Below are 113492 nucleotides of genomic sequence, written 5' to 3' on the forward strand. Positions count from 1 at the left end.
CCCTTGAGCCGCTCGACGACGTGGTCGGCAGCCGTGTCGGCGTCGAGGCCGAGGTCCTTGGCGTAGGCGGAGAGGCGGGCCTCGGCGACGACGTAGCGCTCCGTGCTGCCGGTGAAGTCCGACTCGACGACGACGTAGTCGATGTCAGGGCCCACGACGACGAGCAGGTTGGACGGCAGGGTCCACGGGGTGGTCGTCCAGATGAGGGCCAGCTCGCCGGTGGAGAGGCGGTAGCCCACCGTGACGGCCGGGTCCTGGCGGTTCTGGTAGACGTCGTCGTCCATCCGCAGCTCGTGGTTGGACAGCGGCGTCTGGTCGTTCCAGCAGTAGGGCAGCACGCGGAAGCCCTCGTAGATCAGGCCCTTGTCGTACAACGACTTGAACGCCCAGATGACCGACTCCATGTAGTCGGGGTTGAACGTCTTGTAGTCGTTGTCGAAGTCGACCCAGCGGGCCTGGCGCGTGACGTACTCGCGCCACTCCCCCGTGTACTTCAGCACCGACTGGCGGCACTTGGCGTTGAACTCCTCGATGCCGATCTCGAGGATCTCGTCCTTGGTCTTGATGCCGAGCTGCGCCATCGCCTCGAGCTCGGCGGGCAGGCCGTGCGTGTCCCACCCGAACCGTCGCTCGACCCGGCGACCGCGCATGGTCTGGTAGCGCGGGATGAGGTCCTTCACGTAGCCGGTCAGCAGGTGGCCGTAGTGCGGCAGGCCGTTGGCGAACGGCGGGCCGTCGTAGAAGACGAACTCGTTGTCGCCGTCGGTGCCGGCCGACCGGTTCTCCACCGACGCGATGAAGGTCCCGTCCTCGTCCCAGTACTTGAGGATGCGCTCCTCGATCTCGGGGAAGCGCGGGGAGGCGGGCACGCCGGGGACGGTGTCCTGGGCGTCGCTGGGGACGGTGGCGCTGGAGACCTTGGGATAGGTCATGGTGTCGGCGGTCCTCACATCACTCGTGTCTTCACACGAGGACGACGTCGCCGGGTTTCCCGACGGCACCGCGGTGCCACCTCGCTTGCCGTGCCCCGCGTGCTGACGCACGCGGCACACGACCGCTCTTGCCGAAGGTTGTGACGGACCCACCCGTCCGGTTCTAGTGAGCCTGGTGGCCCGCGTATGCCGCGGGCGCGCCCTGCCGTTCTTCCGGAGGCTCCCCGGTGATGGCCGGTTCGACGCCTGTGCCGCCCAGTCTAGCCATGCGTGACGAAGGGCACGCTCGCACGGCGGGCGGACCACCGGGTGCGGTGTAGGGTGAGCGGCGTTGCCCTGAGGTCACCGACCGCAAGGCGACACCACGACGCGACACCAGGGGAAGCCGGTCAGATGCCGGCGCTGACCCGCAACCGTAGGCCGCTTGAACCGCGGCAAGCCGGAACACCTGGATCGCGAAGCGGCTCCATTTCCGTCGAGGTACGCGGGGCGGAGCCCGGACACCAAGTCCGAGGCCGCCCCCCGATGTCGCTCCAGCGACGCCGGGGGTCTTTCACGTTCTGGTGCCGGTGCACCCGTCGCGACACCGTTCGCATTGAAGAGGCACCATGCACCGCACTCTCCGCAGCGCCCGTCCGGCAGCTGCGCTAGCCCTGGCCCTGGCCGGTTCGCTGGTCGTCCCCGGCGCGGCGTTCGCCGGCACGACCGAGCCCACGCCGGTCACGACCACCGGTTCGACCACGAGCTCCACCACGCCGTCGACCACCACGCCAGCAACCACCACGCCGTCGACCACCACGACGTCGACCTCCACAGCCACGACCTCCACCGGGCCGGCCACGACGTCGACGGCCACGACGTCCCCCACGACCTCCGCCAGCGCGTCCAGCACGACGACCCCCTCGACGACGACGGCGACGACGAAGCCGCCGACCACCACGTCGAAGGCGAAGGCGAAGCTGTCGACCGCCACGAAGGACGTGCGGCCGTTCGGCACCGGCTCCTCCCTGCGCGCCGCCCTCGTGCCGGATGACAGCTCCGACCAGGCAGCCCACGCCGCGGGTTTCATCGTGCGCACCCTCGCCACGCGACAGGACCACTACAACTACCCCGCCTCGGACTACTTCGACGGCGGCAACACCGTCGACGCCGTCCTCGCGCTGGACGGTGCCGGCGCCGGCCTCGACCAGGCCGACGCCACGACCGACTACCTCGCGGCGCACGTCGACGACTACGTGGGCTACCCCGACCCGGCCGGCTCCCCCACCGCCGAGACCTACGCCGGCCCCCTGGGCAAGCTCGTGCTCGGCGTCGTCGCCCAGGGCGGTGACCCCACCGACTTCGGCGGCCAGGACCTCGTCGCCCGCCTCGAGGGCCTGATGACCGTCGACGGACGCTTCTCCGACAAGTCGAACTTCGGCGACTACTCCAACACCATCGGGCAGGTCCTCGACCTCATCGCCCTCGGGCGCGCCACGGGCTCGGTCCCGGATGCGGCTGGCGACTACCTCCTCGACCAGCAGTGCGGCGACGGCGGTTTCCGCGGCAACCTCGATGTCGCCGGCGCCCCCTGCTCCAGTGACGCGGACGCCACCGCGTTCGCGGCCCAGGCCCTCGTCGGCCTCCTGGGCGCCGACGACCCCGCGACCGCCGACGCCCTGGCGTGGCTCTCGTCGCACCAGGCGCCCAACGGCGGGTTCCGCAACGACGACGGCCAGTACAACGCCAACACGGCGGGCGTCGCAGCCCAGGCCTTCGCCGCCGGTGGCCTCGACGTCGAGCTCGCGAGCGCCCAGGACTTCCTGGCGGGTCTCCAGCTCGACTGCTCGTTCGCGACCGGCCTCCGTGGCGGCATCGCCTTCACCGCGGCGGACTACGCGACGCTCAAGACCGCGCCGAAGACCACGGCCGCGATCGACCGCGCGCTGCGCGCCACGCCCCAGGCCACCCTCGGCCTGGCCGGGGGCTCGCTGCTGACCGTCACCGCCGACGGGGCGTCGGCCATCGCGCCGGCCCTCGACTGCCCCGCCAGCACGACGACCACCATGTCGCCCGCGTCCTCCACGAGCACCTCCGCCACCCCCGGCACGGGTGCCGACGACCCGGCCGACCCCGCGTCGGCCACGCCCGGAGCGCTGGCCTTCACCGGCAGCAACGTGGCTGCGCTGACCCTGCTCGGCGCGCTGCTGCTGCTGGCCGGTGCGACCGCGATCGTGCTGGCACGGCGCAAGGGCGTGCACGTCTGATGCGGCTGGTCGCGCGGTTCGTCGCCGTTGCCGGTCTCGTCGTCGCCGGCGGCCTCGCCCTCCCGGGCGGGGCCGCCCAGGCGGCGGCCTGCAGCGGCTCGACCGGTGTGACTGTAGTGGTCGACTACGGCTCGAGCAGCAGCACGCTCTGCGCCGCGGACGACACCTCCGCCATGCGGGTGCTCACGAAGGTCGCCTCGGTCGTGAGCCCGGCCCAGTACCCCGGCACGGTGGTCTGCAAGATCAACAGCGTGCCCGCCGACCAGTCCTGCCAGCGGATGCCGCCCGCCAACGCCTACTGGGCCTTCTTCCACGCCACCCGCGGCGGTTCGTGGACCTACAGCAGCTCGGGGGTTGCCGACTACAACCCCGCGCCCGGCACCGTCATCGGGTTCGCGTTCGGCTCCGGCGGGGCTCCCAGCAGCCCTCCTCCCGCCGCGGTCGCGCCCAAGCCGTCCCCGAAGCCCAGCCCGTCCTCCTCGTCGAGCCGCCCGCCGGCACCCACGCCGAAGCCGAAGCCCGCGGCCACGACCCCTGCACGACCCGGCAGCCCGGGCTCCTCGACCGGGTCGACGCCCGCAGCCGGCACCGGTGTGGGGACCGGTTCGGCCCCCACACCCGGCACGAAGCCCTCGCCACCCCGCAGCACGACCACCACGGCGAGCGGTGCCACCACCACGGGCGCGACGGCACCGACCGACCCGACCGGCGACGGTGCGAGCGCTGCAGGCGCCCGGGCGGACTCGACCGACTCGGGCTCGCCCACCACCCTGCTCGCCGGGCTCGGCCTGGTCGGGCTGGTCGGCGCCGGCGCGGCATACCTCGCGATCCGTCGCCGGGCCACGGGCTGAGGGTCGTGCGCACGGCCGGCCCCCCGCTGTCCCGTCACCTCCACCCGGTCGCCTGGTGGGTGTGGGCGATCGGGCTGGCCGTGGCCTGCTCGCGCACCAGCAACCCCCTGCTCCTCCTGCTCGCGGTGACCGTCGCGAGCCTGGTGGTCGCGGCCAAGCGCGGCAGCTCCCCCTGGGCACGGGCCTTCCGCCTCTACCTCGCGCTCGGGCTCGTCATCATCGTCCTGCGGGTCCTGCTCCACGTCGCGGTGGGCTACAAGGTCGGCAGCACGAGGCTCTACACGCTGCCCAGCGTCGAGCTGCCCGGCATCACCCTCCTCGGCCCGCTCTACCTCGAGGGCCTGCTGGCCGCGGCGGTCGAAGGGCTGCGGCTGGCCAGCCTGATCGCCTGCGTCGGCGCGGCCAACGCCCTCGCCAACCCCAAGCGCCTCCTGCGCGCCCTCCCCAGCGCCCTGCACGAGGTCGGCACCGCCGTCGTCATCTCGGTGACCGTCGCGCCCCAGCTGGCCGAGAGCGTCCAGCGGGTCCGGCGTGCGCGGGTGCTGCGTGGCGAGGGCGGCTCCGGGATCCGGTCGGTCGCACGGGTGGCGCTGCCCGTCCTCCAGGACACCCTCGACCGCTCGTTGTCGCTCGCCTCGGCGATGGACTCACGGGGGTACGGCCGCCGCACCGAGCAGTCGCCGACGACGAGGCGGGTCACCGCCGCGCTGACCCTCACCGGCCTGCTGGGCGCCGCCATCGGGATGTACGGCCTGCTCGACAGCACCGCGCCCGCGGTCATCGGACTCCCCATGCTCGTCCTCGGGTTGGTCCTGGCGGCGATCGGCATGCGGGTGGGCGGCCACAGCGTGCAGCGCACGGTCTACCGGCCCGACCGGTGGGCGCTGCCGGAGTGGCTCGTCGCCGCCTCGGGGCTGCTGGCCGCCGGGCTGGTCGTCGTGCAGTCCACCCGCGCCCCGGGCGCGCTGGTCCTGCCCCTCGAGCCGCTGGCCGCCCCTGCGCTGCCCCTGCTCCCCGTGCTCGGGATCCTCGTGGCGGCCCTGCCGGCGTTCGTCGCCCCCGACCCGCCGGTCGCCCGTCGGGGGGACCCGTCGTGAGCGCCTCCGTCGACCCGCACGTCCCGGTCGTCTTCGACCGCGTCACCATCCGGTATGCCGGGAGCTCGCGTCCCGCGATCCGCGCGGCGTCGTTCACGCTCCAGGAAGGTGAGCTCGTCGTCGTCACCGGCCGCACCGGCTCGGGCAAGTCGACCCTGCTCGGCGCCGTGAACGGCACCGTGCCCCACTTCACCGGTGGCCACCTCTCGGGTCGCGTGTCGGTCTTCGGCCGCGACACCCGCACCCACCGGCCCCGCGACCTTGCGGGCGTGGTCGGAGTCGTCCGCCAGGACCCGCTGGCGGGGTTCGTCACGGACACCGTGGAGGAGGAGCTCGCCTACACGCTCGAGCAGCTGGCCCTCGACCCGGCTGCCATGCGCCGCAGGGTGGAGGAGGTGCTCGACCTGCTCGGTATCGCCGACCTGCGCGACGCGCCCCTGCGCGACCTGTCGGGCGGGCAGCAGCAGCGGGTGGCGATCGGGTCGGTGCTCACCGCCAACCCACGGCTCCTGGTCCTCGACGAACCCACCTCCGCCCTCGACCCGACCGGCGCCGAGGAGGTGCTCGCGACGCTCTCGCGGCTCGTCCACGACCTCGGCCTGACCGTCCTGCTGTCGGAGCACCGGCTGGAGCGGATCGTCGGTGCCGCCGACCGGGTCGTCGAGCTGCACGACGACGGCACGGTCACCGACGGCCGCCCGAGCGACGTCATGGCCACCGCTGCCCTGGCCCCGCCGGTGGTCCACCTCGGCCGCTGGGCCGGCTGGGACCCCCTGCCCCTGACCGTCCGGGACGCCCGCCGCGCGGCCACCGCGCTGCGAGCCGCGCTCACCGAGCCGGGTCCCGCCGACACCTCGGACCCCGGCACGCAGGAGCCGGGCCCCGGACCGTCGCGGCTCCTCGCGTCGGCCCTCTCGGTCACCCACGACACGGTGGCCGCGGTGCGCTCGGTCGACCTGGCCCTGCGCGACGGCGAGGTCGCAGTCGTCATGGGCCGCAACGGTTCCGGCAAGTCGTCGCTGCTCTGGGCACTGCACGGCAGCGGCAGCCGCAGCGGCGGGTCGGTCGCGCTCGTCACCGCCACCGGAGCCCGGGTCGACCCCGCCGCCGAGGCACCCCGTGCCCGGCGCGGCCACGTCGGCCTGGTCCCCCAGAGCGCCCCGGACCTGCTCTACCTCGACTCGGTGCAGGCCGAGTGCCGCCAGGCGGACCACGAGTCGGGAGCGGCTCCGGGGGCCACGCGCGCGACGCTCGACCGGCTCGCGCCGGGCATACCCGACGAGCGCCACCCCCGCGACCTGTCGGAGGGGCAACAGCTGGCCCTCGTGCTGGCGATCCAGCTCTCCGCATCTCCGGGGGCGCTGCTGCTCGACGAGCCGACCCGAGGGCTGGACTACCCCGGGAAGGCCGCGCTGGCCGACCTGTTGCGCGACCTCGCCGCGGGCGGGACCGCGCTGGCCGTGGCGACCCATGACGTCGAGTTCGCCGCCACCGTGGCCGACCGGGTCGTGGTGCTGGCCGAGGGGAAGGTCGTCGCCGACGGACCAGCCACCGACATCCTCTGCGACTCCCCCGCCTTCGCACCGCAGGTGGCCAAGGTGCTCGCCCCGGCGAGGCTCCTGCGCCTCGACCAGGTGCTGGGCGCCGCCACGAGCCTCGGGGCGCGGTGATGGACACCCCGACCCGCGCCATCGCGTTGCGACCTCGCTCCACGGCCGCGCTCGCCCTCGTCTCCGTGGCCGGGCTGCTCGCCTTCCTCTGGCCCCTCTTCGCCTCGGCCGGGTCCCGGCTCGGCCAGAACGCCGACGCGCCGCTGGTCTTCGCCCTCCTGCTGCCACTGCTGTTGGCGGTGGTGCTGTTCGAGATCAGCGAGGGCGGCCTCGACGTCAAGGCCGTGGCGATGCTCGGCGTGCTGTCAGCCGTCGGTGCGGCCCTGCGTCCCCTCGGCGCCGGCACGGCGGGGCTGGAGACGGTCTTCTTCCTGCTCGTCCTGGGCGGCCGGGTGTTCGGTCCGGCCTTCGGTTTCGTGCTCGGCTCGACCACGCTGTTCGCCTCCGCGCTGGTCACCGGTGGCGTCGGGCCGTGGCTGCCCTACCAGATGCTGGGCGCCGCCTGGGTGGGCCTGGGCGCCGGTCTGCTCCCGCAGGTCCCGCGTCGCTGGGAGCTGGTGCTCCTGGCCTGCTACGGCGCGCTGGCCGGACTGCTCTACGGCGTGGCGCTCAACTTCTCGTTCTGGCCCTTCGCCAGCGGCCTGGAGAGCGACCTGTCGTTCGTCGCGGGTGCGCCGCCGTGGGAGAACCTGCGCCGGTTCGGGCTCTTCTCGCTGGCCACGTCGGCCCCGTGGGACCTCGGGCGCGCGGTCACCAACGTGGTCCTCATCGCCCTCACCGGACGAGCCGTCCTCGGCACACTGCGCCGGGCGTCGCGTCGGGCCGCGTTCGACGCGGAGGCCACCTTCGACGCGGGGGACACGGTCGACGCGGAGGCCACGGTCGACGCCGAGGCCACCTCCGACACGGACGGCACGGTCGACGCGGAGGCCACCTCCGACGCGGACGGCACGGTCGACGCGGTGGCCACGCCCAGCGCGGTCCGCCGCGACGACGAGCCCGCGACGCGGCATACGCTGCACGGGTGAGCACGCCCACCTCGCTGCCCATCCGCACGGTCACCGACCCCGACGTCAAGGCGACCTACGCCGTGGACCAGTCGGTCGGCGCCACCGCCCCGGGTGACTTCGAGGTCGTGCGGGCGCGCGACCTCGGTGACGTCGTGGAGGTGATGCGGTGGGCCCACGAGACCCGCACCCCGGTGGTGCCGCAGGGTGCGCGCAGCAGCCTCACCGGGGCCTCGGTGGCGATCGAGGGTGGCGTCGTCCTCAACACCGAAGGGCTCGACACGCTCTCGACCGTCGACCCGCTCGAGGGCCTGGCCGTGCTCGGGCCCGGCGTCGTGACCAAGACCCTCAAGGACGCGGCGGCCGCTGAAGGGCTGTTCTACCCACCCGACCCGGCCAGCGCAGCGTTCTGCACCATCGGCGGCAACGTCGCCACCAACGCGGGTGGCCTGTGCTGCGTGAAGTACGGGGTGACGGCCGACTACGTCCGCGCCCTCCAGCTCGTGCTGCCCGGCGGGGAGGTGGTCCGCACCGGGCACCGCACCGCCAAGGGAGTGGCCGGCCTCGACCTCACCGGGCTGTTCGTCGGCTCCGAGGGCACGCTCGGGGTGGTCACCGAGGTCACCACCCGCCTGCTGCCCGCGCCAGACCCCGCCCTCACCGTGCTGGCGACGTTCGGCTCCCTCGAGGCCGCCTCGGTGGCGATCGTCGCGCTGCGCCGCGAGCGCCACCGGCCCTCGCTCGTCGAGCTGCTCGACCGCGCTGCCGTGGCGGCGGTGCAGGCGCTCGCCGACTACGGCTTCCCCCTGGACTGCGAGGCGGTGCTGCTCGTCCAGTCCGACCGCCCGGACCACACCAGCGAGGACGTGCAGCGGTATGCCGGGTTGCTCACCGACGCGGGCGCCGTCGACGTCGCCGTCGCGGACGACCCGGCCGAGGCCGACCTGCTGCTCGCCGGCCGTCGGGCGCTGAGCCCGGCCCTGGAGGCCAAGGGGCCGCGCTACCTCGAAGACGTCTGCGTCCCCGTCGGTCGGCTGACCGAGCTGATCCGCACCGGCCGGGAGATCGCGGCCAGGCACGACGTCGAGATCGTCATGGCCGGTCACGCCGGAGACGGCAACCTGCACCCCAGCATCTTCTTCGACCCGACCGACCCCCCGAGCCGGCAGCGCGCTCACCTGGCGTTCTCCGAGATGGTCACCGCGGCCCTGCGGATGGGCGGCACCATCACCGGCGAGCACGGCGTGGGCACCCTGAAGGCGCCGTGGCTGGCCCAGGAGCTCGGCGAGCGAGAGCTCGAGCGCCAGCGCGCGGTGAAGGCGCTGTTCGACCCGCGCGGAATCCTCAACCCCGGCCGGGTCTACTGGTCCTGACGGGTGGTCCCAGCGCGGGCTCCCGGTGTCCGACTGGTAGAAACGACGACATGAGCAACCTCGAACTCGACCGCAGTGAGTCCTGGTTGACCCGCGAGGAGCTCGACGCCGCCCGCGAGCGGCTGCCCATCCTCTACGTGGACGCCGTCCCGGTGCGGGTCGACGAGCGCGGGGCCGTGAGCGCGGTCGGTCTGCTCCTGCGGGCCTCGGACGGCGCGATCAACCGTGAGCTCGTCTCCGGCCGCGTGCTCTACCACGAGCGGGTCCGCGACGCCCTGATCCGGCACATCGAGAAGGACCTCGGGCCGATGGCCCTGCCGCAGATCCCCGCCAGCCCCCAGCCGTTCACCGTGGCCGAGTACTTCCCCACCCCCGGTGTCACCCCGTTCCACGACCCTCGCCAGCACGCCGTCTCGCTCGCCTTCGTGGTGCCGGTGGCCGGTGACTGCCAGCCGCAGCAGGACGCCCTCGACCTCGCCTGGCTGACCCCTGCCGAGGCCGTGTCGCCCGCGCTCCTGGAGGAGATGGACGGCGGACACGGCGTGCTCCTCCGGCAGGCGATGGCCCACCTGGGACACCCCCTCTGAGCACGTCAGCGCCGGACCGGACCGGGACGCTTGTGAGCACGACCACGACCGGTTTCGCAGCCATATTCAGCCAACATCGGCCGAACGGATGACGCGCATTCGCACGCAAGGGGACGAAACTGGGTACGTGCCGGGGGAAATCGCCATATTCCTCCTCGGCGCCCAAGGGGGCGTCGCGGACGATTTCGCCCGCCTCCACGCAGTCACGAACCCGATGCTCCTGCGCTACCTGCGGGCAACCGCCGACGGTGACCACGCGGAGCTCGCCCGCACCGCATGGACCTCGGTCGTGCCCCAGCTGCAGGTCTGCCCGGCCGACGACGACGCCTGGCTCGAGCTGGTCGTGGGGGCTGCCCGCACCGCCGTCCTGGCTGCCGACGGCGCCACGGCACTCGCGCCGACGGGCACCACGACAGCCCCCTCGGGCAGCGAGCCGGACTCCCTGACGCAGGCAGTTGCCGCGCTGCGCGCCTGCCCGCCGGCCGAGGCCGAGGTGCTGGCCATGGGCGCGATCGCCAACCTCGGGCGCGACGCCGTGTCCCGCCTGACCGGCCTGGAGCCCAACGCCGTCCTCGCCCTGGTGCTGCAGGGGCAACAGCACCTCCGCGTGTCGCTGGAGTCGCTGATCGACGCGCTGCGCGTGCCCGCGACTCCCGGCGAGGTCGTCGACCTCCCGTTTGCCGCCGGGCTGTTCGCCGCCGGCGCCCCGGCGTCACCCGCCCGCCTGCCCGTGGCAGCTCCGGCTCCCGCGACCGGCGCGCTGGCCACCGCGGGGACCGGCGCCGGGGCCGCGATGGTGCCCGTCGGGGCGCTCCAGCAGCCGTCGGTCGTCGACATCCACAGCCTCCAGTCGTCCGCCCCCGCGAGCGCCCAGCGGACCCTCGGGACACCCAGCCGGGCAGCCCGGGCCGGCGCGGCCGCAGCCGCGTGGCTGCTCGCCGTCGGCGGCATCAGCACGGCCGCAGCCATGAGCGGCCTGCTCAGCGTGGCCATCGACGGCATCCTGGGCCGGGACCGTGGCCCGCTCGTGACGGCCGACGGGCCGGTCGTCCCCGGCCCCCTCCCCACGACCGGGCGCCCGAACGGCACCCCGTCGCCGGGCCGCGTGCCGACACCCACCCCCGCGAACCCGTCCACCGGCACGCCTGGCTCCGACGGCCGGGTCGGCAGCGGCCGGGCCGACCAGGTCGTGGAACTCCCCAGCGGACCCACCCGGATCCAGGTCGTGGTGGCGTCCTTCGACCCGAACGCCGAGACCCCGTCGACGCCCAGCGAGACGCCGACCCCCACGCCGACCCCCACCGAACCGCCGGCCCCCTCGCCCCCGCCCGAGGTGCCCACCCCGACCACCCCGCGGCCCCCGGTCGTGCCCGCCGGCAACGGCGAAGGCAACGGCAAGGGCCAGGCCGTCGGGAAGAACGGCGGCAAGGGCCGGGGCAACGGGACCGCCAAGCCTGCCCTCACCGGTAACGGCCACACCACGCACCAGGGCAAGCAGGGCAAGCACCTCGCCAAGGGGCACGGCAAGGCGGGCAAGCAGGCCGCCCAGAAGGCGAAGGCGGCCAAGCAGGCCGCGAAGCAGGCCGCCAAGAAGGCGAAGGCCGCCAAGCAGGCCAAGGGCCACACCAACTCCGGCAAGCGCTAGCCCAACCGACCGCCGAACCCAGCCCGGGCCGGCGCGGTCAGGAGGTCAGCGGCTGCTGCGTCGGCGCCGGTCGGCCCGGTCCATCTCCTCGGCTTCGGCCACGGTCGGCGCCGTGCCGCCGAGGCGGACGGGCAGCAGGTGCCGCTCCGCGTCGGGCCACGGCGGGTAGCGGTCCTGGTCGGCGTGCAGCTGCGCCTCCATGGCCGCCCGCACCCGGGCCGTGGCCTCGACCGCGTTCTCCTGCGGACTGACCTCGATGGGTGCCCCGACGGTGATCAGCAGCGGTATGCCGTGACGACCCATCCGGCGCGGCTGCCCCTTGGTCCAGACCCGCTGCGACCCCCAGATCGTGGTCGGCAGGACCGGCACGCCCGCCTCCTGGGCGAGCCGCACGGCGCCCGACTTGAAGGCCTTGAGCTCGAAGGACCGCGAGATGGTCGCCTCGGGGAACACACCCACGATCTCCCCGGACCGCAGCGCCGCCCGGGCCGCGTCGAACGAGCCCTGTCCGGCTTCGCGGTCGACCGGGATGTGGTGCATGCCCTTCATCAGCGGGCCGGCGACCGGGTTGGACCAGATCGACTTCTTGGCCATGAACCGCACGTAGCGCCCGACCTCGACCCCCACCAACCCGGCGTAGGTGAAGTCGAAGTACCCGGTGTGGTTGATGGCCATCACGGCACCGCCGTGGCGGGGCACGTGCTCGGTGCCGGTCAGCGTGATCTTGAGGCCCTGGGCGGCGAACAGCGCACGGGCCAACCCGATGACGGGGGTGTACACGGGTTCCATGCGCCAACCCTAGGGGGTGGGGGACGCCCGACCCCACGGTGCGCCCGCGGCATACCCGCAACCCGTTGGTCACCACCGGTGACGGGATGGGAAGATTCACGCCATGACCGATGCACCCACCACGTCCGGCGCCGCCACGATCCCCGACAAGCCCTCGATCGAGGGGCTCGAGGACAAGTGGGCGCAGGTGTGGCGGGAGCAGGGCACCTACACCTTCGACCGCGCCAAGGCCCTCAGCCGGGGCCGGGAGTCGGTCTTCTCGATCGACACCCCCCCGCCGACCGCGTCGGGGTCCCTGCACATGGGGCACGTGTTCTCCTACACGCACACCGACTGCATGGCCCGGTACAAGCGGATGCAGGGCCTCGAGGTCTTCTACCCGATCGGCTGGGACGACAACGGCCTGCCGACCGAGAAGCGGGTCCAGAACTACTACGGGGTGCGCGGCGACGCGTCGCTGCCCTACGACGAGGGCTTCGCGCCGCCCCACCGCGGTGACGCCAAGAGCCTGAAGGCGGCCGACGCGCTGCCGATCTCGCGGCAGAACTTCATCGAGCTGTGCGACGAGCTGACCGTCGAGGACGAGAAGGCCTTCGAGTCGCTGTTCCGCCGGATGGGGTTCAGCCTCGACTGGGACATCAGCTACCGCACCATCGACGACCACTCCCGCGCCACGGCCCAGCAGGCCTTCCTGCGCAACCTCGCCCGCGGTGAGGCCTACCAGTCCGAGGCGCCCGGCCTCTGGGACGTCACCTTCCAGACCGCCGTCGCGCAGGCCGAGCTCGAGGCGCGCGACTACCCCGGCGCCTACCACCGGGTCGCCTTCCACGGCGCCGACGGCCCGATCCACATCGAGACCACCCGACCCGAGCTCATCCCGTCCGCGGTCGCGCTGATCGCCCACCCCGACGACGAGCGGTATGCGGCGCTGTTCGGCACCACGGTCCGCTCCCCGCTGTTCGGGGTCGAGATCCCGGTGGTGGCGCACCACGCCGCCGAGCCCGAGAAGGGCGCGGGCATCGCCATGTGCTGCACGTTCGGCGACCTGACCGACGTGCTGTGGTGGCGCGAGCTGCAGCTGCCGACCCGCTCGGTCATCACCCGGTCCGGACGCATCCAGGCCGAGACGCCCGAGTGGCTGGCCGGCAGCCCGGGCGAGCAGCTCTTCGCCGAGCAGGTGGCGGGCAAGACCACCTTCGGCGCGCGCGAGGCGATCGTCGCCGCGCTGCGCGAGTCAGGTGACCTCGACGGTGAGCCCAAGGCGACCCAGCGCAAGGCCAACTTCTACGAGCGCGGTGAGAAGCCGCTGGAGATCGTCACCTCCCGGCAGTGGTACATCCGCAACGGTGGGCGGGACGCCGACCTCAACGCCGAGATGATCGAGCGCGGCCGGCAGGTCGACTTCCACCCCGCCTTCATGCGGGCGCGCTACGAGAACTGGGTGAGCGGCCTGAACGGCGACTGGCTGGTGTCGCGCCAGCGCTTCTTCGGCGTGCCGATCCCGGTCTGGTACCCCCTCGACGAGCACGGCGACCCGGTCTACGACAAGCAGCTCGTGCCCACCGAGGACCAGCTGCCCGTCGACCCGGCGGCCCAGGCCCCCGAGGGCTACGACGAGTCGCAGCGTGGGCAGGCCGGCGGCTTCGTCGGCGACCCCGACATCATGGACACCTGGGCCACCTCGTCCCTGACGCCCCAGATCGCCGGGCGCTGGCGCGACGACCCCGAGCTGTTCGCCGGGGTCTTCCCCATGGACGTCCGCCCCCAGGGGCACGACATCATCCGCACCTGGTTGTTCTCGACGGTCGTGCGCTCGCACTTCGAGTTCGGCTCGGTGCCGTGGCGCAACGCCGCCCTCTCGGGCTGGATCCTCGACCCCGACCGCAAGAAGATGAGCAAGTCCAAGGGCAACGTCGTCACGCCCGAGGACGTCGTCAAGGAGCACAGCACCGACGCCGTCCGCTACTGGGCGGCCAGCGGTCGCCTCGGCGCCGACGCCGCCTACGACACCGGCCAGATGAAGGTCGGTCGCCGCCTGGCCATCAAGATCCTCAACGCGACGAAGTTCGCCCTGACTCTCGGCGAAGCCGAGGTCGGGATCCCCCACGGCGGCGACGTCGACGGCGAGCTGGCCGCCGCCGTCACCAACCCCCTCGACCGGTCCGTGCTCGCGCAGCTCGGCGACGTCGTCGCCAAGGCGACGGCGGGCTTCGAGGGCTGGGACCACACCCGCGCGCTCGAGGTCAGCGAGACCTACTTCTGGACCTTCTGCGACGACTACCTCGAGCTGGTCAAGGACCGCGCCTACGGCGGGCAGGGCGTCGCGGAGGCCGCGTCCGCCCGGGCCGCCCTGCGCATCGCGCTCGACGTGATGCTGCGCCTGTTCGCGCCGATGCTCCCCTACGTCACCGAGGAGGCCTGGTCGTGGTGGCACGAGGGCTCGGTGCACCGGGCTCCGTGGCCGACTGCGACGGACACGGCGGCCGGCGACGGCGGTGACCCTGCCCTGCTGACGGCGGTGGGCGAGGCCCTGGCCGGGGTCCGCAAGGCCAAGTCCGAGGCGAAGGTCGGCATGCGAGCCGAGGTGGCGTCGATCGTGCTGGCCGGCCCGGATGAGTGGACCCAGCGGGTCCGGCGCGCGGAGACCGACCTGCGGGCGGCCGGGCGGATCACCGGGACGGTCGACTACGCCGAGGCCGAGACGCCCGACGTGCGCGACGCGGAGCTGATCCCCGTGGAGAAGCCGAAGGCCTGAATCCGACGGGATCCGTTGGGCTGCACCGTGATCCACGGCACGTTCCAGCCGGCGATCCCCAGCTCGCGACTGGCGAACCTGTCCTCGTCGAGCAGCGTGACCTGGCCCGTCGCCGGGTCGTAGACGTCGAGGACCCGGTCACCGTCGCCGGGCAGCACCAGCGTGACGTGGCGGGGCAGCAGGCCGTTGCCGATGTAGAGCAGGGCGGGCTCACCGTCGGCGACGACCTCGACCAGGCGTGAGTGCGCGTCGCGCAGCCCACCCCGGGTGAGCTGTCGGACCAGCCGGAGCTCGTACTCGGTGCCCTTGCGCGACGCCCCGAACTCGAGCTCCTTGCGGGCGCCCCAGGGTGGGGTGCCCAGCGACCGGGGCCAGGGGGCGTTGAGCCGTCCGCCGCCGGCGAACAACCGGTTGGTGCGACCCATGACGACCCGCTCGTATGCCGCGAAGCGCTCCTTCTCGGTGGCACCGGGCGGGGCGTCGGCCCGCGGGCCCTCACCGGAGGTGATCCAGCGGGCGAAGACGGGGTTGACCAGCATCCTGGCCACCGTGAGGCAGGCCGACCCACACGTCACCGGGGACTGCTGGACCGGCCCCACGTCACCGCTGCGCAACCGGAACCCCGAGGACATGGCCTCATCCTCGCTGGAAGCGCCGCAAACTTCCACCAACGGCGCGAGGTCACCAGCGCCGCGAGGTCACCAGCGGGTCGAGCGCCCCGCGTGGGCGAGCAGCCGGGCGGCCGGGGTGGCCCAGTCAGCCACCTCGACGGGCGGGGCGAAGCGAGCCGGCCGGTCGGCGTCGGTGACGTGGTCACGGGCGACCGGCCACAGGTCCATCGCCAGACCGGGCGGGATCGCGCGGGGCCGGCCGAGCGACTCGGCGACGTCCCAGCCGTGCAGCGTGATCTCGAGAGCTCCCACCGCGCCGAGCAGCTCCCGCGACAGGCTCTGGTCACCGAGCGCCACCGGGCCGTCCGGCACCGCGTCCACCGGGTGCCAGTGGGCGAGCAGGCCCCGGGCCCGGTGGCAGATGCTGTCGAGCAGGTCGGCACCGTCGGTGGGCGGGGCGGGCGGCACGAGGCTGAGGGAGGTGGCCTGCGCCGCCACCGCCATCGCCTCCAGCGAGTCGTCCATGTGCACCAGCAGGTCCTGGAGCAGCCACCCCCGGCACGGGGTGCGCCGCCCCAGGTCGGCGTCGGTCACCAGCACGAGGCTGGCCCGGGTGTAGCCGATCGCCCGCTCGAGCAGCTCGAGGGCCCGCGGTGGCCGGCTGTGGCCGGCCGCGCTGGACACCGGCTGCCTCACGTCGGGCCGGAGTAGTCGGCCGGGAGCGAGGCGGGCAGGCCGAAGGTCTCGAACAGAGTCAGGTCGAAGAAGGCGGCGACGTGGCTGACCCCACCGGACGCGTCGAGGGTGAGCACCTGGAGGTGGAAGGGGGCGAACCTGCCGTCGGGCTGGCGCATGTAGAGGCCGAAGGCCGGCTGGCCGTTCGCACTGGTCGCCACCATGGGCATGTCGTGGCGCTGCCCCGGGCACTGCGTGTCGATGAGGCGGCCGATGTTCTCGGCCCCGGTGTACCAGCCGGTGAACGGCGGCATCTCCCAGACCGCCTCACGGGTCAGCATCGCGACGATGGCGTTGACGTCCTTGTCCCAGAACGCCTTGACGTAGCGGTCCAGCAGCTCCTGCTGCGCGGCGTCCAGCTCGGCCGGCACCTCGTCCTGGCTGACGTTCGCCTTCGCCAGCTGCGCGTGCGCACGCTGCAGGGCGCTGTTGACCGCGGCCTCGCTCGTCTCGAGCGCCTCGGCGACCTCGGCGGCCTTCCAGCGCAGCACGTCTCGCAGGATCAGCACCGCTCGCTGGCGGGCCGGCAGGTGCTGGAGCGCCGCGACGAACGCCAACCGGATGCTCTCGCGCTGCGCGACGATGGTGGCCGGGTCGCTCGCGTCGCCCGCGACCAGGGGGTCCGGCGCCGGCTCCAGCCAGGGCACCTCGGACGACTCCACGAGCCGGTCGGCCGCGTCGCTCGACGGCGCACCCAGCCCCGCCGGGAGGGGACGACGGTCCTTGCCCTCGAGCGCGGTGAGGCAGACGTTCGTCGCGATGCGGTAGAGCCAGGTCCGCACGGACGACCGCCCCTCGAAGGCCGAGTAGGCGCGCCAGGCGCGCAGGTAGGTCTCCTGCACCAGGTCCTCGGCGTCGTGGATCGACCCCGTCATCCGGTAGCAGTGGGCGGTCAGCTCCCGCCGGTAGCCGTCGGCCGCCTCCGGGAAGTCGTCCAGACCCACCCGCTCGCGCACCTCGGTCGTCGCGCGCCCCTCCGTCATGACTGTCTCCTCCGTCGTCCGACCGTCTGGCCCACCTTAGGCACATCGGTGCCACTGGAGGAGAGACCTGACCCGCACCCGAAACTCATCGGTCGGTAACGAACCGTGTCCGATTTGCGGGGTGTGCTCGACACCGCAGTGACCGTTGCTATGGTCGACCATCGTGAACCGGCGTGTGGTGATCCTGAACCGCGGTGTGACGTTGGGGGTGGGGGCAGCGGCGACGCTGCTGCTGGCCGCCTGGGTGTCCGCTGCCGGTCCCGTCGGGGTGTTCGCGCGCCAGGAGTTCTCCGGCAAGGAGTCGAGTGAGCCCGGCAAGGACTTCGGGCCGGGGGCGATCTTCTCTGCCAAGGGGCGGGGCCTCAAGGGAGCCGACGTCCGCCACAGCGACCCGTGGATCGTCAACCTGGTCGAGCTGGCCATGAAGCTGGTGCTGGCGGTCGTGGTCGTCGTCGTGCTCGTCGCGATCGGCAGGGCCCTGCTCGACAGGTGGCGCACCCGCGAGGTCTCCGAGGACCAGGTGGCCGCGGTCGACGTCGTGCCCGAGGTGCTCCTGGAGGCGGCGCTCGAAGGAGAGCGCCAGCTGTCGCGGGGCACTCCGGCGAATGCCGTCATCGCCGCCTGGGTCGCCCTGGAGGAGGCCTGCCGGGCCGCGGGCGTCAGGGACGACGACTCCCGCACCGCCGCCGAGCTCGTGACCGCGGTGCTGCGCTCGCACCGCGTCGACCGGGCGCCGCTCGACACCCTGGCGGCGCTCTACCGCGAGGCCAGGTTCTCCACCCACCCGATCGGCGAGGACCAGCGCACCACCGCCCGCGAGGCGCTCGTGCAGGTGCAGGCCGACCTCCGGCGCACCATGGCGCGACTCGCCCAGGAGAGGAACGTCAGCCGGTGATCCGCCGACTCGGCGCCCTCGCGCCCAGCCAGCTCTTCCTCGTCGTCCTCGCCGTGACCGTGGTCGTCGGCGCCCTCGCCGTGTCGGTGTCGGCACTGGGCAACGTGGGCATGCTGCTCGCCTCGGCTGCCCTGGTCGCCGCGCTGGCGATCGTGGCCCAGTGGCTCTGGCAGTCGCGCCAGTCGACCGACTGGGACAACACCTTCACCGAGGCGACCGCCACCCGCGGCGTCGACGCCCGCATCAGCAGGCTCGCGGGCGACGTGCGCGAGGCCGGCTCCGGCGCCCCCGTCCCGAGTGCGCGCCTGCATGCCACCCTCAGCAGCCTGGCCGCCGAACGGCTCCGCAGCCGTGGCGACGGGACCATGACCGACGCCGCCGCCGTCCTGGGCCGCGACCTCGCGGCATACCTCGCCGCACCCCCGACCACCCGTCTCACCGCCGCCCAGCTCGCGGCGTTCACCACCACCCTGGAGGAGCTCTCGTGACCCTGACCCTCGACGAGGTCGCCGCGCGCGCGACCGCCATCCTCACCGAGGTCGAACGCGCCGTCGTCGGAAAGCGGCAGAGCCTGGAGATCGTGCTGTCCGGCATCCTCGCCGGCGGCCACGTGCTGATGGAGGACTTCCCCGGCCTGGGCAAGACCCTGGCGGCGCGCTCGTTCGCGCAGGCCCTGGGGCTGGAGTTCGCGCGGGCCCAGTTCACCCCCGACCTGTTGCCCAGCGACCTGACCGGCTCGTTCCTCTACGACCAGCGCAGCCACGAGTTCAGCTTCCGCAAGGGGCCGCTGTTCACCGGGTTGCTGCTCGCCGACGAGATCAACCGGACGCCCCCCAAGACGCAGTCGGCCCTGCTCGAGGCGATGCAGGAGGGGCAGGTGACCGTCGAGGGCGAGACCTTCGTGCTGCCCAAGCCGTTCCACGTACTGGCCACCGCGAATCCCGTTGAGTACGAAGGGACTTACCCCCTCCCGGAGGCTCAGCTCGACCGGTTCCTGCTGCGGGTGAGCTTCGGCTACCCGAGCGCCGCCGACGAGTGGGAGGTCCTCCAGCGCCGGATGGCCCGCCAGCAGGAGGCCCAGGTCGTCGCCAGCGTCACCGACGGCGCGGGACTCATCGAGATGCAGCAGGCCGTGGAGACCGTGACCGTCGACGAGGGCGTGGGCCAGTACTGCGTGCGGCTGGTGGCCGCGACGCGCACCCACCAGAACCTCCTGATGGGCGCCTCGCCGCGCGCCTCGCTCGCCCTGCTGCTGACGTCCCGAGCGTATGCCGTGCTGCGCGGCCGCGACTACGTCACGCCCGAGGACGTCAAGGCGGTCGCCCACGCCGCCCTCGACCACCGGGTCACCGTGCGTCCCGAGCTGTGGATGAACGACGTCTCCGCGGCCAGCGTCGTCGACAGCGTGCTCTCCTCGGTGCCCACGCCCGCGGCCACGGCGATCGGCGCCCGGACTGGTTTCGAGCGTCCGTGACGACCCCCGGGCGCCGGCTCGAGGCGCGCTGGCGCGTGACCTCGGCCCACATCCGGGCGCTCTTCCTGGGGCTGCTCCTGGCCGCCATCGGCGTGCTGCTGCGTCGTCCCGACGCCCTCGTGATCGGCGCTCCCCTGCTCGTCATCGGGTTGTGGGCGACCGCGACCCGTCCGAAGGCCACTCCCACGGTCGTCGCCCGGGTGGTCCACCCTCTCCTGCGTGAGGGTCAGGCGACCAGGTGGCAGGCGACCATCACGCCCGGCCAAGGGGTCGAGGAGGCCGGCCTCGCACTGCTGCCGACCCCGCACACGGAGTTCACGCCGGGGCACCGCACGGCGGCGACCGCCTTCGAGGGTGGCGACGAGCCCCGGTCCCTCGAGGTCGTCTGCCGGAGCACCCGGTGGGGCCGGCGCCCGCTGGGACCGGCGATCCTCGCCGTGAGCGGGCCGTTCGGCGCGTTCCGGTGGGAGCCGCAGTCGGTGTCGCTGCCGGCCATCCCCACCGTCCCGCTCCCCGACACCTTCTCGGCCCGGGTGCCGGTGCCGCACCCCGACGGCCTCGTGGGCCAGAACCGCTCGCACCACCAGGGTTCCGGTGGTGAGCTCGACCAGATCCGGCCGTTCCGCTTCGGCGACCGACTGCGCCGCGTGCACTGGCCGGTCTCGGTGCGGACCGGCGAGCTGCACGTCACCGCGACCCACGCCGACCAGGACACCGAGATCCTGCTGCTCGTCGACGCCATGCACGACATCGGGCAGAGCGCCGGCATCGAGGGGTCGAGCAGCAGCCTCGACAACGCGGTGCGCGCCGCGGGCGCGATCGCCGAGCACTACCTGCGCTCCGGCGACCGGGTCGGGCTGCTGGTGCTCGGCTCCCGTGACACCCCTCACGTCACGGCGGGGGCGGGCAGCAACCACCTGCGCCGCCTGCTCGACGTCCTCGCCCGCGTGACGGTCGCCGACGGCACGGTGAGCGACGAGAAGCGCCTCCGGTCGCAGCTGCGTCACCACGTCTCGGCCGGCACCCTCGCGATCATCCTCACCCCCGCCATCTCTCCCGAGGTGCTCGCCCACGCGGTCGCCCTCGCCCGGCGCGGCATCTCCGTCGTCACGGTGGACACGCTGCCGTCCGCCCTGGCGTCCCCGGACATCCCCCAGGAGTCGTTGGCGCAGCTAGCCTCCACGGCGCAGGAGCACCCCACGGAGACCCGCCTGGCCTGGCGGTTGCGGCTGCTCGAGCGCCACCGGGAGATGACGCGGGCGCGTGAGGCGGGCGTGCCGATCGTCCCTTGGGCCGGGCCCGGGACGCTCGACCTGGTGCTGCGCGACCTGCACCGTCGCTCGCGCGCTCCAAGGGTGGTGAGCCGCTGATGTCACGCTCCCAGCTCGTGCTGCGCAGCCTGCTGTGCGTGGCGTCGCTGACCTTCCTGGTGCTCACCCTCGCGTCGTCCCCCCACCCCATCGTGGTGATGGCCGTCGTCATCGTCGCCCTCACCGCCTATGCCGCCATCGAGCCCGACTCCGCGCTCGTCACGGTGCTGCTCGGGGCACAGGCGCTGCACTGGGCCGCCGCCGTCCCCGTGCCCACGACGACCGGCCAGTGGGTGGCGCTGCTCGGTGCCGCGTGGTGTGGCCTCGTCCTGCACCTCACCGCCAGCCTCGCGGCAAGCCTGCCGGGTCCGGCTCCGGTCCCGGTCGTGAGCCTGCGGCGCTGGGCCCGTCGGGGCACCCTCGTGGCCGCCGCCACGGTGCCGGTCTGGGCGGTGGCGCTGCTGGCCGGCCGGGAGAGCGCCCCGGGGCAGGTCTCACTGACCTACGGCGCGATCGCCGCCGTCGCGCTGCTAGCCTTCGCCACCTGGCTGCTGGGCCGCGAGGACCGCGCCCGCCCTTGACCTCGTCCCTCCCCCGGCACGAGTGGCCAGGGGTCAGGACGGAGCGGGGAGCGAGCAGGGCCGGGCGAGGAGTGGCGGGCTCGCTCAGGCGGAGCGCTTGCGGGTGCGCTTGGGCTCTTCGTCGCGCCGCACGATGGTCGGCAGCACGTTGTCGAGCACGACCTCGCGGGTGACCACCACGCGGGAGATGCCCTCGTCGCTCGGGACGTCGAACATCACCGGCATGAGCACCTCCTCCATGATCGCGCGCAGGCCACGGGCACCGGTGCCACGGGTCAGGGCCTGGTCGGCGATGGCCTCGAGGGCGTCGTCGGTGAACTCGAGCTCGACGTTGTCGATCTCGAACATCTTCTTGTACTGCTTGACCAGGGCGTTGCGCGGCTGGGACAGGATCGTCACGAGGGAGGCCTGGTCGAGCGGGCTGACCGTGGTGATGACGGGCAGGCGGCCGATGAACTCGGGGATGAGCCCGAACTTCATCAGGTCCTCGGGCATGACCTCGTGGATCGAGTCGGCCAGGTCCTTGGGCGTGTGGAGCTCGGAGCCGAAGCCCAGACCCTTCTTGCCGTTGCGCGACTCGATGAGCTTCTCGAGACCGGCGAAGGCGCCGCCCACGATGAACAGCACGTTCGTTGTGTCGATCTGGATGAACTCCTGGTGGGGGTGCTTGCGACCACCCTGGGGCGGGACCGAGGCGGTGGTGCCCTCGAGGATCTTCAGGAGCGCCTGCTGCACGCCCTCACCGGACACGTCGCGGGTGATGCTGGGGTTCTCGGACTTGCGGGCGATCTTGTCGACCTCGTCGATGTAGATGATGCCCGTCTCGGCCTTCTTGACGTCGTAGTCGGCGGCCTGGATCAGCTTGAGGAGGATGTTCTCGACGTCCTCGCCGACGTAGCCCGCCTCGGTCAGCGCCGTGGCGTCGGCGATCGCGAACGGGACGTTGAGCATGCGGGCCAGCGTCTGCGCGAGGTAGGTCTTGCCACAGCCGGTCGGGCCGATCAGCAGGATGTTGGACTTGGCGATGTCGACCGACTCGGCGTCCTTCTTGCCGGCCGTCTCGCCCGCCTGGATCCGCTTGTAGTGGTTGTAGACCGCGACCGCCAGCGCGCGCTTGGCGACGTCCTGGCCGATCACGTAGTTCTGGAGGAAGTCGAAGATCTCGCGCGGCTTGGGCAGCTCGTCGAGGCCCAGCTCGGAGGACTCGGCCAGCTCCTCCTCGATGATCTCGTTGCACAGGTCGATGCACTCGTCGCAGATGTACACCCCGGGGCCGGCGATGAGCTTCTTGACCTGCTTCTGGCTCTTTCCGCAGAACGAGCACTTCAGCAGGTCGCCGCTCTCTCCCATGCGTGCCACGCGAAGTCCTCCGGTCTGTCTGACGAACCTGTCTGACGAATCTGCCCGACGGTGTGCGGTCCACCTCGGACCGGCAACGCCCCGACGCTACAGCGCAGGAGACCGCCTACGCTCCATTGAAACGGTCGAGTCGCCCGTTCGTCGCGCTTGTCCGCTGAGGGCGGACAACACACCGCAGGAGCGACGGCCACCCCCGAAGACAGCGGTATGCCGCCCGCTCTGGTGAGCGGGCGGCATACCTCGTAGTGCGGGGTCGGGGACGACGCCCCCGGGGCGGGTCAGTCCGCGAGGGTGCCCTTGCGCGAGAGCAGGACCTCGTCGATCAGGCCGTACTCGACGGCTTCGGCCGCGGAGAGGATCTTGTCGCGCTCGATGTCGTTGCGGACCTGCTCGGGGGTGCGACCCGAGTGCTCGGCCCACGTCTCCTCGAGCCAGGTGCGCATGCGCAGCACCTCGTTGGCCTGGATCTCGATGTCGGACGCCTGGCCGTAGTCGCCACCGACCAGCGCGGGCTGGTGGATGAGGATCCGGGCGTTCGGGAGCGCGAACCGCTTGCCCTTGGCGCCGGCCGACAGGAGCACCGCGGCAGCCGAGGCGGCCTGGCCGATGACGAAGGTCTGCACGTCGGGCTTGATGTACTGCATCGTGTCGTAGATCGCGGCCATCGCGGTGAACGAGCCACCGGGGCTGTTGATGTACATCAGGATGTCGCGGTCGGGGTCCTGGGACTCCAGCACGATCAGCTGGGCGATGACGTCGTCGGCGGACGCGTCGTCGACCTGCACGCCGAGGAAGATGATCCGGTCCTCGAAGAGCTTGGTGTAGGGGTCGAGCCGCTTCATGCCGTAGGAGGTGCGCTCCTCGAACTGGGGCAGGATGTAGCGGCTGGACGGCCCCGGCACCTGGAGGCCACCACGGCCGGCCGAGTGCATCGAGGGGTTGATGTTCGCGTTCATGTGTCGATCCCTCACTTGTCCCCGGTGACCGGGTTGTCGTCGCTGCCGCTGCGGCCACCGGCCTGGGCGGCGCTGCTGAACACGTGGTCGACGAAGCCGTACTCCTTGGCCTCCTCGGCGCTGAACCAGCGGTCGCGGTCGGAGTCCTTCTCGATCTGTTCCTTGCTCTGGCCGGTGTGCTCGGCGATCAGCTCGGCCATCTGCTTCTTCACGTAGAGCATCTGCTCGGCCTGGATCTTGATGTCCGAGGCCGTGCCGCCGATGCCACCCGAGGGCTGGTGCATCATCACGCGGGCGTGGGGCGTGGCGTAGCGCTTGCCCTTCGTGCCCGCGGAGAGCAGGAACTGGCCCATCGAGGCCGCCATGCCCATCGCCACGGTCGCGACGTCGTTGGGGATCCACTTCATCGTGTCGTAGATGGCCATGCCCGCGGAGATGGAGCCACCGGGGCTGTTGATGTAGAGCCAGATGTCCTTGCTGGGGTCCTCCGCAGCGAGCAGCAGCAGCTGGGCGCAGATCGCGTTCGCGTTGTCGTCGCGCACGTCGGAGCCGAGGAAGATGATCCGCTCCTTGAGCAGACGGTTGTAGATGTGGTCGTCCAGACCACCCTGCGGGCCCTCGCCCGCGCCGACAATCTCGTTCACCATGTCTCCATCACTTGAGGTCCTTGCCTGTCAGTGACCCTAACGCGGTCATGGTGGGGAGAAGTCCCCGATCCGCTCGATGTTCGCCCTGAGCGCACAGGACTCAAGGTGCACCGGGGACGCGGCTCAGTCAGCAGGCCGCTCGGCCGACTCGCGGGTGGCGGGGATGACGAGCATGGCGAGCGCCACGATGACCGTGACCACCATGAGCGAGCGCAGCACGGTGAAGTGGTCGCCGAGGAAGCCCAGCAGCGGTGGGCCCGCGATGAAGGCGGTGTAGCCGATCGTGGCCACCACCGACATCCGGGCACCGGCCCGCGCGGGGTCGTCGGCGGAGGCGGAGATCCCGACCGGGAAGCCCAGCGACGCACCGACCCCCCAGATCGCCGCACCCAGGTAGGCCACCGGCGCGTTGCCGAAGATCACCAGCACCGACCCGAGAGCGGCCATCGCGAAGGTGGCCCGCAGCACCGGCACCCGTCCGTGCCGGTCGAGCATCCGGGTGCCGAGGACCCGGCCCAGGGTCATGAAGGACAGGAAGACGGCGAAGGCCAGCACCCCGGCCCAGTTGGGCAGGTCGTGACCCTCGACGAAGCCGACCGCGATCCAGTCGTTCGCGATGCCCTCGGTGAAGGCGGCGGCGAGGACGACGAGGCCGATCATCAGGGTGCGCGGCTCGAGCCAGGCCGACCGGGGCGCGACCGCCGTGGCGTCGTCGACGGCTCCCGCCGCGTCGGTGTCGACCTCGACCTCGCGCGGCAGGAACGACCGCAGCCCCCACGCGGCGACTAGCACGGTCACGACCGCGGCGCCGACCAGGTGGGGCACCAGGGTCACCCCGGACCACGACATCAGCGCTCCCACGAGCGCTGCCGCCACGGTGCCTCCGGAGAACGCTGCGTGGAAGTGCGGCATGACGGTCCGGCCGAGCAGCCGCTCCACGGCGGCGCCCTCGAGGTTCATCGCGACGTCCCAGAGGCCGACCCCGATGCCCAGGAAGAAGAGGAAGACGGCCATCAGGGGCCGCGACCCGGCGACGTCCACGGCGACCCCGATGCCGGTCAGCCCGACGGCGGCCACCAGGACCCCCACGACGACCGCCCGGGCAGCGCCGATCCGGTCGGCGACCCGCCCGGCGAACGGGAGGGTGAGCACCGAGCCCACGGAGGCGGCGAAGAGGGTCAGCCCCAGCTCGCCGGCCGAGAGCCCCAGGGCCGCCTTGCTGTCCGCGATGCGCGACGCGAAGGACGAGAAGGCGATGCCGGCGAGTGCGAAGACGACGAAGACGGCGTTGCGGGCCTGCACCACCCGGGCGGTGTCGAGGGTGCTGGCGGGCGACGTTGCGGGGGCTGCGGGCTGGCTCACTACGGCTCTCTGGGGCGGGGTGCAGCGCGACGTGTTCTCGCGGTCGAATCGATTCGATAGTGTGTCGCCCATGAGCCGTCCCCGTCAACCTCGGCCCACCCTGCGCGCGGTGGCCCAGGCTGCGGGTGTCTCCACCTCGACGGCCTCGCTCGCCTTCAGCGGCAAGGGACCGGTGGCCCCCGAGACCGTCGCGCGCGTGCTCGCCGCCGCCGAGGAGCTCGGGTATGCCGGACCGGACCCCCTTGCGTCGTCGCTGCGGCAGGGGCGCTCGGGCGTGGTCGGGGTGGTGGTCGAGGGCCGGCTGCTGCACGCCTTCCGCGACCCCTTCGCCGTGAGCGTCCTCGACGGGCTGTCTCAGGTGCTCGACGAGATCCCCGCGGGGATGCTGCTGATCGCCCAGCCTGCAGGCACCCCGGAGCGGGCCATCACCCAGCTGTCCGCCACCGCGCTCGACGCGGTGGTGTTCTCCCTCTGCGGGCCCGACACGAACCCGGCGGTCGACCACCTGGCCGCTCGCGGCATACCGATGCTCGGCGACGGCTCCCCCGCCGACCCCCGCATCACCCACCTCGCCCTGGACAACCGCGGAGCCACGATCGAGCTCGCACGGCACCTCGAGGGCCTCGGCCACCGCCGGGTGGCGCACGTGATGATGCCCCTGCGACACGACTCCGTGACCGGTCCGGCCGACCCGGGCGACGTCGCCGCGGCGGAGTTCGCCGACACCCGCGACCGCGCGCTCGGCTTCCTCGACGTGTTCGGCGACGCGGGCGGCGTGCCCGGCGCGCCGTCGGGACTGGTGCAGACCTCGATCCCCGACGTCGAGCAGGGCGCCATCGCCGCCCGCCTGCTGTTGGACGTGCCCCTCGCGCAGCGACCGACCGCGGTCGTGGCGCAGTCGGACCTGCTCGCGATGGGGGTGGTGCGCGCGGCCGAGGAGCTGGGGCTGCGGGTGCCCGGCGACCTGAGCGTCACCGGGTTCGACGGTGTTGAGCTGCCGTGGTTCGCCGGGACGCTGACGACGATCGACCAGCACGGCGAGGCGAAGGGACGGCTGATGGGCGAGATGCTGCGCGGCCTGCTGGACGGCGACCGACCCGCGGACGCCGTGCAGCGCACCGACCTGCGCGTCGGCACGACCACCGCACCGGTCGGCTGAGCGGGCCCCGACCTGAGGCGGTCAGCCGTCCGTCGTCCGGCCGTCAGGACGCCGTCATCCGGCCGTCAGGACGCCGTCAGGAGCGAAGGGTGCTGACGCTCTGGGCACCGGCGGACTCGTCGGCTCCGGCCTGCGCTGCGAGCTCGGCCTCCCGCTCGGCCTCGGCGGCCTGAGCCGCCTGGACGGCCTTGGTCGCCTCGGACGGCTCGGCCACGACGTGGACGGTGATGTAGCGACCCTTGTCGTCGACGGTCACCGCGCCCTCGAAGTCCATCAGGCTGTCCGTGCACGACACGGTGTGGGCCTCCCAGGCCGCGTCACCCACCACGGTCTGCCAGAGCCGCTCCACGCCCATGCCCGCTTCCCACGGGAGCACGCCGTCGGCGCAGCGACACACCCCGATCACCAGCTGGTCGGGGTCGTCGGTGTGACCGAGCTCGACCTCGCCGAACAGCCGGCTCTCGGTCAGGGCGGCCTGCAGCGCGTGCCGCAGGTGGGTGGCCAGGGCGGAGTCAGCCGGGGTGGCGTTCTCCTGCACCGCGAGCCGCAGCTTGTGGAAACTGGTGACGTCCATGCCTCATGGTCGGGCGCGGTGGCCCCCCGAGAAATCACCCAAATGCAGTAGGTCGCGTTCCCGGGTGGGAACGCGACCTACTGTTTGGTGCTGGATGACCTCGTTGGGTCGGTCAGGCGTGGTCGTGACCCTCGTGGTCGCCGTGGTCGTGACCCTCGTGGTCGTGCTCCGAGCCACCCTCGAAGAGCTGCGAGGCGACGTCGGTGGCGGTGACCTCGTTGAGGTCGACGGGCTGACCGGCGGTGTCGACGACCTTGGCCTGCTCGAGGACGGCGGCGAGGGCCTTGCGACGGGCCACCTCGGCGACCATCGCGGGGACCTGGCCCTGCTGGTCGATCGCCTGGGCGAACTGGTTGGGGTCCATGCCGTACTGCTGCGCGGACATCACGAGGTACTCGATCAGCTCGGGCTGCTCGACCTTGACCTCGGTCTTCTCGGCGATGGCGTCGAGCAGGAACTGCGCCTTGAGCGCCTTGCGCGTGTTGGCGTCGACCTCAGCGCGGTGCTCGTCGTCCTCGAGGCGGTTCTCGCCCTCGAGGTGCTGGTTGACCTCGGCCTCGACGACACCGTCCGGGACGGGGATCTCGATGGTCTCGAGCAGGTGCTCGAGGACCTTGTCGCGGGCCTGGACGCCCTGCTCGAACTTCGCGGCCTGGTCGGCCTGCTTGGTGACGTCCTCGCGCAGCTCCTTGAGGGTGTCGAACTCCGACGCCAGCTGGGCGAAGTCGTCGTCCAGCGCGGGGAGCTCACGCACCTTGACTGACTGCACGGTCACGACCACGTCGGCGTCCTCGCCCTCACGGTCTCCGCCGGCCAGCGGCGCGGTGAAGGACTTGGTCTCCTCGGCGGCCATGCCGGCGAGCGCCTCGTCGAGCCCGTCGAGCATGTTGCCCGAGCCGACCTCGTAGGAGACGCCGGTGACCGAGTCGATCTCCTCGTCGCCGATGCTGGCCTTGAGGTCGATCGAGACGAAGTCGCCGTTCTCGACGGTGCGGTCGACGCCCTTGAGGGTGCCGAAGCGCTCCTGCAGCGCGATGAGCCGCGCCTCGACGTCCTCGGGCGACGCCTTGGCCTCGTCGACCTCGACCGTGATGCCGCTGAAGTCGTCGGGGAGCTCGAGCTCGGGGCGCACGTCGACCTCGACGGTGAACTTGAGGTCCTGGCCGTCCTCGGCCGGCACCTCGGTCACGTCGACCTCGGGCTGCCCGATGGGACGGACCTTGTTCTCCTCGACGGCCTGGCCGTAGAACTGCGGCAGGGCCTCGTTGACGGCCTCCTGCAGGACCGCACCGCGGCCGACCCGCTGGTCGATGATGCGCGAGGGGACCTTGCCCTTGCGGAAACCGGGCACCTGGATCTGCGAGCCGATGGTGGCGTAGGCGGCGTCGAGGCTCGGCTTGAGCTCCTCGAACGGCACCTCGACGGTCAGCTTGACCCGGGTCGGGTTCAGGGTCTCGACGGCACTCTTCACTGCGGGATACTCCAAGGTCGTGGGGGTGTGGTGCGGGGCGTGGTGCGGTGGCGTGGTGCATGCGGCGCAGGGCACCGCCGGTCACCTCGCGGTGGGGCAATGTGAAGGCCCGCTGCGCCGGCTGTGACAGGCGGCGACCGGGCCAAAACCTCATGGTAGCCGCTGCGCGCCCACGCTCCGAACCGGCGGCACACCAGCCTCAGGAATATGCCGCGTGGGGTCACCCCCGTGGCCCGCCCCGAGCGCCCGGGAGGTCGTCGCCGGCCGGGCACCCTACGGGGCGCGGGCGGGGGCTCGCCCGGGAGCCGCCCTGAGCACCGGTGCGAACAGCCTCGCCGAACCTGCGTGTTGAGGCTCTTTGCCATCCGTTGGTAGGCAGTGGGCCCGGCTGGTACGACGGTCCGTTGGCGCATTCGCACCCCGCACCTAGCATGTGCCGGACGGCCAACGGCGGCCGCTGTTCGGCGCGACCACCAGGCGCGCGTCGAGTGGACGAAGAGGGGTTCTCGCTGTGCCGTCGGTCCAGGACTCGCCACCGCGTCGTGTGGCGGCGCCCCTGCGGGCTGTGCTGGCGCTGTTCCTCGCCGCGACCACGGCCGTCGCGGTCGTCGGCCCCGCGCACGCTGCCGCCCGCGCCGACGCGGCTGCCCCCGCGGACGCGGCTGCCCCCGCCGCCCCTGCCGACCCGCCCGCGGCCGAGCCCGCCGCGGACCTCTCCATTGCCAAGACCGTCTCGCCGCAGGTGCTGGTGCCGGGCTCGGTCGTCACCTACACGCTGACCGTCGACAACGAGGGCCCGGCGACGGCCACCGACGTCAGGGTGCAGGACGTGCTCGACGTGGCCCTCAGCGGGGCAACGGTCACGACGACCGCCGGCACGTGCGCGCCCGTGGGCGCCGACAACACCGTGGCCTGCTCCCTGGGGGCCGTCGACCCCGCCGACCCTCCTGTCCGGGTCGTGGTGACCGCGCTCCTCGACGAGGACTTCACCGGCGCCATCTCCAACACCGCGACGGTCCAGAGCCCGACGCCTGACCCCGAGTCCGCCGACAACACCGCCATCGTGACGTCGTCGACCGGCCCGACCGCCGACCTGACCCTGGTGAAGTCGGTCCGCCCGCGGGCTCCCGTCGCCGGCGAGAAGGTGACCTACACGGTGACGGTGCACAACCGTGGTCCGGACGCCGCGACCGGCGTGACCGTCACGGACCTCCTCGACGAGCAACTGCTCGGCGCGCGGGTGGCCACCACCAGGGGCACCTGCGCTCCGATTGGCGCCGACAGCACGGTCGACTGCACCCTCGGCTCCCTCGGTGACGGACGAACGGCCTCCATCACCATCACCGCGACCGTCGCGGGAGGGGCGAGAGGCACCCTGACCAGCACGGCGTCGGTCTCCTCCCCCACCCGCGACCCGAACGAGGCCGACAACGCCGACACCGTGACGAGCCGGGTCGTCGTCGACACGGACGTCAGCCTGGTGAAGCGGGCTTCGAGCTCGAGGGCCGAGGTGGGCGACGACGTCGCCTACACGCTCGTGGTCTCCAACGCCGGGCCGTCGACCGCCCGCGCGGTCGTCGTCACCGATCGCCTTCCTGCCGGTCTGCGGGTGTCGGGCACCCCGCGGGTCGATCGCGGGCGCTGCTCGGTCTCCGGTCGCAAGGTCACCTGCCGACTCGACGACCTCCCGGCCGGGAGGTCGGCCGAGATCCTCGTGACCGCGACGGTGCTCCGGGCGGCAGGCGGCACGTCCCTGACCAACACCGCCAGCGTGGTCACGTCGTCGAACGACCGGGTGGCCGCGAACGACCGGGACTCGACGGAGCTGTCCGTCGCCCGGCTCCAGGAGCCGGCGCCGCCCGCGAGCCCGAACCCGGCGCCCGCGACGCCCAACCCGCCGCATCATCCGCAACCGCCCACCCTCGACCCGTGCCCCACCTGTCCCGACGGCCTCGCTGTCACGGGGGTGGACGTCGGGCCCGCGACCGCGCTGGGGTTCGCCCTGCTGCTGGCCGGGTTGCTGCTGACCCGGGCGGCTCGCCGTCCCCGGCCGCTCCTCGCGCAGGCCGTAGGCGCTCCGTCTACGTTGAGGTCATGGCCCCAGACAACCAGCCCAGCACGCCCGACCTTCCTCCGGAGTGGGACGTCATCGTCATCGGCGCCGGCCCGGTGGGTGAGAACGCCGCGGACCGGGCCCACAAGGCCGGCCTCACGGTGGCGATCGTGGAGAAGCACCTCGTGGGTGGCGAGTGCAGCTTCTACGCGTGCTCCCCGAGCAAGGCCTTGCTCCGCCCGATCCACGCCACGCGCGCCTCCCAGCGGGTGCAGGGCTCCGAGGGGGCGCACGTCGACCCCCAGGGGGTGCTGGCGCGCCGGGACTCGTGGGTCAACCGGATCGGCACGAGCGACGCCTTCGACGACAGCGGGCAGGTCAGCTGGCTCGACCACGTCGGCATCACCCTCCTTCGGGGGGAGGCCCGGCTGACCGGTGAGCTCGCTATCGAGGTCGACGGCAAGCCGTACCGGGCCCGCCGGGCCGTGGTCCTCGCGACCGGCACCGCTCCGGCGATGCCTCCGATCCCGGGGCTGCGGGAGGCCAACCCGTGGACGAACCGGGAGGCCACCACGAGCCGGCGGATCCCCGACCGCCTGGCGGTCCTCGGCGGTGGGGTGGTCGCCTGCGAGCTGGCCCAGGTCTACGCGGCGATCGGGTCGAAGGTCACCATCGTCGAGCTGGCCGACGGGCTCCTGGGCCGCAACGAGGAGTTCGCGGGGGAGGCGGTCGCGGCGGCCCTCGAGCGCGACGGCGTCGACGTCCGCCTGGGCACCCGGGCCGAGTCGGTCTCCCGGCTGGGCCCCACGGGCGAGGTGACGGTCGAGCTGTCCGACGGCACCAGCGTCACCGCGGACGAGCTGCTCGTGGCCGTGGGGCGCGCACCGGCCACGGACGGGCTCGGGGTCGAGGACGCCGGCGGCAAGCTCGACGACGCCGGGTACGTCCGGGTCACCGAGCGGATGGAGGTCGAGGGGGTCTCGCCCGACAAGCCCTGGCTGTATGCCGTCGGCGACGTCAACGGGCTGGCCCTCCTGACGCACATGGGCAAGTACCAGGCCCGAGCGGTCGGCGACCTGCTGGGGGCACGGGCCGCCGGCCGTGAGCCGGACCCGCTGACCACCGTCCCGTGGGCGGTCGGGGCCGGGTCGCCGCAGGTGGTCTTCACCGACCCCGAGGTCGCCGCGGCCGGGCTCACCGAGGCGGAGGCCCGCGAGCGCGGCATCGCGGTCAGGGTGGTCGACCTGCCGATGGACTCCGCGGCCGGCGCAGGCCTGCAGGCGGAGGGCTACCAGGGCCAGGCGAGGATCGTCGTCGACGAGGACGCCGGCGTCATCGTCGGGGCGACCTTCGTCGGCCAGGACGTCGCGGAGCTGGTCCACGCCGCCACCGTCGCGATCGTCGGCAAGGTGCCGCTCACCACGCTCTGGCACGCCGTCCCGTCCTACCCGACGATGAGCGAGATCTGGCTGCGCCTGCTGGAGGAGTACGGCGTCTGACGCACCCCTGCAGAGTGACGAGGGCCCGCACCGGATGTCGGTGCGGGCCCTCGCGGTGGAGCGGGTGACGAGAATCGAACTCGCGTAGCTAGTTTGGAAGACTAGGGCTCTACCATTGAGCTACACCCGCGTGGACCGGCAGACCCCCGAAGGGGCGGCTGATCCGAGGCGTTAGCCTAATGCCCGCGATCATGTGACCTGAAATCGGCACACGGTGCACGGGGTATGGCGCAGGTTGGTAGCGCGTCCGCTTTGGGAGCGGAAGGTCGCCGGTTCAAATCCGGCTACCCCGACGAACAGCCAAGCTTGCGCAGGCTGTTGGCGGGGTTGACGGATGCCGGGAGCCGGAGCGCACGGGCGACGAAGGAGCCCGGACGCGACGGCGGGTCCGGCTACCCCGACGAACAGCCAAGCTTGCGCAGGCTGTTGGCGGGGTTGACGGATGCGGGGAGCCGGAGCGCACGGGCGACGAAGGAGCCCGGACGCGACGGCGGGTCCGGCTACCCCGACGAGCTGGCCGGAACGGCCCGGAACTCGCTGACCCGACGACCGGCGGCGAGCCCCTTGGCCTCGAAACCGTCCGTGGGCCGCCAGGGCGGGCGCTCCCCCTCGGTGACGTCGAACCCACCGTGCGCGGCGAGCTCGGACCGCACGTGGGCGGCATACCCGTCGTGGTCGGTCGCGAGCAGGAGGTGGCCCCCGGGGGCGAGCCGGTCGGCCACGAGGTCGAGGTTCTGTCGCGAGACGAAGCGACGCTTGGCGTGCTTGGCCTTGGGCCACGGGTCGGGGAAGAAGACGTGCACCGCGGCGAGCGAGCACGGGTGCACCCGGTCGGCCAGCAGGAGCACCGCGTCGCCCTGGTGCATCCAGATGTTGCCCAGGCCCTGGCGCTCCGCCTCGGCGAGCATCCGGGCGAGGGCGGGCGTGAAGACGTCGACCGCGACCAGGTCGTGCCCCGGGTGGGCGGCGGCGTAGGCGAGCGCCGCCGCACCGTGACCGCAGCCGATCTCGAGGACGACGGGCGCCGTCCGGCCGAACGCCTGCTCGGGCACGAGGGGCCCGTCCGCCGGGATGGCGTGCCGGGGAGCGAGGGTCTCCATCCGCTCGACGGTCAGCGCCGAGAGCCGTCCACGGCGGGCGTTGTAGGACCGCACCCGCCCCTGCGTCTCCATCGCCCCAGCCTACGAGGCGGGGCAGTCGGAGGACACGCGCCCCGGGCAGGTCGTCTTGCCCTGCGACCCAGTTGGATAACCAGTGCTTATGTAACCCATAATGTTGCCATGCGCATCTCCCGGTTCCCCAACATCGTCGACGACGTCACCGTCCGCCTCATCGCCGGGGTCGTCCTCGTGCTGGCCGTCGTCGCCCTGGCCGCCCACCAGTGGTGGCTGTATGCCGTGCTCGCGGCTGACTTCGTGCTTCGGGCGGGCTGGGGACCGTCGGCCAGCCCGGTGGCGATCCTCGTCAACCGCTGGCTCCGACCCCGGGTGTCGGCTGCGCCCCGCTACACGGCCGGGCCGCCGAAGCGCTTCGCCGCGGCCGTCGGCGGCGTGTTCACCCTCGCCGGCACGGTCCTGTGGCTGACCGGGACCACCGTGCCGGTCGTCGTCATCGGCGCCGTCATGGTGGTCTTCCCGGCGCTGGAGTCACTCGCCGGGATCTGCGTGGGCTGCATCGTCTTCGGCTGGCTGATGCGCCTCGGCCTGATCCCCGAGTCGGTCTGCCTCGAGTGCGCCGACCTCACCCGTCGGGCCGCCCAGCGCCGTGCGGCCAGCACGGGAGCACCCGCGCGGTCCGGAGCCTGACCGGCCGCAGGCGCTGGGCTCAGCGACGCCAGACGAGGACGGCCGCGCGGTCGTCGGTCTCGCCCGCCCGCGCTGCGGTGCACACCTTCGCGGCCATGCCCTCGAAGCCCTTGCCGATCATCCGCTCCGCCGTGCCGAGCATGCGGTCGATGCCGTCGCGCAGGTCACGGTTGCGGACCTCGATGACGCCGTCGGTGTAGAGCAGGAGCGCGTCACCACGGCTGAGCTGCCCCCGGATGCGGGGGAAGGCCAGGCCCTCGGTCACGCCGAGCACCGGTCCCTCGTCGCCCTCGAGCACCTCCCACCGACCCGAGCCGGCCGAGAAGCGGACGCCCGGGGGGTGCCCGGCCGACCCCAGGCTGTACTCCCCCGTGCTCAGGTCGATCATGGCGTGCGCCGCGGTCGCGAAGCCCTCGTCCCACGCCTGGCGGAGCAGGTAGGAGTTGGCGGCCGGCAGGAAGGTCTCGTAGGGCAGCGAACCGAGCAGCCCCCCGAACGCGCCGGACAGCAGCAGCGACCGGGTGCCGGCGGCGATGCCCTTGCCGGAGACGTCGACCAGGGCCAGCTCGAGGATGTCGTCGTGGCGGCTGGTGACCAGGAAGTCGCCCGAGAAGGAGTCGCCGTAGGCGGACAGGACGGACAGCTCCGCACCCCACCCGCTGGGGAGCTCGGGCAGCTCGCCCTGGGTGCGCAGCCGGTCGCGCAGGTCGACGAGCATCGACTCCCCCAGGTTGCCCTGCACCCCCAGGCGGGCCCGCGACGCCGCCACCCAGAACATGATGACCATGACGACCACCAGGACGGCATACGCGCCGAGCAGGGCCGGCGGGGAGTTCTTGTCGACGACGGTGTACGCCCCGGCGATGAGGATCGCGACGTCGACGCCGGCCAGGACCCTGGGGGTGAGGAACAGCCCGGCGAGGACGGCGACCGGGATGTACGCCGAGAACGGGACGTTGTCGGGCCAGACGGCCATCGTCCAGCAGAGCACCGTGTTCACGACGATGATGGCCGCCGCCGTGGCCGGCTGGCCCCACCGGACGAACTTGGACCGGCCACGCTGCACCCGGGACATGACGGAGCGTCGAGCGAGATGAGTCCTCTCGACAGCCACTGTGAAGTTCCTTCGGCAAGGCAGGGTGCGAGGCACCTCAACGTCTGGGGGCGGGCCGACCCCTATCGACCCGCCGCCAGCGTAGTGGGAGGTCGGTCCTGACGCGCACGATGCGAGCAGATCAGGCGGCGCGCCAGCCGGCCGGGTCAGGGTCTGGGCGGAAGCGTGCCCGATGCCTCGTAGGCGCTGACCATGTCGATGCGGCGCTGGTGCCTCGGCGCCTCGGAGAACGGCGTGGCGAGGAATGTCGCCACCATCGCCTTGGCCTCGTCGACGGTGTTCATCCGCCCACCGATCGAGATGACCTGGGCGTTGTTGTGCTCGCGGGCGAGGCTGGCGAGCTCGGTGTTGTAGCACAGCGCGGCACGGATACCCGCGACCTTGTTGGCCGCCATCTGCTCGCCGTTGCCCGAGCCGCCGAGCACGACCCCCAGCGAACCGGGGTCGGCGGCGACAGCCTCCGCCGCCCGCAGCACGAAGACGGGGTAGTCGTCCTCGGGGTCGAGGGTGTGCGGGCCGTGGTTGGTCACCTCGTGGCCCTCGGCCTCGAGGAACGAGACCAGCTCCCCGAGCAGCTCGTATGCCGCGTGGTCGCCGCCGATGTGGACGCGCATCTGGTGCTCCTCCGTCGAGATTCCGTCGCTGGCAGCGATCCTAGGACGCTGCGAACCCGCACCTGTGGTCAGTCGAAGATGGGGCCGACGGTGCGGGACCGCTTGAACTCGTAGAACCCGGGGGTCCCGGCCACGAGGACGCACCCGTCCCAGAGCCGACCGGCAGCCTCGCCCTTGGGGGCAGGCGACACGACCGGGCCGAAGAAGGCCTCGCCGTCCACCGCGACGACCGGCGTGCCCACGTCGTCGCCGACCAGGTCGAGGGCCCGCTGGTGGCTCGCGCGCAGCTCCGCGTCGTGGGCGTCGGAGCCGGCTGCGTCGGCGAGCTCCCACGGGAGGCCGACCTCCTCCAGCGCCGGGCCGATGACCTTGGCGTAGTCCTTCTCCCCACCGAGGTGGATGCGCGTGCCCATGGCGTCGTAGAGCGGCTTGACGACCTTGTCGCCGTGGTCGCGCGCCGCAGCGATGATGACCCGCACCGGGCCCCAGGCCCGGTCCATCATCTGGCGGTAGTTGTCGGGGAGGTCGCGACCCTCGTTGAGGACGGCCAGGCTCATCACCGACCAGGTCACGTCGACGGGACGGACCTCCTCGACCTCCATCATCCAGCGGGAGGTCATCCACGCCCACGGACACACGGGGTCAAACCAGAACTCGGCGGACGTACGGGTCTCGGACACAGGAATGGCAGTCACACGCCCAATCCTGCCACCGGCCCCCGGCGGCCACCGCAGCGGTGGGTCCTCCCACCTCCCAGCCGTGCGAGGATGGCCGCCGAAAACATCGACCGCTGTCGCTCCCCGACGCCGTCACCCACCAACGCTGTCACCCAACTACGTGCAGGAGCTCCCGTTGCCTGGCATGAACCTGACCCGCGACGAGGCCACCGCCCGCGCCGCCGTCGTCTCCGTCGACCACTACGACGTCACCCTCGACCTCACCACGTCGGACACCACGTTCCGGAGCACGACCACGGTGACCTTCACCAGCGCCGAGCCGGGCACCGAGACCTTCGTCGACCTGATCGCCCCCTCCGTGGAGGCAATCACGCTGAACGGCGAGCCGCTCGACCCCGCCAGCCACTTCGACGGGGTGCGCGTCAGGGTCCCGGCCACGGCGGAGCGCAACACGCTGACCGTCGACGCCACCGCGGCGTACATGAACACCGGCGAGGGGCTGCACCGGTTCACCGACCCGGTCGACGGCGAGGTCTACCTCTACTCGCAGTTCGAGGTGGCTGACTGCCGCAGGATGTTCGCGGTCTTCGAGCAGCCCGACCTCAAGGCGACCTTCGCGTTCACCGTGACTGCCCCCGACCACTGGCAGGTCGTGTCCAACTCCCCCACGCCCGAGCCGACGCCGGTGCGCGACGGTGTGGCCACCTGGGCCTTCGGCACCACCCCGCGGATGTCCTGCTACATCACCGCGCTCATCGCCGGCCCGTACGCCGTGGTGCGTGACGAGGTGCAGACCCGTCGCGGCACGGTGCCCCTGGGCATCTTCTGCCGCCAGTCGCTGCTGGAGCACCTGGACGCCGACAACATCTTCGCCTGCACCAAGCTCGGCTTCGCCTTCTTCGAGGAGGAGTTCGACTGCGAGTACCCGTTCGAGAAGTACGACCAGCTCTTCACGCCGGAGTACAACATGGGCGCGATGGAGAACGCCGGCGCGGTCACGGTCAGCGAGATCTACGTCTTCCGCTCGAAGGTCACCGAGGCCCTGGTCGAGCGGCGCGCGCTCACCCTGCTCCACGAGCTGGCCCACATGTGGTTCGGCAACCTCGTGACGATGAAGTGGTGGAACGACCTGTGGCTCAACGAGTCGTTCGCCGAGTGGGCCTCCACCACCTGCCAGGCCGAGGCGACCGAGTGGACCAGCGCCTGGACCACCTTCGGCACCTCCGAGAAGGCCTGGGCCTACCGCCAGGACCAGCTGTCCTCGACCCACCCGATCGTCGCGCCGATCCGCGACCTGCAGGACGTCGAGGTCAACTTCGACGGGATCACCTACGCCAAGGGCGCGTCCGTCCTCAAGCAGCTCGTCGCCTACGTCGGCCGTGAGCCGTTCACCGCCGGCCTGCGTGCCTACTTCGCCAAGCACGCCTGGGGCAACACCAGGCTCGAGGACCTGCTGCGCGAGCTGGAGGCCACCTCCGGCCGCGACCTGGGGTCGTGGTCGAAGCTGTGGCTGGAGACGGCCGGCGTCAACACGCTGCACCCCGAGGTCGAGACCGACGACCAGGGGCTCGTCTCCTCGGCGCGCATCGTGCAGACCTTCGCGGAGGGTTTCGAGACGCTGCGACCGCACCGGCTCGCAGTGGGCCTCTACGACGTCGACGGCAGTGACGGCGGGGGCGAGCGGCTGGTCCGCACCGACCGGTTCGAGCTCGACGTGGACGGGGAGTCCACCGACCTGCCCCAGCTCATCGGCCGGCCTGCCCCGGACCTGCTCCTCGTCAACGACGACGACCTCGCCTACGCCAAGATCCGGCTCGACGAGCGGTCGCTCGCGACGGCCCTGGCCCACCCCCGTGGCTTCCAGGACAGCCTGCCCCGGGCCCTCGTCCTCGGGGCGGCCTGGGACATGACCCGGGACGCCGAGATGTCGGCCCGCGACTTCGCCGCGCTCGTCCTCGCCTCCCTGCCCGGCGAGACCGACTCCACCCTCCTGCGGGTGCTGCTCGGCCAGCTGCAGACGGCACTGCACCTCTACGTCGCACCGGCCCACCGCGACGCGGCGCTCGCGAGCGCCGCGCGTGACCTGCGCGCCGTGGCCGTCGCGGCCGAGCCCGGCAGCGACGCCCAGCTCCAGCTGGTCGGTGCGTATGCCGCGCACCAGCGCGGTGGCGACGACGCGGCATACCTGCGCGGCCTGCTCGACGGGACGCAGGTCCTGGACGGCCTCGCCGTCGACACCGACATGCGCTGGCGGCTGCTCACCACCCTCGCGGCGTGTGGGGAGGCGACCGCAGCCGACATCGACGCCGAGCTGGCGCGGGACAACACGGCGACCGGGCGCGAGCACTCCGAGCAGGCCCGCGCGTCCTTCCCGACCGCGGAGGCCAAGGCCGAGGCCTGGCGGCGCGGCGTGGAGGAGTCCGGACTGCCCAACTCGGTCCTCGAGTCGGTCGCCGCCGGCTTCGCGACCGTGCACGACAACGCCCTCCTGGAGCCGTACGTCGAGAAGTACCACGCGATGCTCGACACCGTGGAGAGCAAGGGCTCACACGCCATCATCGAGATCCTGGTGCGCGGCTTCTACCCCACGGTCCTGGCCGACCAGCGCCTGCACGACGCCACCGAGGCGTGGCTGACCGCCCACCCCGATGCGCCCGCCGCGCTACGCCGCCTGGTCACCGAGAACCGCGACCCGATCGCGCGAGCCCTGCGCGCCCAGCAGCGTGATGCCGATGCCTGAGGCTCCTTACGACGGACTCAGCCTCGACGGGCTCAGCCTGCACGCCCTGCTCGAGGTGACGCCCCACTCGGCGTGGGAGTGGTTCATCGGCAAGCCGTTGAGCATCGTCATCACCGTGCTGGCGGCCGTCATCCTGCGCTGGCTGGCGTTGCGGTCGATCGGCCGGGTGGTCTCCTCGACCCTCGCGCGGTCGGATGCCCGACGGCTGGGCGAGACCAGCCGAGCGGGGCGCGTCCTCGCCCAGGCCACCGGCTCGGCGCACGAACGGCACCGGCAGCGCACCCTCACGATGGGCTCCCTGCTGCGGAGCATGGTCACCTTCCTGGTCGTCATGGTCACGATCCTGACGATCCTGACCACGGTGGGCATCAACCTCGGACCGGTGCTGGCCACGGCCGGGGTCGGCGGCGTGGCGCTCGGTTTCGGCGCCCAGAGCCTCGTCAAGGACTTCCTCTCGGGCATCTTCATGATCCTCGAGGACCAGTACGGCGTCGGTGACGTCATCGACACCGGCGAGGCCATCGGCACCGTCGAGGAGGTCTCGCTCCGGGTCACCCGGCTGCGCGACGGCCAGGGCGTCGTCTGGTACATCCGCAACGGTGAGATCGTCCGGATCGGCAACAAGAGCCAGGGCTGGTCGACCGCGATGGTCGACATCCCGGTGGCCTACTCCGAGAACCTGGACAAGGTGATCCCGTTGATCCGCACCGTGGTCCACGAGCTCGACGAGAGCCCCGACTGGGCCGACAAGCTCCTGGAGGAGCCGCAGGTCGTCGGGGTCGAGTCGATGACCGGGTCGGTCGTGACGATCCGCGTGATCGCCAAGACCGCACCCGAGCAGCAGTACGGCGTCTCGCGCGAGATCCGCGAACGGGTCAAGGCCGCCTTCGACGAACACGGCGTGACGGCACCGATCATGACGCCCTTCGGCCCGGCAGCAGGTTCCCGATGAGTGCACAGCCCCCCGGCGGGGAGCAGTTCGGCAGCTTCTACGACCAGGTCGGCGGACACGAGACGTTCCGCAAGCTGGTCCACGAGTTCTACCGGGGGGTGGCCACCGACCCGCCGCTGCGCGCGCTCTACCCCGAGGAGGACCTCGGCCCGGCCGAGGAGCGCTTCCGGATGTTCCTCGAGCAGTACTGGGGTGGCCCCACGACGTACTCGGACCAGCGCGGCCACCCCCGGCTGCGGATGCGGCACCACCCGTTCAAGGTGACACCGGCCCAGCGCGACCGCTGGCTGCACCACATCATGGCCGCGGTCGACACCCTCGACCTGCCGCCGGCCAACGACCTGCTGCTGCGCGACTACCTCGAGCGCGCCGCCCACTCGATGGTGAACTCGCTCGATGACGACTGACCGACGACTGACCGACGACTGACCGACGACGACGTCGCGGCGGTCGGCGCCGCGGGGCCGGCCACGCGGCATACCCGGTGGCCATTCCAGCCAGCGAGACGCCGGGCCCCGGGCCGGGAGCTGGTTTCCCCGAACGCGTTCGATGCGTCAGCATGGTTTCCCGTGACGACGACCCTCTCCACCGAATCCACCCAGACCGCACTCATCCACCCCGCCGCCCCGGCCGACGCCGCCTGGTGGCGGCACGCCGTGATCTACCAGATCTACCCCCGGTCCTGGGCCGACGCCGACGGTGACGGCATCGGCGACCTGCCCGGTGTCACGGCCCGGCTCGACTACCTCAAGGCGCTCGGAGTCGACGCCGTGTGGTTCAGCCCGTTCTACAAGTCGCCCCAGGCGGACGCGGGCTACGACGTCGCCGACTACCGCGACATCGACGCCCTCTTCGGCAGCCTCGAGGGCGCCGACGCCATGGTGGCGCGCGCGCACGAGCTCGACCTCAAGGTGATCGTCGATCTCGTCCCCAACCACACCAGCGACGAGCACGAGTGGTTCAGGGCCGCCCTCGCCGCCGCCCCCGGAAGCCCCGAGCGCGACCGCTACATCTTCCGTGACGGCAAGGGACCCGACGGCGCGATCCCGCCCAACGACTGGCACTCGGTCTTCGGCGGTGACGGCTGGACCCGCGTCACCGAGGCCGACGGCAAGCCCGGCCAGTGGTACCTGCACCTCTTCGACACCAAGCAGCCCGACCTCAACTGGGACAACCCCGAGATCGGTGACGAGTTCGAGTCGATCCTGCGTTTCTGGCTCGACCGTGGCATCGACGGCTTCCGGGTCGACGTGGCCCACGGGCTCGTCAAGGAGAAGGGCCTGCCCGACTACGACGTCGAGCTGCACATCCTCGACGGCGAGGTGAAGCCCGGCGCGCCCATGCCCCCGATGTGGGACCAGGACGGCGTCCACGACGTCTACCGCCGCTGGCACAAGGTGCTCGCCGAGTACGGCGCGCCCGACCGGATCCTCGTGGCCGAGGCGTGGGTGCGACCGCAGGAGCGCGCAGTGCGCTACATCCGGCCCGACGAGATGCACCAGGCGTTCAACTTCGACTTCCTCCAGAGCCAGTGGCGCGCCGACGACCTGCGCGAGGTCATCGAGTCGTCGCTCGCGGCTGCCGACTCCGTGGGCGCCCCCAGCACCTGGGTGCTGTCGAACCACGACGTGGTGCGGCACGCCTCCCGACTGGGCCTCCCGGTCGGCGAGCGTCGCCCCAACGGCATCAGCGCGACCGACCCGCAGCCCGACCGGGCGCTCGGGCTCCGGCGGGCCAGGGCGGCCACGATGCTCATGCTCGCCCTCCCCGGTGGCGCGTACCTCTACCAGGGCGAGGAGCTGGGCCTGCCCGACTCCACCGACATGCCGGGCGAGTTCCGCCAGGACCCGACCTTCATCCGCACCAAGGGCAAGGAGATCGGCCGCGACGGGTGCCGGGTGCCGATCCCGTGGGTCAAGGACGCGCCGTCGTTCGGCTTCGGCCCCACCGACCGGACCTGGCTCCCGCAGCCCGCGGTCTACGGCGACTACGCCGTGGACCAGCAGGACGGCGTCGAGGGCTCGACCCTCGAGCTCTACCGCGCGCTGCTGCGCACGCGGCGCGAGCGCGAGCTGGGCACCGGGGGCCTGCACGTGGTCAAGGGATCCGGTGCCGACGGCTTCGGTGACGACGTGGTCGCCCTGGTGAACACCGGGCAGGGTGGCGACACCGGCGACACCCTCGTCGTGGCGAACCTCGGCACCGAGCCGGTGGCGCTGCCCGACGGCGCGACCGTGCTGCTGTCCTCGGGTGACCTGACCGCCGACGGACGCGTGCCGACCGACACGACGGTCTGGGCCACGCTCTGACCTGACGTCTCGCCCCGCCCCACGCACTCGACCTCGACGCGCCGCCACCCGCAGCGCATCGAGGTCGAGTGCGTGGGTGGCACAGAATGGCCCCGTGAGAGCAGCGGACTTCGCCTACTTCGACGCGCCGACCCCGATCGGCCTGGCCCACCGGGGCGGCGCCAGGGTCGGGGCCGACCTGCACCTCGAGAACACCCTCTCGGCCTTCCGCGAGGCGGTGCAGATGGGCTACCGCTACCTCGAGACCGATGTCCACGCCACGTCGGACGGCACCCTGCTCGCCTTCCACGACCTGCGCCTCGACCGGGTCACCGACCAGCACGGACTGGTCGCGAAGCTCACGTATGCCGCGGTGCGCGCGGCGCGGATCCACGGCACCGAGCCGATCCCCCTGCTGTCGGACCTGCTGGAGGAGTTCCCCGAGACGCGCATCAACGTCGACGTCAAGGCACCAGGGGCGATCGCGCCGCTGGCCGAGGTGATCCGCCGCCACCGGGCCATCGACCGCGTCTGTGTCGCGTCGTTCTCCGACCGGCGGCTGCGGGCCGTGCGCCGGCTCGTCGGGCCCCGGCTGGCCACGTCGACGGGACCGGCGGAGGTGGCTGCCCTGCGCCTGGCACCGCAACGGGTCGCCTCGTGGTTGCGCTCCCCGGCGGCCGTCCTGCAGATCCCGGTGGGGGCGGTCCTCGCCGGTCGCCGCCTCGACCTGGTCACACCGGCACTGGTCGAGCGCGTCCACGCGATGGGCAAGCACGTCCACGTCTGGACCATCAACGACGCTGCCGAGATGCACCGGCTCTTCGACCTCGGCGTGGACGGCATCGTGTCCGACCGCATCGACACCCTCGCCGACGTCCTGGCCGAGCGCGGGGTACCGTTGGGCCAGTGACCGCGCCCACCCCGCAGCCCGCCCGCGAAGGGCTCGAGGGCCCCGGTGCGGACCGCCCGGACGCGGCGCGTGTCGGCGTCTTCCACCCGCGTTTCGTGCTCCTGTCGGTGTCCCTGCTCGCGCTCATCACCGTGATCGCGTTCGAGGGCATGGCGGTCTCCACCGCGATGCCCGACGCCGCGCGCGAGCTCGATGCGGTGCGCTCCTACGGGCTGGCCTTCTCGGTCATGCTGACCACCCAGCTCCTCGGCATCGTGCTCGCCGGCGTCTGGTGCGACCGGTCGGGACCGCTCCCCTCGCTCTTCGCGGGCCAGCTCCTCTTCGCGGCCGGGTGCGGCCTGTGTGGCGGCTCGCAGTCGTTCGGGCCCTTCCTCGCCGGTCGCGGCGTGGCCGGTCTCGGAGCCGGCTTGATCATCGTCGCCGGCTACGTGGTGATCGGGCGCGCCTACCCGGAGTCGTTGCGGCCCAAGGTCTTCAGCGTGATCTCGGCGGCCTGGGTGCTGCCCTCGCTGCTGGGTCCGCCGATCGCCGCGTGGGTCACGACGACCTGGTCCTGGCGGTGGGTCTTCTGGCTGGTGGTCGTCCCGGTCGTCGCCGCCATCGCCCTGGTGTTCTTCCGGCGCTCGCAGATCGCAGCGGCGGACGAGGGCATCGACGAGTCCAGCCGTGACCACCGGGAGCACGCCAGGGCGGCGTGGTTCGGGGTCCTGATCGCGGCCTCGGCCGGGGCCCTCCAGTGGGGCACCCACGACCTCGAGTTCCAGTGGTCGGCCAAGACCGCGGTGGCCGTCCTCGGCGTCGTGGGGATCGCCGCCACCGCACCGCGACTGCTCCCCCGCGGCACCTGGCTCCTGCGCCGCGGGCTGCCGTCCGTGATGCTGGCGCGTTTCCTGCTGACCTGCTCGTTCTTCGGCACCATCACCTACATCCCGCTCATGCTGGTCAACGAGCGCGGCCAGTCCCTCACGACGGCCGGCACCATCCTGGCCGTGGGGTCGCTCGGGTGGTCGACCGGTTCGTGGGTCCAGGGCCGCGACCACTGGGCCGGGCGTCGCGACCAGCTCGTCGTCGCCGGTGGCGTGCTGCTGACGACGGGACTGCTCGCCATCGTGGCCGTCGCACAGTTCGCGTTGCACCCGTGGCTCGTCGCGGTGGCCCTCGTCGCGTGCGGCATGGGCATGGGACTGGGCACCGCCAGCCTCTCGGTCCTCTCGCTCACCCTCACGGCGCCTGCCGACCACGGCACGACGTCGTCCTCGCTCCAGCTCGCCGACGTCCTCGGCTCGGTGCTCGGCATCGCCGCGGCCGGTGCGGTGTTCGCGGCCCGGCACACCGCCGCGGGACAGGACATCCCGGTCTTCGTGAGCATGTGGCTCGGGCTCAGCGTCGTCGCCGCGCTCGTCGTCGTCGCCGGTCAGCGGATCAGGACCTGAGCGCCCGCGGACCCGGCTCCATCCCGCCGGGGCTGGCGGAGCGTCCCCGGACCGCCGCGAGGACCGCGACCATGTCCAGGTCGCCCCACCCTCCCTCGACGGTCTCTGCGAACAGCTCCCTCGCCGCATCGGTCAGTGGCGTCGCGACCCCGGCCTGCCGGGCCGCCGTGACGACCAGCTCGGCGTTCATGAGCACGTCCGCAGCGCCTGCCTGCACCGCCCAGTCACCCGCGACGAGCTTGGCCAGCTTCGCGCGGGACACCGCGCTCGCCATCGGACCCTCGTCGACGACCCTCCGCAGCACCTCGAGGTCGAGCTCGTGGGCCGCCGCGAAGTGGAACGCCTCGACCAAGCCGGTCACCTGGGTGATGAGGAAGAGGTTCACCGCCAGCTTGGTCAGCAGCGCGCTGCCCACCGGACCGGTCTCGACGACCGCCCGGCCGAGCGGGGCGAGCAGCGGTGCGACGCGGGACCGCACCGCTGGATCACCCGCGAGCATCACCACGAGCTCTCCCGACTCCGCGACCGGTCGCGACCCCGACACAGGCGCTTCCGCGTACGAACCGCCGCCCGCCTCGATCTCGCGGCCCAGGGCGACCGAGAACGACGGTGACGTGGTCCCCAGGTGGACCACCGTGCGCCCCCGGACCAGGTCGGCGAGGGCCTCGGTGCCCCGCGGCAGCGTGGCGTCCACCCCGCGCTCCCCGGCCAGCATGAGCAGGACGACCTCACTGCGCGCGAAGACCTCGGCCACGTCGACGGCCGTCGCCGCCCCCAGGCTCGCGAGGTGGGCGGCCGCGGGCGCCGAGCGGTTCCAGACCACCAGGTCCTGACCAGCGGCAAGCAGGTTCGCCGCCATCGGTCGCCCCATGATGCCGAGCCCGATGAATCCGACCGTCATGTCCATCCTCCTGGCCGCGTCATGACGCTCGTCATAGTAGTGCGATCATGACACATGTCATAGTCTGCGGCGATGGACAAGGCGCAGTGGTCCCCGCGGGAGCGGATGGTCTATGAGGCCGCGCAGGCGATGCGTGAGGACGGGGTCGCAGGCGCCCCACTGCGCACCGTCGCCGCCCGGGCCGGCGCTCCGCGCGGCTCACTGCAGCACTACTTCCCGGGCGGGAAGGACCAGCTGGTCACCGAGGCGCTCGCCTGGTCGGGGGCGCATGCCGCCGACCAGGTCCGCGCCTACCTGCGCGACACCCGTCGGCCCACCCCCTCGGGGATGTTCGACGACCTGGTGCGTCGGTGGGCTGCGGAGCTGGAGGACCGGCAGTTCGCCCGCGGGTGCCCCGTCGCCGCGTCGGTGGTGGACGAGTCCCACACCAACCCGCAGCTGCGGGCGGCCGCAGCGGCCGCGCTCCGCACCTGGCAGGAGCCCCTTCGGTCGGGCCTGCGCACCATGGGCGTGCGTCCGGCCCGGGCCACCGCCCTCGCCACCCTGATGCTCGCCGCCCTGGAGGGGAGCCTGGTGCTGGCCCGCGCCGAGCAGGACACCCGGGCGCTGCGGGTGGTGGCCAAGGAGCTCGCGCCGGTGCTGGACGCTGCCCTGCCGTGAGGAAGGTGGGGACGACCCTCGTGTGCGCGGTGCTCCTCTGCGGTGCCGTGGCCTGCACCGGCAGCCCTGCGCCGGCGGCCCCACCCGCTCCGCGGCCGATGCGCTGGGCGGCTGCGGACCTCCCGGTCGGCACCTCTGCGTTGCTGGTCCGCGCCGCAGAGGGAGTCGTCCTGGTCGCGACGCGCTCCGGCGAGCGGGCCTCGATGTACCGGCTCGCCACGCCGGGTGCCGGGCCGCCGGCTGCGGTCAGCCTCGAGCCGCACGGCGTCTACGCGCCGGGTGCCCGCTGGGTCGACCTCGCCACCGACGGCTCACGCGTGCTGGCAGTCGGGCGCGCCTCGGGCGGGGCCCACGGGCTCCCCCGGTGGACCGTGTGGGACGGGACGCCCGCGCGCCTGGTCGAGCAGCCCCAGCCGTTCGAGACCTTCGGTGGCCCGCGGTCGGGCGGGCTGGCCGCCGTCGGGCTCGGCCGAGAGGCGGTGCTGGTGGGCACGTGGGACGACGGTGGCGCGGGCCTGGACGCGAGGCTCTGGACGAAGAGCTCCCCCGCCGCCTGGGAGCGCCTCCCGGCCACCCCGGCGCTGGCCGGCACCGACCGACTCCTGCCCCAGCCGGCGGCGGTGGCCTGGTCGTCCACCCGGCTCCTCGTGGCCGGCGCGGTGACCGAGCTGGGTGAGGGGTCGTCGGTCGTCACCCGCGCTGCCGTGTGGACGGCACCCACCGCGCGAGGGCCCTGGACGCGCCACGACCTCCCCGCGAGCAGCACCTCGGCCCGCGCCACCGGCGCCGCCTGTGCTGGTGAGACCTGTTGGGTCGTCGGGCTCGACGGGGAGGGCCCCTCGGCCTGGGTGGTGACGCCGGGGGCGGTCACGCGAGTGCCCCTCCCCGAGGTGCCGACCACGCCGGGGGCGCCGCCGGCCGTGTCGGTCGCAGCCGGCTCGCCCTGGGTCGCGGTGGCCGGACGCGACCACACCGTGCTGGCACTCCGGCAGGGCGGCGGGTGGGTCGCTGTCCAGGGACCACCGGGACGACCGGTCTCGCTGGCCGCGTCACCCGGGCGGCTGGTCCTGGTGACGCGCACGGCGACCGGCACCCGACTCTGGACGGCCCCGACGGGCTGACCATTGCGGTGGGGGGTCAGCGGTGGGGGTCGTCAGCGGCGGGTCAGCGGTGGGCGGTCAGCGGATCAGGACGTGACCCGCCGGTGTCGAGAGCCGTGTCCAGCGGCCGTGCGCCCACACCGTCACGGGCGCCTCCGGCGGGCCGGGGCTCACGCCACCACCCGCGACACCGTCGCCCTGGCCCCCATCGCCCGTGAAAGCCTCACCCACGACACCGTCGCCCTGGCCGCCATCGCCCCGGACCCCATCGCCCCGGACGAACCCGAGCACGTATGCCGCGAAGGCACCACCCGCGGGCACGGGCGGGGTCGTGGCGGTCGGACGACCCCAGACCTGTCGTCGCAGCGCCGCGATGGCCGAGCCACCGGCGTCCGCCGGGGCCCCGGAGGCGACCTCGGCGATCCCCTGCCGCGCCGCGACCCGCACCTCGTCGGCGGTGAGGGCACCCACCCGTTCCCACCCGCTGCGTGGTGGCGCCATCGCCGCCCAGGCGACCCTGACGGTCACCGGGGGCACGGCCAGGGTGCTGCCCGACTCGCGAGCGAGGCGGTCGGTGACCGCCGCGAGCGGCACCGTGACGTCGAGGTCGACCGGCTCGGCCAGCGGCATCGCCCGGAGGCCGATGACGACGCCCTCGGCCATCAGGCCGCTCCCGGGGAGGACGCCGACGTAGGCGGCCAGGGTCGGGCCGCTCGCCTGCAGCCGGATCGCGCCGTCCTCGTCGGCGGTCTTGGCCCGGGCGACGTAGGTGCGCAGGTCGTCGAGACCCTGCGGGTCGGGGAAGGTCAGCTCCATCAGCGTCGGCGCCAGCGAAAGGGCACCGGCGCGCCGGAGTGTGACCCGAGCACGGACCTCAGCGCGTCGTCCATGCGTCGCGGCGTGCTGGTCCCGAAGTCGTAGAGGACCAGCGTCGTCTCCGCACGGGCGTAGACCACGTCGCCCTCGCCACCTTCGGCGGACGGCCGTCCGTCACGCACCTCGTAGGCGAGGTCGAAGCCGGCGCCCCCGATCTTGGTGGCCCACATCTCGACGACGATGGGGGGCACCCGGAAGAGCAGGGGTGCGAGGTACTCGATCTCGTGACGAGCCACGAGGATGCCCTCCGAGAGCACCGACCGGTCCTGGCCGAACCAGTCCTCGAAGCCGATGACGCGCGCGTCCTCGAGCAGCCGGAGGAACTGCACGTTGTTGACGTGGCCGTAGGCGTCCATGTCGCTCCACCGAAGCGGCACGTTGACGCGGTAGCGGTCGGCGGGCCCGGCCGTGCCGGTGGTGCCGTGACGGCTCTCGTCCGGGCGGTCGTCGGGACGGTCATCGGGACTCTCGTCGGCGTGCTGGTCGAGGGCCATGTGGACATCCTCGCAGGGGTGTCGGGCCAGCCGCATACGGTGGTCACCATGGAGACCACCGCGGCACCCGACCTGCACACCCAGGCCACCAGCGTGCTGCGGCGCCTGGTCGGGCGTGACGACGTCGACTTCCGCGACGGCCAGCTCGAGGCCGTCGAGGCGCTCGTCGGGCAGCGGCGGCGCGTGTTGGTCGTCCAGCGCACCGGGTGGGGCAAGTCGGCGGTCTACTTCGTGTCCACCGCCCTGCGCCGTGCCGAGGGCGCCGGCCCGACGGTGATCGTGTCGCCCCTGCTGGCCCTGATGCGCGACCAGATCGCCGCCGCCGGGCGCGCCGGGATCCGCGCGGTGACCATGAACTCCGCGAACGCCGACGAGTGGGGACAGGTGTCGGCGGCGCTGGCGGCCGACGAGGTCGATGTCCTGCTGGTCAGCCCCGAACGGCTCAACAACCCGCGGTTCAGGGACGAGCAGCTGCCCGACCTCGCGCGCCGCTGCGGCCTGCTCGTGGTGGACGAGGCCCACTGCGTCTCCGACTGGGGCCACGACTTCCGACCCGACTACCGCCGGATCCGTGACCTCCTCACGGTGCTGCCCGCAGACACCCCGGTGCTGGCCACCACGGCCACCGCCAACGCCCGGGTCGTGACCGACGTGGTCGAGCAGCTCGGGGCGGGCGGCCACGACGTGCTCACCCTGCGGGGCGGCCTCGCCCGCGACTCGCTGCGTCTGGGGGTGATGGCCCTGACCTCGCCCGAGCAGCGACTGGCGTGGTTGCTCGCCCACCTCGACTCGCTGCCCGGCAGCGGCATCGTCTACACCCTGACCGTCTCGGCCGCCGAGGACATCGCCGTCGCCCTGCGCGAGGCCGGACACGAGGTGCGGGCCTACACCGGGCGCACCGACCCGGCCGACCGCGAGCGCCTCGAGGCGATGTTGCGCGACAACCAGGTCAAGGCGCTGGTGGCGACCTCGGCGCTCGGGATGGGGTTCGACAAGCCCGACCTCGGCTTCGTCCTGCACCTTGGCGCCCCCTCGTCACCGGTCGCCTACTACCAGCAGGTCGGCCGCGCCGGCCGCGCCACCGAGCGGGCCGACGTCCTGCTGCTGCCCGGCCCGGAGGACAAGGACATCTGGTCCTACTTCGCCTCCGCCTCGATGCCGCGTCAGGAGCAGGCCGACGCCGTGCTCACCGCGCTGGCAGGATCGACCAAGGCACTGTCGACCGCGGCCCTCGAGTCCATCGTCGACATCCGCCGCACCCGGCTCGAGCTCCTGCTCAAGGTGCTCGATGTCGACGGCGCGGTCCAGCGGGTGCCCGGGGGCTGGACCTCGACCGGCCAGCCGTGGACCTACGACGCCGAGCGCTACGCCCGCGTCACTGCGGCCCGCGTGCGCGAGCAGGACCTCATGGTGACCTACGAGAAGACCGGCGAGTGCCGGATGCAGTTCCTCCAGGAGTCCCTCGACGACGACACCGCCACGGTGTGCGGACGCTGCGACTCGTGCGCCGGCGCATGGTTCCCCACCGACATCCCCGACGTCGCGGTCACGACCGCAAGGGGTCGACTGGAGCGCGCCGGGGTCGAGCTGGAGCCTCGCGCCCAGTGGCCGTCCGGCATGGACCGCCTGGGGGTCCCGGTCCGCGGCAAGATCAAGCCCGACGAGGCGATGGAGACCGGTCGGGCGGTGGCCCGGCTCACCGACCTCGGCTGGGGCCAGCAGCTGCGGTCGCTCCTGCGGGCGCCCGACGCCGCGGTCCCGCCCGAGCTCCTGCGGGCCTGCGTGCCGATCCTGCGCGACTGGGGCTGGGCCGAGCGCCCCGTCGCCGTGGCCATGGTGCCCTCACGCACCCGCCCCCTGCTGGTCGAGTCCGTGGCCCGGGGCATCGCCGAGCTGGGCCGCATGCAGTGGCTGGGCGCCCTCGACCCGGTCGACGGAGGGCCGGTCGGCGAGGCCGGTGGCAACAGCGCCTTCCGGCTCGCCGGGGTGTGGGGCAGGCTCGAGGTCGGCCCCGAGCAGGCGTCAGGCCTGCGCGGGCTCGACGGACCCGTCCTGCTGGTCGACGACGTCGCCAGCTCGCGCTGGACGCTGACCGTCGCGGCCGCCGCGCTGCGCCGTGCGGGCGCCCCCGGGGTGCTCCCGTTCGTCCTGGCCCTCGACGCCTGACCCCCGCGGGTCGCCGAGGTCGGCGAGGTCGGCCGGCGCGGCAGCGCCGAGGGCCACCTCGTCGAGGGGCACGGTGAAGATCGGCAGGAACACCTGCACGACCGGGCCGATCAGCACGGCATACAGCACCGTCCCGAGCCCGACCACTCCGCCGAGCAGCCAGCCCACGACGAGCACGGTCACCTCGATGCTCGTGCGCACCAGCCGGAAGCTGCGTCCGGTGCGACGCACCAGACCGGTCATCAGGCCGTCGCGGGGGCCGGGACCGAACTGGCTCCCGATGTAGAGGGCGCCGGCCAGCCCGTTGAGGACGATCCCGCCCACGAGCAGCACCACCCGCAAGGCCATGGCCTCGGGGGCGTCGAGGAGCGCCAGCGTCGCGTCGGTGGCCAACCCGATCACGATGACGTTCGCGACGGTGCCCAACCCGGGCCACTGCCGCAGCGGGATCCACAGCAGCAGCACGGCCACGCCCACGATGATCGTCACGGTGCCGAAGCTGACCGGCAGGTGCTGGGCGATGCCGTAGTGGAAGACGTCCCACGGGTCGAGCCCGAGCCCGGAGCGGACCATCATCCCCATCGAGACCCCGTAGAGGGTCAGGCCCACGGCGAGCTGGACCAGCCGGCGAGGGGTGCGGCCTGCCCGCAGCTGCTGCCGGGGCGTGAGGGAGGCAAGGGAGGTGCGGGTCATGGACTCAAGATTGGACTGCATTGGTCTGTTCCTCCATAGCCAATCGTGGGAAAGTGGTCTGCATGTCGACCCGAGCAATCTCTGCGACCCGGCTCGTCCCCATGCTCGGCGCCGCCCTCGAGACGGCGCCGGCCTACCGCGGTCTCGCCGACGCGATGCGGCTGCTGGTCGCCGACGGACGGGTGCCGGTGGGCACCCGGCTGCCCAGCGAGCGCGACCTCACCGCCGCCCTCGGCGTGAGCCGCACGACCGTGACGCGCGCGTATGCCGAGCTGCGCGACCGCGGGTACCTCACCTCGCGGCAGGGCTCCGGAAGCGTGGTGGCCCTCCCCGGCGACCCTGCCGGTCGCCGCCAGGGCACCGCGCTCCACCCGTCGGCGGAGCAGCACGACGGCGGCGTCATCGACCTCACCTGCGCGTCCATGAGCGCTCCGCCCGGGACCGTCGCGGCCTACGAGCGCGCAGTGGCCGAGCTGCCGCGCTACCTCGCGGGCACCGGCTACCACCCACTCGGCCTGATGGCGCTGCGCGAGGCGCTCGCCGACCGGTTCACCGAGCGCGGGCTGGCGACGACACCCGACCAGGTCATGGTGACCAGCGGCGCCCTCGCCGGGCTCGCGGTGACCGCTCGGGCACTGCTCTCCCCCGGCGACCGGGTGCTGCTCGAGAGCCCGACCTACCCCAACGCGATCGACACCCTGCGTCGCTCGGGCGCCCGCGCCGTGGCCCTCCCCCTCGACCGCCGCGGGTGGGACATCGGCGCCGCCGAGGCCGCCCTGCGCCAGACCGCCCCGCGGGCCGCCTACCTGATCCCCGACTTCCACAACCCGACCGGCGCGCTCATGCCCGACGCCCAGCGCTCCGAGCTCGGTGACGCCCTGGCCGGCACCCACACCATCGGCGTCGTCGACGAGACACTGGTCGACCTCGCCCACGACCCCGGCCTGGTCATGCCCCGACCCCTGGGCGCCCACCACCCGCGCACCGTGACCCTGGGTGGAGCGAGCAAGTCGTTCTGGGGAGGCCTGCGGGTCGGCTGGATCCGCGCCCCCCGCGAGCTGATGCCCGCCCTGGTGGGGGCCCGGCTGACCCTCGACCTGGGGGCGCCGGTGCTGGAGCAGCTCGTGCTGACCGACCTGATCATGCACCGGGAGCAGATCCTCTCCGACCGGCGGGCAGCGATCGTCTCCACCCGCGACGCCTTGGTGGCGGCGTTGCGAAACCGGCTGCCGCAGTGGAGGTTCCGCATGCCCGAAGGCGGCCTGTGCCTGTGGGTCGAGCTGCCGGAGGCCAGGTCGACCCCGCTGTGCGCTGCGGCCGACCAGAGGGGCGTCGTGCTGGCGCCCGGAGCCCAGTTCGCGGTCGAGGGCGGCATGGAGCGCTTCCTCCGGCTGCCCTTCACCGGCCATGCTCCAGACGTGGTGGACGAGGCGGTCGAGCGCCTGGCGCTCGCCTGGGACGACGCGCAGTCGTCCCGGCCGTCGAGGCACGCCGGCTCACCCCTCGTCGCGTGAGCGGGGGCGTCTGCGACTGACCACCACGCCGACCAGGCAGACCGCGCCGCCGATCAGGGCGAGCGCGCTCGGCACCTCCGACAGGAAGGCCCAGGACATCAGCACCGAGAGCACTGTCACCAGGTAGCCGAGCGGACCGAGCCGACCGGCCGGCATACGGCGCAACGCATAGGCCCACGTCGTGAAGGCGACGGCGGTCGGGAAGGCGCCGAGGTAGGCCGCGCCGAGGAGCGCCGACGCGGGGGCGCCCTGAGCCTCCCCCACCAGGTCGCCGGCATACGGCAGGGTCACCACGGTCCCGACCAGGCACCCGAGCCAGGTGGCCCGCAGCGCGTCCACGCTCCGGAGCGTGACCTTCTGCAGGAGCACTGACGACGCGTAGAGCACCGCGGCCACGAGGGCGAACGCGATACCGGCACCGTCGCGACGGCCACTGGAGTCAGACGCCATGAGGGCGACTCCCGCGAAGGCCACGGCGCACCCCAGGAAGACCGGTCGCGAGAAGCCCTCCCGCAGGAAGAGTCCGCCACCGAGGGCGATCAGGACGGGGGCGACGTTGACCAGCAGGGCTGCGGTGCCGGCGTCGATGTGCCGCTCGGCGGCGTTGAGCGCGACGTTGTAGCCCGCGAACCACAGCGCCCCGTAGCCGACCACGGGCAGCACCGCACGCCAGCCGCGGGGCAGCAGCAGACCGGCGTTGCGGCTGCCACCCCACAGCACGAAGGGGGTGAGCACGACGGTGGCGACCGCGACCCGGGCCAGCGCCATGGGCCCGGGCGACAGGTGCGCACCGGTGCTGCGGATCACGACGAACGCCGACGCCCAGAGCACGATGGTGACGAGCGCGGCCAGCGCGGCCCTCGTGGCGGGGGTGACCAGCCGGCGCGGCGACGCGGTGTCGGATGGCTCAAGGACTGGACTGGTCGCGGTGGTCACCGCCTCATCGTCGGCGGTGCACACCCATCAGCACAAGCGATGCTTCCTTCACTTCCGTTAAGCCTGACTGTATGGTCGGGACCATGCTCGACGTCCACCGCCTCCGAGTCCTGCGCACCGTCGTGGCCACCGGGTCGGTCGGCGCCGCCGCGACCACGCTCGGCTACACGCCGTCAGCGGTGAGCCAGCACCTCGCCACGCTGCAGCGCGAGACCGGCCTCCTGCTGATCGAGCGCAAGGGCCGGGGCATCGAGCCGACGGCGGCGGGACGCACGCTGGCCGACGAGGCCGGCCGGGTCCTGGAGTCCTTGAGCGGCGTCGAGGGGGTGGTGGGCGACCTGCGCGCCGGACGCGTGGGGCGGCTGTCGATCAGCTACTTCGCCTCGGCGGGGGCGGCATGGATCCCGCCGGTCGTCGCCGCGCTGATGCAGGAGTTCCCCGAGCTGCGCCTCGACCTGCGGCTCATCGAGCTGCTCGGCGACGGGCACCCCGACCCCGACCTCGAGATCTTCGTCGGAGGGGCCGACGAGCACCTGCACCCCGGCCGGGCACAGTCCCGCGTGCACCACCTGCTCGACGACCCGTATGCCGTGGTCGTGCCGACGGACCACCCACTGGCCGGGTCGCAGAGCGTCCCGCTCGCCCGTCTCGCGAGCGAACGGTGGGTGGACAACGACTTCAACCGCGGCTTCTGCCGCCAGGTCGTCCTCGACGCCTGCGACGAGGCAGGTTTCACCCCGGACTTCCGCATCGAGACGCACGACTACCCCACTGCGATCTCGTTCGTGGCAGCCGGCGTCGGGGTCACCGTCCTGCCCGTCCTGGGCGCGACCCGGCTGCCCGGCGGCGTCGTCGCGATCCCCTTGGTGGCACCCACGCCGGTGCGCCACGTGTACGTCGCCGTCAAGGCGTCGGTGGAGCACCACCCCGCCGCCCGCAGAGCCGTCGAACTGCTGCGGGAGCGCGTCACCGCGCCCGCTAGGGTCGAGGCGTGACCGACCAGAGCACCCCCGACTCCGATGCCGGCCAGGACGCTGGTTTCGACCCGCTGGCCGACCTGCTCGACACCCTCGACCTCGAGGAGCTGGGCACCGCCCGGATCACCGTCGAAGGCGTCGGTGACCGCGCCGACTTCGGTGAGTCCGGCGCGACGGTCTTCCTGGGCCGCAGCCAGAAGATGCCCCACGGTCGCGTCTTCGGTGGCCAGGTCCTGGCGCAGTGCGTCATCGCCGCCGGCCGGACGATGGCGGACGTCGACGACGGCGACGGACCCCGACACATCCACTCCCTGCACGGCTACTTCATGCGCCCCGGAGACGACACGCAGCCGATCCGGTTCGCGGTCGAGCGGATGCGCGACGGCAACTCGTTCTCCACCCGGCGCGTGCACGCCATCCAGGACGGCGTGCCGATCCTGTCGATGATCACGTCGTTCCAGGAGGCCTCCGGCGGGCTCGACCACCAGGACCCGATGCCCGTCGTCCCCGGCCCCGACGAGCTCCGCTCGCTGGCCGACGAGTTCGGCGGCATCGACCACCCGGGCGCCCGCCACCTGCTGAAGCGCCCGATCGAGCACCGCCACGTCGAGAACCACCTCTTCGTGGCGCCGAGCCCCGAGCTGACCGCCCACCAGAGCGTCTGGATGAGGGCGCTGGGCCGGCTGCCCGACGACCCGCTGATCCACGCAGCGGTGCTCGCCTACGCCTCCGACTACACCCTCCTCGAACCCGTGATCCGCAGGCACGGGTTGACCTGGACCGACCGCCGGCTGCGCCCCGCCAGCCTCGACCACGCGATGTGGTTCCACCGGCCGGTGCACGCCGACGAGTGGATCCTCTACACCCAGGAGTCGCCCTCGGCCTCGGGCGGGCGCGGGTTGGGGATCGGGCGGATGTTCGCCGCAGACGGCACGATGGTCGCGACCGTCGCCCAAGAGGGCATGGTCCGGGTCAAGGAGTCCTGACCGTGGTCGGCGACCACGGTGCGCGCGACCCGAGCCGGTGGGTCGTCGACGAGCTCCGCGCCGAGGACCACGAGGCCTGGTCGCGGTTGCACCGCGGCTACCTCGAGTTCTACGAGTCCACCCGTCCCGACGAGGTCACCACCATCGTCTGGGGCTGGTTGACCGACCCGACCCACGAGCTGGAGTGCCTCGTCGTCCGCGCCGATGCCGACTCGGAACCCGTTGGCATCGCTCACATCCGGCCCTTCGTCCGGCCACTGCACGGCTCGGTGTCCGGGTTCCTCGACGACCTCTACGTCGCGCCGGAGCACCGTGGCACCGGCGCTGTCGACGCGCTCCTCTCCGGCATCCAGGAGCGCGCCCGCGAGCGCGGGTGGCCCACCGTCCGGTGGATCACGCGGGCGTCCAACACCCGGGCCCGCTCGACCTACGACCGGGTCGCGGAGCAGACCGACCTGGTGACCTACGACCTCGCCGTCGACTGACCCATCCGCACGACCGCCGCGGTGAACGGCGGCAGGTGCACGCCGTGACCACGCAGGCGGGTCTGCCCGGGCTCCCACGCGAGCACGACGCTCTCGGGCTCCGCGTCGAGCGGCACCGTCCAGCGCGACTCGGCGAGGTTGACGACCACGCGGTAGGCGCCCCGTCGGACCACGAACCAGCCGGCACCCTCGTCGTAGTCGACCGCCACCGACTCGAGGCTGCCGTTGCCGAGGTCGAACTCGCGGCGCCGCAACGCGATCAGCGACCGGTACCACTCGAACATCCGGGCATGCTCCCCCTCGTGGAGCTCGGCCCAGTCGAGCTGTGAACGTCGGTAGGTCTGCTCGTCCTGCGGGTCGGGCACGTCCTCGGCAGCCCACCCGTGGGCCTCGAACTCGCGGCGCCGCCCCTCGGTGACGGCCCGCTTCAGCTCGGGGTCGTCGAAGTCGGTGAAGAACTGGAACGGCGTCGTGGCCGCCCACTCCTCCCCCATGAACACCATCGGCGTGAACGGGGCGGTCAGGTAGAGGGCCGCCCCGATGGCCTGGCGACCCGGTGTCACGACGGCGGAGATGCGGTCGCCGACCGCACGGTTGCCGACCTGGTCGTGGGTCTGCAGGTAGGCGAGGAACCGCCGGCCGTCCGTCGTCGCGCGGTCGACCGGAGCCCCCCACTCGGCGCCCCGGAAGCTCGACCAGCGGCCGTCGTGGAGGAACGCCTTTGTGAGCGTCTTGGCCAGCACCGCGAGCGGGCCGCCGTCGGGCATCGCGCGGCAGTGACCGGCGAAGTCGCCGTAGTAGCCCTGCGTCTCGCCGGTCAGCGTGACGTGGAGCGCATGGTGGATGTCGTCGTCCCACTGGGCGTCCATGCCGAGCCCACCGTCCGCGGTCGGGGTGACGGTCCGGGGGTCGTTGAGGTCGCTCTCCGCGATGAGGTCGAGGGGCCGACCCAGTCGACGGCCCAGCGCTGCGACCTCGTCGGCCAGCTGGGCGAGCAGGTGCTGGTCGGAGTCGTCCCTGAGCTCGTGGACGGCGTCGAGGCGCAGCGCGTCGACGTGGAAGTCGGCGAACCACCGCAACGCGTTGTCGATGATCCAGCGCCGCACGTGGAGGCTGCCCGGACCGTCGAGGTTGAACCCGTCGCCCCACGGCGTGGGGTGGGAGTCGGTGAAGTAGGGACCGAACCGCGACAGGTAGTTGCCGTCCGGCCCGAGGTGGTTGTAGACGACGTCGAGGCACACGCCGAGGCCGAGGCCGTGACACGCGTCGACGAAACGCTGCAGGGCGGCGGGGCCGTCGTACTCGTCGTCGACCGCCCACGGCCCGACCCCGTCATAACCCCAGTTCCAGCGGCCCGGCCACGACGCCACCGGCATCAGCTCGACCACGTCGACCCCGAGGTCGACGAGGTGCTGCAGCCGGCGCTGGGCGGCGTCGAGGGTGCCCTCGGGGGTGAAGGTCCCGACGTGCAGCTCGTAGACCACGGCGCCCAGGACCCCCTCACCGTGCTGGGGGCCGGCCCAGGTCGCGTCGCGCCAGGCGTGCCGGCTCGGGTCGAACCACCGGCTCTCGCCGTGCACCCCGTGGGGCTGCCAGGCCGAGCGCGGGTCAGGGGTGACGTCACCGCCATCGACGCGGAAGCCATAGTCGAGACGCGGGTATGCCGCGGTGCCCGGCTCCGCGGCCGGAGCCTCCCACCGCCACCAGCCGTCACCCTTGGGCTCCATCTCCGAACGCCGGGCCGGGCCGTCGTCGAGGGACCACTCGACCTCCACCTCGTGGGCGACAGGGGCCCACACGGTGAGCTCGGGCCCGTGCAGGACCGTCGCGTCTGCCTGCTTCGTCGCGGGCAGGGACGTCATCTGGGGGGCGTTCATCGCGGCTCTGTGCTCATTTGCAGTCTGTGTTCAGGTGGATTCGGGGGGCAGCGTCGGCGTCAGCCTCGGTCCGGAGCAGTCGAAGGTCAGGACTCAGCTGCGCTCTAGGCTGCCATGCCGGACGAGCAGGGCAACCGGAAGGGTCTCCAGCACGTCGGTGAGGGCGACCACCCCCTCCGCTCCAGGGGTGGTCTCCCGCCCGGTCAGGAGGTCCAGCCAGCGGCCCTCGGGGAGGTCGAGCGTCGCAGCCGCCCAGCCACCGTCGGCGCGCAGCCGCTCGCCGAGGCGGGTGACGACGGCCACCACCTGCAGGCCGCTCGCGTCGCCACGCCCCAGGGCCAGCGCGTGCGCGCTCGACGCGGGGACCGCGGCATACGTCGCGTGCTCGCCGGTGAACCACTCGGGGTGGTCACGGCGCAGCCGGAGGGCTCGTGAGGTGACCAGCAGCTTCTCGTCGTCGAGATCGGCGGCCGCCCCGCCGGCGTCGAGCCGGGCCAGACGCTGACGGCGGGTGGAGTAGTCGACAGGCCGGCGGTTGTCGGGGTCGACGAGCGAGAGGTCGACGAGCTCGGTGCCCTGGTAGACGTCGGGGACGCCGGGGAGCACGAGCTGGAGCAGCTTCTGGCCCAACAGCGTCTCGCGGGCGGCCGGCGCCGTCCGCGCCACCCACCCGGCGACCTGCTCGACGAGGGCCGGCTCGGTGGTGAGCGCCCGCACGAACCTCTCGACGTCGGCCTCGTAGTCGGCGTCCGGGTCGGTCCACGTGGTGTGCTGCTTGGCCTCGCGGACCGCCTTGGTGGCGTAGCCCTGCAGGCGATCGTTGTCGACCGGCCAGGCGCCGACGGCGGTCTGGAGGAGGAGGTACTCGGTGGCCGCGTCGAGCCGGTCGCCGCGGTGCGGAGCCGCGAGGTCACGCGTCCTGCGCACCCAGGCCGCCCACTCCACTGGCAGCTCGGCGACGACCGAGAGCCGGGCACGGACGTCCTCGGAGCGCTTGGTGTCGTGCGTGGAGAGCGTCGTCATGGTGGTCGGCCAGGTGGCCAGCTGACGGCTCGCGAACGCGTGCAGCTCGGCCGGGTCGAGACCCACCTGTCCGGGGTCGCCGCCGACCTCGTTGAGGCCGGTGAGGCGGGCGTAGCGGTAGAAGGCGGTGTCCTCGATGCCCTTGGCCATCACCGGACCACAGGTCTGCTGGAACCGCACCATGAACTCGCGGTGAGCAGCCTCGGCGGACTCGTCGAGCTCGTCGAGCGGAGTCCCTTCCGCGAGGAGGGCGACGACTCCCACGGCGTCCTGGTCGGCGTCGGCCACCTGGGCAGCCGCGCGCGCCTCGGCATGGGCCAGCACCTGCAGCTGCTCGTGGTCGTCGGGCTGACCGGGCACGAGGTAGGCGCGGTAGCGGTCCATCGCCACGAGGAGCGCACCGAGTCCACGACGCAAGGCGGCCTGGTCCTCGTCGGGCACGATCCTGGCGAGCAACCGCATCAGCCGGTTGACCTCCGCCTCCTGGACCTGTGCCACGACCTGTTCCTTGGCGGCCCGCACCAGCTCGTCGAGCTCCTGCGGCGCGCCCACCAGCTCGGCGAGCAGGTCGCTCAACGGCGCCTCTGCGTCGGGGCCGACGAACACCTGCTGCACGCGCAGGAGGGTGTCGTAGCCCGTCGTGCCCGCACAACGCCAGTCGTCAGGCAGCTGTTCGTGGCCCTCCAGGATCTTCTCGGCCACCACCCAGGCGTCACCGGTCGCCTCGGCGAGCCGTGCGAGGTAACCGCCGGGGTCGGCCAGGCCGTCGGGGTGGTCGATCCGGAAGCCATCGATCGTGCCTGCGCCGAACTCCTCCAGCAGGAGCCGGTGGGTGTGGTGGAACACGTCGGGGTCCTCGACCCTGACGGCAGCCAGGGTCGTGACGTCGAAGAACCGCCGGTAGTTGAGCCGGCTCCCACCCTGGCGCCAGTCGCACAGCCGATAGTGCTGCGCTGCAACGAGATCGGCGAGGCCGAGGGACTCGGTCCCGGACCGGACGGGGAACACGTGGTCGAAGTAGCGCAGGACCGTCTCGTCACCGTGCGGCCCACCACCGGGCTCGACCGAGAGCTCCTCGGCGGCCAGGACCTGCTCGAGCGGCTGGCCGAGCACCGGAACGAGGACGCGCCCGTCCTCGGCCTCCCAGTCGACGTCGAACCAGTGCGCGTGGTCGGAGTCGCGGCCGTCGCGCAGCAGGAACCACCACGGGTGGTTGAGCGAGGCGGGGGTCGGGGTCGTCATGTGGTTGGGCACCACGTCGACGACCATCCCCAGCCCGGCCTGCCGGAGGGCTGCGGTCAGCAGGTCGAAGCCCTCCGCACCCCCGGCCTCCTCGTTGAGGAACTCGTGGCTGACCACGTCGTACCCGTGTGTCGACCCAGGCGCCGGAGCGAGGATCGGTGACAGGTAGGCGTGCGAAACACCCAGGGCAGCGAGGTAGTCCGCCTGTGCGGCGGCATCGCCGAAAGTGAAGGCAGGCTGGACCTGCAGCCGGTAGGTGCCGGTCGGCACCACCCGCCCGGCCGCGGGCCGGTGTGCTGCACCCTGCGGCACACCGGCCTGCACCTGACTCATCGCGGGCTCATCGGCGGGCGAGGGCAGCTCCCGCGGGCGATCCCGAGGGGAGCGCTCGCGGACAGCGGAGCACCACGACGCTACGACCCTGTGCCGTGACCTTGGCGTCGGGCTTGTACTCCGTGGCCGGGACCTCCTGCGCGGAGGTGTCGAGCTCGGTGACCCAGCGGTCGCCGTACTCCTTGCCGGGCAGGACGAACGGGAGGACGTCGTGGTGACCGTTGAAGATCACGAGGAAGTGGTCGTCGAGCGTCTGCTGACCGCGGGTGTCCGGCTCGGGGATGGCCTGCCCGTTGAGGAAGACCATCATCGAGCGGGCGTAGCCGTTGGCCCAGGAGTCCTCGTCCATGTGGTTGCCACCGGGCTCGAACCACGCGATGTCACCGACTGAGCTCTCGCCACCGTGGTCGGCCGACCCGGCGAAGAACCTGCGTCGACGGAAGACCGGGTGGTCACGGCGCAGCTCGACGAGCCGCTGGGTGAACGCGATGAGGTCGAGCTGGTCCTGGTCGAGGTCCCAGTCGATCCACGAGATCTCGTTGTCCTGGCAGTAGCCGTTGTTGTTGCCACCCTGGCTGCGGCCGAGCTCGTCGCCGTGCAGGAGCATCGGCACCCCCTGCGAGAGCAGGAGGGTGGCGAGCATGTTGCGCTGCTGGCGCAGCCGGAGCGCGTTGACCTTCTTGTCCTTGGTGGGTCCCTCGACGCCGCAGTTCCACGAGCGGTTGTGGCTCTCACCGTCGTTGCCGTCCTCGCCGTTGGCGTCGTTGTGCTTCTCGTTGTAGGACACCAGGTCTCGCAACGTGAAGCCGTCGTGGGCGGTGACGAAGTTGATCGAGGCGATCGGCTTGCGACCGCTGTGCTCGTAGAGGTCGCTGGAGCCGGTGAGGCGCGACGCGAACTCGCCCAGGGTGGCGGACTCGCCGCGCCAGAAGTCGCGGACCGTGTCGCGGTACTTGCCGTTCCACTCGGTCCACAGCGGCGGGAAGTTGCCGACCTGGTAGCCGCCGTCGCCGACGTCCCAGGGCTCCGCGATGAGCTTGACCTGGCTGACCACCGGGTCCTGCTGCACGAGGTCGAAGAACGCCGACAGCTTGTCGACCTCGTGGAACTGGCGGGCCAGCGTCGCCGCGAGGTCGAACCGGAAGCCGTCGACGTGCATCTCGGTGACCCAGTAGCGCAGCGAGTCCATGATCAGCTGCAGCACGTGGGGGTGCCGCATGAGCAGGCTGTTGCCGGTGCCCGTGGTGTCGTAGTAGTGCGCCTTGTCGTCGTCGACGAGCCGGTAGTAGGCGGCGTTGTCGATCCCGCGGAAGCAGATCGTGGGGCCGAGCTGGTTGCCCTCGGCGGTGTGGTTGTAGACCACGTCGAGGATGACCTCGATGCCCGCCTCGTGGAGCGCCTTGACCATGCCCTTGAACTCGGCGACCTGCTCACCGCGGGTGCCGTAGGCCGCGTAGCCGTTGTGCGGGGCGAGGAACCCGATCGTGTTGTAGCCCCAGTAGTTCGACAGGCCCTTGTCACGCAGCGTGAAGTCGTTGACGAACTGGTGCACCGGCATCAGCTCGATGGCCGTGATGCCGAGACCCTTGAGGTGCTCGATGATCACCGGGTGGGCGATCCCGGCGTAGGTGCCGCGGATCTCCTCCGGGATGTCGGGATGGGTCTCGGTGAGGCCCTTGACGTGGGCTTCGTAGATGACGCTGTTGTGGTACTCGTGCCGGGGCAGCCGGTCCTGACCCCAGTCGAAGAAGGGGTTGATGACCACGCCCATCATCGTGTGGCCGAGGCTGTCCTGGACGTTGGCCCTGGCCGGGTCCTCGCTGGGCGAGTCGAAGTCGTAGGAGAACAGCGACTGGTCGCCGTCGGGCTGCCCGTCGATCGCCTTGGCGTAGGGGTCGAGCAGCAGCTTCTGGGGGTTGCAGCGGTGCCCGTTGGCCGGGTCGTAGGGACCGTGCACGCGGTAGCCGTAGCGCTGGCCGGGCTGGACACCCGGCAGGTAGGCGTGCCACACGAAGCCGTCGACCTCGGGGAGCTCGACCCGGGTCTCCTCGCCGTTGTCGTCGATGAGGCAGAGCTCGACCTTCTGCGCCACCTCGGAGAACAGCGCGAAGTTGACCCCGGTGCCGTCGTACGTGGCACCGAGGGGGTAGGACTTGCCAGGCCAGATTTCCATGCATCGCCTTCGTCGTAGAACAGCCCACGGGTGAGGGGCCGGTGAAGAAGGACGTCGACGGCCTCCAGCGAACCCATTGTGCACGACTCCCCGGCATTCACACGCCAGGTCCGCCCCGCGCGCTAAGCGAGCGCTTAGTAGACTCGCCGCCAAACGTCGCGGCACCTCTGGTGCAGCCGTGACCCCGGACCACCCCAAGGAGCCCCATGAGCACCCAGCGCGTCGCAGTCGTCACCGGAGCAGCCCGCGGCATCGGGGCGGCCACCGCCCTGCGTCTCGCGCGGGACGGGAACGCGGTCGCCGTCCTCGACCTCGACGAGGCATCCTGCGCCGGCACGGTCGAGGCGATCACCGCCGAGGGCGGTCGGGCCATCGCCGTCGGGGTGGACGTCAGCAAGGCCGACCAGGTCGAGGCCGCCGTCGCCCGGGTCGCCGACGAGCTGGGGGCACCGACGATCCTGGTCAACAACGCGGGCATCATCCGCGACAACCTCATCTTCCGGATGACCGAGGACGACTGGGATGCGGTGATGGGCGTGCACCTGCGCGGGTCCTTCCTGATGACGCGCGCGGTCCAGGCGCACATGTCCGCCGAGAAGTACGGGCGCATCGTCAACCTCTCGTCGTCCTCGGCCCTGGGCAACCGCGGCCAGGCCAACTACTCGGCGGCCAAGGCCGGTCTCCAGGGGTTCACGAAGACCCTCGCCATCGAGCTGGGTCGCTTCGGCGTCACCGCCAACGCGGTCGCTCCGGGGTTCATCCAGACCGACATGACGGCGGCCACGGCCGAGCGGATCGGGGTGTCGTTCGAGGACTTCATCAAGCACTCGGCCGCGCAGATCCCGGTGCAGCGGGTGGGCCAGCCGGAGGACATCGCGGCCACCATCTCCTTCCTGTGCTCCGAGGAGGCCGGCTTCGTCTCCGGTCAGGTCATCTACGTCGCCGGCGGCCCGCTCGACTGACGAGTACGCCGTTTCGTCCGAGCCGCCCCCTTCCGCGGGTTTCGGGCTCCTAGACTTCCGCCGTGCCCGAGCCTCGGAGCCTGACGGTCGATGCCACCCTGCGACACCGCATGGTCACCGACCTGTGGCGCCACAACCTGCGCACCCTGCGGGGCGCGGGGATCCTGCGGTACTCGGAGCCGGTGCCGTGGTGCTGCTGCTCTGGCACGACGTGGTCGGCGCCCTGGTCGTCGCAGCAGCGCTCCTCCTGGGCCGGGTCGGCTGGTGGTGGGTGCGGCTGACGCGGAACCTCACCAGACGCCTGCCGATCGGTCAGGTGATCCAGGTCGGGCACACGCCCGCCGGTGAGCTCGTCATCCGGGACACCGACGAGGTCTGGCTGCCTCGCGGTTCAGCCGCCGCGGTGCAGCGCATCGGCAGCGTGACCATGGTGCACGGCCGAGCCGTCGGCGCCATCGTCCCGACCGCCCTGCTCACCGACGAGGACGCGGCCTTCCTCGAGGGCCACGGAGCCCGGCCACCCGAGCAGCCGGCGACGGACGAAGCGCTCGCCCTGCCGCTCTCGGTCGAGCTCACCCAGCGGGTCCAGGACGAGATGGTACCTCCGCTCGGGCGAGTTCGGCATGGTGGTCGCCCTGCCAGTCCTGCTCTTCCTCGCCACCGTCTTCGTCGCCAGACCCCAGACGACCCTGGCGCTGACGGCCGCCTGCTGCATCCCGATCGCGTTCGCCCTCAACGGCATGCAGCGGTCGTGCGCCGCGCTGCGACGCACCTACCCGGTCGGGCACACCCTGCAGGGCCAGGCCGACGAGGCCGGGCTGGTCCTGACGCTGGTCCACGGCGCGCTGCGCGTGCCCTGGTCCGACTTCCAGGCCCACCGGCTCCGGCCGCCCGTCATCGAGCTCCGCACGCGCAAGGGCCGCCCGCTGGGCAACCTCACCCTGCCGCTCGCGCTCTTCACCCCCGAGGCGCTCCAGGTCCTGCGCACCGCCGTCCCCCCGTCCTTCTGAGCCCGAGGGCCTTGACACCGGTCCGATCTCCGTCCCATAGTTTCCGTATCAGTTAATAAACCGATCGGTTAAGGGAAGATGGACCACCACGACCAGCTCAGCACCACCTTCGCCGCCCTGGCCGACCCGACGCGACGCGCGATCCTCGAGCGCCTCGCCGACGGCGACGCCACGGTCGGGGAGCTCGCCGAGCCGTTCGCCATGACCCTCCCGGCCATCTCCAAGCACCTGTCGGTGCTCGAGCGGGCCGGACTCGTCGCCAAGGACCGTGACGGCCAGCGACGCAACTGCCGCATCACCGCCACCCCCCTGAAGAGCGCGACGTCGTGGCTCGAGGAGTACCGCCGCCACTGGGAGGCCAACCTCGACAACCTCGACGCCTACCTCCACCGCCTCCAGGGGACGACCGGCCCCGCGAGCACGACCGACCGCACCATCCACACCGAGAACCACGCCGCAACCGACCAGGAGAAGCAGTCATGAGCAACGCCGCCGCACCCGCCCGCGCCACCGTCACCCACGATGGCCGCGAGGTCGTCATCACCCGCACCTTCGCCGTACCCGCCGCCCTCGTCTACGAGGCGATGACCGAGCCCGAGCACATCCGGAAGTGGTGGGGTGCCGGCCACGGCGAGGTCACCACCTGCGAGGTCGACCTGCGGGTCGGCGGCCGTTGGCACTTCGCACAGACCACCCCCGGCGGCGACGAGGTGTCCTTCTCGGGCGAGTACCGCGAGCTCGACCCGCCCGGCCGGATGGTCCACACCGAGGTCTTCGACAACATCCAGAGCCCCGAGTCGGTCATCGAGTCCACGCTGACCGAGCAGGACGGGTTCACCACCCTGCGCGCCGTGATCACCTACGACTCGCCGCAGACCGTCGAGATGGTGCTCGCGTCGGGCATGGAGACCGGCATGAACGACTCCTACGACGCCCTCGAGAAGGTCGCCCAGGGCCTGGCCGCGGCCTGAGGTCCAGCAGCCCGCGGTCGCTCGGCCGCGTGAGGTCGCGCGCGCAACCGACTCAGGCGCCGAGCACGACGAGGCGTCCGGTGCTCTCCCCGGCCCCGAGCCGGGCGAGGGCACCGGGCGCCTCGTCGAAGGCGACCCGTTGTGACACCACCGGGCGCACCAGCCCGGCGTCGACCCAGGCCGCCAGCTGGTCGTGCGCCGCCACCGCGGCGGCGTGGTCCCGCTGGAGGTACAGACCCCAGTGCAGGCCGAGGATCGAGTAGTTCTTGACCAGGGCGTGGTTGAGCGCGGGCGCCGGGATCGTGCCACTGGTGAAGCCCACCACCACGATCCGGCCCTCGAACGCCACCACCTTGGTCGAGGCGTCATAGGTGGCACCACCCACCGGGTCGAAGACCACGTCGGCGCCCGAGCGACCCACCGCGTCCTTCAGGGTGGCCACGAGGTCACCGGCCGAGCGGTCGACGACGACGTCGGCCCCGGCGGCTCGTGCGACCTGGGCCTTGGCGGCGCTGCCGACGACCGCCACCACCCGCGCACCGAGCGCCTTGCCGACCTGCACGGCCGCCGTGCCGACTCCACCCGCCGCCGCGTGCACCAGCAGCGTCTCCCCTGCCCTGAGGGCGGCTCGCCGCACCAGCCCGACGTATGCCGTCTGGTAGCCGATCGTCAGGGTGCTCGCCTCGGCGTCGGGGAGCGACACCGGCGCCGCGAAGGTGCCGGTGGCTGGCATGAGGCACTCCTGCGCCAGCCCACCGTGCGGCACTGCCGTCGTGCCGACGACCCGGTCGCCGACCGCGAAGCCGGCCACTGCGTCGCCGAGCTCGACCACCTCACCGCAGACCTCGACACCCGGCGTGAAGGGCAGGTCAGGTCGCACCTGGTAGTGCCCCCGCACCATCAGCACGTCGGGGAAGTTGAGCGCGGTGGCCAGCACCCGGACGCGCAGGTGACCGGGCCCCGCCTCGGGAAGCGGCGCCTCGACGAGACTCATCACGTCGACCGGCTCACCCAGCGCAGGGACCTGCCAGGCCCTCATCCGCGGGGCCCGGGCGCCGTCACAGGTTGCCGCCGAGGGTCACGCCGCCGTCGACCACGAGCGTCTGCCCGGTCACCCAGCTCGCGTCCGCCGACAGGAGGAACGACACGGCCCCCGCGACGTCCTCGGGAGCCCCCAGCCGCTTCATCGGGTAGCGCGCGGCGACCTTCTCCTCACGACCCTCGTACAACGCCTGCGCAAACTGCGTCTTGACGATCGCCGGGGCCACCGCGTTCACGCGGACCGAGGGCCCGAGCTGGTAGGCCAGCTCGACGGTGAGGTGGATCAACGCAGCCTTGCTCACGGCATACCAGCCGATCGCCCCGGTCGCCCCGAGCCCCGCGATGGACGCGACGTTGACGACGGCCCCGGGGCGGCCGCCGCCACCGAGCCCGGCGGCGATCGCCTTCTGGGTCCAGGAGAACGCCGCGAGCACGTTGACCTCGAGGATCTTGCGCGCGACGTCCAGGGGCGCGTCGAGGATGGGGCCGTAGAGCGGGTTGATGCCCGTGTTGTTGACCAGGTGGTCGAGGCCGCCGAACGCCTCGTGGGCGAGCCGGACCACCTCGTCCTGGTGCGCCTCGTCGGCGGCGTTGCCGGCGACGCCGAGCGCCTTGGTCTCACCGCCGAGCTGCGCCACCGCCTCGGCGAGCGACTCGGGCTTGCGCGCCGTGATGACCACCCGGGCGCCCTCGGCCACCAGCTTCTGGGCGATGCCCAGCCCGATGCCTCGGGAGGCGCCGGTGACGATCGCGACCTTGCCGAAGTGCGCGCCCTGTCCCTCACGATCCGGAGCGAGGTCCGGGGCGTCGGTGGGAGCGGTGACGGGAGCGCTGTCGGGAGCGCTGTCGGGAGCGCTGTCAGGGGCAGCCACGTCAGGGGCAGCCACGTCAGAGACCGAGGTCTCGGCCGATGAGCTCCTTCATGATTTCGTTCGACCCGGCCCAGATCTTCGAGACCCGGGCGTCGCGCCAGGCGCGGGCCACGCGGTACTCGTTCATGAAGCCGTAGCCGCCGTAGAGCTGGACGCACTCGTCGAGCACGTCGTTCTGCACCTGGGCGGAGAACCACTTGGCCTTGGCGGCGTCGACCGCAGTCAGCTTCTGCTCCGCGTGGGCGGCGATGCAGTCGTCGACGTAGGCCTGGGTGACCTCGAGCTTGGTCTGCAGCTCAGCCATCTTGAACTTGTTGTGCTGGAACGAGCCGATCGGCTGCCCGAAGGCCTTGCGCTCCTTGGTGTAGGCGACCGTCTCGCGGAAGATCTGGAAGGCGTGCGCGGTGTTGGCCACCGCGGCGCCGACCCGCTCCTGCGGCAGGCGCTGCATCATCGAGATGAAGCCGAGGCCCTCCTCACCCAGCCGGTTCGCGTCGGGGACGCGCACCCCCTCGAAGAAGAGCTCGGACGTGTCGGCCTCCTCCTGCCCGACCTTGTCGAGCTTGCGGCCCCGGCTGAAGCCCTCCATGCCGGCCTCGACCATGAACAGCGTGATGCCCTTGGCGCCCTTGGACGGGTCGGTGCGGGCGGCCACGATCACGAGGTCGGCCTGGAAACCGTTGGTGATGAAGGTCTTGGAGCCGTTGAGGACCCAGTCGTCGCCCTCGCGGACCGCCGTGGTCTTGAGTGCCGCGAGGTCGGAGCCACCGGAGGGCTCGGTCATGGCGATGGCGCAGATGAGGTCGCCGTTGGCCATGCCGGGCAGCCAGCGCTCCTTCTGCTCCTGGGTGCCGAGGTCGACGAGGTAGGGCGGGCACACGTCGGAGTGGATGCCGAAGCAGGAGGACACCGCGAAGTTGAAGCCCGCGATCTCCTCGGCGGCGACGGCGTTGAACCGGTAGTCGCCTGCGCCGGCCCCACCGAACTCCTCGGGGATGTCGAGCCCGAACAGGCCCTGCTTGCCGGCTTCCTTCCAGATGTCACGGTCGACCGACTTCACCTCGAGCATCTGCTCGGCGCGCGGCTTGAGGGTGCGCTCGACGAACTCCCGGACCGAGCTGCGGAAGGCCTCGTGGTCGGGACCGTAGACGTTGCGGGGCATGGCTCTCCTTGACGGTGACGCTGGTTGGACGGTGAGGCGGAAATGAGGCTGACGCGACTGAGGATGACGCGGGACTGAGGGTGACGCGGGACTGACGACGCTGGCGACTTCGCGCTCCGGCGAGGCCGAATCGTGGTTAGTAAGCGCTTGCTTAGTGTCCGATGCCTGCGGCATGCTGTCAACCATGTCCAGCCCCGCGCGCTCCGTGGCACCCAGGCAGCCCGTCGACCCCTCGGAGCCCACCGAGCCCCTGGACACGGCCCACCGCCTGCTCGAAGCAGCGGCCGAGGCGTTCGCCGACCGGGGGTTCCACGCGACCACCACCCGCGACATCGCCTCGCGCGCCGGGCTCTCCCCGGCCGGGGTCTACGTGCACTTCGCGTCCAAGGAGGAGCTGCTCTACCAGCTCAGCCGTGAGGGCCACGTCGCCGCACGCGACATGCTGCGCGCCGCCGCCGAGGGGGCGTCCTCCCCCACCGAGGCGCTGCGGGCGATCATGGGCCGGTTCGCCACCTGGCACGCCGAGCACTTCCGGGTGGCCCGCATCGTGCAGTACGAGTTCGCCAACCTCACCCCCCAGCACCGCGACGCGGTCCTCGCCCTGCGCAAGCAGATCGACGCGGTCGTGCGCGACGTCGTGACGGCAGGCGTGGCCAGCGGCGAGTTCAGCGTCGACGACGTCCCCGACACCACGCTGGCCCTGATGTCGATGGCCGTCGACGTCGCCCGCTGGTACGACCCGGAGATCAAGCGGACCCCCGAAGCCATCGGCGCGGCCTACGCCGACCTCGGCATCCGCCTCGTCACCGCGCGCTGAGCGGCTCCACCTGCCGGACGACCTCCGCCACGAGGTCGTACGTCGCGTCGTCGGTGTCGTTGCCCAGGCCGAGGATCACGGTGTCGATGCCGGCCTCGGACAGCCGCCCGAAGCGCTCCACGGCCTGGTCCACGGTCTGCACCGGCTCGCGCGGCGTCGACTCCCCGCGGCCGTCGCCGGACAGCGTGACCCGCGCGAGGCAGGTCTTCTCGATCTCGGCGTAGTCGCGGCCCACGTCCTCGCAGTGCTGTCGGATGATCTCGAGCTTGCGCGGGATCCCCTCCGGGCCGAGCCCGAGGTCGAACAGGTTGCACGCGTCGGCGTACTGCGCGACCAGGCGCAACGTCTTCTTCTCGCCCCCACCGCCGATCAGGATCGGCGGGTGCGGCCGACGCAGGCTCTGCGGCACGTTGAGGGGACGGTCGAGCTGGTAGTGCCTCCCGGCATACGGGCTCTCGTCGCCCTCCCACATCTGGAGGCAGATCTGCAGGGTCTCCTCGAGCCGCTCGAACCGCTCCCGGGTGCTGGGGTAGGGCACCCCGAGCCCCCGGTGCTCCTCCTCGTTCCAGGCCGCGCCGATGCCGAGCCAGGCCCGTCCACCCGAGAGGACGTCGAGGCTGGTGACGGTCTTGGCCAGCAGCCCCGGGTGGCGGTAGGTCACTCCGGTGACGAGGGTGCCGAGCTCGATCCGGCTGGTCTGCCCGGCGGCGAACGCCAGGGCCGTGTAGCCCTCCACCATGTCGAGCTCGGGTGGGCCGATAACGGAGATCTGGAAGAAGTGGTCCATCACCCACAAGCTGGCCAGGCCGGCGTCCTCGGCGTTGCGGGCGATCCGCCCGAAGGTGGGGCCGATGGAGGCCGGCGCTCCCGGCCAGGAGAAGTTCGAGACCTGCAGTCCGAGTCGCATGGTTGCATCCTGCACACATCCGTCGAACGACCACAACACGCGGTCGGCGGCCGGACGTGCGCCCCGACGTCGGACGGGTCGTCCTGGTCGCCCGTCACCGCGCGCAGCGCCCGGCTCTCGCGCCACCGCGGGTCTGCGACGGGTCAGTCGCGGGTCAGCTTGCGGTAGGTGACGCGGTGCGGACGGGCCGCGTCGGCGCCGAGGCGGTCGATCTTGTTGGCCTCGTAGGACTCGAAGTTGCCCTCGAACCAGTACCACTTGGCGGGGTTCTCGTCGTCACCCTCGTAGGCGAGGATGTGCGTCGCCACCCGGTCGAGGAACCACCGGTCGTGGCTGATCACGACGGCGCAGCCGGGGAACTCGAGCAGGGCGTTCTCGAGCGAGCCCAGCGTCTCGACGTCGAGGTCGTTGGTCGGCTCGTCGAGCAGGAGCAGGTTGCCGCCCTCCTTGAGGGTCAGCGCCAGGTTGAGGCGGTTGCGCTCGCCACCGGACAGGATGCCGGTCTTCTTCTGCTGGTCAGGGCCCTTGAACCCGAACTGCGAGACGTAGGCCCGCGAGGGGATCTCCACCTGGCCGACGTTGATGTAGTCGTGGCCCCCGGACACCGTCTCCCAGAGGTTCTTCTCGGGGTCGAGACCGCCGCGGCTCTGGTCGACGTAGGAGATCTTGACCGTCTCCCCCACCTTCACCGAACCGCTGTCGGCCTCCTCGAGGCCGACGATGGTCTTGAAGAGCGTGGTCTTGCCGACACCGTTGGGCCCGATGACGCCCACGATCCCGTTGCGTGGCAGCGTGAACGAGAGCTTGTCGATGAGGACGCGGTCGCCGAAGCCCTTCTTCAGGTCCTTGACCTCGATCACCGTCGACCCGAGGCGCGGGCCCGGCGGGATGGCGATCTCGTCGAAGTCGAGCTTGCGGGTGCGGTCGGCCTCGGCGGCCATCTCCTCGTAGCGGGCGAGGCGAGCCTTGGACTTCACCTGACGGGCCTTGGCGTTGGACCGGACCCACTCGAGCTCTTCCTTGAGCCGCTTGGAGAGCTTGGCGTCCTTCTTGCCCTGCACCTGGAGGCGGGCCTGCTTCTTCTCGAGGTAGGTCGAGTAGTTGCCCTCGTAGGGGTAGGCGCGACCGCGGTCGAGCTCGAGGATCCACTGGGCGACGTTGTCCATGAAGTAGCGGTCGTGGGTGACCGCGACGACGGCGCCGTGGTAGGCGGCGAGGTGCTGCTCGAGCCAGAGGACCGACTCCGCGTCGAGGTGGTTGGTGGGCTCGTCGAGCAGCAGCAGGTCGGGCTTCTGCAGGAGCAGCTTGCAGAGCGCGACCCGGCGGCGCTCACCACCGGAGAGGACCGTCACGTCGGCGTCCGGCGGCGGGCAGCGCAGGGCGTCCATCGCCTGCTCGAGCTGGGAGTCGAGGTCCCAGGCGTCGGCGGCGTCGATGGCTTCCTGGAGCTTGCCCATCTCCTCCATCAGCGCGTCGAAGTCGGCGTCCGGCTCGGCCATCTCGGCAGAGATGGCGTTGTAGCGGTCGAGCTTCGCCTTGATCTCGCCGGCGCCCTCCTCGACGTTGCCGAGAACGGTCTTCTCCTCGTTGAGCTCGGGCTCCTGCATGAGGATCCCGACGGTGTAGCCGGGCGTGAGCCGGGCCTCACCGTTGGACGGCTGGTCGAGGCCGGCCATGATCTTGAGGACCGATGACTTGCCTGCTCCGTTCGGCCCGACGACGCCGATCTTGGCGCCGGGGTAGAAGGAGATGGTGACGTCATCGAGGATGACCTTGTCGCCGTGGGCCTTGCGGGCCTTCGACATGACGTAGATGAACTCGGGCATGGGGGCAAGGCTATCGGCCGGGGCCCCCACGCCCGAATCCGCGTCACACGGTCGTGAGCTCGCGGCCGCCGTCCTGCCGGGGCACCTCGCCAGTGGGCTCGAGCGCCACCTCATAGTCGTCCGTCTCGGGGTCGTGCTCCCCGGGGGCGCGGCGGGTGGCGAGGTCACCCGGGTCGTAGGAGGCGAAGTCCGGCTCCGCCGCGATCGGCTCGCCCTCGAGCGCCGCCATCGCGTCCTGCACGCCTTCGTCGGCCATCCGGTCCTGGGTGTCGAGCTGGGCCCGCGTCACCCGGGTGAGCGAGGTCGTGCCCCAGCTGAGGTCGTGACCGACGTTGTAGGCGTCGATCTCCACCGAGGTCGCGTGGCTGTTGTCCTGGCGGAGCCACTGGTTGACGCGGAGCCGACCGTAGACGACCACGGGCTCGCCCCTCTTCAGCGAGTTCGCGACGTTGGCCCCGAGGGAGCGGAACGCCGTGACGTTGTAGAAGCTGGTGCCGCCGTCCTCGTAGTCGCGCGTCCTGGGGTTGAGCCGGCGGACCGTGGACGCCAGGCGGAAGGCCGCGAACGGCACGCCGTGGCGGGTGGTCCGTGACTCAGGGTCGGCCACCACCCGACCGGTCACCGTGATGTAGGACTCGTTCATCTCGCTCACCTCATGTGGGTCGTTGTCTCATCTTGTCGACGAGCCCCGGGTGGCGACCCGGGGTCGGGACCCAACTGTGGTGCGCTCCCCAAGGGCTCGCGAGGACGCGAGCCGGCGCCTGTGGACAGCCTGGCGAAGCGAGCAGGGCGGTGGACGAGCCGCGCCTCAACGGCGCGGCTGCTGCTCCGCCCGGTCGAGGGACTCACGAGTCAGGCGGTGCCGTTCGAGCACCGCGCGGACCGGTCCGACGATCCGCTCCGCAGCCACCTCGGCGACCTTGTCGGTGAGGCGGCGCCGGATCTGCTGTCCCCGGTGTCGGGCGCCCCTGCGCCCGAGGGCGCGGGCCAGCGCGGCCAAGCCGAGGCCGAGCAGCAGTCCGCCCGCGAACATCAGCAGCGGGTAGGGCAGCGGACCGAGCCGAGGCGTGTCGATCTCGGGCAGCGCGAGCCACCCCATCACGACGAGCAACGCGAGCCAGAGCAGACCGAGCACCGCGACGAGGGCGAGCACGAGCTGCGCCGCACCGAAGACCCGCCACCACAAGGGAGCCCGCATCTTCAGGGACGTGCCCACGACCGCCTGGTCGAGCGCGTCGGCGAGCTCGGGGCCCGGCGGGGTCGCTGCGTCGGCGACCGCCTCGGCCCAGCGGTTGGGCAGGCCCTCGGCGGCCCGGTCCCCGACCCGGCGGGTGGCCAGCTCGACCGCCGACCGCGCCGCAGGGGTGGGGGGCGGGAGCGACGAGCGACCGAGCACGGTGCGCACGTCGCCGGCCGTCACGGCGAGCTTCTCCTCGACGGCGTCACGGGTGTTGAGCCGCAGGCGCTTCATCGGGTCGGGCCGCAGCGCGCGCACCCACCGGGTGAAGGGCCACCCGGTGCGGCCCCAGGCCTGGTTGCGGTAGTCGCGCTCGACCGCGGCCACGACCGTGGGGATGCCGGCCGCCCGGGACAGGGCGTCGACGAGCTCGGCGTCCACCGTCTCGGGCAGGGTCGGCTCGGTCGCTGCCACTCCCCCGCGCAACGTCCCGGCGCTGGCCGAGACGTCGGCGAGCAGCCGGTGCTGGGCGGCGTTCTGGGCGGCCACCGCGGTCGCCAGGCGCATCCGCAGGTCGTCGAGCCCGAGGCCGGTGGTGGCGGACGTGGTGATCACCTGGACGCCGGGGATCCCGTCGACTGCCGCGAGTCGGGCGAGGTCGCCGCGGATCTGGCCGGTCGCCTCGCCGGTGAGCCGGTCGGACTGGTTCAGGACGACCACCGTCACGGCGTCGTGCGTGGACAGGACGCGCAGGTAGTCGTCGTGCAGGCGCGCGTCCGCGTACTTCTGCGGGTCGGTGACCCACACGAACACGTCGACGAGCTCGAGCACCCGCTCGGACTCCTCGCGGTGGGCGACCACGCGCGAGTCGAAGTCGGGCAGGTCGAGCAGGACCAGGCCGTCGAGGGTCCACGGCGTGACGCGGGTCGCGTCGGTGGCCCGGGGCGTCACGTGGTGGCGCTGCGCCACCGACAGCCAGTCGAGCAGCTCGGTGGCGTCGTCGTCGCCCCAGACCGCTGCCACGGGCCGGGAGGTCGTGGGCCGTCGGGCGCCGACCACGGCGACGTCGGCTTCGACCAGCGCGTTGAAGAGGCTGGACTTGCCCGAGCCGGTGGCGCCCGCGAGCGCGACCACCGTGTGGTTGCCGGCCTTCGAGGTGCGCTCGCCGATCTTGCCGACCACGGCCCGGGCGGCTGCGACCGCCGCGGGGTCGAGCTCGCGCCCGCCCGACTCGATGGCCTGCTCGAGGGCGCCCGACCTGGTGGACAGCTCCTCGGAGCTCACTGCCTTGACCTGCTTGCTGCCCATTGTCAACGGGCTCATCGAACCGCCTTCACCGCTGCTGCCGCATCGGCCAGGCGTTGCGCCTGGCCTTGCCTGGTCTCCACGTCCTCGAGGGCCCGGTCGTAGCGGACCCGCTCCGCGGCATACAGCTCCTGCACGTGCTCGAGGAGGCGCTTGCGCGCCTTGGTCGCCATGTCGCGCACCGCCTGGTCGCCGAAGATCGCTTCGAGGACCTTCTGGGCCAGGACCGCGGTGCCGCCGGCGATGCCCACCTCGGCGCCGATCAGCCCGCCGGTGTGTGCGAAGGCGACCAGCATGAGGATCACGCCGATGCCATTGAGCCCGTATGCCGCGATGCGGGCCGTCGTGCGACGGTCCTTGCCCTCGCTGCGCACGAGCTCGAGCACCTCGCCCTGCCAGTCGCGGACCAGCCGTTGGGTGCGCTCACCCAGGTCGGGGGACGCCTTCGAGAGGCCGGTCGACCGGTCGAGCAGCGCGTCACCGCCCGGGAGCTTGCGCCACTGACGGGCCGCGGTCGCGGCCGCGCCCTGCCCCTGGGCGTCGATCAGGGCGGCGACGCCGGTCTGCAGCGCCTCCCCGAGGTCGCCGGACGGCGGGGCCTGGCCCTTGAGGGCCGCGGTGATCCGGTCGCGGACCTTGGAGATGGTCGACTCGACCTGCTTGAAGAACTCGCCCGTGCCGACGTACTCCTGCCACCGCGCGAGCACCTCGCCGCGCAGGAGGGTGCCGTCGGTCATGCCGTTCTCGACGTTGGCGAGCGCCTCGCGGTAGGCCGCGTCGGACTCCCGGTGCAGCGCCGCCACGGCCTGCGCCTGCTGGTGGGTCGCCGTCACCAGGACCCCGGCGCGCTCGTCGAGGCTGCCCAGCGCGCCGTCGAGGGTCTGCTTGACGATGACCGAGCGGGCCCGGGCGTCGCTGGCCAGGGCGGTGAGCCACGACCGCAGCCGGGCGACGTCCGGCTCGGGGAGGCGCCCCTCGCCGGTGAGGACGGCCTCCGGGATGCCGAAGATGGGCGCGGTCGACAGCCCCTGCTCGCGCAGCATGGATGCGAGGTGGCTGCGGATGTCGGCCATCGCCTCGGGCGGCACCCGGTCGAGGACGATCGCGACGGCGGTGCCGCGCTCGGACGCCTGGCGCAGCAGGTCCCACGGCACCGCGTCGGCATACCGCGCCGCGGTCGTGACGAAGAGCCAGAGGTCGGCCGCGGCGAGCAGCTGGGTGGCCAGCGCACGGTTGGCGCTGACGACCGAGTCGATGTCGGGGGCGTCGAGCAGCGCCATGCCCGGTGGCAGCGAGCTGGACGGCACCAGGCGCAGGGCGTGGGCGCCGTCGTCCTTGCTCGGGGCGCCGGTGACCCGGCTGAGGTTGGGGAGGACGCGGTCATCGGCGAACCACCGTTGGTCCTGGGGGTGGTGGACCAGCACGGGCGTCGTGGTCGTGGGTCGCAGGACGCCGGAACGACTGACCTCGGCGTCGACGATCGAGTTGACCAGCGTCGACTTGCCGGCGCCCGTCGACCCTCCGACGACGGCCAGCAGCGGCGCGTCGAGGGAGCGCAGCCGCGGGATGACGTAGTCGTCGAGCTGCTTCAGGAGGGCGTCGCGGGTCGCGCGCCCGGTCATCGCGTCGGGGATGTCGAGAGGCAGCCGGGCCTGTTCGACCTCTTCGCGGAGGGTCGTCACGGCGCCCAGCATGGACACGGCGTCGTCCCTGGAAATCACACCGCAAGCCTAACGAACCGAACGACCGCGACTGCACGCGACAGACCCGACCGGAGGCATGCGTTCGATAAAGAAGCTCCTAGAAGCGACGGAAGTAGTCGTCGTAGCCGCTGGCCGTCGAGCCGTCGCCGTCCCTCTCGCGGGGATGGAGGCGCTCGACCGGCTCGATCAGCTCGACCCCGTCGAGGGTCAGGTCGTCCACGTTGGCGTCCTGTGCCGGGGCGGCGCGCCAGCGGCGCGGTCTGCGGACCGCCGTCTCCGGCTCCTCCTCGGGCGCCTCGAAGTCGACGGGGAGCCGCAGCCACCAGAGCGCCGAGACCGCCAGCAGGAGGAGGCACAGCACCGGCAGGGTCGCGCCGGCCGCAAGCACCTCGGTGATGCCCGGACCCGTCTCGATGCGGATCGACCCGTCGTCCGGGGGCGCGTTGGGGTCACCCCGGAACAAGGCCACCACCACCGACAGGACCATCGCCAGGCTGCCCAGGGCGACGACCGACCAGAGGCCGAAGACCTCCCAGCGCAGCACCGATGCGTGGCTGACCGGCTGGGCGAAGTGCAGGATCGCCACCAGCGCGACCAGCAGGAGGCACGCGATCGGGGCGGCGAACGGGGCCTGCCCGTAGCCGAAGCCGTACATCGCGAAGAGCGTGACGCGGTCGAGGAACGAAGGGGCCGCGGTCGGCGAACCGTCGGAGCCGAAGTTCTGGGCGGTCGACTGGTAGACCTGCCAGCTCTGCAGGGCCCACCCGAGGACGGCCACCCCGGCCGCGACCTCGAGGAGCCGCGCCGTCACGAACCAGGTCCGCGGCGGCGTCCACTCGACGCGCACGGTGGACAGCTGCATGGTGGCCCCTTCCTCCTCGCGCCAATCTAATCCAGCGTCCTGCTCCGGCGCCGGGTCTCCACCGAGCCCGTCACCAGCATGCCGTCCAACACCGTGCCGTCAACACCGTGCCGTCCAACACCATGCCGTCGACACCGTGCCCGTCGCGACAGAATGGGGCGATGCGCATCTTCGCCGCCGTCGTCCCTCCCGAGCCGGCCCTGGACGACCTCGCGGAGTTCCTCGACCCACGCCGCGATGCCGGGCCGGACCTGCGCTGGACCGACCCCAGCCTCTGGCACGTCACGACGGCGTTCATGGCCGACGTGCCGAGCCGGCTGGTCGACCCCATGGTCGAGGGAGTCGCCGAGGCGGTCGCGAGCCGCCACCCGGTGTCGCTCTCGATCCGGGGCGGTGGCGCCTTCCCCAACCCCTACGAGGCTCGGGTCACGTGGATGGGCGTCGACGGCGAGCCGCACGAGCTCGAGTCCCTGGCCGGCCTGGCCCGCGCGGTGCGGCGGGCGTGCAGCCACGTGGGCGCCAACCCCGAGGGTGGGCCCTTCACGCCGCACCTGACCGTGGCCAGGTCTCGACACCCGTTCGAGGCGACGCGGTGGCTGCGGGTGCTCGAGGCGTATGCCGGCCCGGCCTGGACGGCGCACGAGGTCACCGTGTTCGCGTCGCACCGCGGCGAGGGCAAGGGTCGTCCCCACTACGAGCCGATCGCCGTCGTGGAGCTGTCCGGCTGACCGCCCCGGGGGCCACGCCGCGCCTCTGGGAGCCGCAGGACGCAACGCTCGGAGGCTCACGCCGCGTGTGCGTCGGCGACGGCCCACCTGACGTGGTGTCCGTCGAAGGCGAACTCCCCCACCTCGTCGAGACCGGACCGGGCACGGGTCGTGAGACGCAGGCCGGAGATGGCGCGGATCGTCCTCAGCTCGTCCTTCGCCGTCGAGGGGACGTCGTCGCGGGCCAGCAATCGAACCCTTGACTCGTACCGGGACACCGTGAAGTGGATGTCGCTCGCGCCCTGGTGGATCGACCGGGAGACCAGGTCGCCGGTCAGCCGCGCCGCAGGGGTGGCCAGCCCGTCCAGGTGCCAGTCCGAGCACGCTCGGGCCACGACGTCGCGGGCAGTCCTCGGGGCCTGCCGGGTCGGTGGGAGCTCGACCATGACGTTCGCCTTTCCGCCACGAGACCACAGGCCGTCCCAGACGTCCGGCAGGGCGGAGGCGACGACGAGGTGGTGTCCGTGCGGGTGGTGGGTCACGAGGTCGCGGACGTCCGAGCTGTCGCTGATCAGACCGATGGGGGTGCCGGGCCACATGCGTACGAGGGCCGCGGCGACGGCGGTGATCGACCCGAGCACCCCGTCCTCGAGTGACGCCTCGACGGGCACTCGCACGATCACCCCTGCAGGAGACGTCGACCACTCCCAGAGCAGCGCGCGCTGCACGGCTTGCAGGCAGGTCGGCGCAGCAAGGTCGAGCAGACCGTAGTCGCCCAGACGGAACGGCCGGATGCCGCTGCCGGCCGCTGCCGGCCCGGGCGCGTTGGGCCACGAGAACAGACCATCGTCATGCTTGGACATACGGGGCGTACCCAACGCCGTCGGCCAGGGTCTGGGGCCGAGCTTTCCCCCTGCAAGCGGATCGCACTTCAGGATAACCACTCCGGTTGACCCCGGAATAGCCCGCAGGAACTAGTCCACCATCCGGTCAGCCGTCCCATCGTCGCCTGGCGACGGTCGAGGCGATGCCGCGCGGGCAGGTGGCGCCTGTGCAGGTTGGGCCCTGAGCGGGTGGCGCAGAGCGGGTGACGCCCCTGTGCAGGTTGGGCCCTGTGCAGCCTGGGCCCTGTGCAGCCTGGGCCCTGTGCGGGTGGCGCCCCCGGCAGGACTCGAACCTGCGACCTAGAGATTAGAAGGCTCTTGCTCTATCCAGCTGAGCTACGGGGGCAACGCCGCAGAGTCTAGGACGCGCCGGCGCTCCCCACGGTTGCCGCCAGCTGCCGCAGACGACGCAGGGCGAGCTCGGCGAGCAGCGCCGATCCGTCAGGGACGACCGAGTCGTCGAACTCGGCCCGCGGGGAGTGGTTGTCGGGCGCCGAGGCGAAGTCCGGAGCCGGACACGCGCTGAGGTTCACATAGGCGCTGGGCACCTTCGCCCCGACGAAGGCGAAGTCCTCCGACCCCATCTCGGGGTCACGCTGGTGGGCGTAGCGATCCGCCCCGAACAGGTCGACGATGGTGTCCTTCGCGAAGGAGTACTCGCTCTCGTCGTTGACCGTGACCGGGTAGCCGGGGAGGTACTCGACCTCGGCGGTCAGGCCGTGGGCCTCGGCGAGGCGGGTGGCGAGCAGCTCGATCTTGGCTGCCACGTCGGCGCGAGCCTGCTCCGAGAGGCTGCGCAGGGTCGCCTCGAAGACCGCGTCGTCAGGGATGATGTTGTCCTTGGTGCCGCCCACGAACTTCCCGACCGTGATGACCACGGGGTCGAAGACGTCGAACTGTCGCGTGACCAGGGTCTGCAGCGCGACGACGATCTCGCAGGCGACCGGGATGGGGTCCTTGGCGCGGAAGGGCTGCGACCCGTGGCCACCCTCGCCGACCACCCGCACCCTCACCTCGTCAGCCGCAGCCATCAGCGGCCCGGGACGCCCGAACCACGTGCCGAGCGGGTACTCGGAGGAGTAGACGTGCAGGGCGTAGGCCGCATCGACCCGCCGCCCGGCCACGTCGAGCAGGCCCTCGTCGATCATCGGTTGGGCACCACCCGGGCCCTCCTCCCCCGGCTGGAACATGAAGACGACGTCGCCCTCGAGCTCGTCGCGCAGCTCGTGCAGGATCCGCGCCGCGCCGACGAGCCCCGCGACGTGCAGGTCGTGGCCGCAGGCGTGCATGAGGCCCTCGTGCTGCGAGACGAAGTCGAGCGGCAGGTCCTCGGTCACGGGCAGGGCGTCCATGTCACCGCGCAGCAGCACGACCGGGCGCTCCGCCGCGACAGCGCCGACACCAGCACCGGCACCGGCACCGGCACCGGCAGTCGTCCCACGGCCACGCAGGACGGCGACGACGGACGAGAGCGACTCCCCCAGCGTGATCTCGAGGTCCAGGCCGTCGAGCGCCTCCAGGACCGCCCGCTGGGTGAGCGGCAGCCTCATCCCCAGCTCGGGGATCTGGTGGAGTCGGCGGCGGAGCGCGATCAGGTCGGGACCGATGGCAGAGGCGAGTTCGAGGGTGCGCACGACCTGCACGCTAGTACGCGCCGAGGAACTCCCGGCGGCTGGCGGTGATGGCCTGCAGGAGCTCGCGCTCGGTCTCCAGCGCGCGGGCGTCGGCGGCGCTGTGGTGCATCCGGGCCCGCAGCAGGGCCAGCTCGCTCGCGGAGTCCTGGAACCTGCGCATCGAGCGCAGCATGGCCCGGCCACCCGAGGTGCGCGCCCACAGCCGGGCCGACCGCCGGCCGCTCATGGTGGACAGCATCTGCACCTCGCTGGGCGAGAGCCAGCCCGCGTCGGCGTACTCGCTGAGGTGGCGACCGATCAGGCGTCCCTCCCGGCGACGGGCCCAGACGACGAGGGCGACGAACCCGATGAAGATCGGCACCTCGACGACGAGGTAGACCGACAGCATCCCCGCCCCGCCAGTGATGGCGGCCAGGTTCCACACCGCGTGGGAGAGCGCCGCGAGGAGGTAGCCACCGACCGGTGCCAGCACCTTGAGCCAGCGGTTGCGGGTGGTGGCGGCGATCCCGATCCCGATGCCGGTCAGCACGGTGAACATGGGGTGGGCGAAGGGTGTGAAGAGGCAGCGGGCGATGAACGTGCCGGTGAGCGCCGAGTCGCCGCCGTCGCTGTAGGCCATGCCGAGGTACTGGATGTTCTCGGTGAAGGCGAAGCCGGCCGCGACCACCCCGGCGTAGACCATCCCGTCGATGATCCCGTCGAACTCGCGACGTCGGAACCACCAGATGAGCAGGACGAGCAGGCCCTTCGAGGCCTCCTCCACCAGGGGCGCGGAGAAGACCGCGGTCGCGAGCAGCGCGTCGTCCTCACGGCCGGTGGCCGCCTGGAAGGCGACGTTGGCACCGGTGTTGAAGACGCCCGCGACCAGCGCTGCGACCAGCGCACCCCAGAGGAACGCCGTGACGAGGTAACGGGTCGGCTCGGCCTCGAACCGGTCGAGCCAGAGGAAGGTGGGGATGACGATGCCGAGCGGGATGGCGGCGAGGACCAGGGCGAGGAGGGTCGTCACCAGTCCGAGGGTGCCTCCGTAGTAGACGGCCAGCACGACCGCTGCGAGGCCGAAACCCACGGCGATGACGCCCGCGAGGAGCCAGCTGCGCAGCCGGCTCCGCCCGGAGGTCGTCGAGCCGGCACGGACGGGCTCGGGCCCGGCCGCGGGTGGTGCGTCCCCGGCATACTCCCGGCCCTGTCCCCACGTCATGCCGGGAAGGGTAGTCGAGGAGGTCGGGCCGCCGCCTGTGTCCGAGCGGCGCATTAGGGTGGCCCGGTGACTGCCACTCCCACCGACCGCTCCGTCAACGACCGCATCGTCTGGATCGACTGCGAGATGACCGGGCTCTCCCTCGAGGCCGACGCCCTCATCGAGGTCGCGGCCCTCGTGACCGACTTCGAGCTCAACCAGCTCGGTGACGGGGTCGACGTGGTGATCCGGCCGCCGGACGCGGCCCTGGAGCAGATGGACGACTTCGTCCGCACCATGCACACGACCTCGGGACTGCTCGAGGAGCTGCCCGGCGGCACGACGATGGAGGACGCGCAGCAGCAGGTCCTCGCCTACATCCGCGAGTGGGTCCCCGAGCCGCGCAAGGCCCCGCTGGGCGGCAACACCGTCGGCACCGACCGCAACTTCCTCGCCCGCGACATGGCCGAGCTCGAGGCCCACCTGCACTACCGCATCATCGACGTCTCCTCCATCAAGGAGCTGTCCCGTCGCTGGTACCCGCGGGCCTACTTCGGCGCGCCCAAGAAGTCCGGGGGGCACCGCGCGCTCGCCGACATCCGTGAGTCGATCGCCGAGCTGCGCTACTACCGCGAGGCCGTCTTCGTGCCGCCGCCCGGCCCCGACAGCGACACGGCCAAGGGCATCGCCGCCCGACACGTCGTCGACCACGGCTGACCGCCCCACCACGACGGGCCGGTATGCCGCGGCCTCGCCGTCCGACCGCGCCACCGGTGCGGGGTGGTCACGAGCACCGCTCCGGAACAGGTACTATTGGCGTCGCTTCCGCGACCGGCACTGTCCGGTCGTGACGCATGGTGGGCGTAGCTCAGCTGGTAGAGCACCGCGTTGTGGTCGCGGGGGTCGCGGGTTCAAGCCCCGTCGCTCACCCCACGCCGAAGGCCCCTGACCCGAGACGGTCAGGGGCCTTCGTCGTCCCGCTCCTTCGGCCTCTGTGCCCTGAGCTCTGTGCTGTGGGCTCTGGCGCCGGCTGGCCCGGCCCGGGAGACTGGCCGCATGCCCGGCTGCTGCGACCCGCTCGGGTTCGACGACGTCTTCAGCCCGCAGTTCGCCCGCAAGCAGGCGCAGCGCTACCGCAGGCGCGGGCTGAGCTCGTCGGCGCGCGACATCGTGGAGTTCCTCGCCGCGCGGGGCCTGGCCGGGGCGACCGTGCTGGAGATCGGCGGCGGAGTGGGTGAGATCCAGCTGGAGCTGCTGAAGCGTGGGGCCCTGCGCACGAGGAACCTCGAGCTCGTGTCGGCCTACGACGCGCTGGCCGGCGAGCTGGCCAGGGAGGCCGGCGTGGCGGACCGGGTCGACCGGCGTCTGCACGACATCGTCGAGTCGCCGGAGCCGGTCGAGCGGGCCGATGTCGTGGTGCTCCACCGGGTCGTCTGCTGCTATCCCGACTACGAACGCCTGCTGGGCGCGGCAGCCGACCACGCAGGCCGGGTGCTGGTCTTCAGCCATCCCCCGCGCACCGTCGCCAGCCGGGCCTTCCTGTCGGCCCAGAACGCCTTCCTCAGGCTGACCGGCCACCGCTACCAAGCCTTCGCCCACCCGCCGGAGGCGATGCTGGCCGTGCTTCGCGACAGGGGGCTGACCGTCGTGCACACCCGGCGCGGGCTGGTCTGGCACGTGGAAGGACTGGAGCGCCAAGCGGCCTGAGGCCGGGAGCGCGCAGCGGCCAGAGCAGGGGGCGCGCGGCCCGCGCTGTGCCCGGTCGGGCACGATGGTCGGGTGTTCATGGACTCGGAGGGCAAGCGCAAGGTCATCAGGATCGGGGTGTGGGTCGCGATCCTCGGCCTGCTCCTGGGGGTCCTCAGCTCGCTCGTCGTCGCGACCAGCGCCGATGCCCATGCCGCCCTGAGGTCGGTCTCCCCCAAGGACGGCGCGACGGTGACCACCGTGCCCACGGAGGTGGTGCTGACCTTCAGCGAGGCGATCGGCACGAGCTTCGCCACCGTGAGCGTCGCGGGGCCCGACGGCTCCGTGTCTCGGGGCCGGGCCGTGGTCGACGGGTCGACGGTCACCCAGGCGCTGGCCGACGGGTTGCCCAACGGCCGCTACACGGTGTCCTTCCACGTGGTCAGCGAGGATGGCCACCCGGTCTCCGACCGGACCACCTTCTCGCTGGCTGCCGCCGCCACCGCCACTCCCCTGCCCAGCACCCCGGCCACCGCCACGACCTCGACCACCGACCCCGCCTCCAGCAGCGCGCCGACCTCCGCCCTGCCGGCCGACGAGGGCGAGGGCAACGGCCGTGCCGTGCGGATCGGACTGGCCGCCGGAGTGGCCGCCCTCGCCCTGGCGGCAGGCATCGCCCTCGTGGCCGCAACGCGGCGCCGGACCGGCGAATGAGCCTTGGCGTCAGCCGATTTCACGCCGCCCGCATCGTCCTGCTAAGGTCTCTCCTCGCGCGCCATTAGCTCAATTGGCAGAGCAGCTGACTCTTAATCAGCGGGTTCGGGGTTCGAGTCCCTGATGGCGCACCAACCACGAGAGGGACGACGCACAGCGTCGNGCGATCGGGGCACGTTCCCTGACGCGCGACCAGCGGTCGTCGGCACTGGCACTGACCGCTGCCGAGCAGGTCTGCTCTGCCGCGCGCGAGAGAAGGCCGGAAAGGAGCCCACCATGTCGAAGGACCTCAGTGACAGCGAGAACCGCAAGAAGCTGAAGAAGTCGTCGTTCGCGTTGCCGGAGCAGGAGAAGTACCCGATCCCTGACATCGAGCACGCGCGGAACGCCTTGGCCAGGGTGGCCCAACACGGGTCGGAGGCCGAGCAGAAGAAGGTCCGGGCGGCGGTCGAGAAGAAGTACCCCAGCCTGAAGAAGGACGACTGACCAGCCGGTGAGCTCCGCGCTGCACTCCGCACCAGCTGTCGCTGGTCTGCAGGAGCCACGACCGCCTCGCAGTCAGAGCCCCGCGCTCAGGATCACCCGCTCGCCCCCCGGGACGACAGGCGGGCAGCGAGGTAGGGCGCGGTCGCGCTCCCCTCGGCGCGGGCAACCTCTTCCGGTGTGCCCGTGGCCACCACGCGACCACCCTCGTCCCCGCCGCGCGGGCCCAGGTCGATGACCCAGTCGGCGCTGATGACGCTGTCGAGATCGTGCTCGACCAGCACCACGGTGTTGCCGGCGTCCACCAGCCGGTGCAGCTGGCGCAACAGCAGGGCGATGTCGGCGGGGTGCAGCCCAGCCGTCGGCTCGTCGAGCAGGTACAACGCGTGCCCCCGACGGGCGCGCTGCAGCTCGGTCGCCAGCTTGATCCGTTGGGCCTCCCCACCGCTGAGCTCGGTGGCGGGCTGACCCAGGCGCAGGTAACCCAGCCCGACCTCACTCAGGGTGCTCAGGCTGCGCGCGGCCGCCGGCACGTCGACCAGGAACTCCGAAGCCTCGTCGACCGAGAGGCCCAGCACCTCGGCGACGTTCTTGCCGCGGTACTCGATCTCGAGGGTCTCCGGGTTGTAGCGCGCCCCATGACAGTCCGGGCAGGGTGCGTAGGTGCCGGGCAGGAAGAGCAGCTCGACCGTGACGAAGCCCTCCCCCTGGCACGTCTCGCACCGTCCCTCGGCGACGTTGAACGAGAAGCGACCAGCGCCGTATCCGCGCTGGCGGGCTGCCGGCGTCGTGGCATACACCTTGCGCACCGCGTCGAACAGTCCCGTGTAGGTGGCCAGGTTGGAGCGCGGGGTGCGCCCGATCGGGCGCTGGTCCACGCGCACGAGGCGGTCGAACGACTCCAGGCCCGTGGCGTCGTCGACGTCGATCTCGAGCTCGCTGTCCTCGGCATCCTCCGGGGCCTGCCCGAGGTGACGGCGCACCAGCTCGGCCAGCACCTGGGTGACCAGGGTCGACTTGCCCGAGCCCGAGACCCCCGTCACCGCCGTCATGACGCACAGCGGCACGTCGACCGACAGGTCCTCGAGGTTGTGCCGACTGACCCCGCGCAGGTGCAGCCACCCCTGGGGAACGCGCTGGGGGCGCTCCGGTGCCTCCACCCGGCCGAAGAGGTGTGCCCCGGTCACGGAGTCGGTCACCTGCTCGAGCCCCGCGACCGGTCCGGAGTAGAGGACACGGCCGCCGTTCTCGCCGGCGCCCGGTCCGATGTCCACGACCCAGTCGGCTCGACGCACGATGTCGAGGTCGTGCTCGACGACGAACAGCGAGTTGCCCGACCCCTTCAGCGTCTCGAGGACGTCGAGCAACGGCGCCGCGTCGGCCGGGTGCAGCCCCGCCGACGGCTCGTCGAGCACGTACACCACCCCGAACAGCCCCGAGCGCAGCTGCGTGGCGATGCGCAGCCGCTGCGCCTCGCCGGGTGAGAGCGTCGTCGAGCTGCGCCCCAGCGAGAGGTAGCCGAGCCCGAGGTCCAGCAACACCCGGACGCGGGCCACCAGGTCGGTGCACAGCCGCACCGCCACCTCGGTCGCCTCACCCGAGGCGGCCGTCGACGTCGCAGCGGCCGCCTCGGACAGCTCCGCCACCGGCCGCAGAAAGGCGACCAGGTCGGTGAACGACAGGGTGTTGACCTCGGCGATGTCGAGGCCGCGGAAGGTCACCTCGAGGGACTCGGGACGCAGTCCGGTGCCACGGCAGTCCGGGCACGGGACGCTGCGGACGAAGCGCATCGCCTTGTCGCGCATCATCTGGCTCTTGGAGGTGGCCAGGACATGGTGGACGTGCGCGCGGGCGCTCCAGAACAGGCCGTGGTAGCCGTGGTCGATGCGGTCGCGCTCGGGCTTGATGAACACCTTCGGCTGCTCGTCGGTGAACAGCAGCCACTGTCGGTCCTTCGCCTTCAGGGACCGCCAGGGGGCGTCGACGTCGATGCCCAGGCCGGACACGATGCTGCGCAGGTTGGCGCCCTGCCAGGCGCCTGGCCAGGCGGCGATGGCGCCCTCGCGAATGCTCAGCGACGGGTCCGGCACCAGCAGGTCCTCGCTGACGTCGTGCACCTCACCGAGGCCGTGGCACCGCGGACAGGCGCCGGCCACGGTGTTCGGCGAGAAGGCCTCCGCCGCCAGCCGAGGTGCGCCGGCGGGGTAGGTGCCGGCCCGCGAGTACAGCATCCGGAGGATGTTCGACAGGGTCGTGAGCGTGCCCACGCTGGAGCGTGAGCTCGGGGCGCCGCGACGCTGCTGCAACGCCACCGCGGGCGGCAGCCCGGTGATCTCCTGCACGTGCGGGACGCCCATCTGCTGCACCAGTCGGCGGGCGTACGGAGCCACCGACTCGAAGTAGCGACGCTGGGCCTCGGCGTAGAGCGTGCCGAAGGCGAGCGAGGACTTGCCGGAGCCGGACACCCCGGTGAAGGCGACCATCGCGTCACGTGGCAGGTCGACGTCGACGTTCTTGAGGTTGTGCTCGCTGGCTCCGCGGACGTGGACGAAGGGGTCGCTGGAGTCGTGGGGCACACCCCCTGTCTAGCCGCTCCACCGTGACTGCGCCCAACCGGCCCGATGCGTGGCCCTGCGGCGCGACGAACGCGATCCGCATAGCCACCTCTGGCCCGAGTCCGTCGTGAGGGACGGTCCACGTGACCGTGGGTGGGCCGCCGACCCTGGCGCGGGGTTGCCTCAGCTGCGCCAGAACTCGCGCAGCACAGGGACAGTCGCCTTGCCGCGCACCATGTGCGTCTGCCCGGGCAGCTCCTTCAGCGTCCCGTGGGGGAGGGCGGCAGCCAGCGCGGCCTGGGCGTTCTTCATGTACAGGGGGCTCTTGCCGCCCACGATCACCAGGGCTGGGGTCGTGATGCCCGACAGGTAGCCGACCGGCAGCGGCTCACCCTGCTGGTGCTCGAGCACCAGTGCATAGTCGTGGGGCAGCGTGTGCGCGACGCCGCAGAGCTTCTTCCAGACCGGCAGCACCCTCATCATCGCCATCGCCGGGGCGGGCACGCCGACCGTGCGCATGAACAGCTTCACCGCGTCGCCCTGGCGTCCCGCGTCGACCAGCTGCTGGGTCCGGGTGCCGAGGTCGGGATCGTTCGGGGCGTGCGTGTCGTCGACGATGAACGGAGGTTCGTAGAGGGCGACCTTGCGCATCGAGGCGCCGGCACGCAGCGCCTCGAGCACCAGCACGGCCCCCGACGAGGCCCCGACGACGAAGGCCTCGGGACCCGCGACGCCGAGCACGGCAAGCAAGTCCTCGACCTCGCGCTGCACCAAGGAGCTGGGGTCGGAGGAGCGGGGGTCGGTTGGGCTGGCGCCACTCTCGCCACGGCCGCGTCGGTCGTAGGCGAAGACCGTGTAGTGCTCGGCCAACAGCGGCATCAGCGCCTTCGCGGTGCCCATCGTCCGCTGGCACAGGGCTCCCTCGACCACGACGACGGCTGGCCCGGTCCCGGTCACGTCGTAGGCGATCGGGGTGCCGTCGGCGGACTCGACGAACCGGGTGCTGCTCGGGGCGGTCAGGGTGGTCATGATCTCTCCTCGGCCGGGGGACTCTCACCAAGCGTCGAACGGGTCAGCCGGATTTCGACACGCGTGCCAGGTTCTCGTCGGCTCGCCGCTGGAGGACGGCACGCTCGGCGTCGTTGCGGGTGCGGGTAACCGCTTCGCCGAAGGCAGCTGCCGCGTCGGCGTGCCGGCCGGCCAGCTCGAGGAGGTCGCCACGCACACTGGGCAGGAGCGGGGAGTCAGCGAGCTGGTCGGCTCCCACGTCCGCGAGCACGGCGAGCCCGGCTGCCGGGCCGAACGCCCGACCGTGGGCGACCGCGCGGTTGACCTCGACGATCGGTCCGGGCGCTGCCTGGGCGAGGATGTCGTAGAGCCTCGCGATCCGGTGCCAGTCGGTGTCCTCGGCTCGCGTGGCGCGGGCGTGCTGCGCGGCGATCGACGCCTGGAGGAAGTACTTCCCGACCGGCTTCCCGCGCGCGGCCAGCCCCTGGGCCCGCTGCAGCGCGGCCAGCCCCCGTCGGACCAGCAGCTGGTCCCACCGGGTCCGGTCCTGCGCCTCGAGGAGCACCGGCACACCGTGCTCGTCCAACCGCGCGGCCATGCGCGAGCCCTGGATCTCCAGCAGGGCCTGGAGCCCGAGCACCTCGGGCTCGGTCGGCGCGAGGGCGGCCAGCATCCGGGCCAGCCTGATCCCCTCGTTCGCGAGGTCGGGCCGCATCCACTGCTCGCCGGCCGCGGCGGCATACCCCTCGTTGAAGACCAGGTAGATCACGGCCATCACGTCGTCGAGGCGCTGGTCACGGTCGGCGCCGGTCGGCAGGTCGAAGTCGGCACCCACCTCGGACAGGGTCTTCTTGGCCCGCGAGATCCGCTGGCCCATGGCCGACTCGGCGGCCAGGAAGCCCCGGGCGATCTCGCTGGTGGTCAGGCCCCCGACGAGGCGGAGCGTGAGTGCTGCCCGCGACTCCGGGGTCAGCGAGGGATGGCAGGACAGGAAGATGAGGCGCAGGACGTCGTCCTCGATGTAGTCGACCTGTGACTCGAGGTCGGGCATCTGCTCCTCCTCTCCCCGCCTCTGGGCGTGCCCGAGCTCCTCGGTCTTGCGCCGCAGGGTGTCGGCCCGGCGGAAGTGGTCGATCCCGCGGCGCTTGGCGGTCGTCATCAGCCAGGCTGCGGGGTTGGCCGGCAGGCCCGCAGTGGGCCACTGCTCGAGCGCGGCCACGAGCGCGTCCTGCGCCAGGTCCTCGGCCAGCTCGACATCGCGGGTCATCCGGGTCAGGGCTCCGACGAGCCGAGCCGACTCGGCCCGCCACGCGGTGACGATGGCCTCGGCGGTCGCGGTCTGGGCTGACACGTGGTGAGCCTACGAGACCGGCGCCGCCCGCAGGGCGGCGCCGGTCCCGACAGGCTCGTGGTCCGGCGCCGGTCAGGCGTCGGCTGCCTCCGGGGGCGCCTCGGAGATCTGGCGCAGGGTGGCGACCATCGAGCACTCGGGCCAGTACTTCGCGTGCAGGTCGGCGAACTCCTGCTGTCCCACGATGGCATCCTCCAGGGTGTCGAACTGCATGATGGCGAAGCCGCCGACGACCTCCTTGGCCTCGGCGTAGGGGCCGTCCACACGCGAGGTCTCGCCCTGGCGAACCACGAAGTTCACCGCGTCCTCGGTGCCGTAGAGGCCGCCGCCGTCGAGGAAGACACCCTTGGCAGCCTGCTCGCCGATGTAGGTGTCCATCGCATCGATCAGCGCCTGCGGCGGCGCGCCGGATCCTTCTTCCATCTTCACGAAGCCCATGAAACGCGGCATGTCGTCCTGTCCTTCCGATTGGGGTTTTCGCTCGGTCGCACGTACGTCGAACAACGAACGAGCTCTTCGACATCGACTTGCGAAGTTGTCACAGAAACCTGGTGCCTGCGGGTAGGCACGCTCTTCGCGCGGAGAGTCGGGCTGCTCACGCGTTCACCGGCGGGTCGGCGACGGCCCCCCGGTCACTCACGCCGCTCTCCTGGCCCGGCTTCGAGAAGCGCCTTGAGCCGCGCGAGGTCCTTCGTGGTGGCCCGGCGCATGGCCCGCTCCACCATCGGTGCGGTCAATCGGGAGAATCCGGTTGGCTTGCCGCGATTACGCAGTGTCATCCGCGTGCTCGCGTCGCCGACCGGCTCCCAGGTGTAGGCGGTCTCCATCGGGAACGGGCCGTCCGCAGTCCGCATCACCAGACGCCGCGCGGGCTCCCGCTCGACCACTTCATAGGTGTAGGCAAGACGGCGTCCCAGGAAGGTGGCGACGAAGTCCATCCGTGAACCGACCCCAACGGGAGGTGGCGTCCGCCACTCGACGGACTTGATGTTGGCGTACCACCGGGGAGCGTTCGTGGGGTCGCCGGCATACTCCGCCACGACCTCGGGGGTGCACCTGATCGTTGTCTCCACCATCACGTCGACGCCCATGGGCCATCCTCCCCCCATCGGAGCTCTGCGAAGGCGTGCAGCAGTCGTTCCATGGCCCGCTCCGACAGTGCATCACCGGGCACTGCCCCGAGCAGCCCGACGGTGCGGCGGAGCTGGTCGAGGTACCGGTCGCACCCCACGCAAAGGGCAAGGTGCTGCTCGAAGGCGCGCCGCTCGGTTGTCGACAGTGCGCCGTCGAGGTAGCTCGTCGCGAGCTCGACGAGCTCCTGGCAGCTCATCGGACTCACCCGACCTCCTCCCCGATCGCAGCGCCGGCGAAGTAGCTCTCGAGGCGGGCGCGCACCAAGCTTCGTCCCCGGTGGAGCAGCACCCGCTGGTTGCCCGTCGTGATCTGAAGAATCGCGCTCACCTCCTCGGAGGTGTGCCCGTCCAGGTCGCGCAGCGAGACCACAGCCCGCTGTCGCGGTGGCAGGGAGTCGAGGGCGGAGAGGACGACGTGGTGCACCTCGTTCGAGAGGGCGACCTCTTCCGGCCACGCCGGCGGGAAGGTGCGCCACCCACCTGGGAACCGGTCCTCCGGGCCCATGAACCGCGAGGGGTCGCCCGTCGGCCCGCCGTCGTCCGGAGCCAGGCTGGCGAACGGCACCGTCCGGCGTTCCCTCACCCCGCGGGTCTTGGCCTGGTTGACCAGGATCCGGAAGACCCAGGTGCGCAGGGACGACTGCCCGCGGAACCCGTCCAACCCGTTGAGGACGGCCAGCCACGTTTCCTGGACGACCTCCTCGGCGACGCCGTCGGACGGGACGTGCGACCTCGCCAGCCGCAGCATGGGGCTGGCCCAGCGGGTCACGAGGGCGGCGAACACCTGCTCGTCCCCCGCGCGCAGGGAGACCACCACCGAGCGGTCCGCGGACCGCTCGGGCTCCTGGACTGCTCCTGCCTCGTCCTCGAGCCCTGACCCCGACTCAGACCCTGACCCCGCCACCTGACGACGGTAGCGCCGTACCCGCGGGTCCGCGTCATACGAGTTCCGTGTCCTGCTCGACGTGGAGGAGCGCAGGTCCGGACGCAGCGAACAGCTGCTCGAACGCCCCGTCGAGCTCGCCCACGGATCGCGCCGACAGCCCGGTCGCACCGCACAACGTCGCGAACTGGGCCCAGTCGGGGTTCACCAGGGAGGTCTGCCACACCGGGAAGTCACCGGCCACCTGTTCCTTGCTGATCTTGCCCAGCCCGTGGTTGTCGAGCAGCACGTGCTTGATCGGCATGCCGTACTTGACGGCCGTGGTGAGCTCCATCGCGTACTGGCCGAACCCACCGTCACCGGTCACTGCGACCACGGGGCGCGAGGAGTTGGCGGCCCACGCGCCCATGGCAGCCGGGTATCCGAAGCCGATGGACCCGAGGTACCCCGACATCAGCACCGGCTGCCCGCCGGACTCCAGGTAGCGGCCCAAGGAGTACGCGTGGTTGCCGACGTCGACGCAGACCACCGCGTCCTCGGGCAGGTGACGTCCCAGTGCCTCGAAGACCGCGCAGGCATTGACTCCCCGGCCACGGTCCTCGCCCGCACGCCGGGCCTTCTCCGCGCGCCAGATCGTCCAGCGCGCTGCCACGTCCTCCCGCTGCCTGCGGTCGGAACGACCCCGGACCTGGCGCTGCAGGAGGACCAGCGACGCCGCTGAGTCGCCGAGCACCGGGGCCGTCACCGGATGGAATCGCCCGAGTGCCCCCGGCGTGTCGTCGATCTGCACGATCGGCTTGTAGTCCGCCACGCCCGTGTGGTTCGAGAACGACACGCCCACGGCGATCACGAGGTCGGACTCGTTCATCAGCCAGCTGGCGACCGGGGTGCCGCTACGACCCAGTACGCCCGCTCCCAACGGATGGGTGTCGGGCACGAGTCCCTTGGCCTTGAACGTCGTGAGGACCGGCGCGCCCAGGTGCTCGGCCAAGGCGACGAGCTCCGCCCGGGCCCCCCTCGCACCGTGTCCGACCACGAGCACCGGGCGTTCCGCCTGCTCGACCAGACGGGCCGCGACGGCCAGCTGGGCTGGATCAGGAGGTTGGGCACGGGTGCCGAGCCGACCGACGGGACCGTGCACCGCCTCGTCCGACGGCTGCACCTGCACCTCGTCGGGAAGGACGAGGTGGGCCACGCCTCGTCGGTCCAGGGCGTGCTTGACGGCGACGCCGGCCAGCTCGGCATGGTCGCTTCCCGACAGCAGCGTGGTCGAGGTGACGGCCACGTCGCCGAAGAGCGTTGACAGAGGCAGGTCCTGGAACGCGCCCCGACCCAGGACGCTGGAGGGCACCTGTCCAGAGATCGCCACGACCGGTGCGCCGTCGAGCTTCGCGTCGTACAAGCCGGTGATGAGGTTCGTCGATCCCGGGCCGGCAATGGCCACGCACGCCGCCGGTCGTCCGGTCAGCTTGCCGTACGCACTCGCAGCGAACGCGGCAGCGCCCTCGTGCCGGATGCCGTAGAACGCGAGGTCGCCGCGCTCCTCCGCCCGGCGCAACGCCTCGGCGAAGCCCAGGTTCGAGTGCCCCACCATCCCGAAGAACGCCGTCACACCCCAGGCGACGAGCGACTCCACCACGGCATCGGCGACTGTCCGGCCGGGTGGGGTGCGTTCCGGCAAGGCGACGAACACCCCATCGGCCCTGGTCTCGACGGCATACGACGTGACCCCGTCGGCAAAGCCCTCGGGAGGCGCGCCCGTGTCCGGTCGGTAGTCGTAGCCGTGCCACGGGCACCGCAACCAGCCCTGCTCGATGGAGCCCTCCCCCAGCGGACCACCTTGGTGCGGGCACCGGTTCTCGAGGGCACCCAGCACCCCTTCACACCGGCTCAGGGCCACGCTGCGTCCATCGACGACGACACTGCGCACCCGTCCTTCGGCCGGAAGGTCAGCGGTCGGCACCTCGTGCCAGCGGGCCGGCTCGGAGGCGGTGGGCTGATCCTCGGGGTCCCTCACCACGCGGGCCCCCGCACCCGCTGGCTCGTCTGCCATGTAACGCCTCCTGCCGCTCCGCCGACTGTGACGACGAGCAGTCAGTGCTGCCAGCACCCCATACCGTTACACCCGACCCCTGGAGGACGAGATGCCCGACGCGGCCGACACCTACACCCGCACCCGTCGCTGCCTGCACGGCCTGGCCGAGCTGGTCCTCGCCGGGCCACGGTTCCGCGAGAGCGGCGACCTGCGGCTGCGCGTGCGTCCGAAGGGCATCGGCACGTGGGACGAGCCGGTCGTCACGCTGGCCGGCGGGGAGCTGGTCACCCCGACCGCACGGATCGCCGTCGACGGGCTGACCATCACCGACGCCGCCCGAGCCGCAGGGTGGGAGCCGAGCCCACTGGACGACGTCTACAGCGACGGACCCCACGTCTCCCCCACGGAGACCGTGTACCTCGAGCCCGGGGCGCTCCGGGTGGTCGAGGCCGCGTTCCGGCTCGGCGACGACGCCCTGCGGGAGTTCCGGCCCGAGGCGGAGCGCACGCTCTGGCCGGAGCACTTCGACGTCGCCACCACCGTGGACGAGGTCAACTACGGCGTCTCCCCCGGTGACGACTACCTCGACCGGCCCTACGCCTACGTCGGCCCGCACGACCCGCTGACCGGAGACTTCTGGAACGCCCCCTTCGGCGCCGCCCGCCTCGTCGACGAGCTCGGCGACGTCGCGGGGATCGTGGCCTTCTTCAGCGACGGCGCCCGCCTCGCCGCCCGGCCACGGGCGTGACCAGCGCGAGCCATCCGGAATGCGCGATTCCTTGTGCTGCAACGGTGCTCAGGCCGGACCCGCGAGCACGTCGCGGACACGGACCCGGCGCCCCGTGATCAGCAGACCGCGCCGGTAGATCGCCGAGGCGAGCCAGATGACGCCTCCGGCCGTCAGGATCGCCAGGGCCATCGCGGCCAGCAGCAGGAGCCCACTGGCCTCCCCCGAAGCCCAGAGGAACGGCATGCCGATCGGCGACGTGAGCGGGAACACCGCGATGAACAGGCTCCACCCACTGGTCGGGTCCTCGGTGGTCACCAGGATCGACACCACGTAGGCAGCCGCCATGACCATGACGATGGGCATCACGGCGCTGTTCACCTCGGTGACCTTGTTGACGAGGGCGCCGCACGCGGCATACAGGAAGGCATAGAGCGCGAAGCCGATGACGAACCAGGCCACTCCGAGGGCGATGTCGCCGGCCGCGACGGACGGCAGCCGACTGTCCTCGCGGACCTGCACGGCGACCAGGACAGGGGTCGCCAGGACCAGGAGCTCGGCCAGCGTCACCGTGCCGATCGCGAGGACGGTGCCCGTGAGGATCTGGCTCGGCCGCAGGACCACGAGCAGCACCTCGGAGATCCGGCTCGCCTTCTCCTGGGCGACGGCCGAGGCGATCGCACTGCCTCCGAAGAGCAGCGCCATGTACAGCGCCACGCCGACGGCGAAGCCCACGCCGGCCCGCGTCTCGTCGGACGCCGGGGACACCGTCACCTGGGTGGGGGGCTGGACGGACTGCAGGTCGGCCACCTGCGCCGCCGTCAGTCCGGCGCGCGCCAGCTTTTCCGCGACCTCGATGCTGACGGCCGCCTGGGCCACCACCACCGGGAAGGTGCCCGTGCCGTCGGCGGCAGCGAAGAGCGTGTGGTCGGCCAGCCCGACCGTGGCGTCACCGGCCTTCACTGCCGCGCGGACCTGGGCGGGGTCGCTGCGCGCGAGATAGTCCACGGTGAAGCCCCCTTTGCGTTGTGCGGCGTCCAGCGCGGCCACCATGCTCGGTGAGGCGTTCCCGACCGTGGCCAGGGTGTAGGTGGGGGTGGCTCCGACGAGCAGCTGGGGCAGGGTCACGGCAGCCACGGAGAGGACGAGCAGCACCGCCAGGACGATCTTGAACGTCTTCGAGCGCACGTTCTCGACCAGGCCCCGTTTCCAGACGAGGCGCGTGCCCGACCACCAGCCGTCCATCACCGCACCGGCTCCCGAGCCGAGGAGGCGGCCTCGAGGAAGAGCTCGGACAGGGTCGGCAGGTCGAGGCCGAAGTCCGTGACCCGGCCGGCCCGCCGGGCGCCGTCGAGCACGTCGAGGGGGTCGGTGCCGGAGGCGATGCCCAGACGGAGCTCGTCGGTCTGGTCGCTCACGACGCGCACGTCCGGGAAGGCCTGCAGCCACGCGCGGTCGACGGACTCGAGGTGGAGCCTGAGCTCCCGACGGCCCGAGGACGCGCGGAGCCGGGACACCTCGCCCTGCAGCACGAGGTGACCGCGGTCGACCATGGCGATGTCCTCGCACAGGTCCTGGACCAGGTCGAGCTGGTGGCTCGAGAACAGCACGGTGCACCCGGCGGCGGTCCGCTGCCGAAGGCTCTGCGACAGGCCGGCGACGGCCACCGGGTCGAGGCCGGCGAACGGCTCGTCGAGCACGATGACCTCGGGGTCGTGGACCAGGGCGGTGGCCAGCTGCAGCCGCTGCTGCAGGCCGCCGGACAGCTTGTCGGTGCGGTCCTGCCACCGGGCCGCCAGGTCGAGCTCGTCGAGGATGTGCTCGGCCCTGCGCTGCGCGTCGAGTCGCGAGAGCCCGTGCAGCCGCGCGAAGAAGACGGCCTGCTCCCCGACCTTCATGGCGGGGTAGAGGCCGCGCTCCTGCGGCATGTACCCCCAGGAGTGGTGGGCGGTCTCGGTGTTGGGCCCGCCACGGAACCGGACCTCGCCACCCTGCGGCTGGAGCACCCCCAGCAGGATGCGGATCAACGTCGTCTTCCCTGCGCCGTTGGGCCCGAGGAGGCCGGTCATCACCCCGGGGACGACCCTGAAGGACACGTGGTCGAGCGCCACCCGGTCGCCGAAGGCGTGGCTGACATCGCGGACGTCGAGGTCGGGCGCGGCATGCTCCGGACTCGCGGTCGAGCGCTCACCCTCGGTCAACCGGCCCTGTCGAGCGACATGACCTGCCATCGTTCCTCCCTCTTGCGCTCACTCTGGTCGCGCGAAGGCGTCTCGGAGAAGGCCGAAGGTCCCGGTCCGGACGGGCTCGGTGACGCCGTGAGCCGGCCGCCGTCGGCCGGTCTCGTGACAGGCACCCCGCGCGGCGGGACGATGGTGTCAGGGCGCCACCCACATGGCACCACCTCCGGTCCGGGCAGGAGTGGCTGTGAAGGGAAGGCTTCTCGCGACCGTGGCCCTGCTGGCGGCCACCGCCATCTGGGGATCGACGTTCGTGGTGACGAAGCGCTCGCTGACCGACCTGTCGCCGCCCTCGTTCCTCCTGTGGCGCTTCGGGCTCGCCGCCGGGGTCCTGGTCCTCGCACGGCCCCGCTGCGTGGCCCGCCTGAGCCGAGCCGAGCGACGACAGGCCGTCCTGCTCGGTGTCGCCCTCGCAGGGGGCTTCCTGCTGCAGACCTTCGGCTTGCTGCACACCCTGGCCGGGGTCTCCGGATTCCTCACCGGTGCTGCCGTGATCTTCACCCCCGTGGTCGCGGCCACGTTGTTCGGCGAGCGGGTGGGACGCCTCGGGTGGGTCGCCGTCGGAGGCTCCGCCATCGGCCTGGCCCTGCTGGCCGGCGGGGTCACCGCGCCGTCCCCCGCGAGCGCCCTGCTCACGCTGGCGGGTGCCGCGTTCTTCGCGGTGCACATCTCCGGGTTGAGCAGGTGGGCCACCAGAGCGAACGCCTACGGGATGACCGCGCTCAGCGTGACCGTGGCGGCGGCACTGTGCGCTGCCGCCGCACTCGGTCACGGTGGCGTCAGCGCTCCTGCGACGCGCGAGACCTGGCAGGCGGTGCTGTACCTGAGCCTCGCGGCGACCTGTGCCGGCTTCGCCGTCCAGGCCTGGGCCCAGAGCGCCCTGACCGCCGTCACCGCGGCCGTCGTGATGACCATGGAGCCGGTCTTCGCCGCAGTCCTCGCCATCGCCGCCGGTGAGCACGGGCTCCAGTGGGTGGGCTGGGTCGGGGGGCTGGTCGTCGTCGCGTCGATGTTCCTCGCCGAGCTCGGACCCCGGGAGTGCTGCGACGCCCTCTCACCGCGGGTGGAGTGCTGCTGAGGGCGGGCCCAAGGTCCCGAGCGCCTCGGGACGCCGATGGCTACCTTCGTGGTGGCACGACCACCCTCGGAGCGGCCATGGAGAGCGACGGTCCCACACCCCCGGCCCTGACCGGCGAGGCCGTTCGACGGCCCCGACGCAGGGACGTGCTGCGCGGCGCCACCCTCGGCGCCGCGGCGGTGGCGCTGGCGGCCTGCACGCCCTCGGGCGGCGACCGTGCCCGGCATACCGGCACCTCCCCGGGTCCACGGACGGCGGTCTTTCCCGCGGGCTTCGCGTGGGGCGTGGCGACGTCTGCCTTCCAGGTCGAAGGGGCGACGACCGCCGACGGTCGTGGGCCGTCGATCTGGGACACCTTCAGCCACCGGTCGGGAGCCGTCGCCGATGGCGGCACGGCGGACCGCGCCTGTGACCACTACCACCGGATGGACGCCGACCTGGACCTGATGAAGAGCCTGGGCGTCACGTCGTACCGGTTCTCGGTCGCGTGGCCGCGGGTCATGCCCCGGGGCCGGGGCGCGGTCAACCCGGCGGGGCTCGGCTTCTACGACCGGCTCGTCGACGGCCTGGCCGGCCGGGGCATCCAGGCCGTCGCCACGCTTTACCACTGGGACCTGCCGCAGGCGCTGCAGGACGCCGGAGGCTGGGAGAACCGCGACAGCACGGAGTGGTTCGCGGACTACACGGCAGTCGTGGCACGGTCTCTCGGTGACCGCGTCACCCGGTGGCTGACCATCAACGAGGCCAAGATCATCGCCCAGCAGGGATACCAGACCGGCCAGTTCGCTCCGGGGCGGACCGACCGGGTCGCGAGCGGGCGGGTCATCCACCACCTCGGACTGGCCCACGGGCGGGCGGTGCAGGTGCTGCGAGCCCAGGGGGTCACCGGAGCGGTGGGTCCGTGCCTGCAGCTGGCGCCCTGCTCACCGGCCGACGACTCAGCCGAAGCGAAGCAGGCCACCGACCTGGCCGACGTCACCGAGAACACCCTCTACCTCGACCCCGTGCTCCGGGGGTCCTACCCCACTGCCCTCTCCGCCGCGGACCCAGAGGTCGCCCGCGGCATCGCCACCGCCCTCCGCAGCGGCGACCTGGAGACCATCTCCACGCCGGTGGACTTCCTCGGCGTGAACTACTACTCGCCCCAGGTCCTCGGGGCCGCCGGCCCGATCACGCGGTACCCCCCGTCGGCGGCGGGGTGGCAGCAGATCTACCCGAGCGGCCTGACCGACGTGCTGCTCCGGCTGCACCACGAGTACGGGTCGCCGGAGGTCGTCGTCACCGAGAACGGGGTGCCCGACGCCCACGGCGAGGACCTGCACGACCCCTCACGCATCGCCTTCCTGCGCGACCACCTGCTGGCGCTGCACGACGCCATGGCGGGCGGCGCCAAGGTACGGGGCTTCCACGCCTGGTCCCTGATGGACAACTTCGAGTGGTCCAACGGCTACAGCCAGCGCTGGGGCCTGGTGCGAGTCGACTTCGACACCCTGAGGCGGACGCCCAAGGACTCGGCCGGCTGGTACCGAAAAGTGGCCACCAGCAACCAGATTCATCCTGCGTGACGGGACCAAGGTCCCTGCCGACGCCGGCCGGGACGTGCGACAAAGGTGGGGTCGCAGTCCGCAAGGACAGCGGCACCGACGGAGAACCAAGTCCACTCTCGGTCCCGACGGGGTCACACCCGGAGGGGCGCGTCCTTGACGAGGAATGCGGCGGCGGGGTCCTCATCGGCTGTGCGTGGCGACGTCGGCCGCGCAGACGAGGCCCCGGACGATTCTCGAATGGTCCGGGGCCCTCGCCGTGTTCGAGGTAGCAAGGAGGAGATGACGATGCGGGTCAGGCAGACCGGTCCACCCGGCGGGCGCAGCCGTGAGGTCGCCCGCACGACGGGTCAGCGGGCGCCGGGCTCCTGTCCGCGGCCAGGGTCCTGAGGAGGTCGGCCGATGCGAGTGGTCATCCTGTCGACCTACCCCCCACGCAGGTGCGGGATCGCGAGCTTCACGGCGGACCTGCGCGAGGTCGTCATGGAGGCCGACACCTCCGTGGACGTGCAGGTGATCGCCGTCGTCGAGGACGACTCGCCGGATCCGTGGGTGCAGGAGGACGCTGCACAGCCCTCCGGGACACCTCCCGAGGTCGTCCTCCGGCTGCGTCAGCACTGTCGTGACGACTACCGGCGCGCAGCCGAGTGGCTGAACCGGAGCCGCCCGGATGTCGTGCTCATCGAGCACGAGTTCGGCATCTACGGGGGCCCGCACGGGCGCGACGTGCTCGAGCTGACCCGGCGGCTCACCGTGCCCTACGTCGTCACCCTGCACACAGTGCAGTCCCGGCCGTCGTGGGGCCAGCTGGTGGTGCTGCGGTCCCTGTGCCGGGGTGCCGCCCAGGTGACGGTCTTCAGCACGACCGGAAGGAACCTCCTGCTCGCCCACCGAGTCGCCGACGCCGACCGGATCAGCGTCGTCGTGCACGGCGCCCCGTCGTTCCTCCAGCCCCCGGCCGAACGCCGGACCGCCGGCGACTCCGAACGGCGGGTCACCGGCATACCCGAGCTGTGCGACCTCGCCGCCAACCCACTGTTGTCGACGTTCGGCCTGATCTCGCCGGGCAAGGGGATCGAGACCGCGGTCCGGGCCCTTCCCCGGATCGCGGAGAGCCTGCCGGGCGTCAGGTACGTCATCGCCGGGCGAACGCACCCGGAGATCGCCCGCCGGCACGGCGAGCGGTACCGCGAGTCGCTCCAGCTGCTGGCCACCGAGCTGGGCGTCGCGGAGAACGTCGTCTTCATCGACCGGTTCCTCGACATCGGCGAGGTGCACGAGCTGCTGGCAGCGACCACCCTCTTCGTCACGCCCTACCGGTCCTACGAACAGATCGTCTCGGGTGTGCTGACGTACGCCCTGGTGGCCGCCTGCCCAGTGGTCTCCACGCCCTACCTGTATGCCGTCGACATGCTCCGCGACGGGGGCGGCCGGCTCTTCCCCTTCGGGGACCACGAGTCGATGGCGCAGCAGGTCACCGCGCTGCTGGCGGACGGCGGCGGCTACGCGGCGGCCGTCGCCAGCGCGCGGCGCACGGGCGCGCAGCACACCTGGCCCGCCGTGGGACGACACCTCCTCAAGGTGCTGACCCATGCGAGCACGGTCCACGAGACGGTGGCCGCCCGGCCGCGGTCCGAGACCGGTCCCGACCGCGTCCCCCTGGCCCACCTGGCCCGGCTCACCGATGACGGGGGCATCGTGCAGCACGCCCGGTCCACCCAGCCCGACCATGCCACCGGCTACTGCGTCGACGACGTGGCCCGGCTGGGCATCGTCGCCAACCAGCTGCTGCGGACCGACCCGCGCAACCCGTGGTTCGCCGACCTCCTGCGGCTCAGCGTGCGGTTCCTCAGCGAGGCAACCGACCCGGCCACCGGCACGATGCGCAACTTCCGCGGCTTCGACGGCGCCTGGCTGGACCGCCCCCACCCCGGCGACCACGTCGGGCGGTCCACCTGGGCCCTGGGCGAGATGGTCGCCGCCGACGAGCACCACGTGCTGAGCGGGGCACGGGAGCTGCTGGAGGTCCTCGCCGCCTCGCCCGTCCCCGACTTCCCTCGCAGCGAGGCCTTCAGCCTGCTGGGCTGGGCTCGCAAGTACGAGCACGACCGCGACCCGGCGACCGGTGCGCTCATCGACCGGCTGGTCACCCGGTTGATGGACCGGTTGATGGACCGGTTGATGGCGCGGTCGGACGCCGGGGCCGACGACACCTGGTACTGGTTCGAGGACAGCCTCACCTACGACAACGCCCGGCTCCCGCAGAGCCTGCTCGCGGCCACCCGCGTCCGCCCCGATCCTGCCGTGCAGGACGCGGCACTGCGCGCCCTCGACTGGTACTGCGCCCAGTGCAGCGTCGACGGCCCCGCCGTCATCCTGGTCGGCAACCACTGGCGGACCCGACCAGCGAGTCCCGCGCCGAATGAACACCCGGACGGAGCGGTGGCCGGGGCTGACGAAGGCGACGAACAGCCCCTGGATGCCGCCGCGCTCGTCGAGGCCTGCGTCGAGGCGCACCGCACGACCGGACAGCAGCTCTACCGGGACCGCGCGGTCCGGGCGCTGGACTGGTTCCACGGCCGCAACCGCTGGGGGCTCGCCCTGGTCGACCCCGTGTCACAGGGCTGCCACGACGGCGTGGGCCCAGACGGGCTGAACGCCAACCAGGGTGCCGAGTCGACCCTCGCCTACCTGCAGGCCCGCCTCGCGGTCGCCGCAGCCGGGATCGACCACCGCGACGGCCAGGGCGGTTGAGCACGGGATGCGGGTCGCCGTGCTGGCCCCGATCGCCTGGCGCACCCCGCCGGCGGACTACGGACCGTGGGAGCAGGTCGCGAGCCTGCTGACGGAGGGCCTCGTCAGCGCCGGGGTCGAGGTGACGCTGTTCGCGACCGGCGACTCGCGCACCACTGCCGCCCTCGACTGGGTCGCCCCGAGAGGGTACGAGGTGGACCGTGCCCTGGACGGCCGGGTCTGGGAGGCGCTGCACGTGTCCCACGCCCTGGGCCGAGCGGCCGACTTCGACCTCGTGCACAACCACCTCGACTGGCTCCCGTTGGCGTTCGCCGAGCACTGGCCGGTCCCGCTGCTCACGACGATCCACGGGTTCTCGGGTCCGGGGATCCTGCCGGCCTACCAGCGCGCCGGCGGTCCCTACGTGTCGATCTCCGACGCCGACCGGAGTCCGCAGCTCTCCTACGTCGCCACCGTGCACCACGGAGTGGACCCGGACCAGCTGCCATTCTCCGCTACCGGCGGCGACGACCTGGTCTGCCTCGGCCGCATCCACCCGGACAAGGGCACCGCGGAGGCCATCGACATCGCGCAGCGCGCGGGACGCCGGCTCGTCATCTGCGGGATCGTCCACGACCACAGCTACTTCCGGGAGCACGTCCTGCCTCGGGTCGACGACGAGCGGGTGGTCTACCTGGGCTCGGTCGGGCCGCGGGAGAGGGCCGAGGTGCTGGGCAGGTCAGCCGCTCTCCTGCACCCGGTCGCCTTCGACGAGCCCTTCGGGCTGGCGGTGGTGGAGTCGATGATGTGCGGCACCCCGGTGGTCGCCTTCGACCGGGGCGCCATGCCCGAGGTGGTCGACGAGGGCGTGACCGGGTACGTGGTCGCCGACACGGACGAGGCGGTCGCAGCCGTCGCCCGGGCCGCCGCGCTGGACCGGGCGGTCTGTCACGACGTCGCAGCGAAAAGGTTCTCGGCACAGCGCATGGTCCACGACTACCTTGAGGTGTATGAGCGTGTCCTCTCCGCTGCATCGAGCTGAGATCCTCCGCAGGCTCGCCAACAACCCGATCCTCTCGGCCCGGGACTGGCCCTACACGGTCAACTCGGTGATGAATGCCGGTGCCACCCTCGTCGACGGCCAGACCGTGCTGCTGTGCCGTGTCGAGGACCGGCGCGGTTTCAGCCACCTCAGCGTCGCCCGCTCCGACGACGGCATCAGCAAGTGGCGGATCGACCCGAAGCCTTTCCTCTCGCCGTCCCCGTCGCACGCCGCCGAGTCCTGGGGAGTCGAGGACCCCAGGGTCAGCAGGGTGGACGAGCTCGGGGCCTGGGTCGTCTGCTACACCTCCTACGGGCCCACCGGGCCGTCGGTGTCCATCGCGCTGACGACCGACTTCAGGACGCACACCCCACTGGGCATGATCTGCTCCCCCGAGGACAAGAACGCCGCCCTGCTCCCCCGCCGGGTCGACGGCACCTTCGTCCTCTACCACCGGCCCCGCACCGTCACCGACGGCCACGCCGACATCTGGGTGTCCCGGTCGCCCGACCTCAAGAGCTGGATGGGGCCCCATCCCGTGCTGGCGGCGCGGCCGGGCATGTGGGACAGCGACCGGGTGGGGATGGGTCCACCTCCGATGGAGACCCCGGACGGCTGGCTCTGCCTCTACCACGGCGTCCGGGTCACCGTGTCGGGTCAGATCTACCGGATGGGCCTGGCGCTGATCGACCTCGAGGACCCCACGAGGGTCCTGCGCCGGACCGACGAATGGGTGATGGGGCCGAGCGAGCCCTACGAGCTGGCCGGTGACGTGCCGAACGTCGTCTTCCCCTGTGGCTGGGTGCAGCACGACAACGGCCTGGTCCGCGTCTACTACGGCGCGGCGGACACGGCCATCGCGGCAGCCGACACCACGGTCGACGAGATGCTCGACCTGGTGACGTCCTCGCCGGACGCCACCGCCGCTGGCGGTCAGCGCTGACCCTCAGCGCAGACTGCCTGCGCCCTTGACCAGGAAGGCGGTCGCGGAGTCCGGCGTGCGCAGCTCGTCGGCGTCGTCGTCCTCGATGCGGAAGCCGGCGCGCTTGCTGAGCCGTTCGACCAGCTCGACGAAGTCGAGCGAGTCCAGCTCCAGGGTCTGCCGCAGGTCCTCGTCACCGCCCAGGCTCGCGAGGCTCGCGTCCGGGACGATCTCCCGCAGCGTGCTCTCCAGGATGGCCCGTGCCTCGTCTGGTGTCATAGCTCCTCCGGTTTCTGCAGCAAGGTGTCGACGGACTTGAGGAACCGGGCGCCGGTGGCGCCGTCGGTGGCGCGGTGGTCACCGGCCAGGGTCGCGGTGACCAGGGGCCGGACCCCGAGCAACCCGTCGACGGCCCAAGGCCGTTCGACGACGGTGCCGAAGCCGACCAGGGCCACCTGCGGTGGGTAGATGACCCCCTGGACGCTCTCGACCCCCTGCTCCCCCAGGTTGGACAGCGTGATGCTGGGCACCGCCAGCTCCGAGCCCCGCAGTCGGCCCTTGCGGGCCCGGCGGGTGAGGTCACGGATGGCGGCCATCATCTCGACGACGGACAGCGTGTCTGCCTCGGCGATCGCGGGGACCAGCAGACCACCGCCGCGCAGAGACACGATGAAGCCGAGGCGCACCTCGGCGGCCGGCTCGAACCCGTCGTCGCCCCAGTGGCCGTTCAGCTCCGGGACCTGCCTGGCGGCGCGCGCGGCCGCGGCGAACATCAGGGCCGCGGGCACGAGGCGGTCGCTGACGTCCAGCTCGCGGTTGCGCTCTCGCATCCACGCCAGGGCCGCGAGCAGGTCGATGGTGCTGCTCAGGTAGTAGTGCGGGATCTCCTGGTTGGAGCGGCTCATCAGGGCGGCGATGGCGGCGCGCATGTCGAGCGCGCGGGCGCGCCCGCCGTCACTCGCAGCCGCAGGAACCCCGGCCCCCGTAGGAGCCTCGGCTGCCGCAGGAACCTGCACCACGGTCGGAACCTCGGCCGGGGGTGGCGGCCGCAGGGTCTGCCCGACGCCCGCCGCCGGTGGGGTGGTCGACGCAGCCATCGCGGCGCGGACGTCGGCGGCCCGGACGCTCCCGCCGGCGCCGGTCCCGGACAGCACGCCGAGGTCGATCCCCTGTTCGGCCGCGAGCCGGCGCGCCAACGGTGAGACGCGCTGCCGTGCAGGCGGGCGGGCAGCCGCGCGCTCCAGGTCGTCGCGCGTCACCGCACCGTCTGGACCGGTGCCGGCGATGCGGGCGATGTCGAGGCCCAGCTCGCGCGCGCGGTGCCGGAGGACCGGCGACGGCGCCGGTGCCGGCACGTGCGCACGCTCGGGCACGGGCTCCGGCACGGGCACGGGCTCCGGCACCGGCTCGGGGTGGGGTGCCTTTCCGGGTCCGGACCGGCCGTTGCCGAGGACGGCGAGCACCTCGCCGACCGGCACTGTCTGCCCCTCTTCTACGAGGATCTCCTCGACCGTCCCCTCCTCGAAGGTCTCCACCTCGACGGCTGACTTCGGCGTCTCGACGACCGCGACGATGTCACCCCGGTGCACGGAGTCACCCACCTTGACGAGCCACTCGACGAGGATGCCCTCGTCCATGTCGGCGCCGAGGGAGGGCATGCAGAAGTCACCCATGCCGTCCCACCGCCTCAGCCATGCGTGCCCACCGCCCGCCTCGCGGCGTCGACGATGTCGGCCACCTGCGGCAGGGTCGCCTCCTCGAGGTGGTGCGCGTAGGGCACCGGCACCTCCACCGCCCCCACCCGCTCGACCGGTGCGTCGAGCTCGAAGAAGGCCTGCTCGCTCACTCGCGCGGAGATCTCCGCGGCCAGGCTGCCGGTGCGCCATGCCTCGTCCACGACGACGCAGCGGTGGGTGCGCGCCACCGAGCCGAGGATGGTGGCGTCATCGAGCGGTCGCAGCACCCGCAGGTCGACCACCTCGACGCTGACCCCTTCCTCGGCCAGGGCCTCCGCGGCCGTCAGGGCCTTGCCCACCGTGCCCCCGAAGGCCACCAGGGTCAGGTCCGTGCCGACCCTGCGGATGGCCGCTCGGTCGATGTCCACCGCGACGGGGTCGTCGGGGAGGTGACCGGAGACGTTGTACAGCGACCCGTGCTCGAAGATCAGCACGGGGTCGGGGTCCTGCAACGCCGGCCACAGCATCCCGCGGGCGTCCTCGAGCGTGGCGGGGGTCAGGACCCGCAGCCCGGGGATGTGGGCGTACCACCCCTCCAGGCTGTGGGAGTGCTGCGCCGCCAGCTGTCGACCCGCGCCAGTGGTCATGCGGATGACCAGGGGCACCGACAGCTGCCCACCTGACATGTGGCGCAGCGTCGCGGCGTTGTTGAGGATCTGGTCCAGCGCCAGGAGGCTGAAGTTCACCGTCATGATCTCGACGATGGGGCGAAGGCCGCGCAGCGCCGCGCCGATCCCCGCCCCGGTGAAGGCAGCCTCGGACAAGGGCGCGTCCCGCACGCGGTCCGGGCCGAACTCGTCGAGGAGTCCGAGGCTCACGGCGAAGGCGCCGCCGTACCGTCCGACGTCCTCACCCATCAGGAACACCCGGTCGTCCCGCCGCATCGCCTCACGGTGGGCTTCCCGGAGCGCCTCGCGGTACGTCGTGGTGGTCGGCCGAGCCGCCCCGCTCCTGCCGTCCTGGGAGGCCTTCGCGCTCTGGGCGTTCTGGGCGTTCTGGGCGTTCTTGCCGCCCTTGGCGTTCCGGCGGGTCGGCGTCCCCGCCCGGGTGCTCATCGGGCGCTCCCGACCGGCTCGCCCTCGGTGACGAGGTACCTGGTGAGGTCCTCGACCGGCTCGACCGGGGCTGCCTCGGCCGCCGCGACCGCCGCGGCGATCTCGTCGTCGATCTCGCCCTTCCACTGCTCGACCTGCGCACTGGTGACCGTGCCGTCGCGGGCGAGCTGCTCGGACAGCGCCGGGATGGGATCTGCCTTCTTCCACTCCTCCACCTCGGCCGGCTCGCGGTAGAGGTCGGGGTCGTACATCGAGTGGGCCCGGAAGCGGTAGGTGCGCAGCTCCAGGAAGCAGGGCAACCCGCTGTCCCGCACGTACTCGAGGGCTCGGGTCGCCGCCTCGCGGACCTGCGTGACGTCCATGCCGTCCACCGCCCACGAGACCATGCCGTATGCCGCGGCGCGCGCGGCGAGGTCGGTCTGGGCGTGTTCCAGCTCCAGCGCCGTGCCCATCGCGTAGCGGTTGTTCTCGCAGCAGAACAGCACGGGCAGGTGCCAGAGCGCAGCCAGGTTGGCGCTCTCGTGGAACTCGCCCTCCGCGAAGGCTCCGTCACCGAACAGGCACACCGTCACCGCCGGGCTGCCGGTCAGGTGGTCGGCCAGCGCCAGACCCACCGCCACCGGGAGGCCACCCGCCACGATCGCGTTGCCTCCGTAGAACCGGCGCGCCACGTCGAACAGGTGCATCGACCCGCCACGCCCACCGCTGCACCCGGTGGCCTTGCCGAGCATCTCGGCCATGATCGACGTCATCGGCACGCCCCGGGCGAGGGCGTGCCCGTGCTCGCGGTACGTCGAGATCACCGCGTCCTCGTCGGTCAGGGCGCCCACCACACCGACCGCGACCGCCTCCTCGCCGATGCACAGGTGGAGGAACCCACGGATCCGCGCGGCGCTGTAGAGCTCCGCGCACTTCTCCTCGAACCGGCGGATCCGGAGCATCTCGCGCAGCAGGCCGGAGGCCCCGGTCGGGGCGCTCATGACGGGCGCTCCATCGTCGAGAGGTCGCCCTCGGGCAGCCCGAGCTCGCGGGCCTTGAGCAGCCGCCGCATCACCTTGCCGCTGCGGGTGTGGGGCAGGTTCGGGTCGAAGGCGATCTCGCGCGGCGCGACCGAGCCGAGCCGGTGCCGGCCGAACGTGATGAGCTCGCGCTGGAGGGTGGGGGTCGGCTCGTAGCCCGGCTTGAGCGTGACGAAGGCCTTGACGATCTCGCCCGCGAGCGGGTCGGGCTTGCCGATCACCCCTGCCTCGGCCACGGCCGGGTGCTCCATCATGGCGCTCTCCACCTCGAACGGTCCGATCAGGTGGCCGGCTGACTTGATGAGGTCGTCGGCCCGCCCCACGAACCACAGGTAGCCGTCGGCGTCGACGCGGGCGAGGTCCCCACTGAGGTACCACCCGTCCACGAAGCACTGGTCGTAGCGGTCCGGGTCGTCGAGGTAGGTCCGGAACATCGACGGCCACCCCGGTCGCAGGGCCAGCTCCCCGATGTCATCGGGGTCGCTCGAGACGCGGACGTGTCCGTCGACGACCTCGGCCCGGCCGTCCGCGCCACGGGCCAGCACCGCCGCCGTGACGCCCGGCATCGGGCGGCCCATGGAGCCGGGACGGATCGGCATACCGGGGTAGTTGCTGACCATGATCGCGCCGGTCTCGGTCTGCCACCAGGTGTCGTGCACGGGGATGCCGAAGGCCTCCATGCCCCAGGTCACCGCCTCCGGGTTGAGCGGCTCCCCGACGCTGACCACGTGCCGCAGGGACGGGAAGGCGAACTCGTGGGCCACCTCGACCCCCAAGCGCATCAGCATCCGCAGCGCCGTCGGCGCCGTGTAGAAGACGGTGACCTGCTCGTCCTGCAGGATGCGGTACCACCGACGGGCGTCGAAGTCGGCCGAGTCCGTCACCACGGTGACGCCGCGGCACAGCGGACCGATGATCCCGTAGGAGGTGCCGGTGACCCAGCCGGGGTCGGCCGTGCACCAGTAGACGTCGCCGGGCCTGAGGTCCAGGGCGAACATGGCCGTGACGTAGTGGGCGAGGACGGCCTCGTGGACGTGCACCGCCCCCTTGGGCCGGCCCGTCGTGCCGCTGGTGAAGTGCAGCAGCGCGGGCTGGTCGGGGCGGGTGGCCACCACCTCGAAGCCGTCCCGGTCGAGCGTGGCGGTGGCGGCACGGACCACCGCGGCCCACGAGGTGGTCCCTGGCTGCTCGTCGACCGGGTCGACGAGCAGCACCGACTCCAGGTGTGGCAGCGAGTCGCGGTAGGGGGCGACCTTGCGCTCGTAGGAGAGCGTGTCGGTGACGAGGACGCGCACCCGACCCAGCGACAGCCGCTCGAACACCGGCTCCGGGCCGAAGGCGGGGAACAGCGGACAGTAGACGCCGCCGGCCTTGAGGGTCCCGAGGACGGTGAGGTAGAGCTCCGGCGACCGGGGCAGAAGGGTGCACACCCGGTCACCCGAGGTCAGCCCCAGCGACCGGAGCCCTACCGCGACCACGTCGCTGGCTCGCCGCAGCTCGGCATAGGTGAGCTCGGCCGTGCGCACCCCCCGATCGAGGAAGCGCAGCGCGACCACGTCGCGCAGCTCACCGTCGGCGTGCCGGTCGACTGCCTCGTGCGCCATGTTCAGGCCGCCTCCGGGCAGGCCGGCGAGGAGGCTCCGCGCCTCCTGCCAGGAGAAGCTCTCCCGGCGCTCCCGGTAGTCGCCCAGGAGCGGCGCGAACGAGGGCACGAAGTGGATCTCGGGATGGGGCGCGACCGGGTTGGCCGTCGGTGACGAGAGGTCGGTCATCTGCCCACGATGCACCGTGACCGAGGACGCCAGCAGGGACCAAAGGCACTGTCTCTCAAGGGCAGCCCGGAGGACGGTCCTCAGTGCCCGGGAGCAGGCACCACGACCACGGGCACGTCCGAGAGCTCGATGAGGGCCCTGGCCTGGCTGCCGACGTAGGGGTCGCCGCGCGCCCCGCGAGCCGACCTGCCGATGACGACGAGGTCTGCCCCGCACACCCGGGCCTCGTGCAGCACCGCCGGCACCACGTCACCCTCCAGGAGGAGCGCTGCCACCTCCACCCCGGCGGTGGTGGCGAGCGCGCTCATCCGGGTGAGCAGGGCCTCGCGCCCCCGGGCGACCCGGCCGTGGACGTGCGAGCGGGGCGTCGCCGCGGCCAGCGCCTCGGCCAGCTCGTGGTCCACCGCCACGTGGACGACCCGGAGCCTGGCGCCCAGGCCGGCCGAGAGGTACACGGCGAGCTTGGCCGCCGCCAGCGACGCCGGCGAGTCGTCCACCGCGACGAGGACCTGCGTGATCACCGCGGTCTCCCCTGGTCCGGGCCGGACCGGCCGCCGTGGCGCAGGCGGATGCCGTCGTCCAGCTCGGCCTGTTCGAGCACGAGCTCGAGGTCGCGCAGGGCCTCCTCGAGCTGCGGGAGCCAGCGCTGGTCCAGGGCGCGGAGGCGGCGCCGGGTGAGGCTCACCTCGGCGTCCAGCCGGCGGACGGCCTCCTCCGTGGCGGCGACCCGGGCCGCGGCCTCGACCATCGTCCAGGCCGCGGCACTGGCCGGCGCCAACGCCGCATTGCCCATCAGGCGTTCGGATTCCGTCCCCTCCCGGGACACCCGGACGTCGACGGGGTAGACCACTCCCATCGTGCTCGCCCAGTCCACCGTCACCGAGGCACTCTGCGGGGTCTGCGCCAGCCGCAGCGCGTCCTGTCCGCCCAGGACGGCCGCCCGGCGCAGCCACGTGGTCGCGTCCTGGCAGGCGGCCGACCACTCCTCGCGGTAGCGGTCGGCCAGGTTGAGCAGACGACGACGCTCCGGCACGAGGATGCGCAGCTTGCGGTCGAGCTGGTCGCGGCCGCGTCGGGCCGTGACCAGGCGACGACGCAGCCACAGGCGTCCCGCCCGACCGGGCGGGGCACCTCGGCCGGCCACGCGGCTCATCGCGAGTCCACGGCATACCGCTGGAGGAGCTCCGCAGGCAGCATGCCCAGCTCCCTGCGCGGGAGCACGCTGACGACCCGCCAACAGCGCTCGAGGGTGTCGTCGAGCGAGCGCCGCTCGCTGCGTCCCTGGTTGACCAGGTCCGCCTCGAGTCGCTCCTCGAACTGCAGGTAGAGCTGGTCTGTCGCACTCAGCCCTTCCGACCCCACGAGCTCGGCCAGCTCGCCCACGTCGCGGGCCTTGGCGAGCGCGGCCAACAGCTGGGCCGCGACCTCGATGTGGCCCTCCCGGGTGTGTCCCGCCCCCGCTCCGTTGCGCATGAGGCGGGACAGCGAGCCCAAGGGGTCGACCGGGGGGTAGACGCCCCGGGCGTGCGCCTCGCGGCTGAGGACGATCTGCCCCTCGGTGATGTAGCCGGTCAGGTCGGGCACGGGGTGGGTGATGTCGCCGGCCGGCATGGTCAGCACCGGCACCACGGTGACCGACCCCGGCAGGCCCTCGATGCGGCCGCACCGTTCGTAGAGGCTGGCGAGGTCGCTGTACAGGTATCCCGGGTAGGCCCGTCGTCCGGGCAGCTCCCCGCGCGCCGACGACACCTCGCGCAGCGCCTCCGCGTAGCTCGTCATGTCGGCGAGCACGACCAGCACGTGCCTGCCGAGGCTGAACGCGAGGTGCTCGGCCACGGTCAGCGCGATCCGCGGGGTGAGGATCCGCTCGATCACCGGGTCGTCGGCGGTGTTCAGCAGGAGCACCAGCTCACCGGCGGCCAGCCGTTCCTCCAGCACGTCGCGAACCGCATCGGCGTCGGCGTGCGTGATCCCCATGCCCGCGAACACCACCGAGAAGGCCTCACCGCCGGAGGTGGACTGCGCGGCCAGCTGCGCGGCGAGCTCGAGGTGGGGCAGCCCGGCGACGGAGAAGATCGGCAGCTTCTGGCCCCGGACGACCGTCGTGAGTGCGTCGATCGCCGAGATCCCGGTGAGCACCGGTTCGGCCGGAGAGACCCGCTGGGTCGGGTTGAGCGGGCTGCCGACGACGGCGGCCCGCTGTGGGGCGGAGATCGGCGGCCCGCCGTCGAGGGGCTCGCCCCTGCCGTTGCACACCCGCCCCAGCCAGCCGGGGCCGACGGGCACCTGCAGCGGGGTGCCCGAGAACACCACCCGCGTCGTCTCGGGGACGAGGTCGTCGGTGCCCTCCAGCACCTGGACGACGACGAGGTCGCGGTCGACCTCCAGCACCACCCCGTGCCGGTCGGGCTGCTGCCGCCCGTCGGAGCGGACCCGCACCTGGACGAACTCGTCCCAGCCGGTGCCCGACGACGCCGAAAGCACCAGCAGGGGCCCGTGGATCGCCGACACCCCCGCGTGCTCGACGCGCAGCTCGGCCGCACGGGCCGGGCCGGCGGTCACCGCAGACCCCGCAACAGGTCGAGCACGACCTGCTGCCGCTCGAGGACCGGGCCGGTCTGGTCGGGCGGACACGCCTCTGCCGCCCGCAGCACCACCGAGAAGTCCACCTCCTCGATCTCCGCAGCCGTCACGCCCTGGGCAACGAGCTCCTCGCACGTGTCCACGACCGCGAGCACCAGGTCGACCAGCGCGGCGGTCTTCGCCATCGAGCAGTGCGCATCGTGAGCCGAGAGGGCGCTCTGCTGGAGGACACCCTCGCGGAGCAGACGGCCGCCCAGGAGGACCACGCGCTCGTGGCCCGGCAGCGCGTTCACTCCCACCAGCGCGGCCAGGTCACCCAGCCGGTCGGCCTCCGCCAACAGGCTGACGGACCGGCTGCGCCGGACCGCCCAGTCGGGGTCGCCGTGGCCGGCGTGCCACACCCCCAGCTTGTCGACGTCGCGGGAGAAGGATCCGGACCAGCTGACTGCGGGGTAGTGCCGGGCGTAGGCCAGGTCCCGGTCCAACCCCCACACGGCCCGGACGAAGCGCTCGGTGTGCGCGGTGACCGGTTCGGTGAGGTCCCCACCCGGAGGCGAGACCGCGCCGATGATCGTCACCGACCCCTGCTGGTCGCCGAGGGTGGTCACGCGGCCGGCGCGCTCGTAGAAGGCCGCGAGCGCCG

102 protein-coding genes, 5 tRNA genes, 2 pseudogenes and 1 riboswitch (2 of these 110 cut by a window edge) are annotated in these 113492 nt (G+C 72.2%); of the genes and pseudogenes, 51 read left to right on the forward strand and 58 right to left on the reverse strand.

Annotated features, from left to right (window positions below; translation table 11 throughout):
• Positions 1-932, reverse strand: partial view of an isoleucine--tRNA ligase gene (gene ileS, locus ABD262_RS16225; RefSeq protein WP_344138494.1) — the 5' portion only. 2416 nt of this gene lie to the left of the window's left edge; only the first 932 of its 3348 coding nucleotides appear in the window; the start codon lies at positions 930-932; its stop codon lies beyond the left edge, outside the window.
• A gap of 379 nt (positions 933-1311) precedes the next feature.
• Positions 1312-1437: riboswitch (cobalamin riboswitch) on the forward strand.
• A gap of 48 nt (positions 1438-1485) precedes the next feature.
• On the reverse strand, positions 1486-1929 hold the full coding sequence (locus ABD262_RS16230; protein ID WP_344138496.1) for a hypothetical protein: 444 nt from the start codon (positions 1927-1929) through the stop codon (positions 1486-1488).
• Between ABD262_RS16230 and ABD262_RS16235 the strand changes: the two genes are divergently transcribed.
• The 8 genes from ABD262_RS16235 to ABD262_RS16270 all read left to right on the forward strand — a co-directional run bounded on the left by ABD262_RS16235 (position 1913) and on the right by ABD262_RS16270 (position 11348).
• The gene (locus ABD262_RS16235; protein WP_344138498.1) at positions 1913-3178 is read left to right on the forward strand and encodes a prenyltransferase/squalene oxidase repeat-containing protein; all 1266 of its coding nucleotides are present in this window, start codon (positions 1913-1915) and stop codon (positions 3176-3178) included. The two genes, ABD262_RS16230 and ABD262_RS16235, sit on opposite strands and share 17 nt — an antisense overlap.
• Positions 3178-4029, forward strand: coding sequence for a hypothetical protein (locus ABD262_RS16240; RefSeq protein WP_344138500.1), 852 nt, complete (start codon positions 3178-3180; stop codon positions 4027-4029). The genes ABD262_RS16235 and ABD262_RS16240 overlap by 1 nt, the downstream gene beginning before the upstream one ends.
• A gap of 5 nt (positions 4030-4034) precedes the next feature.
• Complete coding sequence (locus ABD262_RS16245) at positions 4035-5126, forward strand: energy-coupling factor transporter transmembrane component T (RefSeq protein ID WP_344138502.1); 1092 nt, start codon at positions 4035-4037, stop codon at positions 5124-5126.
• Positions 5123-6796 carry an ABC transporter ATP-binding protein gene (locus ABD262_RS16250; protein WP_344138504.1) on the forward strand — a complete coding sequence of 558 codons (1674 nt, stop codon included), beginning with the start codon at positions 5123-5125 and terminating at the stop codon, positions 6794-6796. Before ABD262_RS16245 ends, ABD262_RS16250 begins: the two co-directional genes overlap by 4 nt.
• Complete coding sequence (locus tag ABD262_RS16255; protein ID WP_344138506.1) at positions 6796-7764, forward strand: ECF transporter S component; 969 nt, start codon at positions 6796-6798, stop codon at positions 7762-7764. The genes ABD262_RS16250 and ABD262_RS16255 overlap by 1 nt, the downstream gene beginning before the upstream one ends.
• Positions 7761-9116 (forward strand): FAD-binding oxidoreductase, encoded by a 1356-nt coding sequence (locus tag ABD262_RS16260; protein WP_344138508.1) that lies wholly within the window; start codon positions 7761-7763, stop codon positions 9114-9116. Before ABD262_RS16255 ends, ABD262_RS16260 begins: the two co-directional genes overlap by 4 nt.
• 50 nt (positions 9117-9166) lie before the next feature.
• On the forward strand, positions 9167-9703 hold the full coding sequence (locus ABD262_RS16265) for an NUDIX hydrolase family protein (RefSeq protein WP_344138510.1): 537 nt from the start codon (positions 9167-9169) through the stop codon (positions 9701-9703).
• 127 nt (positions 9704-9830) lie between these two features.
• On the forward strand, positions 9831-11348 hold the full coding sequence (locus ABD262_RS16270) for a hypothetical protein (RefSeq protein WP_344138512.1): 1518 nt from the start codon (positions 9831-9833) through the stop codon (positions 11346-11348).
• 45 nt (positions 11349-11393) lie between these two features.
• On the opposite strand, the gene ABD262_RS16275 is transcribed toward ABD262_RS16270, so the two are convergent.
• Positions 11394-12137 carry a lysophospholipid acyltransferase family protein gene (locus tag ABD262_RS16275; RefSeq protein ID WP_344138514.1) on the reverse strand — a complete coding sequence of 248 codons (744 nt, stop codon included), beginning with the start codon at positions 12135-12137 and terminating at the stop codon, positions 11394-11396.
• Between the two features lie 103 nt (positions 12138-12240).
• Between ABD262_RS16275 and valS the strand changes: the two genes are divergently transcribed.
• Complete coding sequence (valS, locus tag ABD262_RS16280) at positions 12241-14892, forward strand: valine--tRNA ligase (protein ID WP_344138515.1); 2652 nt, start codon at positions 12241-12243, stop codon at positions 14890-14892.
• On the opposite strand, the gene ABD262_RS16285 is transcribed toward valS, so the two are convergent.
• The 3 genes from ABD262_RS16285 to ABD262_RS16295 all read right to left on the reverse strand — a co-directional run bounded on the left by ABD262_RS16285 (position 14823) and on the right by ABD262_RS16295 (position 17221).
• Positions 14823-15524, reverse strand: coding sequence for a hypothetical protein (locus ABD262_RS16285; RefSeq protein WP_344138517.1), 702 nt, complete (start codon positions 15522-15524; stop codon positions 14823-14825). The genes valS and ABD262_RS16285 overlap by 70 nt on opposite strands.
• Before the next feature lie 66 nt (positions 15525-15590).
• Entirely contained in the window at positions 15591-16199 is a 609-nt protein-coding gene (locus ABD262_RS16290; protein ID WP_344138519.1) for a TIGR03086 family metal-binding protein, read from the reverse strand.
• The gene (locus tag ABD262_RS16295) at positions 16196-17221 is read right to left on the reverse strand and encodes a sigma-70 family RNA polymerase sigma factor (RefSeq protein ID WP_344138521.1); all 1026 of its coding nucleotides are present in this window, start codon (positions 17219-17221) and stop codon (positions 16196-16198) included. The genes ABD262_RS16290 and ABD262_RS16295 overlap by 4 nt, the downstream gene beginning before the upstream one ends.
• A gap of 163 nt (positions 17222-17384) precedes the next feature.
• Here ABD262_RS16295 and ABD262_RS16300 point away from each other — a divergent pair, with 163 nt between their 5' ends.
• Genes ABD262_RS16300 through ABD262_RS16320 form a run of 5 tightly spaced genes read left to right on the forward strand, consistent with a single transcriptional unit; the run spans position 17385 to position 21481 of the window.
• Entirely contained in the window at positions 17385-18116 is a 732-nt protein-coding gene (locus ABD262_RS16300; RefSeq protein ID WP_344138523.1) for a DUF4129 domain-containing protein, read from the forward strand.
• Positions 18113-18604: a hypothetical protein gene (locus tag ABD262_RS16305; protein ID WP_344138525.1), complete on the forward strand. Its 492-nt coding sequence runs from the start codon at positions 18113-18115 to the stop codon at positions 18602-18604. Before ABD262_RS16300 ends, ABD262_RS16305 begins: the two co-directional genes overlap by 4 nt.
• Positions 18605-18606: 2 nt before the next feature.
• Positions 18607-19590, forward strand: a complete 984-nt coding sequence (locus ABD262_RS16310; protein WP_425564917.1) for an AAA family ATPase — start codon at positions 18607-18609, stop codon at positions 19588-19590.
• A complete protein-coding gene (locus tag ABD262_RS16315; protein WP_344138529.1) occupies positions 19587-20960 on the forward strand; it encodes a DUF58 domain-containing protein in 1374 nt (457 codons plus the stop codon). The genes ABD262_RS16310 and ABD262_RS16315 overlap by 4 nt, the downstream gene beginning before the upstream one ends.
• Positions 20960-21481 (forward strand): hypothetical protein, encoded by a 522-nt coding sequence (locus tag ABD262_RS16320; protein WP_344138531.1) that lies wholly within the window; start codon positions 20960-20962, stop codon positions 21479-21481. Before ABD262_RS16315 ends, ABD262_RS16320 begins: the two co-directional genes overlap by 1 nt.
• Positions 21482-21565: 84 nt before the next feature.
• On the opposite strand, the gene clpX is transcribed toward ABD262_RS16320, so the two are convergent.
• From clpX to ABD262_RS16340, 4 genes are all read right to left on the reverse strand, one after another.
• A complete protein-coding gene (gene clpX, locus ABD262_RS16325) occupies positions 21566-22840 on the reverse strand; it encodes an ATP-dependent Clp protease ATP-binding subunit ClpX (protein WP_344138533.1) in 1275 nt (424 codons plus the stop codon).
• Between the two features lie 278 nt (positions 22841-23118).
• The gene (locus tag ABD262_RS16330; protein WP_056923603.1) at positions 23119-23796 is read right to left on the reverse strand and encodes an ATP-dependent Clp protease proteolytic subunit; all 678 of its coding nucleotides are present in this window, start codon (positions 23794-23796) and stop codon (positions 23119-23121) included.
• An 11-nt stretch (positions 23797-23807) separates the two neighbouring features.
• Positions 23808-24443, reverse strand: coding sequence for an ATP-dependent Clp protease proteolytic subunit (locus ABD262_RS16335; RefSeq protein ID WP_344138535.1), 636 nt, complete (start codon positions 24441-24443; stop codon positions 23808-23810).
• A 123-nt stretch (positions 24444-24566) separates the two neighbouring features.
• Entirely contained in the window at positions 24567-25805 is a 1239-nt protein-coding gene (locus tag ABD262_RS16340; RefSeq protein WP_344138537.1) for an MFS transporter, read from the reverse strand.
• A gap of 70 nt (positions 25806-25875) precedes the next feature.
• Here ABD262_RS16340 and ABD262_RS16345 point away from each other — a divergent pair, with 70 nt between their 5' ends.
• Entirely contained in the window at positions 25876-26964 is a 1089-nt protein-coding gene (locus ABD262_RS16345) for a LacI family DNA-binding transcriptional regulator (RefSeq protein WP_344138539.1), read from the forward strand.
• Positions 26965-27040: 76 nt separating this feature from the next.
• Here ABD262_RS16345 and ABD262_RS16350 read toward each other — a convergent pair whose 3' ends face one another.
• Both ABD262_RS16350 and tig read right to left on the reverse strand, forming a co-directional pair.
• Entirely contained in the window at positions 27041-27538 is a 498-nt protein-coding gene (locus ABD262_RS16350; RefSeq protein ID WP_344138541.1) for a hypothetical protein, read from the reverse strand.
• A gap of 112 nt (positions 27539-27650) precedes the next feature.
• Entirely contained in the window at positions 27651-29009 is a 1359-nt protein-coding gene (gene tig / locus ABD262_RS16355; protein ID WP_344138543.1) for a trigger factor, read from the reverse strand.
• 748 nt (positions 29010-29757) lie between these two features.
• Here tig and ABD262_RS19640 point away from each other — a divergent pair.
• Positions 29758-30774: pseudogene (locus tag ABD262_RS19640) on the forward strand (CARDB domain-containing protein); the annotation flags it as partial.
• Positions 30775-31103: 329 nt separating this feature from the next.
• Entirely contained in the window at positions 31104-32561 is a 1458-nt protein-coding gene (locus ABD262_RS16375) for a dihydrolipoyl dehydrogenase family protein (RefSeq protein ID WP_344138551.1), read from the forward strand.
• 56 nt (positions 32562-32617) lie between these two features.
• Here the strand turns inward: ABD262_RS16375 and ABD262_RS16380 are convergent.
• A tRNA-Gly gene (locus tag ABD262_RS16380) sits at positions 32618-32691 on the reverse strand.
• 89 nt (positions 32692-32780) lie between these two features.
• On the opposite strand from ABD262_RS16380, the gene ABD262_RS16385 reads away from it, so the two are divergent.
• A tRNA-Pro gene (locus tag ABD262_RS16385) sits at positions 32781-32854 on the forward strand.
• Between the two features lie 207 nt (positions 32855-33061).
• On the opposite strand, the gene trmB is transcribed toward ABD262_RS16385, so the two are convergent.
• The gene (trmB, locus tag ABD262_RS16390) at positions 33062-33733 is read right to left on the reverse strand and encodes a tRNA (guanine(46)-N(7))-methyltransferase TrmB (protein ID WP_344138553.1); all 672 of its coding nucleotides are present in this window, start codon (positions 33731-33733) and stop codon (positions 33062-33064) included.
• A gap of 108 nt (positions 33734-33841) precedes the next feature.
• Here trmB and ABD262_RS16395 point away from each other — a divergent pair, with 108 nt between their 5' ends.
• Entirely contained in the window at positions 33842-34366 is a 525-nt protein-coding gene (locus ABD262_RS16395) for a DUF4395 domain-containing protein (protein WP_344138555.1), read from the forward strand.
• Positions 34367-34385: 19 nt separating this feature from the next.
• Here ABD262_RS16395 and ABD262_RS16400 read toward each other — a convergent pair whose 3' ends face one another.
• The 3 genes from ABD262_RS16400 to ABD262_RS16410 all read right to left on the reverse strand — a co-directional run bounded on the left by ABD262_RS16400 (position 34386) and on the right by ABD262_RS16410 (position 36780).
• Positions 34386-35441, reverse strand: coding sequence for a PP2C family protein-serine/threonine phosphatase (locus ABD262_RS16400; RefSeq protein ID WP_344138557.1), 1056 nt, complete (start codon positions 35439-35441; stop codon positions 34386-34388).
• Positions 35442-35626: 185 nt separating this feature from the next.
• Positions 35627-36094, reverse strand: coding sequence for a ribose-5-phosphate isomerase (locus ABD262_RS16405; RefSeq protein ID WP_344138559.1), 468 nt, complete (start codon positions 36092-36094; stop codon positions 35627-35629).
• Between the two features lie 68 nt (positions 36095-36162).
• Positions 36163-36780, reverse strand: coding sequence for a mycothiol-dependent nitroreductase Rv2466c family protein (locus ABD262_RS16410; RefSeq protein WP_425564918.1), 618 nt, complete (start codon positions 36778-36780; stop codon positions 36163-36165).
• A 166-nt stretch (positions 36781-36946) separates the two neighbouring features.
• On the opposite strand from ABD262_RS16410, the gene pepN reads away from it, so the two are divergent.
• The 6 genes from pepN to ABD262_RS16440 all read left to right on the forward strand — a co-directional run bounded on the left by pepN (position 36947) and on the right by ABD262_RS16440 (position 45094).
• On the forward strand, positions 36947-39511 hold the full coding sequence (gene pepN / locus ABD262_RS16415) for an aminopeptidase N (protein ID WP_344138561.1): 2565 nt from the start codon (positions 36947-36949) through the stop codon (positions 39509-39511).
• Positions 39504-40463 (forward strand): mechanosensitive ion channel family protein, encoded by a 960-nt coding sequence (locus ABD262_RS16420; RefSeq protein ID WP_344138562.1) that lies wholly within the window; start codon positions 39504-39506, stop codon positions 40461-40463. The genes pepN and ABD262_RS16420 overlap by 8 nt, the downstream gene beginning before the upstream one ends.
• On the forward strand, positions 40460-40870 hold the full coding sequence (locus tag ABD262_RS16425; protein ID WP_344138564.1) for a globin: 411 nt from the start codon (positions 40460-40462) through the stop codon (positions 40868-40870). The genes ABD262_RS16420 and ABD262_RS16425 overlap by 4 nt, the downstream gene beginning before the upstream one ends.
• Before the next feature lie 162 nt (positions 40871-41032).
• On the forward strand, positions 41033-42772 hold the full coding sequence (locus ABD262_RS16430; RefSeq protein WP_425564890.1) for a glycoside hydrolase family 13 protein: 1740 nt from the start codon (positions 41033-41035) through the stop codon (positions 42770-42772).
• Positions 42773-42866: 94 nt separating this feature from the next.
• On the forward strand, positions 42867-43661 hold the full coding sequence (locus ABD262_RS16435) for a glycerophosphodiester phosphodiesterase family protein (RefSeq protein WP_344138566.1): 795 nt from the start codon (positions 42867-42869) through the stop codon (positions 43659-43661).
• Positions 43658-45094 carry an MFS transporter gene (locus ABD262_RS16440; protein ID WP_344138569.1) on the forward strand — a complete coding sequence of 479 codons (1437 nt, stop codon included), beginning with the start codon at positions 43658-43660 and terminating at the stop codon, positions 45092-45094. Before ABD262_RS16435 ends, ABD262_RS16440 begins: the two co-directional genes overlap by 4 nt.
• Here ABD262_RS16440 and ABD262_RS16445 read toward each other — a convergent pair.
• Positions 45084-45995, reverse strand: coding sequence for an NAD(P)-dependent oxidoreductase (locus ABD262_RS16445; protein ID WP_344138571.1), 912 nt, complete (start codon positions 45993-45995; stop codon positions 45084-45086). The genes ABD262_RS16440 and ABD262_RS16445 overlap by 11 nt on opposite strands.
• 72 nt (positions 45996-46067) lie before the next feature.
• Between ABD262_RS16445 and ABD262_RS16450 the strand changes: the two genes are divergently transcribed.
• Positions 46068-46655 (forward strand): TetR/AcrR family transcriptional regulator, encoded by a 588-nt coding sequence (locus tag ABD262_RS16450; RefSeq protein WP_344138573.1) that lies wholly within the window; start codon positions 46068-46070, stop codon positions 46653-46655.
• The gene (locus tag ABD262_RS16455; protein WP_344138575.1) at positions 46652-47776 is read left to right on the forward strand and encodes a hypothetical protein; all 1125 of its coding nucleotides are present in this window, start codon (positions 46652-46654) and stop codon (positions 47774-47776) included. Before ABD262_RS16450 ends, ABD262_RS16455 begins: the two co-directional genes overlap by 4 nt.
• 57 nt (positions 47777-47833) lie before the next feature.
• On the opposite strand, the gene ABD262_RS16460 is transcribed toward ABD262_RS16455, so the two are convergent.
• Both ABD262_RS16460 and ABD262_RS16465 read right to left on the reverse strand, forming a co-directional pair.
• Entirely contained in the window at positions 47834-48571 is a 738-nt protein-coding gene (locus ABD262_RS16460; RefSeq protein WP_344138577.1) for a DUF8185 domain-containing protein, read from the reverse strand.
• Positions 48571-49125 carry an acyl-CoA thioesterase gene (locus ABD262_RS16465; RefSeq protein WP_344138579.1) on the reverse strand — a complete coding sequence of 185 codons (555 nt, stop codon included), beginning with the start codon at positions 49123-49125 and terminating at the stop codon, positions 48571-48573. Before ABD262_RS16465 ends, ABD262_RS16460 begins: the two co-directional genes overlap by 1 nt.
• A 48-nt stretch (positions 49126-49173) precedes the next feature.
• On the opposite strand from ABD262_RS16465, the gene ABD262_RS16470 reads away from it, so the two are divergent.
• Positions 49174-51291, forward strand: coding sequence for a RecQ family ATP-dependent DNA helicase (locus tag ABD262_RS16470; RefSeq protein WP_344138581.1), 2118 nt, complete (start codon positions 49174-49176; stop codon positions 51289-51291).
• A 141-nt stretch (positions 51292-51432) separates the two neighbouring features.
• Here the strand turns inward: ABD262_RS16470 and yczE are convergent.
• Positions 51433-52005 (reverse strand): annotated as a pseudogene (yczE, locus tag ABD262_RS19685) (membrane protein YczE); the annotation flags it as partial.
• A 41-nt stretch (positions 52006-52046) separates the two neighbouring features.
• Between yczE and yczR the strand changes: the two are divergent.
• Positions 52047-53498, forward strand: coding sequence for a MocR-like transcription factor YczR (yczR, locus tag ABD262_RS16475; protein ID WP_344138583.1), 1452 nt, complete (start codon positions 52047-52049; stop codon positions 53496-53498).
• On the opposite strand, the gene ABD262_RS16480 is transcribed toward yczR, so the two are convergent.
• Complete coding sequence (locus ABD262_RS16480; RefSeq protein ID WP_344138585.1) at positions 53481-54434, reverse strand: DMT family transporter; 954 nt, start codon at positions 54432-54434, stop codon at positions 53481-53483. The two genes, yczR and ABD262_RS16480, sit on opposite strands and share 18 nt — an antisense overlap.
• An 83-nt stretch (positions 54435-54517) precedes the next feature.
• Here ABD262_RS16480 and ABD262_RS16485 point away from each other — a divergent pair, with 83 nt between their 5' ends.
• From ABD262_RS16485 to ABD262_RS16495, 3 genes are read left to right on the forward strand one after another with little or no spacing between them, the layout of a single operon-like run.
• The gene (locus ABD262_RS16485) at positions 54518-55429 is read left to right on the forward strand and encodes a LysR family transcriptional regulator (RefSeq protein WP_344138587.1); all 912 of its coding nucleotides are present in this window, start codon (positions 54518-54520) and stop codon (positions 55427-55429) included.
• Entirely contained in the window at positions 55426-56397 is a 972-nt protein-coding gene (locus tag ABD262_RS16490) for an acyl-CoA thioesterase (RefSeq protein WP_344138589.1), read from the forward strand. The genes ABD262_RS16485 and ABD262_RS16490 overlap by 4 nt, the downstream gene beginning before the upstream one ends.
• 2 nt (positions 56398-56399) lie before the next feature.
• Positions 56400-56882, forward strand: coding sequence for a GNAT family N-acetyltransferase (locus tag ABD262_RS16495; RefSeq protein ID WP_344138591.1), 483 nt, complete (start codon positions 56400-56402; stop codon positions 56880-56882).
• On the opposite strand, the gene treZ is transcribed toward ABD262_RS16495, so the two are convergent.
• The 3 genes from treZ to glgX form a co-directional block, all read right to left on the reverse strand.
• Complete coding sequence (gene treZ, locus ABD262_RS16500; RefSeq protein WP_344138593.1) at positions 56861-58759, reverse strand: malto-oligosyltrehalose trehalohydrolase; 1899 nt, start codon at positions 58757-58759, stop codon at positions 56861-56863. The genes ABD262_RS16495 and treZ overlap by 22 nt on opposite strands.
• 93 nt (positions 58760-58852) lie before the next feature.
• A complete protein-coding gene (gene treY / locus ABD262_RS16505; RefSeq protein ID WP_344138595.1) occupies positions 58853-61357 on the reverse strand; it encodes a malto-oligosyltrehalose synthase in 2505 nt (834 codons plus the stop codon).
• Between the two features lie 7 nt (positions 61358-61364).
• Positions 61365-63530 (reverse strand): glycogen debranching protein GlgX, encoded by a 2166-nt coding sequence (gene glgX, locus ABD262_RS16510; protein ID WP_344138597.1) that lies wholly within the window; start codon positions 63528-63530, stop codon positions 61365-61367.
• Between the two features lie 206 nt (positions 63531-63736).
• Between glgX and fabG the strand changes: the two genes are divergently transcribed.
• Both fabG and ABD262_RS16520 read left to right on the forward strand, forming a co-directional pair.
• Positions 63737-64492: a 3-oxoacyl-ACP reductase FabG gene (gene fabG / locus ABD262_RS16515; RefSeq protein WP_344138599.1), complete on the forward strand. Its 756-nt coding sequence runs from the start codon at positions 63737-63739 to the stop codon at positions 64490-64492.
• Positions 64493-64554: 62 nt separating this feature from the next.
• Positions 64555-64773, forward strand: coding sequence for a hypothetical protein (locus ABD262_RS16520; protein WP_344138601.1), 219 nt, complete (start codon positions 64555-64557; stop codon positions 64771-64773).
• 110 nt (positions 64774-64883) lie between these two features.
• On the opposite strand, the gene ABD262_RS16525 is transcribed toward ABD262_RS16520, so the two are convergent.
• Positions 64884-65117: a hypothetical protein gene (locus ABD262_RS16525; RefSeq protein WP_344138603.1), complete on the reverse strand. Its 234-nt coding sequence runs from the start codon at positions 65115-65117 to the stop codon at positions 64884-64886.
• Between ABD262_RS16525 and ABD262_RS16530 the strand changes: the two genes are divergently transcribed.
• The 3 genes from ABD262_RS16530 (at position 65116) to ABD262_RS16540 (ending at position 66473) form a co-directional block, all read left to right on the forward strand.
• Positions 65116-65502 (forward strand): hypothetical protein, encoded by a 387-nt coding sequence (locus ABD262_RS16530; protein ID WP_344138605.1) that lies wholly within the window; start codon positions 65116-65118, stop codon positions 65500-65502. The two genes, ABD262_RS16525 and ABD262_RS16530, sit on opposite strands and share 2 nt — an antisense overlap.
• A gap of 78 nt (positions 65503-65580) precedes the next feature.
• Positions 65581-65985 (forward strand): ArsR/SmtB family transcription factor, encoded by a 405-nt coding sequence (locus tag ABD262_RS16535; protein WP_344138607.1) that lies wholly within the window; start codon positions 65581-65583, stop codon positions 65983-65985.
• A complete protein-coding gene (locus ABD262_RS16540; RefSeq protein ID WP_344138610.1) occupies positions 65982-66473 on the forward strand; it encodes an SRPBCC family protein in 492 nt (163 codons plus the stop codon). Before ABD262_RS16535 ends, ABD262_RS16540 begins: the two co-directional genes overlap by 4 nt.
• 52 nt (positions 66474-66525) lie before the next feature.
• On the opposite strand, the gene ABD262_RS16545 is transcribed toward ABD262_RS16540, so the two are convergent.
• The 3 genes from ABD262_RS16545 to ABD262_RS16555 all read right to left on the reverse strand — a co-directional run bounded on the left by ABD262_RS16545 (position 66526) and on the right by ABD262_RS16555 (position 69548).
• Positions 66526-67467 carry an NADPH:quinone oxidoreductase family protein gene (locus ABD262_RS16545; RefSeq protein ID WP_344138612.1) on the reverse strand — a complete coding sequence of 314 codons (942 nt, stop codon included), beginning with the start codon at positions 67465-67467 and terminating at the stop codon, positions 66526-66528.
• A 64-nt stretch (positions 67468-67531) separates the two neighbouring features.
• Complete coding sequence (locus ABD262_RS16550) at positions 67532-68263, reverse strand: SDR family oxidoreductase (RefSeq protein ID WP_344140010.1); 732 nt, start codon at positions 68261-68263, stop codon at positions 67532-67534.
• Between the two features lie 139 nt (positions 68264-68402).
• Positions 68403-69548, reverse strand: coding sequence for an acyl-CoA dehydrogenase family protein (locus tag ABD262_RS16555; RefSeq protein ID WP_344138614.1), 1146 nt, complete (start codon positions 69546-69548; stop codon positions 68403-68405).
• A 184-nt stretch (positions 69549-69732) separates the two neighbouring features.
• Here ABD262_RS16555 and ABD262_RS16560 point away from each other — a divergent pair, with 184 nt between their 5' ends.
• On the forward strand, positions 69733-70365 hold the full coding sequence (locus ABD262_RS16560) for a TetR/AcrR family transcriptional regulator (protein ID WP_344138616.1): 633 nt from the start codon (positions 69733-69735) through the stop codon (positions 70363-70365).
• Here the strand turns inward: ABD262_RS16560 and ABD262_RS16565 are convergent.
• From ABD262_RS16565 to ABD262_RS16590, 6 genes are all read right to left on the reverse strand, one after another.
• Positions 70352-71272 carry an LLM class F420-dependent oxidoreductase gene (locus ABD262_RS16565; protein ID WP_344138618.1) on the reverse strand — a complete coding sequence of 307 codons (921 nt, stop codon included), beginning with the start codon at positions 71270-71272 and terminating at the stop codon, positions 70352-70354. The genes ABD262_RS16560 and ABD262_RS16565 overlap by 14 nt on opposite strands.
• Before the next feature lie 143 nt (positions 71273-71415).
• Positions 71416-73098 (reverse strand): energy-dependent translational throttle protein EttA, encoded by a 1683-nt coding sequence (gene ettA, locus ABD262_RS16570; RefSeq protein WP_344138620.1) that lies wholly within the window; start codon positions 73096-73098, stop codon positions 71416-71418.
• 43 nt (positions 73099-73141) lie between these two features.
• Positions 73142-73741 carry a single-stranded DNA-binding protein gene (gene ssb, locus ABD262_RS16575; protein WP_344140013.1) on the reverse strand — a complete coding sequence of 200 codons (600 nt, stop codon included), beginning with the start codon at positions 73739-73741 and terminating at the stop codon, positions 73142-73144.
• Between the two features lie 165 nt (positions 73742-73906).
• Positions 73907-75598, reverse strand: coding sequence for a YfjP family GTPase (locus tag ABD262_RS16580; RefSeq protein ID WP_344138622.1), 1692 nt, complete (start codon positions 75596-75598; stop codon positions 73907-73909).
• Positions 75595-77301, reverse strand: coding sequence for a dynamin family protein (locus ABD262_RS16585; RefSeq protein WP_344138624.1), 1707 nt, complete (start codon positions 77299-77301; stop codon positions 75595-75597). The genes ABD262_RS16580 and ABD262_RS16585 overlap by 4 nt, the downstream gene beginning before the upstream one ends.
• Before the next feature lie 79 nt (positions 77302-77380).
• Positions 77381-78145, reverse strand: a complete 765-nt coding sequence (locus tag ABD262_RS16590) for a hypothetical protein (RefSeq protein WP_344138626.1) — start codon at positions 78143-78145, stop codon at positions 77381-77383.
• A gap of 161 nt (positions 78146-78306) precedes the next feature.
• Here ABD262_RS16590 and thpR point away from each other — a divergent pair, with 161 nt between their 5' ends.
• Positions 78307-78873, forward strand: a complete 567-nt coding sequence (thpR, locus tag ABD262_RS16595) for an RNA 2',3'-cyclic phosphodiesterase (RefSeq protein ID WP_344138628.1) — start codon at positions 78307-78309, stop codon at positions 78871-78873.
• A gap of 56 nt (positions 78874-78929) precedes the next feature.
• Here the strand turns inward: thpR and ABD262_RS16600 are convergent, their stop codons facing one another.
• From ABD262_RS16600 to ABD262_RS16615, 4 genes are all read right to left on the reverse strand, one after another.
• Complete coding sequence (locus ABD262_RS16600; RefSeq protein ID WP_344138630.1) at positions 78930-79715, reverse strand: hypothetical protein; 786 nt, start codon at positions 79713-79715, stop codon at positions 78930-78932.
• A 290-nt stretch (positions 79716-80005) separates the two neighbouring features.
• A tRNA-Arg gene (locus ABD262_RS16605) sits at positions 80006-80082 on the reverse strand.
• A gap of 13 nt (positions 80083-80095) precedes the next feature.
• Positions 80096-81370 (reverse strand): M20 metallopeptidase family protein, encoded by a 1275-nt coding sequence (locus tag ABD262_RS16610; RefSeq protein ID WP_344138632.1) that lies wholly within the window; start codon positions 81368-81370, stop codon positions 80096-80098.
• Positions 81371-81380: 10 nt separating this feature from the next.
• Positions 81381-82571, reverse strand: a complete 1191-nt coding sequence (locus tag ABD262_RS16615; protein ID WP_344138634.1) for a PrsW family intramembrane metalloprotease — start codon at positions 82569-82571, stop codon at positions 81381-81383.
• A gap of 66 nt (positions 82572-82637) precedes the next feature.
• Between ABD262_RS16615 and orn the strand changes: the two genes are divergently transcribed.
• The 6 genes from orn (at position 82638) to ABD262_RS16645 (ending at position 85436) form a co-directional block, all read left to right on the forward strand.
• Entirely contained in the window at positions 82638-83267 is a 630-nt protein-coding gene (gene orn, locus ABD262_RS16620; RefSeq protein ID WP_344138636.1) for an oligoribonuclease, read from the forward strand.
• Positions 83268-83407: 140 nt separating this feature from the next.
• Positions 83408-83483 (forward strand) — tRNA-His (locus tag ABD262_RS16625).
• Positions 83484-83606: 123 nt separating this feature from the next.
• Positions 83607-84257: a class I SAM-dependent methyltransferase gene (locus ABD262_RS16630; RefSeq protein WP_344138638.1), complete on the forward strand. Its 651-nt coding sequence runs from the start codon at positions 83607-83609 to the stop codon at positions 84255-84257.
• A gap of 78 nt (positions 84258-84335) precedes the next feature.
• Complete coding sequence (locus ABD262_RS16635; protein ID WP_344140016.1) at positions 84336-84950, forward strand: copper resistance CopC family protein; 615 nt, start codon at positions 84336-84338, stop codon at positions 84948-84950.
• A 58-nt stretch (positions 84951-85008) separates the two neighbouring features.
• Positions 85009-85084 (forward strand) — tRNA-Lys (locus ABD262_RS16640).
• Positions 85085-85226: 142 nt separating this feature from the next.
• A complete protein-coding gene (locus tag ABD262_RS16645) occupies positions 85227-85436 on the forward strand; it encodes a DUF6582 domain-containing protein (RefSeq protein ID WP_344138640.1) in 210 nt (69 codons plus the stop codon).
• A 92-nt stretch (positions 85437-85528) separates the two neighbouring features.
• Here ABD262_RS16645 and uvrA read toward each other — a convergent pair whose 3' ends face one another.
• The 8 genes from uvrA to ABD262_RS16685 all read right to left on the reverse strand — a co-directional run bounded on the left by uvrA (position 85529) and on the right by ABD262_RS16685 (position 94416).
• Entirely contained in the window at positions 85529-88009 is a 2481-nt protein-coding gene (gene uvrA / locus ABD262_RS16650; protein WP_344138642.1) for an excinuclease ABC subunit UvrA, read from the reverse strand.
• Between the two features lie 162 nt (positions 88010-88171).
• The gene (locus ABD262_RS16655) at positions 88172-89017 is read right to left on the reverse strand and encodes an alpha/beta fold hydrolase (RefSeq protein WP_344138644.1); all 846 of its coding nucleotides are present in this window, start codon (positions 89015-89017) and stop codon (positions 88172-88174) included.
• A gap of 43 nt (positions 89018-89060) precedes the next feature.
• Positions 89061-90347 (reverse strand): RNA polymerase sigma factor, encoded by a 1287-nt coding sequence (locus ABD262_RS16660; RefSeq protein ID WP_344138646.1) that lies wholly within the window; start codon positions 90345-90347, stop codon positions 89061-89063.
• A 72-nt stretch (positions 90348-90419) separates the two neighbouring features.
• Positions 90420-90797 carry a YciI family protein gene (locus ABD262_RS16665; RefSeq protein ID WP_344138648.1) on the reverse strand — a complete coding sequence of 126 codons (378 nt, stop codon included), beginning with the start codon at positions 90795-90797 and terminating at the stop codon, positions 90420-90422.
• Between the two features lie 182 nt (positions 90798-90979).
• Positions 90980-91438 (reverse strand): SRPBCC family protein, encoded by a 459-nt coding sequence (locus ABD262_RS16670; RefSeq protein ID WP_344138650.1) that lies wholly within the window; start codon positions 91436-91438, stop codon positions 90980-90982.
• Entirely contained in the window at positions 91423-91677 is a 255-nt protein-coding gene (locus tag ABD262_RS16675; protein WP_344140019.1) for an anti-sigma factor family protein, read from the reverse strand. The genes ABD262_RS16670 and ABD262_RS16675 overlap by 16 nt, the downstream gene beginning before the upstream one ends.
• Before the next feature lie 5 nt (positions 91678-91682).
• Positions 91683-92384 (reverse strand): RNA polymerase sigma factor, encoded by a 702-nt coding sequence (locus tag ABD262_RS16680; RefSeq protein ID WP_344138652.1) that lies wholly within the window; start codon positions 92382-92384, stop codon positions 91683-91685.
• A 34-nt stretch (positions 92385-92418) separates the two neighbouring features.
• Positions 92419-94416: a thiamine pyrophosphate-binding protein gene (locus ABD262_RS16685; protein ID WP_344138654.1), complete on the reverse strand. Its 1998-nt coding sequence runs from the start codon at positions 94414-94416 to the stop codon at positions 92419-92421.
• Positions 94417-94507: 91 nt separating this feature from the next.
• On the opposite strand from ABD262_RS16685, the gene ABD262_RS16690 reads away from it, so the two are divergent.
• Positions 94508-95146 (forward strand): hypothetical protein, encoded by a 639-nt coding sequence (locus tag ABD262_RS16690; RefSeq protein ID WP_344138656.1) that lies wholly within the window; start codon positions 94508-94510, stop codon positions 95144-95146.
• A gap of 48 nt (positions 95147-95194) precedes the next feature.
• Here the strand turns inward: ABD262_RS16690 and ABD262_RS16695 are convergent, their stop codons facing one another.
• Together ABD262_RS16695 and ABD262_RS16700 are read right to left on the reverse strand one after the other, a co-directional pair.
• The gene (locus tag ABD262_RS16695; RefSeq protein WP_344138658.1) at positions 95195-96370 is read right to left on the reverse strand and encodes an ABC transporter permease; all 1176 of its coding nucleotides are present in this window, start codon (positions 96368-96370) and stop codon (positions 95195-95197) included.
• Positions 96370-97356 carry an ABC transporter ATP-binding protein gene (locus ABD262_RS16700; RefSeq protein ID WP_344138660.1) on the reverse strand — a complete coding sequence of 329 codons (987 nt, stop codon included), beginning with the start codon at positions 97354-97356 and terminating at the stop codon, positions 96370-96372. Before ABD262_RS16700 ends, ABD262_RS16695 begins: the two co-directional genes overlap by 1 nt.
• Before the next feature lie 196 nt (positions 97357-97552).
• Here ABD262_RS16700 and ABD262_RS16705 point away from each other — a divergent pair, with 196 nt between their 5' ends.
• The 5 genes from ABD262_RS16705 (at position 97553) to ABD262_RS16725 (ending at position 104705) form a co-directional block, all read left to right on the forward strand.
• Positions 97553-98443 (forward strand): DMT family transporter, encoded by an 891-nt coding sequence (locus ABD262_RS16705; RefSeq protein ID WP_344138662.1) that lies wholly within the window; start codon positions 97553-97555, stop codon positions 98441-98443.
• Between the two features lie 77 nt (positions 98444-98520).
• Positions 98521-100008, forward strand: a complete 1488-nt coding sequence (locus ABD262_RS16710; RefSeq protein WP_344138664.1) for a GH1 family beta-glucosidase — start codon at positions 98521-98523, stop codon at positions 100006-100008.
• Positions 100009-100389: 381 nt separating this feature from the next.
• Positions 100390-102741: a glycosyltransferase gene (locus ABD262_RS16715; protein WP_344138666.1), complete on the forward strand. Its 2352-nt coding sequence runs from the start codon at positions 100390-100392 to the stop codon at positions 102739-102741.
• A gap of 7 nt (positions 102742-102748) precedes the next feature.
• Positions 102749-103762 (forward strand): glycosyltransferase family 4 protein, encoded by a 1014-nt coding sequence (locus ABD262_RS16720; RefSeq protein ID WP_344138667.1) that lies wholly within the window; start codon positions 102749-102751, stop codon positions 103760-103762.
• Complete coding sequence (locus ABD262_RS16725) at positions 103731-104705, forward strand: glycoside hydrolase family 130 protein (RefSeq protein ID WP_344138669.1); 975 nt, start codon at positions 103731-103733, stop codon at positions 104703-104705. The genes ABD262_RS16720 and ABD262_RS16725 overlap by 32 nt, the downstream gene beginning before the upstream one ends.
• A gap of 3 nt (positions 104706-104708) precedes the next feature.
• Here the strand turns inward: ABD262_RS16725 and ABD262_RS16730 are convergent, their stop codons facing one another.
• From ABD262_RS16730 to ABD262_RS16770, 9 genes are all read right to left on the reverse strand, one after another.
• Positions 104709-104963, reverse strand: a complete 255-nt coding sequence (locus ABD262_RS16730) for an acyl carrier protein (RefSeq protein WP_344138671.1) — start codon at positions 104961-104963, stop codon at positions 104709-104711.
• Positions 104960-106342: a dihydrolipoamide acetyltransferase family protein gene (locus ABD262_RS16735; RefSeq protein ID WP_344138673.1), complete on the reverse strand. Its 1383-nt coding sequence runs from the start codon at positions 106340-106342 to the stop codon at positions 104960-104962. The genes ABD262_RS16730 and ABD262_RS16735 overlap by 4 nt, the downstream gene beginning before the upstream one ends.
• Before the next feature lie 29 nt (positions 106343-106371).
• A complete protein-coding gene (locus tag ABD262_RS16740; RefSeq protein WP_344138675.1) occupies positions 106372-107475 on the reverse strand; it encodes an alpha-ketoacid dehydrogenase subunit beta in 1104 nt (367 codons plus the stop codon).
• Complete coding sequence (pdhA, locus tag ABD262_RS16745) at positions 107472-108455, reverse strand: pyruvate dehydrogenase (acetyl-transferring) E1 component subunit alpha (RefSeq protein WP_344138676.1); 984 nt, start codon at positions 108453-108455, stop codon at positions 107472-107474. The genes ABD262_RS16740 and pdhA overlap by 4 nt, the downstream gene beginning before the upstream one ends.
• Positions 108452-110266, reverse strand: coding sequence for an acetate--CoA ligase (gene acsA / locus ABD262_RS16750; RefSeq protein ID WP_344138677.1), 1815 nt, complete (start codon positions 110264-110266; stop codon positions 108452-108454). Before acsA ends, pdhA begins: the two co-directional genes overlap by 4 nt.
• 80 nt (positions 110267-110346) lie before the next feature.
• Positions 110347-110787 carry a universal stress protein gene (locus ABD262_RS16755; RefSeq protein ID WP_344138679.1) on the reverse strand — a complete coding sequence of 147 codons (441 nt, stop codon included), beginning with the start codon at positions 110785-110787 and terminating at the stop codon, positions 110347-110349.
• The gene (locus ABD262_RS16760; RefSeq protein ID WP_344138681.1) at positions 110784-111419 is read right to left on the reverse strand and encodes a V-type ATP synthase subunit D; all 636 of its coding nucleotides are present in this window, start codon (positions 111417-111419) and stop codon (positions 110784-110786) included. Before ABD262_RS16760 ends, ABD262_RS16755 begins: the two co-directional genes overlap by 4 nt.
• Complete coding sequence (locus ABD262_RS16765) at positions 111416-112828, reverse strand: V-type ATP synthase subunit B (RefSeq protein ID WP_344138683.1); 1413 nt, start codon at positions 112826-112828, stop codon at positions 111416-111418. The genes ABD262_RS16760 and ABD262_RS16765 overlap by 4 nt, the downstream gene beginning before the upstream one ends.
• A protein-coding gene (locus ABD262_RS16770; RefSeq protein ID WP_344138685.1) for a V-type ATP synthase subunit A crosses the window boundary here: on the reverse strand, positions 112825-113492 show its 3' portion. The gene runs 1054 nt beyond the window's last position; the window shows 668 of its 1722 coding nt (coding positions 1055-1722); its start codon lies off the right edge, out of view — the gene reads right to left on this strand; its stop codon occupies positions 112825-112827. Before ABD262_RS16770 ends, ABD262_RS16765 begins: the two co-directional genes overlap by 4 nt.

This window comes from Pedococcus bigeumensis (assembly GCF_039531795.1).
In the GTDB taxonomy this organism is placed as follows: Bacteria; Actinomycetota; Actinomycetes; order Actinomycetales; family Dermatophilaceae; genus Pedococcus; species Pedococcus bigeumensis.

Bases quoted from the DNA above. Each gene is read 5' to 3' on its own strand.
- yczR (WP_344138583.1), top strand. From the start codon at position 52,047: ATGTCGACCCGAGCAATCTCTGCGACCCGGCTCGTCCCCATGCTCGGC.
- ABD262_RS16535 (WP_344138607.1), top strand. From the start codon at position 65,581: ATGGACCACCACGACCAGCTCAGCACCACCTTCGCCGCCCTGGCCGAC.
- ABD262_RS16560 (WP_344138616.1), top strand. From the start codon at position 69,733: ATGTCCAGCCCCGCGCGCTCCGTGGCACCCAGGCAGCCCGTCGACCCC.
- ABD262_RS16485 (WP_344138587.1), top strand. From the start codon at position 54,518: ATGCTCGACGTCCACCGCCTCCGAGTCCTGCGCACCGTCGTGGCCACC.
- ABD262_RS16720 (WP_344138667.1), top strand. From the start codon at position 102,749: ATGCGGGTCGCCGTGCTGGCCCCGATCGCCTGGCGCACCCCGCCGGCG.
- ABD262_RS16530 (WP_344138605.1), top strand. From the start codon at position 65,116: ATGGTGGTCGCCCTGCCAGTCCTGCTCTTCCTCGCCACCGTCTTCGTC.
- ABD262_RS16580 (WP_344138622.1), bottom strand. From the start codon at position 75,598: ATGAGCCCGTTGACAATGGGCAGCAAGCAGGTCAAGGCAGTGAGCTCC.
- ABD262_RS16540 (WP_344138610.1), top strand. From the start codon at position 65,982: ATGAGCAACGCCGCCGCACCCGCCCGCGCCACCGTCACCCACGATGGC.
- ABD262_RS16525 (WP_344138603.1), bottom strand. From the start codon at position 65,117: ATGCCGAACTCGCCCGAGCGGAGGTACCATCTCGTCCTGGACCCGCTG.
- ABD262_RS16345 (WP_344138539.1), top strand. From the start codon at position 25,876: ATGAGCCGTCCCCGTCAACCTCGGCCCACCCTGCGCGCGGTGGCCCAG.
- fabG (WP_344138599.1), top strand. From the start codon at position 63,737: ATGAGCACCCAGCGCGTCGCAGTCGTCACCGGAGCAGCCCGCGGCATC.
- ABD262_RS16375 (WP_344138551.1), top strand. From the start codon at position 31,104: ATGGCCCCAGACAACCAGCCCAGCACGCCCGACCTTCCTCCGGAGTGG.
- ABD262_RS16460 (WP_344138577.1), bottom strand. From the start codon at position 48,571: ATGGAGCTGACCTTCCCCGACCCGCAGGGTCTCGACGACCTGCGCACC.
- ABD262_RS16350 (WP_344138541.1), bottom strand. From the start codon at position 27,538: ATGGACGTCACCAGTTTCCACAAGCTGCGGCTCGCGGTGCAGGAGAAC.
- ABD262_RS16665 (WP_344138648.1), bottom strand. From the start codon at position 90,797: ATGCCGCGTTTCATGGGCTTCGTGAAGATGGAAGAAGGATCCGGCGCG.
- trmB (WP_344138553.1), bottom strand. From the start codon at position 33,733: ATGGAGACGCAGGGGCGGGTGCGGTCCTACAACGCCCGCCGTGGACGG.
- ABD262_RS16615 (WP_344138634.1), bottom strand. From the start codon at position 82,571: ATGACGTGGGGACAGGGCCGGGAGTATGCCGGGGACGCACCACCCGCG.
- ABD262_RS16395 (WP_344138555.1), top strand. From the start codon at position 33,842: ATGCGCATCTCCCGGTTCCCCAACATCGTCGACGACGTCACCGTCCGC.
- ABD262_RS16445 (WP_344138571.1), bottom strand. From the start codon at position 45,995: ATGACGGTCGGATTCATCGGGCTCGGCATCATGGGGCGACCGATGGCG.
- ABD262_RS16565 (WP_344138618.1), bottom strand. From the start codon at position 71,272: ATGCGACTCGGACTGCAGGTCTCGAACTTCTCCTGGCCGGGAGCGCCG.
- ABD262_RS16635 (WP_344140016.1), top strand. From the start codon at position 84,336: ATGGACTCGGAGGGCAAGCGCAAGGTCATCAGGATCGGGGTGTGGGTC.
- ABD262_RS16330 (WP_056923603.1), bottom strand. From the start codon at position 23,796: ATGAACGCGAACATCAACCCCTCGATGCACTCGGCCGGCCGTGGTGGC.
- ABD262_RS16645 (WP_344138640.1), top strand. From the start codon at position 85,227: ATGTCGAAGGACCTCAGTGACAGCGAGAACCGCAAGAAGCTGAAGAAG.
- ABD262_RS16730 (WP_344138671.1), bottom strand. From the start codon at position 104,963: ATGACACCAGACGAGGCACGGGCCATCCTGGAGAGCACGCTGCGGGAG.
- ABD262_RS16590 (WP_344138626.1), bottom strand. From the start codon at position 78,145: ATGCAGCTGTCCACCGTGCGCGTCGAGTGGACGCCGCCGCGGACCTGG.
- ABD262_RS16545 (WP_344138612.1), bottom strand. From the start codon at position 67,467: ATGAGTCTCGTCGAGGCGCCGCTTCCCGAGGCGGGGCCCGGTCACCTG.
- ABD262_RS16740 (WP_344138675.1), bottom strand. From the start codon at position 107,475: ATGAGCACCCGGGCGGGGACGCCGACCCGCCGGAACGCCAAGGGCGGC.
- ssb (WP_344140013.1), bottom strand. From the start codon at position 73,741: ATGAACGAGTCCTACATCACGGTGACCGGTCGGGTGGTGGCCGACCCT.
- treY (WP_344138595.1), bottom strand. From the start codon at position 61,357: ATGAGTCAGGTGCAGGCCGGTGTGCCGCAGGGTGCAGCACACCGGCCC.
- ABD262_RS16555 (WP_344138614.1), bottom strand. From the start codon at position 69,548: ATGCCCCGCAACGTCTACGGTCCCGACCACGAGGCCTTCCGCAGCTCG.
- ABD262_RS16690 (WP_344138656.1), top strand. From the start codon at position 94,508: ATGCCCGACGCGGCCGACACCTACACCCGCACCCGTCGCTGCCTGCAC.
- ABD262_RS16735 (WP_344138673.1), bottom strand. From the start codon at position 106,342: ATGCCCTCCCTCGGCGCCGACATGGACGAGGGCATCCTCGTCGAGTGG.
- ABD262_RS16240 (WP_344138500.1), top strand. From the start codon at position 3,178: ATGCGGCTGGTCGCGCGGTTCGTCGCCGTTGCCGGTCTCGTCGTCGCC.
- pdhA (WP_344138676.1), bottom strand. From the start codon at position 108,455: ATGAGCGCCCCGACCGGGGCCTCCGGCCTGCTGCGCGAGATGCTCCGG.
- ABD262_RS16425 (WP_344138564.1), top strand. From the start codon at position 40,460: ATGAGTGCACAGCCCCCCGGCGGGGAGCAGTTCGGCAGCTTCTACGAC.
- ABD262_RS16675 (WP_344140019.1), bottom strand. From the start codon at position 91,677: ATGAGCTGCCAGGAGCTCGTCGAGCTCGCGACGAGCTACCTCGACGGC.
- treZ (WP_344138593.1), bottom strand. From the start codon at position 58,759: ATGAACGCCCCCCAGATGACGTCCCTGCCCGCGACGAAGCAGGCAGAC.
- ABD262_RS16670 (WP_344138650.1), bottom strand. From the start codon at position 91,438: ATGGGCGTCGACGTGATGGTGGAGACAACGATCAGGTGCACCCCCGAG.
- ABD262_RS16320 (WP_344138531.1), top strand. From the start codon at position 20,960: ATGTCACGCTCCCAGCTCGTGCTGCGCAGCCTGCTGTGCGTGGCGTCG.
- ABD262_RS16400 (WP_344138557.1), bottom strand. From the start codon at position 35,441: ATGTCCCGGGTGCAGCGTGGCCGGTCCAAGTTCGTCCGGTGGGGCCAG.
- ABD262_RS16335 (WP_344138535.1), bottom strand. From the start codon at position 24,443: ATGGTGAACGAGATTGTCGGCGCGGGCGAGGGCCCGCAGGGTGGTCTG.
- ABD262_RS16700 (WP_344138660.1), bottom strand. From the start codon at position 97,356: ATGGCAGGTCATGTCGCTCGACAGGGCCGGTTGACCGAGGGTGAGCGC.
- valS (WP_344138515.1), top strand. From the start codon at position 12,241: ATGACCGATGCACCCACCACGTCCGGCGCCGCCACGATCCCCGACAAG.
- ABD262_RS16685 (WP_344138654.1), bottom strand. From the start codon at position 94,416: ATGGCAGACGAGCCAGCGGGTGCGGGGGCCCGCGTGGTGAGGGACCCC.
- ABD262_RS16470 (WP_344138581.1), top strand. From the start codon at position 49,174: ATGGAGACCACCGCGGCACCCGACCTGCACACCCAGGCCACCAGCGTG.
- ABD262_RS16655 (WP_344138644.1), bottom strand. From the start codon at position 89,017: ATGACCACCCTGACCGCCCCGAGCAGCACCCGGTTCGTCGAGTCCGCC.
- glgX (WP_344138597.1), bottom strand. From the start codon at position 63,530: ATGGAAATCTGGCCTGGCAAGTCCTACCCCCTCGGTGCCACGTACGAC.
- ABD262_RS16420 (WP_344138562.1), top strand. From the start codon at position 39,504: ATGCCTGAGGCTCCTTACGACGGACTCAGCCTCGACGGGCTCAGCCTG.
- ABD262_RS16255 (WP_344138506.1), top strand. From the start codon at position 6,796: ATGGACACCCCGACCCGCGCCATCGCGTTGCGACCTCGCTCCACGGCC.
- ABD262_RS16450 (WP_344138573.1), top strand. From the start codon at position 46,068: ATGGACAAGGCGCAGTGGTCCCCGCGGGAGCGGATGGTCTATGAGGCC.
- ABD262_RS16760 (WP_344138681.1), bottom strand. From the start codon at position 111,419: ATGAGCCGCGTGGCCGGCCGAGGTGCCCCGCCCGGTCGGGCGGGACGC.
- ABD262_RS16275 (WP_344138514.1), bottom strand. From the start codon at position 12,137: ATGGAACCCGTGTACACCCCCGTCATCGGGTTGGCCCGTGCGCTGTTC.
- acsA (WP_344138677.1), bottom strand. From the start codon at position 110,266: ATGACCGACCTCTCGTCACCGACGGCCAACCCGGTCGCGCCCCATCCC.
- ABD262_RS16630 (WP_344138638.1), top strand. From the start codon at position 83,607: ATGCCCGGCTGCTGCGACCCGCTCGGGTTCGACGACGTCTTCAGCCCG.
- ABD262_RS16600 (WP_344138630.1), bottom strand. From the start codon at position 79,715: ATGTCCAAGCATGACGATGGTCTGTTCTCGTGGCCCAACGCGCCCGGG.
- ABD262_RS16710 (WP_344138664.1), top strand. From the start codon at position 98,521: ATGGAGAGCGACGGTCCCACACCCCCGGCCCTGACCGGCGAGGCCGTT.
- ABD262_RS16405 (WP_344138559.1), bottom strand. From the start codon at position 36,094: ATGCGCGTCCACATCGGCGGCGACCACGCGGCATACGAGCTGCTCGGG.
- thpR (WP_344138628.1), top strand. From the start codon at position 78,307: ATGCGCATCTTCGCCGCCGTCGTCCCTCCCGAGCCGGCCCTGGACGAC.
- ABD262_RS16265 (WP_344138510.1), top strand. From the start codon at position 9,167: ATGAGCAACCTCGAACTCGACCGCAGTGAGTCCTGGTTGACCCGCGAG.
- ABD262_RS16285 (WP_344138517.1), bottom strand. From the start codon at position 15,524: ATGTCCTCGGGGTTCCGGTTGCGCAGCGGTGACGTGGGGCCGGTCCAG.
- ABD262_RS16725 (WP_344138669.1), top strand. From the start codon at position 103,731: ATGAGCGTGTCCTCTCCGCTGCATCGAGCTGAGATCCTCCGCAGGCTC.
- ABD262_RS16695 (WP_344138658.1), bottom strand. From the start codon at position 96,370: ATGGACGGCTGGTGGTCGGGCACGCGCCTCGTCTGGAAACGGGGCCTG.
- ABD262_RS16715 (WP_344138666.1), top strand. From the start codon at position 100,390: ATGCGAGTGGTCATCCTGTCGACCTACCCCCCACGCAGGTGCGGGATC.
- ABD262_RS16295 (WP_344138521.1), bottom strand. From the start codon at position 17,221: ATGACGGAGGGGCGCGCGACGACCGAGGTGCGCGAGCGGGTGGGTCTG.
- ettA (WP_344138620.1), bottom strand. From the start codon at position 73,098: ATGCCCGAGTTCATCTACGTCATGTCGAAGGCCCGCAAGGCCCACGGC.
- ABD262_RS16465 (WP_344138579.1), bottom strand. From the start codon at position 49,125: ATGGCCCTCGACCAGCACGCCGACGAGAGTCCCGATGACCGTCCCGAC.